An 83,982-nucleotide genomic window follows, 5' to 3' on the forward strand; every position below is an offset into this window, starting at 1 on the left:
GGTGCCAGCGGCGATCAGCTCGATTTGACGCCGGCACGACAGCAGCTCGACAGCGCCTATCACCTCTCCGACAGCCTCAGCCAGAGTGCGGCGGACCACAACGCCGACGCCCTCGACAGCCGGACGAACCTCAAGCAGGCGGGTGAAGACGCCGACGACCGCTACGGCAATAGCGAACAGCTTTCGGATGCTGATCAGAGCAACGCCCGTGGCGCCTCCGACAGCGGCGGCCGCGGCGAAGCGGCACGCATGAAAGCCTCCTGGCTGCACATGGCCTCGCCGGCCGGCATCACCCTGAGCACCCCGGAATCGACCCACCTGGCCCAGGGCCGCTCGCTGAGTCTCTCCAGCGGCGAAGACGTCAACATCGCCACCGGCAAGAGCCTGGTGGCGTCGATCTCCGAGAAGCTGTCGCTGTTCGTGCAGAAGGCGGGCATCAAGTTGTTCGCGGCCCGGGGCAAGGTGGACATCCAGGCGCAGGATGGCGAAATGGCCTTTACCGCGGAGAAAGGCGTCAAGGTGACCTCCACAGAAGGCCGCATCGAAATCAATGCCGAGAACGGCATCCTGCTGCAGAGTGGCGGCGGCTATATCCGCATCGAGGGCGGCAATATCGAGGTCCACTGCCCGGGTGCCGCGGATCTCAAGGGGGCGCAGCACAACTTCGGTGGGCCGAAGAGCATGCCCATGGCCTTCGATCCACTACCTGAATCGCAAGGCCCCTATGAGCAGTATTTCACTTTGAGTGACAAACGTTCGGGAAAAATTCTGCCATACGCCAGCTATCGCGTTGAGACGGCCGAGGGTCAGGTTGTCGAAGGCCGCGCCGATGCCGAAGGTAAAACTCAGAAGATCCTGACTCGTAAGCCGGAGCAGTTGAAAGTCACGATACTCGATCGCTTCGATGATGCAGCGGAAGGCATTCTGTCATGAGCAGCTCCTCACACACCGAAACTCACGGCCAAGCCCAGACCCGCCTATGCGCGGATGGCGCCCAGGCTTCCAACGACCCAGCCGATCAGCTTTTCTACCTGACCGGGACCAACATCCTCCTCCTGGTGCCCCGTGAGGCGATGCCCGAGTTCAATACGGAAATGACAACGCTCGAGGCACTGGTAGAAGAGCAGCAACGTGCCATGGCGAACCTTAAGCAGTGGCAAGACCGATATATCGCCTATGTCCACGGTAGTTACTATAACGAAGACGAGCGCCCCCATATCGAAGCCGCCGGTGGTGTGGGCAACCGGGGCAGCGTCGGGCTGCAAGTCCAGCTCGCCCAGAGCCGGCTCAACCAGGCCAATGCCAAGCTCAACGAGGTTGTCGACTCCCTGACGAGTCTTGAAGACCCGAGTAATAACATTGTGGAGTTGGTGGCGCTACAGCGTCGCGGATGCAGCGCCTCAGACGCCGGGTTTCGCATGGGATACGTGCGCGCGGAGAAGATATCACCCGACTGGGAGCGCTATCCGCTATCCAGCAGCGGCCACACGGATATCGTCAATACCAGTGGCCAGGTCGATTGGGAAGCGCTACGAGGCCAGCTTCAGGAGCTGAGAAGCAGACTCTCCGGAGAAAAGCCTTGGATCGACGGCTGGCTGGCACTGGAGGACCAGGAGAAGGAACTCTTCCACTGGAGCCAGGCCACCAACCGCAATCTACAGATCGCCGGTGGAGATGCCCCTGCGAACGAGCATCAGACGGGTTCGGCCAAGGTCACGCTCAACAACGAGGCGCAACTGATGCGTTGGGCCTATGGCGCTGGCGGTATCTCTGTCAATGCCAACCCCTACCAGATGAGCGGCTCGATCAAAGCCACCGGGCATGCCGAACTGATGCTGGCGCAGGCGAAGAGTGAAATCCACTGCTACGAGCCGCCTGGTGGTTACATCATGGCCTTCCAATTACCGTTGAGAAAATCTGCTTCGGAGGAATCGACGGCGGATGCAGAGAACGCGGAGACCGCAGAGACAAATGATGATGACAAGAAGTCCAAGCCAACGCAGCTGATCGATTTGGGCATGATTCGCTCTCATATGATCATGGTGACAGAGGGAGGTATAGGCGCCAGCATTGCCGCCGAGCTGAATATCGATGCCGATCTCAGTCGGCCCGGTGGCAGGACGGTAGGTACCCGCGGCACCCTGGACTCCCAAACCCTGCCCGGCATGCAGCGAATAGATATGTCGACGAAGGAGGAAGAAGACAGCGACTCGGGCAATCAGATTCGTGCTTTTGTCGGCGCCGAAATGAGTTGCACGATTACTGGCCAAATCGAATGGAAAAACCCCGAGGTCGATGAGTTCCGTCCTTTCGGCAAGCTGGCTCCGCAAGGCACCGTACAAGCCGGTGCCGGCCTTGAAGGTGGTCTAAACATCACTTATGAAAGGGGGAAATTTAAATTTATGGCCAAAGCCGGCTTCTGCTGGGGGGTTGGCGCCAAGGGAAAGGTATCGGGAGAAATCGATGCCAGCCTGGTGGCGGAGTTTATTAAATGGGTGGCCTACCAACTTCGCCATGTAAATTACCGGAAACTCGACTTCGTCGGAGCGCAAGCCTTTTCGACAATATCAAATATAATCTACTTGGCCATAACCGCTGAGGAACAACTCGAAGAGGCCCTCAACAAAACTTACGCAGAAATAAGCCTACAGGCAAAAGAGGTCTACGAAAAAATAGACGCCAGCGTATCTAAAAGCTTAAATCGAGGCGCGCTAACATCTAGAATAAACTCAGATCCCGACATGCTAAAATATACCACACCGGAAGCGAAAGGAGCTTTGCTATATTTGCTAACAGACGCAAGCTTGATTGATCGTGCGGATCACAGAAACTACGACCTAACATACGACGACCTTATTAGGGCAGGCATTCTACCCAGCCGAAAGAGGGCAATCATTCGAGTATTTGAATGGGTTCAATCAAGAGCAGAATTTGACTGCGTCATGCAGAGAGTAACTCCCGCAATTAGTGCAGAAGACATTCCGACAGGAGAAAAAACAGCCCGAAGAAAAGAAGGGGAAAAGAGAGTGTACGAGTTCCTCAATGCAGGCGAAAATGACCGCGACTCGCTATTTGAAGGCCGCTTCACCACTAGTGATTATGACAACGATCTACGCAACATATACAACGATCTCCCAGGCGAAGCCCCAAAAGGAGGACGCTTAGTCAGAAATAGAGTTGAAGAGTACTTTACTCAGGTAGAGGAGCGTGTAGCACCGGGCTTCTACACCCCCTGCAACAACACCACCGAAGCTATATGCCTCCCTAGCCACACCAATAGGACCTCGATCGCTTGATACTTAAATACAGGAGGCATATTTCAATGCCTCCTACAAAACTACTTGACTGCTTTCGCGTTGACCACACAACGAAACGTGTATGGTGCCGCTGTTTCCTTATCACCATCCGAGGCAATCAAATCAGGTTTCCGATGATAGCGCTCCATCGTTAATGACCCACCCCAGCCCTCACCATGGGGCAGCCCTCTGACAACCTTATCCTCTCCTTGCATCGGTCCTTGAGGGTTATTTTTAGGAGAATCATGATAATAACCAGCCTGATACCAATCTAAAACCCAAGCATATCCATTATCTCCCATCTGATAGAGACCAAGCGGGTTCGGAGGGTATAACTTGACTGGATATGGTGCTGCACTAGTCAAATCTCCTGCATTTGTAGCCTTACTTACATCCTCCTCGGTAGGAATGCTTTTCCCTTTCTCTAGCGTTCCTGTACTAGTGCCATAAGGTATAAACTTGCCACCCGAACGCGCCGCATACTCCCATTGCGCCTCTGTCGGAAGGGCAAAGGGAAGTGAGGTTTCCTTGGCAAGCCAATCGCAATAATCCTTGGCCTGATACCAATCCACGCCAGCAGGGACGTTGTCCTGTCGGAACTGCATCTCGAACTCGTTGGTGCTATTGATCTTGTCTTTGCCGGTTGCCTGGGTATAGACATCGTAATCGGCGTAGGTCACTTTGGTTGGCGACATGTAGAACGTATCCAGCGTGACCTCATGCAGCGGCTTGTTGTCCTGATCGGCGCTGTAGGGCAGCCCCTTGTCGCTGCCTTTCAGATTGGGATCGATCGGCCCGAAATCACCCATCTGGAAGGTGCCACCCTCGACACGGACAAGCTCGTCTTTCGTCTTCTTGATCAGCGCATCGACAGCCTGCTGGTTTTTAGAGTCAGCCTGACCATCACCACAGGCAACCAAACTCAAGGTCGATAGTGCCACCAGAACAAACCGAGGCTTCATAGATAATTCCTTTTTGCAAAAATTTTGGTGACCACGCTCCGCACGTCACTCGCCGTACGAGTTCCTTGTCGATCATGCACAGACCAATCTCAAGACTTTCACTCGCACCCTACATACCATAATTTGACACTGCGTTCAGCCATCTTTAACTCTCATGCTGCCACCATTCAATGCACAGCGAAAAATATATATAATAGCAATGTCATTTTTTTCAATATCTGGAAGAGCATGATAGCGCTCCATTGTCAATCTTCCTCCCATGCCATTACCGCGAGGCAACCCTCTAACAACCTTTTCGCCACCGTCATCTGGCCCTTTCGGATTCTGCTCAGGTGACCTCTGGTAGTAATCAAATTGGTACCAATCAGCAACCCATTCGTACCCATTATCCCCCATTTGGTAAAACCCAAGTTTGTTGGGCGGATAAAGCCTTACTGGATAGGGGGCAATATTACTCCTTATTCCCGTTTGGGTTACCTTGTCTACATCATCACTTGTTGGAATACTTCCCCCCTTCTCAAGGGTCCCCGTACTAGTACCATAAGGTATAAACTTGCCACCCGAACGCGCCGCATACTCCCATTGCGCCTCTGTCGGAAGGGCAAAGGGAAGTGAGGTTTCCTTGGCAAGCCAATTGCAATAATCCTTGGCCTGATACCAGTCGACACCCGCGGGGACATTATCCTGGCGGAACTGCATCTCGAATTCGCTGGTGCTGTTGATCTTATCTTTGCCCGTAGCCTCGGTGTAAACATCGTAGTCGGCGTATGTCACTTTGGTCGGCGACATATAGAACGTATCCAGCGTGACCTCATGCAACGGCTTGTTGTCTTGATCCGCGCTATAGGGCAGCCCTTTGTCGCTGCCTTTCAGGTTGGGGTCGATCGGCCCGAAGTCACCCATCTGGAAGGTGCCACCCTCGACACGAACGAGCTCGTCTTTCGTCTTCTTAATCAACGCATCGAACGCCTGCTGTTTTTCCGAATCAGCGTTGCTTTGCCCGTATGCCATCAGCGCAAGCGATGATATGGCCACTAATGTCAACAAAGGTTTCATAACCACTTTACACCTGGCAATCTGCTAAAGATGGTTGTGTCACATTAAGCGGCATATGAAACTGCGAAACTATAAATTGCAAAGACTTCCGACCGTCAGGACACTACCACACCCTCTCCAGACTTTATTGTGCCATATCAGACTAGCGGCGTAGACGAAACCCTCAAGAATCTCTGGTCGAAGAGACGACGGTTCAGGCGTGTACCTGTGCCAAGCGCTATCTAAATCCGCTGTGCTGATTCCATGGTGACCACAGGTCATCCAGGCACCGCAGACCAAAGTCGTATTCAGCGAAACCAAAGCCCCCTGCCAGGAAAGACAGATTTCCCCGCTCATCGACTCCGGCCATGCTGCCGGTACCTTACCGAGACGGGTGGATCGTTCGATGTCCGACAACATGCCCAGCAACGCGCTGGAACGCTGGATCGGCAACCGGGAACAAAGCACGGATCATATCGATAGCGCCCTGGTATCCCGCGTCGCCGCGACTTTCGGCAAACCCTGCCCCGCCCCCCGCGAGCCGTTGCCGCCATTGTGGCACTGGGCTTTCTTCCAGAACCCGCTTCCTGGTGCACAGCTTGGCGGCGATGGTCACCCGACCCGCGGCGGTTTTCTACCGCCAGCGGAGGATCGCAATCGGATGTGGGCCGGCGGACGTGTCGAGTTTCTCCAATCGCTGAAGGTGGGCATCAAGGCCCAACGCGTCTCCACCGTGACCGATATTCAGGAGAAACACGGTCGTACCGGCTCGCTGCTGTTCGTGACCGTGCAGCACGACTATTCCCAGGCCGGCGAACTCGCCATCCGCGAAGCGCAGGACATCGTCTACCGCCAGCCAGCGCCACCCAGACTCTCACTCGACGAGCCGATGCCGGAAGCCGGCTGGTCGCAGACCATCGATCCCGATCCGGTGCTGCTGTTCCGTTACTCGGCAGTCACTTTCAACGGCCACCGTATCCATTACGACTGGCCCTATGTCACCGATACCGAGGGCTATCCGGGGTTAGTGGTGCATGGGCCGCTGATCGCCACGCTGCAACTGCAGGCATTCTGCGAGGCGAATCCCCAGGCGCGCCCAACCAGCATGCACTATCGCGGCCTGCGCCCGCTGATCGCCGACAAGCCGTTTCAGACGACGGGGCGCATCGTGGATGACGGCATCGCCGAGCTGACCGCCGGCAACGAAGACGGGCCGGCCCATCGTGCCACGGTGGAATTCAAGGACACTGAAGATCAGGAGTCTCGATCATGAGTCTCGACCTTATCGACCAAGCCTCTATCAACCAAGCCCCTGTCGACCATGAGGCGCTGGAAGCGATCCGCGACGGCGTGCGCAGCCTGTGCCAGCAGTACGATGGCGAATACTGGCGCCACATCGACAGAACCGAGGGCTTCCCAGAGAAGTTCGTGACCGAGCTGACCGGAGCCGGCTGGCTCGGTGCGATGATCCCCGAGGAGTTCGGCGGCTCCGGCCTGGGCCTGACCGAGGCCAGCGTGATTCTCGAGGAGGTCAATCGTTGCGGCGGCAACGCCGGCTTCGTCCACGGCCAGATGTACAACATGGCGACACTGCTCAAGCACGGCAGCGCCGCCCAGAAGGCCGAGATCCTGCCCAAGCTCGCCAGCGGCGAATTGCGCCTGCAGTCGATGGGCGTCACCGAGCCCACTACCGGCACCGACACCACCAAGATCAAGACCACGGCGGTCAAGCGCGGCGACAAGTACGTGATCAATGGCCAGAAGGTGTGGATCTCGCGCATCCAGCACTCTGATCTGATGATTCTGCTCGCCCGCACCACCCCGCTGGCCGAGGTCAAGCGCAAATCCGAAGGAATGTCGATCTTCCTGGTCGACCTGCACCAGGCAATCGACAATGGCATGACGGTCCAGCCGATTGACAACATGGTCGGACACGAGACCAACGAGCTGTTCTTCGACAATCTCGAGCTGCCGGCGGATAGCCTGATCGGCGAGGAAGGCAAGGGATTCCGTTACATTCTCGATGGGCTCAATGCCGAGCGCACCCTGATCGCGGCGGAGTGCATCGGCGACGGCCGCTGGTTCATCGACAAGGCCAGCCGTTACGCCAACGAGCGCGTCGTCTTCGACCGACCGATCGGCCAGAATCAGGGCGTGCAGTTCCCTATCGCCGAGGCGCATATCGAGGTGGAAGCCGCCGATCTGATGCGCTGGCGCGCCTGCCAGGCGTTCGATGCGGGCCTGCCGGCCGGGGCCAGCGCCAACATGGCCAAGTATCTGGCGGCCAAGGCCTCGTGGGAGGCGGCCAACGTCTGCCTGCAGACCCACGGCGGCTTCGGCTTCGCCACCGAGTACGATGTCGAGCGCAAGTTCCGCGAGACGCGCCTCTATCAGGTCGCCCCGATCTCCACCAACCTGATTCTCTCCTACGTGGCCGAGCACTTGCTCGACCTGCCACGCTCGTTCTGAGGTTGCCCATGAAGATTTCACGGCTGGACCACCTGGTGCTGACGGTGGCCGATATCGACGTCACCTGCGATTTCTACGTCCGCGCCCTCGGCATGGAGCGCGTCGTCTTCGGCGAAGGCCGGGTCGCACTCAGCTTCGGCGAGCAGAAGATCAACCTGCATCGTCACAGTCGCGAATTCGAGCCCAAGGCCAGCCATCCCATGCCCGGCTCGGCGGACCTGTGCTTTCTGAGCGAGACACCGCTGGAACAGGTGATCCTTCATCTGGCCGGGGAAGACATCACGATCATCGAAGGTCCGGTGGATCGGACCGGCGCCACCGGCCCGATCCGGTCCGTCTATGTCCGCGACCCCGACGACAACCTGATCGAGATCGCCAATCGAATCGAGGAGCGTCCGCGATGAATGACCTGGTCCATGATCAAACCCGTGATCCAACACGTGAACTGGCAGGCTTCCTGGCTGAACTCAGTTACGCCCGGATACCGCGACACGTGGTCGAGCGCTGCCAGGCCTACTATCTGGACTGGCTGGGCTCGGCGCTGGCCGGCAGGAATCACGCGCCGATCCCGCTGTTCGAGCAGTACAGCAAGCTCATGGGGCCCAGCGACGGCGGCTGTCAGCAACTGACCGATCGCCGCATGACCTCGCCGCATTTCGCCGCGCTGGTCAACGCCGCCGCGTCGCACGTGGTCGAGCAGGATGATCTGCACAACAGCTCAGTGCTGCACCCCGCCACCGTGGTCTTCCCCGCCGCGCTGGCGACCGCCCAGGATCTGGGCAGCAGTGGCCGGGATCTGATCACTGCCGCCGTGGCCGGTTACGAAGCGGGAATTCGGATCGGCGAATTTCTGGGCCGCTCTCATTACCGTGTCTTTCATACCACCGGCACCGCCGGGACGCTGGCCGCCGCGGTGGCCGCAGGCAAGCTGATGGAACTCGACACCGACGGTTTCGTGAATCTGCTCGGCAACGCCGGTACTCAGGCTGCAGGGCTGTGGGAATTCCTGCGCGACGCTGCCGACTCCAAGCAGCTGCACACGGCCAAGGCCGCTTCCGACGGTATTGTTGCCGCCTACATGACCCAAAGCGGTCTGACCGGTGCCCGGCATATCCTCGACGGGCCACAAGGGATGGCTGCGGGAATGTCCACCGATGCCGACCCGAGCCGGCTGACGGACCGACTCGGCGAACGCTGGGCGCTGGTCGAGACCTCGTTCAAGTTTCACGCCTCCTGCCGGCATACGCACCCGGCAGCGGACGCCCTGCTGGCATTGATGCAGCGAGAGGCGCTGACCCACGACGACATCGAAACCGTCACCGCGAAAGTCCACCAGGCCGCGATCGACGTGCTCGGCCCCGTGGTCGATCCGCGCACTATCCATCAGGCCAAGTTTTCGATGGGTAGCGTGCTGGGGCTCATTGCCGTACATGGCGATGCCGGCCTGGCCAGCTTTCGCGACCACGCCCTCCAGGACGCGGCCGTCGCTGCCTTTGCTCAACGCGTGACAATGCAATTGGACTCGGAGGTGGATGCGGCCTATCCCCGGCGCTGGCTGGGCCGTGTCGAGATCACGACCCGCGACGGCCGACGGTTGAGCGCCGCGATCGACGAACCCAAGGGCGACCCGGGCAATACCCTGAGCCGGGACGAGCTGGAAGCGAAGTTTCGCCGTCTCGTCACGTTTTCGGGCGCGGCCACTGACGACGAAGTCATCAAGCTGATCGCCCATGCCTGGAATCTGGCGGCGGTGACACGCCTCGAGCCGTTACTGTGAGCCGACTCCCGGTCCGCGCCGAATCTCCGTTTTTCGAACAGGATCTGACATGACTGCTCAACCCCCTCGCCCCCTGGATGGCATTACCGTGGTCAGCCTCGAGCATGCCATCGCCGCCCCTTTCTGTACGCGACAACTTGCCGATCAGGGCGCCCGGGTCATCAAGATCGAGCGCCCAGGTGTCGGCGACTTTGCTCGCGGCTATGACAAGCGCGTCCACGGCCTCTCCTCGCATTTCGTCTGGACCAACCGATCGAAGGAGAGCCTGACGCTCAATTTGAAACATGAGGCTGCCGAGCCGATCCTCGACGACTTGCTCGCGGAAGCCGATGTGCTGGTGCAGAATCTGGCCCCCGGTGCCGCCGCTCGCATGGGCCTCGGCTTCGACACGCTGCATGGGCGATTCCCGCGTCTGATCGTTTGCGATATCTCCGGTTACGGCGAGGGCGGACCCTTTGAGACCAAGAAGGCCTACGATCTGTTGATCCAGAGCGAGGCGGGCTTTCTCTCCGTCACCGGTGGACCCGAACCGGATGCGATGGCCAAGGCAGGCTGTTCGGTCGCCGACATCGCCGCCGGCATGTACGCCTACAGCAATATTCTCTCGGCGCTGCTGCTGCGTGGGCGGACCGGCGAAGGCTCGCACATCGACGTCTCGATGCTGGAGAGCCTGGTCGAGTGGATGGGCTATCCAATGTATTACGCGTTCGATGGCGCGACCCCACCGCCTCGGGCTGGCGCCTCCCACTCCACGATCTATCCCTATGGCCCCTTCCCTACCGGCGACGGCGGCACCGTCATGCTCGGCTTGCAGAACGAACGCGAATGGCAGCTGTTCTGCGAGAAGGTCATGGAGCAGCCGGCACTGGCCACGGACGAACGCTTCGATGCCAACTTCAAGCGTTCGGAGAATCGCGCCTCTCTGCGCGCACTGATCGATACGGTCTTTGCCGAACTCACGGCGGAGCAGGTGATCGCGCGACTCGATCATGCCCAGATTGCCAACGCTCACGTCAATGACATGGCCGGCGTGTGGAACCATCCGCAGTTGGCGGCCCGAGACCGCTGGCGCGAGGTGATGACGCCCGGCGGGAAGGTGCCGGCCGCGTTGCCGCCCGGACGCAACATGGCGTACGAGCCTCGCATGGATGCCGTCCCCGCGCTCGGCGAACACAGCGAAGCCATTCTCGAGCAGTTGGGGTACGCCGTCGAAGACGTGGACACGCTGCGCCAAGCCGGTACGATCTGACCATATCTTTCGATTCGACGCCCCTTCATCCCATTCGATCATGCGAGGAAAAGCGCCCATGACTTCCCCCACTCCGCCCCGCTCGGCGCTGTTCGTGCCGGCCAATCGGCCCGAGCGCATTCCCAAGGCGCTGGCCAGCGGTGCCGATATCGTGATCGTGGATCTGGAAGATGCGGTAGCGCCAGAGGCCAAGCCCGAGGCACGGCGTGCGCTGAGCGCTTTTCTCGAGGGCGCGCCGGATGACGCGATCTGGGTCAGGATCAACGCTGCCGATACGAACGATTTCGCCGAAGATCTGGCGCTGTGCCATGGCCGGTCGGGCATCGCCGGTCTCGTGGTACCCAAGGCGGAGAGTGCCGACGCGCTGGCCGAGGCAGGCGCCCGTGGAGTCGCGCTGATGCCGTTGATCGAGAGTGCCTGTGGATTGCAGGCACTGCCCGAGCTCGCTCGATTCCCGGGTGTTCGCCAGTTGAGCTTCGGCGCGCTGGATCTCGGCCTGGACCTGGGTATCGAGCCAGGTAGCGAAGGCGGGGATTGGATGCTGAACCAGGCGCGCTATCAGATCATCGTGCAATCGCGCCTGGCTGGGCTCGCGCCCCCTATCGAGACCGTTCATCCCGAATTTCGCGACATGGGCGTCATCGAACGGGCAGCCAGACGCGCGGTCGAGATGGGCTTCGGTGGCATGCTCTGCATTCATCCGCGTCAGGTCGCCGTCGTCAACGACGCTTTCCTGCCGACTGCCGATCAGCTGGCCTGGGCGACGCGGGTGATCGAAGCCGCCGAGCAAGACGCTGGCGCCGGCCAGATCGATGGTCAGATGATCGATGCACCGGTCATGGAGCGTGCCCGCCGACTCGTTGCCAGCGCAGAACGAGGCTGAAGATGGGCATTGCCGAAGGCTGAGTGGGTATGGCGCCTCAGCTTTCGCGTGCCCAGAGCCGAAATGCCGTTCATGAAAGCATGAGCAAAAGTTAACTTCTGTCACGGTACGTGTTTCCAGCGGCTCAACCTGACAGAATATTTTCGATTCTCGTTGCCGACCCATTCCATGATTATATCGACGACAATCGTTCGATTGCCGTCTTTCCGTCGATCCAAAACCTAACTTACCGGTTGTTTTTAATGGATTTAATACTTTCGATCAACCATCAAACAGGGGGATATCGAGCAATCTTATTTCGACTTTTTAAACTTTTTAAACCATTTAGAGGCATCAGTTTACCCCGACTCAACGGTGTTACTCCCACCGAAGGTTGAATATACGAGTTGGCGTAATTCTCCGCATACTCAGCCTGGCATCGCCAATAAGGCGCCTTCAAAGACGCCAAGACGACAGAACAAACTCAGGAGTGAAATGCCATGTCTCTCATCAATCCAAAAACAGTGGTTGGCGCTATCGGGGTAGCCATCCTGATGGGTGGCGTTGCTGGCGCTCAGGCGCAGGATCCCATCGTCATCAAATTCTCCCACGTCGTGGCCGAGAATACGCCCAAAGGCCAGGGCGCGAAGATGTTCGCCGAGGAAGTGAAGGAGAAGTTGGGCGACAGAGTCAAAGTCGAGGTCTATCCCAACTCGTCGCTCTATGGCGATGGCAAGGAGATGGAAGCGCTGCTGCTGGGCGACGTGCAGATGCTGGCGCCGTCGCTCGCCAAGTTCGAACAGTACAGCCCTAGCCTGCAGCTCTATGATCTGCCGTTCCTGTTCGACGATATCAACGCCGTCGACCGCTTCCAGCACTCCGACGACGGGCAGGGCCTGCTCGACTCTATGCAGGATCGCAACATCCAGGGTCTGGCCTATTGGCACAACGGCATGAAACAGCTTTCTGCCAACAAGCCGCTGCGCGAACCCAAGGATGCCCGCGGTCTCAAGTTCCGCGTGCAGGCTTCCGACGTGCTCGACGAGCAGTTCAAGGAGCTTCGCGCCGTTCCCCGCAAGATGAGTTTCGGCGAGGTGTACCAGGCGCTGCAGACCGGCGTGGTCAACGGTCAGGAAAACACCTGGTCGAACATCTATAGCCAGAAGATGCACGAGGTGCAGCCGTACATCACCGAGTCCAACCACGGCATCATCGACTACATGGTAATCACCAACGCCGACTTCTGGAACGGGCTGCCGGATGACATTCGCAGCCAGCTGGAAGATATCCTCGTCGACGTCACCGAAAAGGTGAACAAGCAGGCCTACGATCTCAACCAGGAAGCCAAGCAGTCGATCGTCGATGCCGGCACCAGCGAAATCATTCAGCTGACCCCCGAGCAGCGTGAAGAGTGGCGTGAAGCAGTTCGCCCGGTATGGGAGAAATTCCAGGGTGACATCGGTGAGGACTTGATCAAGGCTGCCGAAAGCGCCAATCAGTCCGACGCCACCCAGTCCGAAACTAGCCAGTAACCGAGCCGAACATGACACGTTTCCTGCGTGCCTGGGCGCATCTGGAGGAGGGCCTGGTGGCCTTCCTTCTCGCCCTCATGACCCTGGTGACCTTCAGTTACGTGATGGTCAACAATCTCTATACCGTCTTCTACGATGCAGCGGACCTGTTTCCCTTCGCGGAAACGCCGCTCTTCGCGATCGGTGATTTCATCATCGATCTCGCCCAGGAAATGACCTGGAGCATCGCCTTGACCAAAGCGTGCTTCGCCTGGCTGATCTTCCTGGGTATCGCCTATATCGTGCGCATCGGCGCCAATATCGGTGTCGATCTTATCGTCAGGCTGTTGCCCGAACGCCTGCAGCGGGGCGTCGGCATTCTGACGTGTCTGATCTGTATCGCCTATACGGCGCTGTTCGCGGTTTCCAGCTACAGCTGGGTGCAGGCGCTCATGCATGCGCGCATCGGTGCCGAGGACCTCGACCAGTATGGCGTTCTGCAGTGGCATATCACGATCATCGTGCCGATCGGCTTTACGCTGGTGCTGATACGACTGATCGAAGTACTGATACGCATGCTGCGCGGTGAGCAGATCACGCTGGAGTTGAGCAACGAATCCACCGACGCGTTGAAACTCCAGGATGAAGCCGGTAACGAGGAGAAGTCGCCATGACCATCGTCTTCCTGTTCGTGGTGCTGTTCGGCCTGCTCTTCCTCAACGTGCCGATCGCCTTCTCGCTGGGTATCGCCAGTTCGCTGACCATCATGCTGTTCAGTCAGGACTCGCTGAGCTCGCTGGCGATCAAGCTGTTCGAGACATCCGAGCACTACACGCTGCTGGCGATTCCGTTCTTCATCCTCGCCGGCGCCTTCATGACCAGCGGCGGCGTGGCGAGACGCCTGATCAACTTCGCCAACGCCTGTGTCGGCCATATCCGCGGCGGCCTGGCGATCGCTTCCGTGCTCTCCTGCGTGATGTTCGCGGCGCTCTCCGGCTCGTCTCCGGCAACCGTGGCAGCGGTAGGCTCGGTGGTCATCGCGGGGATGACGCGATCCGGCTACACCAAGGATTTCGGTACCGGCATCGTCTGTAACGCGGGCACCCTTGGCATCCTGATTCCGCCATCGATCGTGATGGTGGTCTACGCCACGGTGACGGAAAGCTCCGTCGGCAAGATCTTCGTTGCCGGTATCGTGCCAGGATTGCTGCTGGGTCTGATCCTGATGGTGGCGATCTACATCGTCGCACGGATCAAGAAGATGCCCGCCCTGCCACGCCCCACGGTCGGTGAGTTTTTCGCCACCGCTCGCAAGGCCAGCTGGGGGCTTCTCACCATCGTGATCGTGCTCGGCGGCATCTACGGCGGGTTCTTCACCCCGACCGAAGCCGCCGCCGTGGCCGCGGTCTACGCCGGCTTCGTCGCGCTGTTCGTCTATCGGGACATCACCCTCAAGCAGTGTCCGGGTGTGTTGCTCGATGCCGCCAAGCTGTCGGTGGTGCTGATGTTCATCATCGCCAATGCGATGCTGTTCGCCCACGTGCTGACCACCGAGCAGATCCCGCAGACGATCACGGCGTGGGTGGTCGAACAGGGCTTCTCGCCAATCACCTTCCTGCTGGTGGTAAATATCGTGTTGCTGGTGGCGGGATCTTTCATGGAACCGTCGGCGATCATCCTGATCCTGGCGCCCATCCTGTTCCCGGTCGCCGTACAGCTCGGCATCGACCCGATCCATTTCGGCATCATCATGGTCGTCAACATGGAGATCGGCCTGGTCACGCCACCGGTAGGCTTGAACCTGTTCGTGGCTTCCGCCGTCACCGGCATGCCGCTGACACGCACGATCCGGGCGGCAACGCCATGGCTCTTCCTGCTGCTCGGTTTCCTGCTGCTGGTGACCTATGTGCCTTTCCTGTCGCTGGGATTGCCCAACTGGCTAGGCATGCCCTAGTCGGCAAGACGAGGATCCCGTACCACCCACTACCGAGGGCGCCATCAGGGCGCCCTCTTTCGTTTACCCAAGTCTCGGCAAAGATGAGCAGTGGGACTTTCGACCTTCGCTACTTCAACCACCAGGACAGAATCAACAGCAGCAGCAGTACGGTGGCAATGGCCTGCCACACGTTCGCGGGCTCCCGCCAAGGCGGACGACGATGCTCGTCTTCTCCCTTTGGCACCGGTCGCAGATGATAGGCAAGCTCGGTAAGGCGACGGAACCGCAGCGCCCGCAGCGGATCGAGCGAGCGCCGCAGCGCATCGTCGAGATCGCCGCTGATCGCGGGATTGCTCAGCTGCGCGCGACGGTAGGTCATCTGCTCCAGATCGGTGTGGCTGCGCAGGTGATTGGGTAGCAGGGTGTAAGGCAGGTGTCCGGTGAGCATCCAGTAGACGATGGAGGCCAGCGAATACTGGTCGCTGCGCCGGCCGACTTCGGTATCCAGCGCGTACTCCGGCGCGCTGTGTTCGGTCAGCCCGACCTGACGAGCCAGCTGGCGTGCCTCGCCCAGGGCATCGCCTTCGCGCTTGTGGCAGGCCCCGAAATCGGTCAGCAGCAGATTGCCGTGGCGGTCGATCAGGATATTGTCGGGATGGATATGCTGATGCAGGACGTCGTGACGATGCAGCGCCTGCACTGCCTTGACCAGCTGACGCGCGATGTCGAGCCGCTGTTCCAGACTGGTCTGGGGGTGTCTTCCCAACCACTCGGTCAGCGTCTCGCCATCGACGTAGCTCATCAGATAATAGAGATAGCGGCGGGGTCTCGCCGGTTCCATCACCTTGACCACGAACGGGGAGTTGACCCGTTCGACGACCCACTGCTGCAAGCCGAAATGTTCGAGATAGACGTTACGCGTCGAGAGTTCCGGACTCGGGGCCTTCATCACCATGTCGCGCCCGCTGCGGACGTCCCGCACACGGTAGAGTCGAGCCTTGGCGGTGCGCGACAGTATTTCCACGACCTCCAGCCCATCGAGGCGTTCGCCTTTCGCCAGCTCCGGCGGTACCGGCAGGTGGTGAAAGACCCGCGGCTGCTCGTTCGGTTCGCCATCCGACAGTCGATCGACCCGAACCAGCTGGAAGCAGAACTGGTTGGCGTTGTATCCCCGTTCGATGGCCCGCTGGTTGGCCGCCTCGGCCAGCCGTTCGCAGGCGGCGTCGAGATCGCTGACATCGGCACGGATCAGTTGCACGTACTCCGAGGGCACCAGCGTGCCACGAACCGCCTGGGTCATGAACAGGAACAGATCGCCCTGCTTGAGCGCAAAACTGGAATAGTCGATATCGACATGGCCGTCCATCCCCAGCGCCCGCGAGGGATATCGATAGCCACCGAGATCGGTGACGTGATCTCGCGTCAGCTGCTCGAATTCGGCGCCTCGGATGCGATAGACCAGCGTATCGCCCATGTGGAAGAGGTGCGCCTCGTGCTGATGGAAGATCATCGCCGATAGCGAGCAGATGTAGCTTCCGCCCTCGATGTAACCGCTCTGACTATGGCACCAGCTGTTCAAGGCGCGCAGCACCCGAGTAGCGGAAGTCTTGACGTCCCAGTGCTCCGGCGTCGAGTAGTAATCGGCCAGGAAACCGCGCACGCTGAGATCGCCGGCCTGCTTGGCGATCGAGTTGCGCCAGGTAGAGTCGCTGATCAACGCACAGCCACCCTTGGAAACCAATTGCTCGCCCTGCGGGATCTGCACGGACATCGAGCTGCGATGGCGATGCAGATCCGGCGCGACGAAGGCCTGACCGTAGGTCAGTGACAGCGAGCTTTTCGACAACGAGTTTCTCCCCATGGATCGACGAACGGCGGGTGATCAGGCAGTCTCCCACTCACGACCGCAAACGGTGTCGGCCGTCCCGTAGGTCACGCGACGGATCGCCACCCGGATTGGTAATCGGCCTAGCCTGTTCGTATAATTCCCCGGATTTTCGCCCGCTGGTGTTCAACCTGCAAACCGCAAGGACTCAACGATGAGTTTCAACAAGATTCCCGCCGGAAAGGATCTCCCCAACGACGTGTACGTGGCGATCGAGATTCCCGCCAACCACGCGCCGATCAAGTATGAAATCGACAAGGAAATGGACGCGCTGGTCGTCGACCGGTTCATGGCCACCCCGATGTTCTACCCGGCCAACTACGGTTTCATCCCGAACACTCTGGCCGACGACGGCGACCCGCTCGATGCGCTGGTCGTGACGCCCTACCCGGTCCAGCCCGGCAGCGTGATTCGTGCGCGCCCGGTGGGCGTTCTGAACATGTCCGACGAAGCCGGTGAAGATGCCAAACTGGTTTGCGTACCCCACCAGAAACTGAGCTCTCTCTACGACGACGTGCATGAAGTCACTGACCTGCCCGAGCTGCTGCGTCAGCAAATCGCGCATTTCTTCGAGAACTACAAGGATCTCGAGAAAGGCAAGTGGGTCAAGATCGACTCGTGGGATGGCGCCGATGCGGCTCGCAAGGCCATCGAGAAGTCCGTCAATGCCTACCAAAACGAAAAAGCGAAGGTATAGATAGAGAGCCGATATCTTCTGCATCTCCCGGGTCCAGGCTTGAAGGTCTGGGCTTCATAGGCAGGTATAGGCTTCACAGTACGACGCCGCCCCGGCATCCAGACCGGGGCGGCGTCTTCGCGTTCTGACCCGAGACAGCGCGATCAGATCACGCTCATAGCTGATGACGAATCTTCTCGACGAGCTGCGATGCCCGCACCGTATAATTTGCCATCATCAGAGAGTGATTGGCGAACAGCCCGAAACCGGAGCCGTTGAGGATCACCGGGCTCCAGACCTGTGCCTGAGAGCTGGTCAGTTCCGCGACCAGTTGATCGAAATCGGCACCGGCCCCACTGCCGTCGATGGCATCGGCGAAATCGATTCGGGCGGCCTGCATCAACTGCGCCAGCGCCCAGGTGGTACCCCGCGCCTCGAAGAACACGTTGTCGATTCGCGGCCAGGGCGTACTGTCGGTCTGCTGATCGCCATTCGGCGACTGGCCGACATTGGCAGCCAGCTGCCGAGTCTGCGTCTCCAGGCGCTGCTGGACCTGTGCCAGCCAGTCGGACAGCGCCGAGGCATCCGGCGCAGCGGGTGGCTCGGTCGAGGCCGCGGCATCCTGATTCGGCGCATCCGGCCCGGCGGCGTTCTCCAGGGCGTTAAAGGCTTCACCGAGATTGTTGCGCGCGGCGAGCAGTACGGTTTCGGAAGCCGGCCAACGCCAGCTCTTGAGATCCCCGCCCAATGACTCGTTGGCCTGATTCAACGGTGCCGTTCCCACGCTCAGTGAATCGTTCAGCATCGCCACCGCATCACGAACCTGCTGGGTGACGCCGGCCTCCCAGTTGGGCATGTTGTCGAGCCAAAGTCCCGGCGGCATCACATCGTTGCGCAGGTAGCCGCCCGGCTTGTTGAGCAGCGTATCGAGAATCGCGATGTTGGTGGCAAGAATCGCCTCGCCCGGTACGACCGTCGACTGCGCCTCACTGCCGGTATCCACCGTCTGCGGAAAACCGCGCTGCATCTCGACCGCCTGCCTGGGATCGGTAGGCGCTGGCGTCCAGCTCCACCAGATACCCAGAATGATGCAGACCAGCAGATAGACGACGACCAGCGCCACCAGCGGCTTCCAGATCCAGCCGTATTGTGGCGTTTCGAGAACCTCGGTCCGCGATAGCGGCGCCTTTTTGCGAAACAGGGCCATGGACGATCCTTGTGATTGCTCAGATTGTGAGAACCGGTGACGAGAACCGGGTGTGACAGCCAGTCGAGATAATCCGTCATGCCAATCGATTGTGCGAATCGGTCGTGAACAACCCGCCAATAGCGTCGACGTTGACGGAAACGGAGTTGGGAAAGGTTTGACTCTATCCTATCATGCTCCCCTTCACACGCAGCCCGCCTTTCGCTGTATACCGGCCTACTGCATTGTCATTGCGGCACTTTTCAGCATCAATGCGATCACAGGGGTGGCGTCGTCAGGCAGACAGCCGCCGGCGGTCACGCAAACGCGAGTGCGTGCAGATATGAAGATGGGTGACATCGTCAGCCTCGCCGTCGCGTCATTCTCGTCAGGCCCGCGCATTCACTGTTGTCAGGAATTCATGTTTTGAAATCACGCTTCCCTGGATGGCTATTGGCGATCGGTTGCTGCCTGCTGGCAGTGCTATCCCAGGCTCAGGCTCAGGACATTTTCTCCTCCTCGAACCAGGACTCCGCGTTTTCCACCAGCGTTGACAACGAGTTCCTGCCGGTCGACCGAGCCTTTCACGCCTATGCCTGGCATGACGATGAACGCGTCTACGTCGGCATGCGCAGTAAGCCCGGCTACTATCTCTATCGTCATCGTTTCGGACTGGAAAGCCGCCAGCCCGGGATCGCATTCGGCGCGCTTCAGATCCCGCCCGGCGAGTTCAAGCAAGACCCGTATCTGGGCGACGTCCACGTCTTCCATGATCAGGTCGAGATCAGCGCACCGCTACCCGACGGTGCCGATTTCGATCCCAAGACATCGATACCGGTCACGCTCTCTTTCCAGGGCTGCGCCGTTGCGGGGCTCTGCTACCCTCCCGAACACTGGGCGCTGACCGCCAGGGCCGGCCCGCCGCCCGCTGCGTACACGGACGCCAGTGATGACGCCGAGGCGTCGCCGATCGTCTCGTCCGTGCCTGGCGTCGAAGACAACCGCGATCCCTTTTCCGCCTCGGACGCTGACAAACCGCTCTCCAATGCAGTCGCCACTGACGATACGTCCCTGGCGCCTGCGAGCAAGCCGATGCCCCCGGTGGCCGAAGCCGCGCCGCCATTTGCCGCCGATGCCGATCGTCGGTTTCACTCTCGGCTCGGTGAGGGCATCGGCCTCGGCACGCTAGGGCTATTCCTTCTCGCTGGACTGGGACTGACCTTCACGCCCTGCGTACTGCCGATGTTGCCGATTCTGACCTCCATCATCGTGGGGCAGAACGCTCGGCACGGACGCGCGCTGGTGCTATCGGCGAGCTACGTCGCCGGCATGGCCGTGACGTTCACGCTACTGGGCACATTGATGGGCGTCTTCGGGGCCTCGCTCAATCTTCAGGCCCGACTCCAATCCGGCTGGGTACTGGTCCCTTTCGCCCTGCTGTTCGTGCTCTTCGCGATGGCGATGTTTGGCGCGTTCGATCTGCGCCTGCCCGGCGGGCTCAGCCAGCGTGTCAATGCCTGGCAAGATCGCCTGCGGCGCAGCGGTCCCTCGGGCCTTGCCGTTGCCGGGGCGCTGTCGGTGCTGGTCGTTTCACCCTGCGTTTCCGCGCCGCTGGCGGGCGCACTGGTCTTCATCTCGTCTACCGGTGACATGTTGGGCGGCGCCCTGGCACTACTCTCGCTGGGGTTGGGCATGGGCATACCGCTGATCGTGGTGGGGACCTTCGGTGGGCAGTGGCTGCCCCGCACCGGGGCCTGGATGAATGGCGTCAAGGCCGTGTTCGGCGTGATGCTGCTGGGCGTCGCGATCTGGCTGATCGAGCGTCTGCTGCCAGCGCCGGCCGCCTTGCTATTGTGGGGCGCGCTGACGCTGGGTTGCGCGCTGGCGCTGGGACCGCTGCGGTCTGTTTCAGCGCCCGACACCGCGTTTCGGTCCAGTTCAGCACCCGATGCCGCGCTTCGATCCACGTCTGCCCCCGCCGCGCTGGAGCGCAAACCCCGCGGCTGGCAGCTGTTGCGCCAGACCGGCGGGTGGGTACTGCTGGTATGGGGCGCGGCGATGATCTGGGGCGCCGCGCAAGGCAGCAGCAACCCGCTGCGACCGCTCGCGAGGCCAAGCGCCGGGGTCACCTCAGAGGCTTCCGGCTTGACCTTTCAGACCGTTACCCGTCTCGACCAGCTCGAGGCGGCACTGGCGTCGGCACGTGCAGCCGGACGTCCGGCAATGGTCGATGTCAGCGCCGACTGGTGCATCTCGTGCAAGATCATGGAACGGACCGTATTTCCCGAACCGGCCGTCGCCGAACGTCTGACGGACTTCACGTTGATTCGCGCCGACGTGACTCAGGATGCCGCCACCAGCAGAGAGCTGCTCGAGCATTTCGGTCTGTTCGGGCCACCGGGACTGCTGTTCTTCAATGACGGCAAAGAGCTGAAACGTGCTCGCATCCAAGGTGAGGTCGACTCTCAGGCGCTGATAGAGCACCTGGAAAAGGTGCAGCGGCTGATACGGGGATCGAGTTAGCGGTTGTCGGCTCGCGGTTTCCGGCCGCGTGTTACCGAACATTGTTCGATGGTCAGGGTGGACACTCTCAGTATTTTTCGGCAAACTTCGATGTCAACGAAAACGGGGCGTCGAGACGCCATCTTGCAGTAAAGTGACGCGATCTCGACAATCTACGCAAGGGTTAACAGCGCAAGGACGGTCATGGCTAGACTCCTGGTTCTCAATGGTCCCAACCTCAATCTGCTCGGCACGCGAGAACCTGAGGTCTATGGTACGACCACCCTCGAGGACATCCGGATTCGCTTGACCGAACGGGCTCTGAGCGCCGGACATCAGCTGGAATGGCTGCAGTCCAACGCGGAGCATGAGCTGGTCGAGCGCGTGCATCGGGCGCGGCAGGAGAACGTCGATTTCATCCTGCTCAACCCGGCCGCATTCACCCATACCAGCGTCGCCCTGCGCGATGCGCTGACCGGGGTTGCCATCCCGTTCATCGAGCTGCACCTTTCCAACGTGCATGCGCGTGAGCCGTTTCGCGCTCATTCCTATTTTACCGACGTCGCGCGGGGCGTCATCGCCGGGTTCGGCGCCGACAGCTATGAACTGGCGCTGGATGCCGCGCTCACGCAGCTGAAGCAGGGATGATCCGCATCATTCGTCAGCGGGCGGTCATCGATACGGCTCATCACATTCAGCTGTCGTATTCGATTCTCACCTCCCATTTTCACCGTTAATCAAGCCGAGACATCGCCATGGATATACGCAAGGTCAAGAAACTCATCGAACTCCTGGAAGAGTCGAACATCAGCGAAATCGAAATCCAGGAAGGCGAAGAGTCCGTGCGCATCAGCCGCCATCCGAATGGCTTCGGCGCCATGCAGCAGCCGATGTACATGCCGCAGAACATGGCACCGACCGCACAGCCCACACCGGCCGCATCCCCTGTCGATTCGGGTGACACGGCACCGGCATATCCGGCGGGTCACGCGGTGACCTCGCCCATGGTCGGCACCTTCTACCGTTCTCCGGCGCCAGGCTCCAAGGCCTTCGTCGAAGTCGGACAGAGCATCAAGAAAGGCGATACCGTCTGTATCGTCGAAGCGATGAAGATGATGAACCAGATCGAAGCCGACAAGGATGGCGTGATCGAAGCGATCCTGGTCGAGGATGGCGAGCCGGTCGAATTCGACCAGCCGATGATCATCATCAACTAAGGCCACACGAGCGAAACCATCATGTTGGACAAGGTACTCATCGCCAACCGCGGCGAGATCGCCCTTCGCATCCTGCGCGCCTGCAAGGAACTGGGGATCAAGACCGTGGCGGTTCATTCCAAGGCCGACCGGGAACTGATGCACGTGCGTCTGGCAGACGAAGCCGTCTGCATTGGCCCCGCCTCTTCGGCCCAATCCTATCTGAACATCCCCGCCCTGATCAGCGCAGCCGAGGTGACGGACTCCACCGCCATCCACCCCGGGTACGGCTTTCTCTCCGAGAACGCCAACTTCGCCGAACAGGTAGAGCGTTCCGGCTTCACCTTCGTCGGCCCGCGCGCCGAGACCATCCGTCTGATGGGCGACAAGGTCAGCGCGATCAACGCCATGAAGATAGCCGGCGTGCCGACGGTGCCGGGTTCCGACGGTCCGCTGCCGGAAGACGATGCCGAGATTCGCCGCATCGCCGGTCGTATCGGCTATCCGGTAATCATCAAGGCGGCGGCCGGCGGCGGCGGCCGCGGCATGCGTGTCGTCCGCAACGACGACGAAGTCGCCAAGGCGGCCAGCGTCACGCGCTCCGAAGCCGCGGCAGCCTTCGGCGATGGCACCGTCTACATGGAGAAGTTTCTCGAGAATCCGCGCCATGTGGAGGTTCAGGTGCTGGCCGACGGCCAGGGCAACGCGATCCATCTCTACGATCGCGACTGCTCGCTACAGCGTCGCCACCAGAAGGTGCTCGAGGAAGCGCCGGCGCCACATATCGACCCGGATGCCCGCGCCAAGGTGCTGAAGTCGTGCATCGATGCCTGTATCGAGATCAACTATCGCGGCGCCGGCACCTTCGAGTTCCTGTACGAGAACGGCGAGTTCTTCTTCATCGAGATGAACACCCGCGTTCAGGTAGAGCATCCCGTGACCGAGATGGTCACCGGCGTCGATATCGTCAAGGAGCAGCTGCGTATCGCCTGCGGCCAGCCACTGTCGATCAAGCAATCCGACGTCGAACTCCGTGGGCACGCCTTCGAGTGCCGTATCAATGCGGAAGATGCCCGCACCTTCATGCCCTCCCCCGGCAAGATCAACCTCTATCATCCGCCAGGCGGTCTCGGCGTGCGCATGGACTCGCACATCTATACGGGCTATAGCGTACCGCCGTATTACGATTCGCTGATCGGCAAGCTGATCACCTGGGGTGCGGATCGCGAGATCGCGCTGGTGAGGATGCGTAACGCGCTCGATGAGCTGCTGGTCGAAGGCATCAAGACCAACATCGACCTGCAGAAGGATCTGGTCCGCGATAGCGCCTTCCAGCGTGGTGGCGTCAACATCCACTATCTGGAGAAGAAGCTCGGACTGAGTTGATTGCCGAGCTTTCACGACGGGGCGGCCTATCCTTCGATGGTCGCCCCGTTTTCGTCCTGATCTTCACATCGAGCGTGACACTTCATTCCGGGAGAGCGACCCATGGCATGGCTACAACTCAAGGCATCCATTGCCCCCGAGCAAGCCGAATGGCTGGAAGAGCTGCTGCTTGCCGAGGGTGCCAGCGCAATTACCCTGCAGGATGCACATGACGAGCCGGTATTCGAACCCGATCGCGGCACGACGCCGCTATGGACGGAAACCGTTCTGACAGGCCTGTACGACGACCTCAACGACGTCGAGGCGATGATCGAGCGGGTTCAACGCGCTTGGGCCGAACAGTCACCCGACGAGCCATCGCCACAGATCGAATACGAGCTGCTCGCCGATCGCGACTGGGAGCGCGAATGGATGGACGGGTTCGAGCCGCTGCGGATGGGCAAGCGTCTATGGATCGTGCCCAGTTGGCACGAGGCGCCGGATCCAGACGCGGTCAACCTGTTGCTCGATCCAGGCCTGGCCTTCGGTACCGGCACGCACCCCACCACCGCGCTCTGTCTCGGCTGGCTGGACGCTCAGGACCTCGCTCAGCGTCAGGTTCTCGATTACGGCTGTGGGTCCGGCATCCTGGCGATCGCCGCGCTCAAGCTGGGGGCAGATACCGCCGTCGGCGTCGATATCGATCCCCAGGCGCTGCAGGCGAGCCGCGACAACGCCGAGCGCAACCAGATCGACGAGGCGAGCCTGATTCTCGACTATCCGGAAAAGATCGGCCAAGGCGAGTTCGAGGTCGTCGTCGCCAACATTCTGGCCGGACCGCTGATCGAGATGGCTTCCACGATTGCCGGACGGGTTCGGGTCGGCGGCCAGCTGGCGCTGTCAGGCATTCTGAGCGCCCAGGCGGATTCGGTGCTGGATGCCTATCGCGCAGAGGGTCTGATCATGGACGAGCCGCAGGAGAAGGAGGGCTGGATCCTGCTCACCGGACGCCGACCGAACTGACGCCTTGACGCGACAGCCCCCTACCGGAGCTGTCGCCGAGTCCCTCGCCAGGCCTTGGCAGCTGCTGTCGGATTCATGCGGCCTGATTGGCAGAACTGCATTCATGCCGAAGCGCTCTACGCTCTGTCTGAAAAAGGCCATCGCTCGCCGATTTTTCAGACAGAGCTTAGCCTGAGCTGGCTTCATGTGCGTGGCCTGGGCATTACGGCTTAGGTCTTGCGTTGGCAAACAGCGCTTCAACAAAGCCGGAGCGACCGGTATCATAGCCTCCCCGTTTCGCCTGAGCCCCTGTAACGATGCGTGATTTGCCGTCACCGCAGACCGATCGCCCGTTACCCCGCATCGGCCATCACACGCTACCCAATCGCGTGATTCTGGCCCCCATGGCCGGGGTAACCGACCGCCCCTTCCGCCAACTGTGCCGCGAACTGGGCGCCGGGCTGGTCGTATCGGAAATGGTGACCGCCGACAGTCGTCTGTGGAATAGCCGCAAATCTCGCCAGCGCAGGATTCACCGCGGCGAACCGGGGCCGCGATCGGTGCAGATCGCAGGTGGTGACCCGCAGATGCTCGCCGAGGCGGCCCGACTCAACGCCGACGCCGGGGCCGAGATCATCGATATCAACATGGGCTGCCCGGCAAAGAAAGTCTGCAACAAGGCCGCGGGATCGGCGCTACTGCGGGACGAACGCCTGGTGGCGGATATTCTCGACGCCGTGGTCGCGGCAGTCGACATTCCGGTCACGCTGAAGATTCGCACCGGCTGGTGTGCCGAGAGCCGCAACGCGGAACGCGTGGCGAAACTTGCCGAGAACGCCGGCATCGCGGCCCTGGCAGTTCACGGCCGGACCCGGGAGCAGCGTTACACTGGCTCGGCCGAATACGACACCATCGCGGCGATCAAGCAGCAGGTATCGATCCCGGTCTTCGCCAACGGCGATGTCACCACGCCGCAGCGCGCCGCCGAAGTGCTGGCCTACACCGGGGCCGATGCGGTGATGATCGGACGCGGCGCGCAAGGCAACCCGTGGCTATTCCGGGAGATCGAGCACTACCTGCGCACTGGCGACGAGCATGCATCACCCTGCGCGGAAGAGATCGCGGCCACCATGCAGCGTCATCTGCGCGCGCTGCACGACCATTACGGCGAGTATCTGGGCGTCAGAGTCGCGCGCAAGCACGTTGGCTGGTATCTCGCCGCAAGCGACCCGAGTCGCGAACACCGCGCGCGCTTCAATCGTCTCGAGCAGACGACACAACAATTCGAGTTTCTCCATGAACTCTTTCGCGGTGATGCCGCGATCGGTAACGGAATCCACGCAGCATGAATAGCCGGCAGCCTTTAGCCCTCGAGGGTGAATCCCCCGCCGAGGTCGAGTCTCTCAAGATGCCCGATGCGCTGTCTCATACCACGCTGAGAGAGTGCGTGGAGCGGGTCATGGAGCGCTACTTCTCGCATCTCGAGGGCGAATCCGTCTCGAACCTCTACACCATGGTCCTGGCGGAAGTCGAAGCGCCGCTGCTCGAAGTCGTGATGCGCAACGTCGAAGGCAACCAGACCCGCGCTGCTGAGCTGCTCGGTCTCAACCGCGGTACGCTGCGCAAGAAGCTCAAACAGTACGACCTGATCTGATCAGCACGACCCGATCCAAACCTTCTTCGCTTCGCTCAGCGAAGCCCACCTGGACGTGCGATGCTCTGGACGCCCGCCGTTTCATCGTCAATCGTCTCGCCGTAAAAAAGAGTGGACTGGCATGTCTCAAACATCTGCTTCTACCGCCCCCCGACCCGTCGGTCGCGCACTGCTCAGCGTGTCGGACAAGACCGGCATCGTCGATTTCGCCCGTGAGCTCGCCTCACGCGGTGTCGAGCTACTCTCGACCGGCGGCACCTACCGCCTGCTCCAGGAAAACGACATTGCCGTGACCGAAGTCTCGGCGCACACCGGCTTCCCGGAGATCATGGACGGGCGCGTCAAGACGCTGCATCCGAAAATTCACGGCGGCATTCTCGGGCGGCGCGGCCAGGATGACGCGGTCATGGCGGCGCACGGCATCGACCCCATCGACATGGTCGTGGTCAATCTCTACCCGTTCGAACAGACCGTGGCCAAACCGGGCTGCACGCTGGAAGACGCCGTCGAGAACATCGATATCGGCGGCCCGACGATGGTCCGCGCCTGTGCCAAGAACCACGAGCACACCACGATCGTGGTCAGCGCCAACGATTACTCCCGCATCCTGAAGGACATGGCCAGCCACGACGGCGGCGTCAGTCACAAGACCCGCTTCGACCTGGCGATCAAGGCGTTCGAACATACCGCCGCCTACGACGCGGCCATCGCCAACTATTTCGGTCAGCGTGTCGGCAACGGCGAGCCCGAATTTCCGCGCACCCTGTCGCTGCAGTTCACCAAGAAGCAAGGCATGCGCTACGGCGAGAACCCGCACCAGAAGGCGGCGTTCTATGTTGAGTCAAGTGCGGTCGAGACCGACAAGCCGGAAGCCAGCATCGCGACGGCAGAGCAGCTCCAGGGCAAGGCGCTCTCCTTCAACAACGTGGCGGACACCGACGCCGCGCTGGAGTGCGTCAAATCCTTCACCAAGCCGGCCTGCGTGATCGTCAAGCACGCCAATCCGTGTGGCGTGGCCGTGGTACCGGAAGCCGACGGCGGCATCCGCAAAGCCTACGATCTCGCCTTCGCGACCGACAGCGAATCCGCTTTCGGCGGCATCATCGCCTTCAACCGCGAGCTGGACGGCGATACCGCCAGTGCGATCGTCGCGCGCCAGTTCGTCGAGGTCATCATCGCACCGCGCATCTCGGCGGAAGCCCGCGAGGCCGTCGCCAGCAAGACCAATGTCCGTTTGCTGGAGTGTGGCGAACTGCCAGCGAAGACCGCCGACGGCTGGGATTACAAGCGCGTCAACGGCGGCTTGCTGGTGCAGAGTCGCGATAACGGCATGATCGCCGCCGAGGAGCTCAAGGTGGTCACCCAGCGAGCGCCAACGGAGCAGGAGCTCAACGATCTGGTGTTCGCGTGGAAGGTCGCCAAGTTCGTCAAGTCCAACGCCATCGTCTACGCCCGAAACCGTCAGACGGTCGGGGTTGGCGCGGGCCAGATGAGCCGGATCAACTCCGCGCGCATCGCCGGCATCAAGGCGGAACATGCCGGTCTCGAGGTTCCCGGCTCGGTGATGGCATCGGATGCCTTTTTCCCCTTCCGCGATGGCCTGGACAACGCCGCGGCGGCGGGCATCACGGCAGTGATTCAACCGGGAGGCTCGATGCGCGACGACGAAGTGATCGCCGCCGCCAACGAGGCGGGAATCGCGATGGTCTTTACCGGCATGCGCCACTTTCGGCACTAGAGCGGCGCTCCTGCCAACGAAAAGCCCACGAGTTTCGACTCGTGGGCTTTTTCGTGCAGGGTTCGCAGAACCCGATCAGCATCGATCGAATCAGGAAGATTCCTTGCCAAGATCGATGCAGAGATACTTGGTTTCCAGATACTCCTCGAGGCCATACTTGGAGCCTTCGCGACCCAGGCCGGAAGCCTTGACGCCGCCGAACGGTGCGCTAGCGTTGGAGATCAGCCCCGTGTTGATGCCGACCATGCCGTATTCGAGCGCTTCGGCGACCCGCCAGACCCGGCCCAGATCCTTCGAGTAGAAATAGGACGCCAGCCCGAACTGGGTATCGTTGGCCATGCGAACGGCTTCCTCTTCCGTCTCGAAGGGGAAAACCGCCGCCAGGGGGCCGAAGGTCTCTTCACTGGCGACCTTCATCTCCGGTGTGGCGTGGCTGACCAGTGTCGGGGAAAAGAAACGCCCGCCCAGCGAATGCTCGTGGCCGCCGAGCAACAGCTGCGCGCCCTTGTCGGTAGCATCCTTGATGTGGTCGGTCACCTTGGCCACCGCATCGTCGTCGATCAGCGGACCGATATTGACCCCGTCCTCGAAGCCGTTGCCCACCTTGAGCTCACTGTTCATGGCAGCGGCCAGCTTTTCGCTGAAGGCGTTGATCACGCTGGATTGAACCAGGAAGCGGTTGGTGCAGACGCAGGTCTGTCCGGCATTGCGGAACTTGGACGCGATCGCCCCTTCGACCGCCGCATCCAGATCGGCATCCTCGAACACCAGGAACGGGGCGTTGCCGCCGAGCTCCAGCGAAATCTTCTGGATGTGCTGCGCGGCACCGGACATCAACGAACTGCCGACTTCGGTCGAGCCGGTGAACGTGACCTTGCGCACGACCGGAGACTCGGTCATCGCCTTGGCGATCTCGCTGGCCTTGCCCGGGACCACGTTGAACACGCCGCGCGGAACACCGGCCTGCTCTGCCAGTGCGGCCAGTGCGGTGGCGGAGAACGGTGTCTGGCTGGCCGGCTTGATGACGATGGTGCAGCCAGCCGCCAGTGCGGCAGCCGCCTTGCGCGTGATCATCGAGGACGGGAAATTCCAGGGCGTGATGGCGCCGACGACGCCCACCGGCTGCTTGGTGACCACGATACGCTGCTGGGTGTTGGCAGCTGGAATGGTGTCGCCGTAGATACGCCGTGCTTCCTCGGCAAACCAGCGCATGAAGCTTGCGGCATAGACGATCTCACCCGCTGCCTCCTTGACCGGCTTGCCCTGCTCGGCGGTCATGATCGCGGCCAGTTCATCCTTGTTCTCGAGCATCAGCTCGTACCACTTCATCAGGATGTCAGCGCGCTCCAGCGCGGTGTGATTGCGCCAGCCCGGAAGCGCGGCCTCGGCCGCATCGATCGCCCGCTCGGTCTCGGCACGCCCCAATCTCGGCATGCGCCCCAAAATCTCGCCATTGGCGGGATTATCGACGTCGATCTGCTCACCGCTGTCGGCGGCAACCCAGTTACCATCGATATAGGCAAAAGGTCTGAACAGCGCGCCCTCTTTCACGGACTCTGCCTTGACGGACTGTGCTTGGTCGGATTGCATGACTCACTCCTCCTTGATGTGCTTGCCGGATGCGGATGATCAGCCCATCCTGACCGGCCGTGGCCACGGATCAGCGTGCAACGGGATCGTTGGTGACGGCAACCTGCGACGACGAATTCAGTGTCACTGTGCTACCCGACAGGATGGCGTGTTAACGCCACCTCTGCCAGTCGAAAGCCGCGTCGGTTGAGTATCAGCCGGCGCCGGGCCGGGCATGCCCCTGAAAGAGCGGCACAGGAATGGCGACAGCGGCCCGGCGGCGAAGCGATTCACAGCTGTGACCACAGGGTCACGCCCACGGCGATCGCGATTGCCGCGCCGCTCAGCCAATAGCCGTTGACGCGCTGTGAATGGCGATGGATGTGGCGCAATCCCAGCCAGGCCAGCGCGATCGCCACGACCTCCACCACCGGTGCGTAGCGCCCAGCACTCAACCCGACCAACGACATCACCAATGCTGCCAGCGACCAGTGAGAAAGCTGTTTGCGCCGCGTCTTGCCGTTGACATCGCGCGTACTGCTGGCTCGACGCTGAACTTCGGGACGATTGAAGACCTGGATCGCCAGCCCATCGCGCAGCTCGAAGCGAACCGGGGTACCGGCGCTCGGCAAGCCGCGACCTCGCCACTGCGCCAATTGGAACGAATAGCGTTTGCCGTCATCACCCTCGACCTCACCGGTCTGGGCTTCGTCGTCGAAATGAGAAAGGCGACCATCCATGGGACTATCCTTGCGGCTCTCTTTGAAACCTTCGTGACGACCTGCCGCGATGCGGTCTTCGCGACCGCCTCTGCCTGGCGGGAACTTTGGCCCGCCAGCCCGAATCAGCGACCGTTGACCAGCATCAGGAACTCCTGACGCGTCGTCTGATTCTTGCGGAAGCTGCCCAGCATTACCGAGGTCGTCATGCTGGAATTCTGCTTCTCGACACCTCGCATCATCATGCACATGTGCTGGGCCTCGATCACCACGCCCACCCCGCGAGCCTCGGTCACCTGCATCACGGCTTCGGCGATCTCGCGAGTCAGGTTTTCCTGAATCTGCAATCGGCGCGCATACATGTCGACGATCCGCGCGAACTTCGACAGCCCCAGCACCTTGCCCTGAGGGAGATAGGCGATGTGACACTTGCCGATGAAAGGCAACACATGGTGCTCACACATCGAGTACATCTCGATGTCCTTGATCAGCACCATTTCATCGGTATCGGACGCGAAGACCGCGCCATTGATCAGCGCTTCCAGGGACTGGCCGTAGCCCTGTGTCAGGAACTGCATCGCCTTGGCGGCACGCATCGGCGTATCGCGCAGACCTTCACGCTCGGGATCTTCTCCCAGCTTCTCGAGAATGCCGTGGAAGTGGCCCGCCAGTTGCTCTGTCATGTTGCTGCCTTGTCTATCGGTATCATTCATCGAATGCTAGGCACTGCCTGAAAACTGCCTGCGCTCGCCCATACGGCGTTAAAAATCGACTCAAGATGCTCATTTACACGCCGTAAACTCCGCCTTTTCGCCGATTTTTGCCTTGTCTTGCCTTCGCTCGTCGACTTTTCAGACAGCGCCTACGCCCGCGTTGGCACTCGGCCCCATTGTCGGTGTCGGCCAATTCTAGCGAAACTCCATCGGCACCACTATCACGACAAGCCCTCGAGCCACTACGGATCGGCAGCGGTTCAGGCCAGCCAGCGCGGAGAGTCGAGTGCCAACCGCTGCTGCTCGAGATGTCGGATGTGCTGGTCCCAGTAGCCGCTATCGGCGACATAGGGGAAAGCGCGAGGGAACGCGGGATCCTGCCAGCGCGCCGTGACCCAGGCACTGTGGCGAATCAGGCGCAAGGTGCGCAGCGCTTCGATCCACTCGAGCTGACGACGGTCGAACTCCCGGGTCATCTCGTAACCTTCGATGACTTCGGACAGCTGCATCTGCCACTCCTCGGGGGACTGGGCGGTCAACAGCATCCACAGATCCTGCACCGCCGGCGCCATCAGGCAATCATCGAAGTCGACCAGCGCAAAGTGCTCGTCCCGCCCCAGCATGTTGCCGAGATGGCAGTCGCCGTGAACACGCTGCAGCGAACTTTCCGGCCAGGCACGCTCCGCCAGCAGCGGTAGCAGCGAATCGATGACCTGGCCGTAGCTCTTGCGCTGTCGGGCGTCGAGCCAGCTTGCCTGAAGCACTCGGATACGGCTCTCCTCGACCATCGTGTCGAGATCGAGTCGGATTCGGTGACGGAAGGGTTGGCGAGCACCAACGTCGTGGACTCTGCCGATCAGCTCGCCAAGCGCAAACAGATGTGCGGGATTGTCGAGTTCCGGCGCCTGACCGACGACGTGGGCGAACAGCGCAAATCGGAAACCTTCGAAGTGATGCAGCGTGGCGCCAGTGGCGTCTTCCCACGGCGCCCCGACGGAGATCGACTCCGCCGCCAGGGCCTGGAGAAACTCGTGCTCTTCGAGGATCTGGTCGTCGCTCCAACGCTCCGGGCGGTAGAACTTGACGACCCATCGACGGCGGTCGTCGTCGGTCAGCGAGTAGACCCGATTTTCATAGCTGTTGAGCGCGAACGGCTCACCGGGCAACCAGAGGCCAAGAGACTCGACTGCCTCGACGACCCGCTGTGGCGTCAACGTCTCGAACGGATGCAGGGAAACGGCGCTCATACGGACCTCGACTGACGGCGACATGCTTGTGCGCATGCTATCAGATTCGCACTGATGGCGTACGCGCGAACGCCAGCGCCGTAATCTGCCGCGCCCCGGCAGCCCGACAGGCCAGCGCCAGTGATTCCAGCGTCGCCCCGGTGGTCATGACATCGTCGACGATCATCACCGCCGCCGGTAATGGCTGGTTCACCGCGAATGCCCGTTTCACGTTGCGCCGTCGCGACACACGATCCAGCCCCCGCTGGGACGGCGTCTCCCGCAGTCGCTCGGCCTCTACCGTTGGTAGCTGCAAACGCTCGGCCAGACGCTTCGTCAGCCACGCCGTATGATCGAACCCCTGTTCACGAGTTCGCTCGCGCTGGCCGGGCACGCCGATCACAGCTTCGCCGAGGTCGAGGCCACGACTCAGGGAAGCCAGCATCAGCTGAATCAACACTTCGCCTGCCCGCGGATCCGCCGAGAACTTGTAGCGCTGGATCAGCGGCGTCATGCGCGACTCGTAGCGCAGCGGAACCCATGCCGCCGTCTGCGCAGGCGGATGGCGGAGACAGCGTCCGCACCGACGTGGCGTGGAAGGCGCGAGCGCGTTCGTCGGCAATGGTTCGGCGCAAAGCCCACACGCACCATGATTCCAGGGCATGTCCGCAAAGCAATCGGCGCACCAGGGCACGCCGTCGGCCACGGCCGTATGGCAGAAGGCACAGTAGCCTGGCAGCGCCGTTTTCAACTGAGCGTGGATCCAGCCACATAACCGGCGAGTCGTTGGTTTCACCGCTTTCAGACATCGCAGCATCGGCTCTTCTCTCGATCGCTTCGCTATCGATCATTCAATGTTGATGTCGACTGCGACGACGAAAACTGAAGCCATTACCCGATTATCGGTGACCGGACGGCCAACGATTGACATCGATAGCGCGGCCAGTAAAATGAGCGCGCCTGTCGGAATGCGGATGTGGTGGAATTGGTAGACACGCTAGATTTAGGTTCTAGTGCCGAAAGGTGTGGGAGTTCGAGTCTCCCCATCCGCACCATCAAGGCCCCTTCTTTCAAAGACTTACGATAACCACCCTTCTGTCTCTTGTCCTCAGACGGTCTGTTTTTGGCATAGTGTGGTCAGCTTTTTGGTCAGCATTCACTGCCGTAACTGCTTCATTTATAAAGCCCCTACTCGCATAACCTCCCGATATAGCTAAATTTCGCTATTTGCCTGCGCGCGGCTGTCTGCCCGATACTGTATGCCCATACAGCTTTAGGTGGATTTTCATGAGCACTATCGTCGATGTCCTGGGCCAGGCAGATCTGAGCGCGCCGCCCTCTTCGATCCCTCTCGCCGCCGGCGAGGTCCGCGCGGGCTTTCCCTCTCCCGCCGACGATTATCTCGAGACGACGCTCGATCTGAACGAGTTGCTGATCCCGCATCCGACAGCGACGTTTTTCGTGCGGGCCAAAGGCCATAGCATGGAGAAGCACGGCATCTACGACGGCGATCTGCTGATCGTCGATCGCTCGCTCGAGGCTGGCGTCGGTGATGTCGTGATCATGGCGGTGGATGGCGAGCTGACATGCAAGCAGATGCAGAAGATCGGCCAACGCTACTATCTATGCTCAGGCAACGAGCAGTTCCCGCCGATCCCGCTCGCTGGCTGTGACTGCCATTGCTGGGGCGTCGTCACTGACAACATCCACTCGCTGCGCCGGGGGCGCTCGGCAAAGTGATCGGCCTGGTCGACTGCAACAATTTCTATGCCAGCTGCGAACGGGTCTTCCGCCCCGATTGGGAAGGTCGGCCTGTCGCAATGCTGTCGAACAATGATGGCTGCGTGATCGCTCGCTCGAACGAGGCGAAAGAGCTGGTCGAGATGGGCGCGCCGACGTTCAAAATCCCGCCTGACGCTCGGCACCAGCTGATCCTGGTCTCGTCGAACTACACGCTCTACGGTGACATGAGCCGGCGCGTGACTGCCACGCTGCGCGAGTTCACGCCGGACGTCGAGATCTACTCAATCGACGAGTCGTTTCTCGGGTTTGACGGTTTCCCGCTTGAGCAGCTCGAGGAGCACTGCCAGCGGCTACGCTACGTTGTTCGGAGGAACACCGGTATTCCGGTCAGCGTTGGCCTGTCGACATCGCGAACACTGGCCAAGGCTGCCAACCGTTTGGCGAAGAAGATTCCGGCCTATGAGGGCGTGTGTTTGTTGCAGCCCGATAGCGACGTCACGCGCCAAATCCTCGAGGAGATGCCCGTCACTGATCTATGGGGCGTGTCCGGACGGCTGGGCCAGCGGCTGTCGCAGATGGGTATCGTGACCGCCTGGCAGCTGCGCGAGGCCGACCCGAAGCGGATCCGCGCGCGCTTCAGCGTCGTGCAGGAGCGGCTCGTCTATGAGCTGCGCGGGGAGAGCTGCATCGATACCGACGACTACGATGAGCCGAAGAAAAACATCATGACGTCCCGATCGTTCGGGCGACTCTCGAGCGATCCGCACGAAGTCCGCCAAGCGATCCGCGCGCACGCCGCCCGCGGCGCCGAGAAGCTGCGGAAACAAGGATCGGTGGCCAGGGCGATTCAGGTTCACCTGAAGACCAACAAGCACCGCGAGGACTTGGCTCAGTATCACCCTGCCCTGGTCGTCCAGCTCCCTCACCCGTCGAACGACACACGCGTTATTGTCGGCGCCGCCCAAACCGCACTGAAACGTATGTGGCGCGATGGGTACCGCTACATGAAGGCCGGCGTGATGATGCTTGATCTCGTCGACCACGCGACGCAGCAGCACGACATTTTCGACACGTTAGAGAGTGACGCCGAGCGTGAGCGATCAGCCAAGGCATCAGCAGTCATGGACGAGCTGAACCGCCGCATGGGTAGCGGCACGGTGCGCTTGGGCGGGACCAAGGGTAAAGCGGATTGGAAGCTGAAAGCGGAACTGCTGACGCAGCGCTATACGACGCGGTGGGATGAACTGCCGGTGGTGAAGCTGTAAAAAACGAGAGCTAAGCGTGCACGCGAGAGCTCTCTGATAGTCAGCTATGCCTGAAGTGCTGAGCTTCTACGATCATCGGGATCGTACGTCCCTGGCTGCAGCCGTCCTGACTGCGGTCCCTGCGAACACCCATTCCTTGGGTGGTGGGCCAGACTACGCCGTATCCATCCCATTAGATACAAGCATCCGAATTATATTTTGGATTTATGCCTGTAGGGCTCACTTCGTAGGCTGGGTCATGATGTGCAAATGCAACGATGCAGAAACAACAAACCCCGGCACGATGGCCGGGGTCGAGATGTTGACGCGTGTAAAACGGCGAACGTGCGCACGAACGCATAAGCAAAGCGTCGAGGGCATTATAACAGCGAATAGATACAGTTGAATAACGCCGATCAAAGTTCGACGGCTCGTAACGAAAAAGAGCCCGGCTGCACGGGCCGGGCAAGGAATCGCACACAAGGATGTCGCTCTCGCGACATAGAAACTATCGGCCGCATCCAGGCTGGCATGAGTACGAGTAAACCCACGCGCGATGTCAGCCATCGCTTACAGCGGATTGATCAACGCCGCGTTACGATCATCGCCAGGCTTGTTGACCGCGGTGCTGACGGGCCAGTGACGGATAAGGCCCGCGTCGATATGCCGAGTGACGCCACGGATTGCATCGCGGTCTGTGAATGCGGTATCCAGCCACGGCTCGAGCGAGTCGTTATCTAGCGCCAGCGGCATCCGGTCATGAACCTCTTTCGCAGACCCACGCGCTGGCTCGGTAATGATGGCCACGCCCGGCGCCAAGTCGTCGCCGCGCTCGGTCCAGATGCCACCCAGATATAGCGTCTTCCCGTCGGTGCGGGTAATGAAGTGCGGCTGCTTGCGACCATCGACGGACAGCCATTCATACCAGCCATCGGCTGAAATCAGACAACGGTGGCGCTTGAACGCCGGCGCGAAGTATTTGGAGGTGGCCACGGTTTCGGCTTTGGCGTTGATCGGCTGCGGGGCTTTAGCATCCGCCCACGCTGGCCGATATCCCCACCATAGCTGCTCGATCGTCACCGGCGCCTCGTCTTCGGCACGCCGCGCGACACTGATCAGCGTGCCCGGCGGCACGTTGTAACGAGGCTCAGCGTCAGCAAGAAGGTCGGGCTGAGCCACGGCCTCGGTGAGCGCTGAGAAGTCCATCGAGTAGAAAGCGAATCGTCCGCACATACCTAGAATGTGTAGACTAATATGCCGATAAAGTCATGATAAAAAATGGATCAACATGGAGGAATTTGCTGCTCCAAAACATCGATCTCAGTAGATTTAATCACGTACCCTAGATTATTTGGAATAGATGTCTTAGAAACAGGCTTGTTATGGGTAGGTATTAACTCCACTTCTATACTTCCATTAGCCATGTGTTGCGGTCCCGCATAAAGAACTCCAAGAAGCTTTATCCTACCTCCCATAAAGGTATTGTTATTCCGATCCATATAACCACTAAGATTGGTAAGAAAAACCGGACTACCACTAGACCCGGGGAAACACGCCATATCCATAACGAACTGAGACTTCCCAAGATAGTCATGTGCTGGCGTAGTAGCTATAGACCCCCTTCTAGCAATAGCTCCGTTATTGTAGCTATCCCATATCCCATTTGGGTAGCCAATCATTGTGAGTTCTTCAAGCGGCAACAAATAATCAAAAAAAGCCTTATTGGCAATATTATCTTTCGATATGAAACTTAAACCAACTTCGAATCCATTCACCTCAAAATGATGAAATATAGGAGCAGCTAAAATAGCACAAAGATCTACATTATCCGAAGGATGATTGACAATTGTCAAGCTCCCGTGTTGCAAAGTCACATTCTCAAAACCAATCGGATCTTCACTACCTTGCCTTTTAACATTTACCGGAAAAGATATCTGCTGTGCCTCTTCCACAACATGCTTATTCGTAATGATTCCGGGCACCAAATTTCCGGTATTTCTATCGTGATGGAATGCGTATAGAAATCCGGTACCAGTAGCGATGGACCCATTTTCTGCCCTAGACTCAATGCGGACGGTAGAATTCATCATCTGATCTAATACATGAGCCGGCATATAAGTTCCATCATTTAAGTGGTTGAATTGCTCGGCTCACTAAAAGATGTTTTTTGGAGCTCGAGATGAGTATCTGACATGAACTAGGGATAACATTTTAAACGACAGTTGTAAACCGATTGTACCGGACGCTAGTGCCCAGAACACTCTCTCGCTGCTCTCTTAGCCTCGCATGCTGGGGCCGGCGTGAGTAGTACTACGACCACGCCGGCCTATCCTTTCTAGATTCCATACTTCGTTTTCAGCGCTTCTACCAGCCGACGAAGCTGGTACAGCGTAGCCGCCGACACATCGAGAGCTTCATTGAAGATGTAGAAATCACCGATTTTTCCCACGAAGCTTCCAGTGCTCAGATCCGCAGCTGCGCCACCCAGGTTCCAATACGCTTGAAGCTTTTCGTTAGCGGTAAGCGGTGTGACACCTGAGGCGACAGCCGCCCCCTGCAAGTCAAGACCATTAAAGTAGGCGCTGATCGTCTTGGTATTGAAGTCGAAGGTCTCCACAAATATGAACGGATCATCGGCGCTGAATTTTTCATAGCCCACATTCACGGTTGCGCCTGAGTTGTTGTGATTGTCCGGCCAGATTACCAGACCCTCCGAAGCAGGGCTGGGAGCAGATGGCAGCCTGTACCGCGTGTTGTTTTTCAAAGGCTGGTCATCATCCAGCAACGGATTGAGTGATGATAGCAGCGTGCAGTTTAAGGTGCCCGATGACGGGCGCGTCACGAGATCGGAGTTAACGCTGGCGACGCCGACAATGGTGTAGCTATCCGAAACCTTGCCCGGGGCGAAGCTAAGACCCCAGGCGCCGCTACCATCGTCGTCAGCCTGTATGACAGTTTGGCCATTGAAATCAGGGTCAGAGACGCTGAGCGAAAGCTCGGAAAACGCAGGACAAGCGAGCACACGACCATCCGTACGATCTGCGATGCGGATCGAACCGTCGGAATTCACGGTAGCGACTCGGGGATTAAACGAGTGAACAAGGGATGGAAGTGATGCAGCAACAAGGTCTGCCGAATCCATATCGATCCTCGCCTGCCCCGGAATGCCTGAGGATCGAACACCGTCTAGCTTGATAAGTTGTCCTGCCATGGGGTTACCCTCTTAGTTTGAAGTAACAGCGATTCGTTGATGACATGCCCAGTTGTGCATTGAGTTGCCCAGGCTCCCTACGTCGTCCGAGTTATCCCGGATATTGCTGCGCGCCCCGGTAGTGGGCCCGGCCGGTTGGCCGGAAACGCCGACATCGGCAATGCCGATAAAGCCGTTGCTGCCTGTCGGAATGGTGTCCAGCGTGATCTTGAGTTGATCGGTTGAAAGGATCTCAATTGATGAGATAGCCACAGCATTGCCATCCCCATCGTCAGACCAGCGCACCCCGTAAGCTCCGGGATCTGATACTGCGCTGGTATCGATTGTGAGATCGCCATAGGGGATATTGAACGTCACCGTGACGACGTTCTGATCGATGACTGCCGCAGTTGCATAGGTCGGCCTCCACCCCTCGCCATGCATCAATGAATGGGCAGCTCTACCGTGGTATTCGCCCATCTGGATGTAGCCGATGGCATCAAGATGAACCCCATCAACGGTAGTCCAGATGTACTTAGGGCCGACACATGCGAACTTTGAAGGTTGATCGATCGATACCTGCAATTGATCGAGAGGCACGTAACAGTCGGTACGGTTGTAGTGCGTCCAGTTGCTGATCTGATCGAGGATGAAAGGGAAATCACCAGCGCGACCCAGCATTCCGTTGACTGCGGCCTCCATATAGCTCTGATAATCGTAAAGAGCCTCGGCATACTCCCCCGGCTCCATGCCTCTATCGTTCTCGCCCTGCACCCAATCCAGAAAGGGCACATCGAATTCCAAGCCGGCGGCCTGGCTAAGAATAAAAGCCCGCTCCATGCATTTGAGGAGATTGGCAGTCGCCTGGGTTCCCTCAGCGAGCATCGAGATCGGACGTCCACCGACGCCAGTTGCGGCGATCAGATAGCCCCAGTTGGTATTCCCATCACCATCATTCATCTCTGAAAGGCGTACCGTCTCACTGAGCAGGTGGACCTCAGTGAATTCAGAGCGGGCATCCTTCAGGGTCTCGATATTTGACTCAGGGACAGGGGTGTAGACCTCTGAGCCGCCGGGCTGCATGCCAAGCGGCAGTACACCACCGTTGAAGCTCTCAATCCGCCCTGGGCGAACTAGGCCGGTGGTAGGTTCGCCATGAGCGCCAACGGATAAAGACTGACCGTTGCCGGGGATATAGACAATCCGGGTGATATCGAAATCGAATGGAAGATTTGAAACCAGGGCGACTGCACGCTCGCTAACCACACCTGCCGTCTTATTGAGATAGTGCAATTTTCCAGTCTCGATGCGCGGTGCCCAGTTGTCACCGAGCGAGGAAAGCTGCCGCTCCTGACCCGCTACATAGGCGAAGACGTTTCGGGCTCCTTCACTGCCTCTAGTGTAGGCGTAGGCGCGCCCGCGAATACCAGAGCCCTCATCAAGTGAGCCGTCCCAGCGAACGCCGCGCAAGATGAACCCATGCTCATCGGTTTCTACCCACTGATACTCATGATCGAGCAACGGCTGAGCGCGGTTGGTATGAACCGTGCCGTCCCATCGGACTCCTAAGATGACACGACCGCCGACGTCTGTTATCCCCCAAGCGAATTCGCTATCAAGAGAGGAGGTACCCGGCAACATATCCAAGTTTGCTCTGAATATCCCCTCGTTGGTAACCACCGCGATTGGGTTACCACCTTCGTCGACAACACCCCAGGGGTACGGTGTGAACGAAGAAGGAGCAGCGAGGGCGTAAATCAGTTCCGGGAGATCCAAAACGGATTGGGCACTTGGGTCCTGAGAAATGAGCTGAGAATCGCTATCGCTTAGTTTTTTCCAGAGTGACTTTGATATTCCAGGCTCAATGCTGACAGCGAAGTAATACTGCCCGTCATTAACTTCAGCACGTCCCTGCTCGACCGTATCAAAAATACGACCGCCAGCAGCAAGCAAGGCATTCAGGCGCTGATCAACGTTTTGTCGTATCCCATTGACCTCATCATCGATATCACTCTTGGCAGCGTCGGCCGCGTCGACAACCTCTTGCGCCGCGACTTCGCCGGCCTTCAGCGTGGCCCGCTTTCGGCCGAGACGATCTGTCCACTCAGTGGATTCGGCGAGCATGAAGCGGTCCAGCGTTTCCGCGTTATCCGACAGATCGCGAGGGTCACTCGATCCAATCGAGTTGCCAGTGTTGTAGGCCATGCTATTTTCTCCGGGCACAAAAAAGCCCGCTCATCGGCGGGCTGCAAGGGTTCGGTTCAGTGGGTCAGGCTTCAGGCCATTCCTGGTTGATAGCGCGGTCGATGATAGAGGCGCCGAGGAACATGTCGGGGAACTGGAGCCACTCGTAGTCCTTGAGGATCGGCCGCTCTTTCAATTCGAGATTCGCGGTGTAGTCCCAATACCGGCCGCCGATGAGCGTTGGGCCGGAGTAGCCATCATCGAAGCAACATTCGTAGTCTCGGATGCCGATCGGCGTGCGCAGCCGGCAGTTGAAATAGATGGTGCCGTTGGCGATGCCACCCTGATCGACCGATGCGGCAAACCACATTTCGAATAGTTGGGCCTGCTGCTCGGTGCAGCGAAACTTGACCGAGGCGTTGCTGGGGACGGTTCGGAAGCGCTGCCGGCGCCGCCTCTTGCCGCTGTCCATCTCGGTGACCTGGTTCGTCGACACATGCTGCAGTCCGTACCCCTCCTGCAACGGCATCGGCAGCCCCACCGGGTAATCGATGTTCGCCATCTATCCTCCTGTCCTATTCGGGGCTGTTGTCGTCATCGAGGAAGACGCGCGGGTCGTTGTTGACGGCGTCGACGCTGACGGATTCGAAGCCGTTGGGCTGAACGTCCTGCACCAGGGCGTCGTAGCTCCAGCGCTGCATCGTGCCGAACTGGTAGTGAGAGGCCTCTAGCATCGGGTCGAGATCCGGTAGCTCGTTGGCATCAGCGACCACGACGCCACTGCCGGACGACTGGACCGGGAACGGGCCAGCCTGGGTGCCGTCTGGCCGGCGCCAGGCAATGACGTGCTGTTTGCCCGGCTCGAACTCGACGTCTTCGCTGAGTTGCAGCGTCACGGCGCCCGCCGGGCCAGTGGCGCCGCGAATCCATCCGCTGCAGCCGTAGCCGGGCACATCGTCAGTGAGGCTGGCGTGGCTCATATACGTCGAGTTGAGCGCATCCAGTTCGGTCTCGAACTGGTAGGCTTCGCGCCGGTATTTCTGAATCCGGCGCTCCCGCATGCCAATGCGCCAGGCTCGAGTGCGATCGAGCACGCCTTCGACTTTGCGCTTTTCGACTTTGAAGCCCTGATCGCCGGGGAGGCGACACGGCACGACCTCGGACGTCCACGATTCTTCGTCGACGTACTCGACATCGATGCCGTCGGAGTCGTCTGGCTGCGGCAGCGTGATCGTGCGAGAGAACGAATCGGGCAACCAGTTCTGGGCACTGTAGCCATGCTGGGGCAGCTCGCCCCGAGGCTCGTCGCGCACGGGGCGGATCTGGCCGCGATCAATCGTCAGCTCGGCAAAGCCTGCCGTCAGCGCTCGGTTGATCGACTCTTTCACAGTGGAGTCATCGTCGGTGACGAAATCGAACGTGTCGCCCCGCGGCCGCCAGGTGGCGTCCAGGCGGTCGAGTTCCTTGAAGTTGACGTCAGAATCCAGCCAGCCGGCGTCCCGCGCCACGTAGGCTACCCACGGGGCGATGTCTCGCGTCGGCTGTGGCTCTGTCCACTCGCCGTTGACGCGCACCGGCAACTTGCGAATCGGCACCAGCGACACCTGGTTCTCGGTCTGCGAGGCGAGCGTATTGCTACCCCGGATCGACAGGGCCAGCACCGTGACGTCTTCATAGCGGGTCTTGTGGGGAATCTCGCAGCGCAGGCCGTACCAGTCGATCTTGTCGAGCGCCTTGGTGTCGGTGTCTTCCGCCTCGAGGCGACGCATCTGGACTTCCGGCGTCATGGCATAGGGAAGATCGACCGCGAACGTCCAGCCCTGCTGATCGCGGGTGTGGGCACCGATGGTCTCGATGACTGACTGCCACTCGCCGGATCCCTTCTCGCGATACTGCAGTTCGACCTGCCGATCGACGTGGCGGATGTCGCCGTCGTCATTCAGCCGCCCCAGGCCATTGGCGGCGAAAATGTCGAACTCGAGTCGGCTGGTCTTCTCTTTATCTGGGCATGCCTGAAACGGCCCGGTCCACTGCCCCGGCGAGTTGGAGACCACACGGACGTTACCGTTGCCGCTGAATGCGGGAAACGCCGACCAGGCACCGTCGATCTCGTCATCGCTGTTGAGCCGATGCAGCGCGACATATTCCCGCGACGAGCCGATCTCGACGATGCGATAGCGCGCGTTCTGAACATCGACGGCGGCCAGGTGCTGACCCGGTTCCAGATTCGTCACCGGATCACCGGACAGCGTGTTCAGCGTCATCTGGTTGCCGGTGATGTCTGCGACGATGAATGTGCCGCTGAGATCCTCGCTCCAGATCCGCACTCGGTCGCCGGCGGCCAGCCCGGTCCAATCCCCCGCCACTCGATCCGGCAGCGCCGTGGTCTGGGTGATGGTCTTGGTCTGAATGTCGGAGACGGCACCGCTGTACACGTTGCCCGTCTGTTGATCGACGGCGGTGATCTCGCCGGTTTCCGGGTCTCGCGTCACCGTCACGCCGGTGACAACCGTCTGGCTCTCGCCGTTGGTCACCGTTGCCGATGTCACCACCTCGGTCTGTACGGTCTCGGTCCCGCCATCGATGACCGTGATGGTTCGATAGAGCCGCACCGCGAGCCACATGTCGGTTTCCCAGGACTCGGGGATCGTGAACTCGAGCCGATCGCCATCGGTGGCCAGGTTGCCGTCAAACGTGGCGTTATCCGTCGAGCGCAATCGGAGCCCGGACGAGCCACTGGACGCCCCCACTTCCGGCGCGTTGTACCAGCACCGGTACGCTGGGTGGGACGTGACGTCCTCCCCCGGCTCGAATATCCGGTAGTCGATGCCGCTGCCCAGCGAGCCGACCGGCGTCTCGCCGATGCGGATCTCGTCGAGGTCGATCTCGAACTGACCGACGCCGATGCACAGCAGCATGTCGAGCACTTGCGTCGTGGTGTCGGCGAAGTAGCGGCGCGGTGCATTGAGGTAATCCGGGAACATGCGGTGCCGCCCGGCGAGTTCCGGCATCAGGTCGCCCATTTTGGCCTGATTGCCCTGAGCGTTGACCTCATACAGCGAGCGCCCCTGCCGCGACGACTTGTTGTTCATCGACGGGATCTTGGGCGCCAGCAGCACGGTGGCGGCCACGGCCACGACGACCGCGACCGCGACATAGGCCAACGTCGCCGGGTCGCCCGGCTGCGGCCGGATCTCGACCGTGATGTGATCGTCCAGCCACAGCGCTTGCCACTTCGCCGGCGGCACGATACGGCCGCGCACCTTCACGCTCATCAGGTGCGGCATGTCGAGCTGATAGTTCGGGATGTTGCGCGAGAACCAGTCATGCAGCGTGCAGCCCGTCACCGAGTGCCGCTCCATCGGCTCGCCCGGCATCGTTGACGGGTAGACGAGGATCATGAGTAGTAGACCACCTTCAAATACTGGGCTTCGAAATCGTCGAGATAGAGCCAGCGCGTGCCGATCCGCTTGCCGGTCTCGAGCACGGCCAGGCGCTCGTTGATATTCACGACGATGCCGACGTGAATGCAGAGCGCCCCGCGCCACACTGTGGCGATCGATGCCACCGCCGGCGCACCCGGTGTAAACCGCTTCGCCTCGGCGCTGCACGCATGCGTCAGGCGGCGCTTGTCGTCGGGGTCGATCTCTCCCCAACTGGGAAGAAGCGGCAGGCCGAACACCTCATGACGCACCGCGCGGACCAGCCCCCAACAATCGAACACAGCCGGGCCGCGCCCGCCCGATTGGTATCGGGCAGCGAGGAAGGGTTTGAGCGCGTTCATGACATGTACTTCAGGCCGGGGGCGAATGCCGCGGTGTAACGCCGGCGCGGCCACGCCATGCCGATGATGTCGGCGTAGCTGGCCGTCACCTGCAGCGTGCCGTTCTGGAACTTCGGGGTTTTGGCGACCATCCGAAGCGGAGGCTCCTGCGGTGCGGAAAGGTCGCTCAGCAGATAGACGCGGAAGATCACGTAAATCGGCGCGCCCGCCTCGATGGCAAAATCCACGAAGCGCTGCGCTTCCCCGGTGACGTTCTGCATCGCGAAGTTCAGGTTCTGCTGGCCAGAGTTGTTGCGCGGCGGCAACGACACCGACAGCGCGGAGGCCAGAAACGGCACTTGCTGTGCCGTTTCCAGCGTCACCAGCTGATCCTCGAAGCCACCACAGGTGTAGATTGACGCCTGCCCTTCACTGGCGACCTCAAGCGTGGGCAACAGGATTTCATCCGCCGGCGCGGCGGCATAGACGCGTGCGAGGATGGTCATAGCGTGTTCCGTAATAAGGCGGACAAGTCATCGCAATTTGGAGAGCATTCGATATGCTGAAGGCTCCCCACACTTGATAGACAGGTAGTCGTTATGGAAATCGAAACTGGCAGCGCTCTGGGCTTTAACGGAAAGGCGCCCGTTCACGTCAACATCACTGAATCAAACGAATCCGACCCGAACCAATCAGTTGAAGTTCGCGTCTGGGTAGATGATGTCGACTCGCGCAGCCAACTCTATGCCTCGGCTGAAGAAGCGGCGCTACCGGTGCTCAAAGCCGCTGTAGCAGCACTTGAGAAAAAGCTGAGTAAGTAGCAGATCACCGCCCTTTACGTTTCATGTTGAAGAGCGTGCCCACCTGGTTTGTATAAGACCCATCTGAGCCGCTCTTCAGGTCATCCAGCATGACCTTAATTACGAAGTCTCGATTCTGGCGTTGTTCAACTGTGGCGTTAGCGGTCTTCGCCACGCCGTTGTTCATCACTTCAACCGTGACATCACCTACGCCTGCTTGCCCTGACTCCTGCATGCCCGCCTGCACGCTATCCAGCGTGCGGTCTAGCTTGGCGCTGGTGTCGGAGGTCGTGACGCGCTCGCCTTTCTCCAGCAGCCAGGTGCCGGTTTGCGGGACCGCATCGATACCTTCGTGGGCCATGCCCACCGCCGAAATGCTTGATACGATTCCAGCGGTGGCAGAGGCCACAGATGCCATCGCAGCCAGGTTGGCTGGCCACGGATTCGCCGCGGCCATGGCGATGCCCTGCTGAATGGCAACTACCGATTGCGCGATGGCCGCCGCTTTCTGCACCGCAAACATGGCTCTGTAGATTCCCGACTGCTCACCGGCAAACGTCTTCGCAACATCACTCAGATCCCCGAACACGCTCTCGGCGGCGGCGAGCTGTGCCACTTGGCGCGCCTGCTCAATTCGGGCCAGCTCGTCTTCGTACTCCTGCTTTTTCTCCAGCTCCTGGGCATCCCACTGTTCGGTGAGATCCGCGCGTTCGCCGCGGTAGTTGTCGAGCATCTCCAGCTGCGTCGCGTACCAGTCCTCGAGCTCGGCCTGGGCCTCGTCGATCTTGCCCAGCTCACCGAACGCGCCACCGATGGAAGCATCGAGCCCTTCGTATTCCGGGGCGTCGGTGAATCCGGCATCGGCGATGCGGGCCACGGCATCGGCGTATTCATCTTGCGAGACCTTAGCCGCCTCAAGGATATCGAGGCGCTTGAGCAGCGTGTCGTTGAGCTTCTCTTCGGGCGTGCGCAGCTCTTCGACGAGAGAGCGGTAATCGTCGAGCGCCTGCTGCTGGTCGTCGTAGGCCGCGACCGATTCCAGCGCGGCGCGGGCCTGCGCCAGCTGCGCCTCGGTGGCGCCCTCGGCGGCGAGCTTGAACAGCGTCTGCTGGTCAGTGGTGAGACCGATCATCTCGGCCTGCTGCTTGAGCGAGGCGATCTGATCGCGGATGGCCTTGGTGGGGTCGTCGGTGGAGGTAGTGACACCGCCGGTGCCGCCACTACCGCCGCCTGACCCACTATCGTCGTCGCCACCATTCAGCAGGTTTTTACGACGTTGCCGGTTATCTTCGATGGCAGCCTGGAGGTCAATCTGGCGTGCGGCCAGATCCTCCAACAGCGCCTGCTGGCTTTCTATTTCACCGCGGACACTATCCGCCACACCGCCATGGGATTTGGAGTAGAAGCTCTCACGGGCTTCTAACTCCTGCATCTGGAGGATTGCTTCCTGTGCCTGAAGTGATACCTCCTGCAGGGAGTCAGTCAGCGCGCTATAACTGTTGTCGAGCGCAGCCTGCGAACCTTCGATGATTGAAGCCTTGTTGGCATCCAGCGCGTCGGTGGCGTTATTCGCAGCAGTGTCGACGAGCCCTAACTCGTCTCGGAACGTGTACAGCGCGCCAGCAGCACCACCCAGAACTACAATGAGCGCACCGATAGGGTTCGTTGTCGTGGCGGTGTTGAAGGCGTATTGAGCGAGCGTTGCAGTGGCAACGGCACCTCGATATGCCTTGTAGGCACCTGCGGCTCCCGCGGCAGCAAACGCGATGCTCGTCATGACCTCGATCTGAGTGTCATATTCGCCGTTCTGAAAAGCCTGATAGACATTCAGTAGCTCTTCAGCTAGATCTGACATTGCTGGCGCCAGCTCTGCGGCTGCCACCTTCGATCCTGCCGACATTACATTTTTAACGCGATCGACGTCATTGGCGAAATTTACCAGCGCGGTTTTCTGCGTATCTTTTAGGATGATGCCCAGACTGTCCGCCTGATCACCCAGCTCGTCGAACGCTTTGCCTCCATCTCGAAGCAGCGGAATCAGCGCTGTCGTCTCGTCGGCCATCGACTCCATGTAAAACGTCATGTCCTGCTGGGACAGCCCGGCTTTCTGGAGCGAATCGTAGTAGAGCTGAAGCGCTTGGGGACCAGACAGGTTTCGAAATTGCTCGGCGGTCACGCCGATCTGCGGCGCGATATTGGTGAAGAAGTCTTTCATCTCACCGCCGCCGGTACTCAGGAACTCACCGACACGGTCGGTGGTGTCCTTGAGTATATCCGCCAGCTTTTCCTGCTCGATTCCAACGGTCGAGCTGGCGTAGCTCCAGCGCTGAAACTCTTGCGTTGTGGCGTTAGCCAAGGATGCCTGGTTCTGCAACTCCCTGGCGCTCTGTGCCGCGTTGATCGTTAGAGCAACAACCCCGGCTCCAGCAGCGCCAGCCGCTGCCACCATCCGCGTAAACCCGGCCGCCGCTTCTTTTGCATCGCGCTCGATCGCCTTCATCTTCTGGCGGCTGGCACGCTGCGCCTTATCCAAGGGCTCGGTGAAGCCGCCGATCTTGGCGACTAGATCCAGTGTCAGTTGGCCAAGTGAACGAGTCGCCATGTTTTCTCCGGGCAATAAAAAACCCGCCGAAGCGGGTCGCAGAATACTGCTTGTATGAGTTACTCGGGGCTTTTGGACAGCCGATGGACTTCGACAATACTTTCGTGAATGCCGTGTAGCATAGTGAATACGCCAGCGATCATGAACATAGCAAGCGCTTGGCTAAGCGCACCGACGATAATTGTATAATCGTAATGCTTCTGTATCCCGGCATATGGCAACTCTATTTCATACACTCCATATTGAGTGATGACTATCGCAGCGGCAATTGCTGACAGAATGAACAGAACCCAAGCTAGGCCCATCCATGCGAAATACTTCCTTTCAACAACTTTATACCCACCTGAACTCATAGCCGACTCCCACGGTTCCCAGTAAGGAAACGTAGCACTCTCCTCCACCTAGAGCCATATACTGGTAGATCATGGACGGTGCTACCGATGGCATTGCCATCTTTGTCTACCTCGACACGCCTGCCCAAATGGTCTACCTCGACCCAATCGCCGCAGCCCTCGCAGAGTTCACAAACGGTTTCGCCCGGCTTGCATAGGCGAGCCAGGTCTCCGTGATCGCGCCCGTGGATCTTTATTGAGCATTGCTGGCAGTAGTCAGCCATGTCCGTCCTAGTCAGCCATTCCCACCCAACCTATCGACCGGCCGAGCAAACGCTTGAATCAATGCCATGTCGCCATGGCCTGCTCGAGCGACTCACCCTCGCGCTCCCGGTGCGGAATGAAGTCGTGCAGCCCGAACGGCTCTACCTCTTTCTTCCGATGCGAGTTGGCATAGATCGTGGTGAGCTGGGCAACGGCGCGCTCGATCTTCTCGCCCTGGTTCAGCCCGCCGTGCTTTTGCCGGTACGCTGACCACTGCCGGACTTCCGCGTAGCTGAGGCGCTGCCGCGCTTCTTCGATGGAGCGGCCGCCGATGCCGTTGAGGACGAGCTCGTGGAAGAGTTCGGCTTCGGCGTCGAGCTCGTCCGGTTCTTTCCCAGGCCGGTGACCTCACCGATCACCCGCAGCAGTTCCATCGTCAGGTTGCCGTTGAGCGCTCCGCGCTCCGGGTCGGCATCGCCGGTGATGTCCGCCACCGTGAACACCGGCTGGCCCTCGGCATCGCAGATGCAGGCCGCTATACGACCGGCTACGGCATCGCTGCCGTTACGCGCCGAGGCGATATCACTGACGGCGGTGTGGTAGGACATGGCGCGGACGTAGGTCGTCGCCTTGAACGTCTCTCCGTCCTGCTTCCACTCGATGGTCTTCTCGACCGGGGCGCCGGTGAAGGCGCCCTGCTGCTTGAGGTTGTCGATAGATAGCTGCATGGCTGTCGATTACTCCCCGCCGCCGGACGCCGGCGTCTTCGGTGTCCACTTGCCGTCACCACTGCGCTGGATGGTGACCTGCGAGCTGACGAGACTGTTGGTGGCGAAGTCCATCGGGAAGTCGGAGACGTAACCCTCGAACTCGAACCAGGTGCGCGTAGTCGGTAGCGAGACGGTCTGAGTTGCTACTGTCGGTGGCTCGGTACCGTCGCTCCAGCCGACGAAGAACTTCACCTTGTCTTCGCCTTTACTGTTGGCCATTTCGTAGAGCTGAACGTGGGCTGGCTCCTGCGGATCTGCGTTCACGGTCAGTGAAGCCGATCCGGGCGTACCAAGGCCTTTTTTGTAACGCCGGGACGTGGTGTCTTCCAGGTCGGTTTCCTCGACCTGATCGCGCGGGTTGCCGCCGGGGTTGAAGGCGGTCGCGCCGGGGATGCGCACGATCGCGCCAGCGGCGAGCATGAACACCTGGGTGCCCTGGGCAAGTACAGACATTTCGCTTACTCCTGCCCCAGCGGGGCTTTCTTGGTGGCATAAAAAGGCCCGCTCAGTGGCGGGCCCGTGGGTCTATCGGTCGTGGCTAGTGTTGAGGCTTGGGAAACGCCAGCCTCAGTTCGCGTCGGTTGACGAAGTGTTCGAGCCGGTCATAGGCGTTCATCACGTCGCGCAGCTCCTCTCGGTCGACGATCTGTTCGGTCTCGGACAGCGTCCGCGCGGTCATCTCACCTTCCTGATTGACGCTCAGCATCCACCGGCGCGGCCCTAAAAACTTGAGCGGGTTTTCCTCGAACAGTTGCCGGGCATAGTCGTAGTCCGTCCTGTTCGGTTCAGCGTGCGCCACGATGGCGCCAGTCTCGAACAGATGGCGGCTGAGGTAATCCATCAGGAATACCGCATTGCCGGTGCGCACCTTGCTTAGGGCCGCGAAAGCCGCTGGCGGCGTCATCGTCGTGATGGTCTCGCCGAAGTAGTCTCGTTGGCCGTGGCCGCCAAAGGTCACGTGCCGGGTCAGGTCAAAGGCCGACTTCTGCCTGACGATCTTCGCCAGATCATCCGCGCAGACCAGCCAGTTGCCCTGGGTCGTTGCCGCGCGGATCTTGTGTTCGCCGAACTGACCGATGTGCCATTCGAGATCATGCTCGGCCGGATCGGCCGCGTTGGGGCCGATATAGCCGAAGCTGGCCGTAGCCGGGTGGTTCTTGTTCCAGTGTTGCCAGAGAACGTCATCGCATTCGTTCTGAAACTGCACGACCTTCTCACGTAGCTCGCGCTTTACCTTGTTGGCATGAATGCTCATGAGCCAGCCGGGCAGCTTGCGTAGCGGGATGCAGGCGGTCTTTTGATCTCCGCTTTTTGAAGGTGTCACCATAATGGTGATACCCCATCGCTCCGGGCTAGAGGAGAGCTTCCTGCTCTGAGCTTGCCAAGCCAAGCCGATACCATCGACAACGGGCTTCATCGGCACGAATGGCTCGCCGTTGTTATCGATCACGTAAAGGGTATTCCCGTGGAATTGCACGGGCATCAGATTCGGGGTCGCCATGATATGGCTCCTATGCTTTTGAGTCTTGGCGCTTGAGGGGCGCCGGGTGTCACTCTCGGTGCATAAGTACCGCCACGGATATTCCCAGCTTGCGCTGGTCTTGTATTCCCCGTTGTCCACCCGGCATAAAACCGATCGACCACCACAGGTACGATGCATGGTGCGCCGGTAGACGGGCACAAAAAATCCAGCGCTGACGGGGCTGGGAGCGGCGAGCCGCTTATGCTTTGAGAGTGCCTGAATGATGGCATGCGCCCCTCAAATGTCAATAGATAGAAACACCTGTAAGCGATTGGCGATTACCGTTCGTTACCAAACCTGCTAGGTTCAAGGCTCACCACTGACAGGAATGAGCCCATGGACCCGACAGATGCTTTCAAGCAAGTGGCCTATCTACTGAGCGCTCTCGGCGCGCAGGTCAATGCCTCCAACCCCGAGACCTTCAAATACAACATGAGCGAAATATTCAAGAAGGCGGAGAAGGACGGCGTTGGCGATGAAATACTCACGATCGTCTGGAATGCGGTTCGAGAGAACGAACCTCGTCCGAAATGAGAATTTGGCGGGGCAGCTCGCCCCGCCGCAACTCACTCCCCGCGTTCGCTCCGCAGAACCTTGATTTCAGCTTGCAGTGCTTTGAGATGGACTTCGAGACGGTCGAGCCGCTCAGCTAGCCGATCAGGACCGACCTTGATGGGCGCCTCAATACGCGAGGCACTCAACATACCTTCCGTTATCACGTGCATATCCTTACTCCTCTTTATCGTTTAACCCACCAGTCGACATCGAAAGATCGATGACGGGCACCCGTGTCGGGGTCGGTGTCTTCGTCGCCCCAGCGGGCGACGGTCACACCTGCATGCGACTCGAGCATGTCGCGCAATGCGACGACGGCGGCAATGAGTTGGTCGTCGGCATCCGCGTAGATATCGATCTGGATCGTGGCGTTGTCGATATCGGGCCGCTCCGCCAAGTATGTCTCCGGCGCGCCCGTGATGATCTGCCAAGTGGCGTAGGGGGTGGCGACGCCGGCGGCGGCTTTCCCGAACGGATAGACGCGGGGATCGTCACCGAACACGGCGCGGACGCCGGCATCTGCCAGGCAGGCGGAATACATAGGGACTGTTCGCATCAACTCCCCTCCGCCTTCTTGGCCGCGCGCTTGATGGCACGATCAACCGCTTTGCCGTATTGATTGACGAATTCCGCCGTAGCCGCGTCGATGCTGCTGGCGAGTGCCGTGCGCATGAATGGCTGCGCGCGCTGACGAGAAGTCCCGAACTCAAGAAAGCGCCAGTACCAGGTGTCGCCACCGGGATTACCACTGGAGCCATCGGTACCGTACTCCTTGCCGACTCGGGACTTGCGCCGGTTGAGCCGCGTATCGCCATAGGCCATCGCACCGCCCAGCACGCCGACACGGAACTTGAGATCCCCGGTTCGCTTGAAGTGCTTGCCGTCCCACCGCACGGCAATATTCTTGGCGATGCTCTCGTTAGTCGTGGGGTCGTCGACCCGCGCCGCGTTGGCCTTGGCCTGGTCGCGAACGAGGTTCGCGGCCTTGCGCAGCGCGAAGCGTCCGCCCTTGAGACGGACATCGTCGGAAACGCCTTTGAGCTTGGCGTTCAGCGCTTCGACGCCTTCAATTCTGAACGTGATGGAGTCAGCCATCATTGACTCCCTCGCTGCAGGGCAGCGTCAGGTACTCCCGGCCCGACTTGGCATCCGGCAGTACGCCTTCGATGTTGTAGACCTTGCCGCGGCTGACGGCGCGCATCTGCGCGGTCACGCCCTCGCGGTATCGGATGGTGATGCGGGTTGTGATTGAGGCTTGCGTTGCGCCGGCGGCGATGAACTCCCGAGCGCTGAGCGGCTCGATCGAGGCCCAGACCGTCGTGACCGACTGCCACTCTTCACTGATACCGCCCGTCTCGGGGTTTCGCCCAGCGACCTTCTTCTGCAGCTCGACGCGGTGGCGTAGCTTTCCTGCTTGCATGTCGCCTCCTCAGCGCGCCGGCGTGCCGTCGAGTAATGTCGCCGTTTCACGCTCGTCGTCCGGATCGGCTTCCTGAGCCAGCAGCATGTCGACCACGGCGCGGTTGGACTCGGCTAGTTCGGCCATGGCTGCCGTCTGGCGATCGAGCGCCGCGACCAGCTTGTCGATGTCGTTGGGCGCGTCGGAGTCCAGCGCTTCGTTTTGTCGCCGAAGATGCCCGCTGATCTTCCTGAGCCAGAAGACGGTGTCGCTCATGTCAGACTCCGATATCGGTTCGATACGGCCAGAGCAGCGCCTGGGCGCCATTGGGCATGTCGGTGGCGATGGTGCCGATGACAACATCCTCGCGGTTGCTGTACAGGTGCCCGAGCGTCAGCAGCATGGCCGCCTTCACGGAGGCCGGCATGACGAGCCCGTTGGGGTCATCGAGCGGTAGCGCCGAGTCCTGCGGGTAGAGCTTGCGGCCGAGGAATCGCTCGGCCGCATCCTGCGCCGCGTCGAGGTAGAGGCCGATGATCTCGTCCTCTTCGACGAAGTCGACATCCAGGCGCAGATGCCGCTTGGCCAGGGCGAGATCGATCAGGCTCATGACTTGGCGGCCTCGTCGTCTCCACCCTGCTCGCCTTCGGCCAGCTCGGGCTGGTCTGGCTCACCGCCTTCATCCGGGCCGCCTTCCCCAGCACCGTCTCTATCATCGGCGTCGGGGTCGGGATCGCCGCCTTCACCATTCCCGGTGCCACCTTCATCGCCGGCCGGTTTCTCGACTTCGGCAATGCGCTCGCGAAGCCTCGCTTCCTTCATGCGGTTGGCGTTGGGGATATCGAGTTCAGCCGCACGGGCGCGCAGCTCGGCGAGCAACACTTCGTCATCCCCGCCGCCCTTGGTCTCGGGCTCCATCGGTTTGACCTCGTGGCGCGAGACCAGGCCGTTACGCTCCAGCTGCTTCACGTGGAGATCGTCGGTCTCGAACCGGGTGCCGGCTTTGATGAGGCCTGTTTTACCGACGAAGGTTTTCAGTGCTGTCACTTTCATGGCAATGCGATCAGGGCGGGTTATCCCCGCCCTGCTCCCTGAAACGATGGGTTATGGCTTACGCCGCTCAGCCTTCGACGGTGTCCGGGAAGACGCCGGACACGAACGACTCCGGTCGATACACGGCCAGCGCCAAGCGCTCTTCGGCGCGAACGGTGACCATGTTCTTGATGAAGTTGTCGCGGTCTTCGGTGGAGACTTCGACGGTAGTCGTCTCGCGGTCGAAGATTTGCGCGCCCATGTTCCAGGCCCCGGTGAGGAACGTGCCCTCGGGGATCGCGTCGCTCTCGACCACCGGCAGGCCCCACAAACGCGGCTGCGTGCCAGAAACCGGGTTGGCGAAGATATAGGCGTTGTCATCGGTCTTGGTCAGCTCGATCGCTTCCCAGTCTGCCGGGTGCAGCACGATACCGCTGGCGCGGTACTGAGCCAGCCGCACCTGCAGGATGGCGTGACGCATCACATCGATGCGGGTATCACCGGCCTTGGTGCGAGCGGTGTTGTAGTCCGACGCCTGCGGCAGAATGCCGAAGAGGTTCTCGCCGGTACCATCACCCAGCAGCAGCTGCTGGTCTTCAACGTAGGCCAGGCCATAGCGCAGGCGACCATCGATGTAGCTGGCCAGCTGCGGTGTGTCGTCAAGGATCTGCTTGGTGGCCTGCACCCAGTGCGCGATGGTGCGCACGTTGGCGTTCGCCAAACCGAACTTGATGTCGGATTCCGCCTTGAGCGTGGTTTCCGGCGCCGGCGCGGCGTTGTTGGTGAACCCGGTTTCCTGCACGTACTCGATCGAGCTGGAGATCGTGCGCCCCGGCATGATCAGGCTGCGGACGGTCAGGACTTCGTCCGGCGAGGAGATGATCCCCGGCAGGCGCTGCGGGCGCACCAGGTCACCGGCGGAACCGCCATCGCCCACGCTGGTGATGGCCTTGACGTCGATACGACCAGAGGAGCCGCGACGATCCTTGATCAGGGACTTAGTGCCTTCGGACTCGGCGACGGATTCGCCCCAGCTCTTGGCCTTGGATTCCTGCTTGCCGCGCCGGGAGTTCTTCTGTTCCAGCTCGGTCAGGCGGTCCTGCAGCTCGGTGCCGTTCTTGGCGAGCAGTTCGAGGGCACCCTTGGTTTCCTCGGCCATCTTGCCGGTGTCTTTGATCTCCTTCTGCGCGTTTTCGCAGAACTTCTTGATCTCGGCATCACGGCTGTTCAGCGCCTCGATGAGCTGCTTCATGCTCATCTCTTCCGGCTTGCCACCGTCGCCGCCAGACTTGCGGCCGAGTTCGAGGATCGTGCGTTCGTGCATTCCCATGGGGTCAGTCTCCGAATGAGGGAAGTGTGAAACCGCTCAGCGCGTCGCCGAGGGCTTTGAGTTCCGCCGGGTCAGGGTTGCCCGTGTCCCCGGACTCACTCCGGAGCAGGTGCGAAAGCCCACGGTTGGCGATCACCGCGGACTGTGTCTTCGAGAAGCCTGCCTCACGCAGGAACCGCTCGAAGTCAGAAAGGTTGGGCAGCGTGCCGTGGGCGATTGCGAACTTGACCGCCTCGACTCGGGCTTCGTCGTTGGCCGGGAAGGTGACCAGCGAGATCTCCATCAGCTCCAGCTGCTTGAGCCGGCGCACTTTCTGCGCTTCATCGAAGCTGTCGTCGATGACGTAGTAGCCAATCGAAAGGCCAGAGACGGCGCCCGCTTCCATCAGGGCGTGGGCTTCGCCCGCCTGCCGGACGGTGTTCTTGAGTAGTTGCCCTTCGACGTAAAGGCCGCGCTCGTCTTCCTCGAGCTTGGTGTAGACGCCGATCGGTTCGCCCTGGCGGTGCTGCCACAGCACTGGCACCTTGCGGCCACTCTCGGATATGGCCTGCAGGCTGTTGGCGAAGGCGCCGGGTTCGACGATTTCGCCGTAGCTGTCGACGTTGCCGAACACGCTGCCGTAGCCACTAAAAAGGCCGTCATCGCTGACGGCCTTGATAGAGAGACTGAAGTCTCGAATTTTTAGCGCTGCCTTCTTACGTTTCACGGGGCGTCTCCTCGTCGAGTAGCCAGGCCTTCAGTGCCTGCTTGGCCTGCTGGTCGTCGGTGTTCTGCCCGAGCTGGGACAGGCTGATCAGGTTCGATTGCACCGTGAGTACGTCGCCACCATCGACGGGCGGCAGGTTCTCGCGGGCGCGGATCTCGTTGCGGGTGTTGATGCCGTTCTGGGCGAAGCTGGCGTAAAGCGCGGCGCGGCCGGCGCTGTCCGCGCGCAGCAGGCCTTCCAGGTTGAACTCGGCAAACAGCGTGCGCCGCTCGGTGCGCGTCAATAGCTGACGCTTGACCGCCTGCTCGATGCGCGTCAGGTACGGGCGCAGCGCGTAGGTCAGAAACGCGATGTTCTGCTGTTCCAGGCCGGTGCCCCAACTGGTCGACTTCTCGGTGTGCCCGATCATCCAGGGCGGCACGCGGAACCAGCGGCAGATCTCTTCGATGTTGAAGCCACGGGACAGCAGCATCTGCGCGTCTTCAGGCTTCAGCGACAACGGCTGATAGGTGAAGCCGCCTTCCAACAACATCGTCTTGCCGGCGTTCGATGAGCCGGTGAACTGCTGCAGTGCCAGGTTGAATTTCTTGCGCTGCTCTTCGTTCAGCACCTTGTCGGCTTGAACGAAGCCGGCAGTCTGCATGCCGTTGGCGAACGTCTTGCCGGCGGCTTCGTCCGTTGCCATGGCGATGCCCATGGAGTTACGGGCAAAGCCGATCGGCGATAGCCCCACACGGCCGCTAACGCCAAACCCTTTGACGTGGAAGACATCGGCCTCGGTCAGTTCCTCGCGCCCGTTCTCGCCGTTGTAGACGAAGATCAGGTCGCCGTTGTCGTTCGGCTCCGGGTCGTTCATGTACTCCGGGTTGAGTGGCTCCAGCGCCACGATAGTGCCGACGCCGTTGCGGTCGATGCGCGAGTAGTGATTCCCCCACAGCGCGATATGCGCGATGACGATCTCCCAATACTCGACGGCCGTCAGGTTGGCGTGTGGCTGATCGTGCAGGAGCGTGTACAGCGGGTTGCTACTGACGGCCTTCTTGCTGCCATCAGCGCCCCGTTCATATAAACCGAGCGGCAGCGTGGCGACCGTCTCCGAGAGCAGCCGAACGCAGGACCACACAGCGGATAGCTGCAGCGCGGTCTGCGCGGTGACGCTCTTGCCGGTGACGCTTTCGCCGCCGTAGTAGGACGCCCAGAAGTCGCCATCGGTGAGCCGGATGGTCTTGCCGATCCATTTGCGTGTGGCGTTGAACAGGCCCATCAGGCGATCACCATGTTGTTGAGGAAGTCGTCGAGGTTCTCTTCACCCTCGAGCTCGGTCAGTGTCAGCGAGGTGGCCATGACGGCGGCCACGATGCCGTCGACGCGGCCGGTCGACTTCGCCTTGTTGATCTTGCGGTTACCCGCCGGGTCTTCCTGATAGACGGCGTTGGCGGCGCACCAGGTCAGCACAGGCTGGCTGTTGTGTCGTAACTCGCCGTTGATCAGCCGCCGCTCGAACTCGTCCACCGCGGGCGACATGTCCTTGAAACCTTGCCCGACCGGCTTGAGCGGCGGCAGCGTGACGCCTTCCTCGGTGATCAGCGATTGCAGATCCTCGATGCGCCAACGGTCATAGCCGATCGCCTGCAGGTCGAAGCGCGCGGTTAGCTCGGTGAGCTGCTGCAACACGAAGCGCTTGTTGATGGCCTTGCCGGGGGTGGTGTTCAGGTGGCCGTTATCCCGCCACACCAGATACGGCACGCGGTCGGTCTCGGCCTTGCGCTGCAGACCGTCATCCGGCAGCCAGAACCACGGCACCATTCGCCAGTGTGGGTCCGCTTCGGTTGGCTCGAACATCAGCACCAGCGCGGTGAGATCCTGCGTGCTCGACAGGTCGAGACCGGCAACGCAGCGGCGATCTTCCAGCAGCGATTCGTCGAAGTGCTTATCTTCGGCGGCGATCCAGGCATCCCGGCTGATGGCGGGGTTGTCCGCCTGCACCCACTGGCAGAAGTTCAGGCGCCGAACGGTGGCCTCTTTCGAGGGCATGCCGCGCGCCTGGGTGACCTGCTCGCGTAGATACTTGAGGCCGGGGATACCGTAAGCCAACGAGGGGTTGGCCTTGTACCAGCAGTCCTCATCACTGAACGGATCGTCGGTCTCATCGAGCCCGCAGACGAAGCCGAAGAAGGCGTCGTCCTGAAGTGCGTCGCTGGCGACCTTGCCGGCATAGTCATGGTAGTCACCGCACACGGTGAGCTTGTCGGTGCCGCTGTTGGTGATCATGAAGATGATCGCCTGGTCGCGACTCTTGGTGCCGGCCCGCATCATCTCGACGACCATCGCCGTCTTGTGCTCGTGGATCTCATCAAGCAGCGCGACATGCGGGCGCGGTCCAGACTGGCCGTCGTCCGCCGCTACCGTGCGGAAGAACGACGACGTGCGGTGAAACGCGAGGTTGTACTCCTTGCCCGCCGCGCCGGACTTGGCGATGCGAGTGGCCAGCAGCGGCGACTGATCGACCATGGCGACGGCATCGCGGAACAGGATCTGCGCCTGGTCTTTCTTCGTCGCGGCGGCGTAGACCTCGGCACGGTTCTCACCGTCGGCCACGAGCCCATAGAGCCCGACGCCGCCGGCCAACGGCGACTTGCCGGAGCCTTTGGCCGTCTCGACGTAAGCGACGCGGAATCGGCGCCAGCCGTCCGGTCCCATCCAGCCGAATAGCGACCCGATGATGAAGGCCTGCCAAGGCAGCACCTTGAACGGCTCGCCTTCGAAGCGGCCGCCGTTGAGTCGCAGCACGTCTTCGAAGAATCCAATGGCGTGTTGGGCGTGCTCGAGGCTCCAGGTCAGGCCGCGCTCGTGCCCCTCTTCCAGATCCCGCAGGTGGCGGGCGCAGGCGTTGCGAACCTGTGGGCCGGCGATGATGTCACCGGCTGCCACGGCATGAGCGTAGGCCGTCGCGCGGTCGTCAGAGACCGTACTTTGCGGCGGTTTCCTTTTGCTCATTGGGGAAGAGTTCTCCTTGCCCGACCGTGCCGGTGCCGAGCTTGGCGCGGGCGCTGGGGTTGAGGCCGAACGAGTTGCCGGCGGTGCGCATGCGTTCCTCGGCACGGTTTGCGATTTGCATCCAGACGCTCATCTGCTTGTAGCCGCTGGGCGTGTTCATCACATAGCCGGAGTCTTCGGCGGCGGTGATCTTTTCCCGCGCGTGCTTCCAGTCGGCCCAAGCCTGGCAGTAGACGGCCAGTTCGCCGCGGTCGACCTTGGTCATCAAGCCGAGCGTGACCAGGTCTTGGACGATCCGCTTCCACTCAGCCTTGGCGTCCTTCGTCAGAAAGCTCGGGCACGGCGGCGCTTCGGCGTTGAGCGTTGGCGCCGCGTTGTCGTGCAGCTCGTGCGCCGACTTCTTGGATGGGTTGCCGCGCAGTGCGTGGACGTTCGCCGGTAGCGCTCGGCGACCTGAGTTACGGTTGCCCGCCATGACGAACCTCCTACTGTCGTGATAGATTCGGGATACCCACCTGCTATACCCCCCTGCCATTTTTCCCGCTTTCACAAAAGGAGATGAGCGGACGGTCTACAGCGCTGACCCTCTGAACTTTTGACCCGCCCCCGGCCCCTCAAACGCGAAAAATTCGCATTTCTAGAAATCCGACGGAATCGCGGGTCAGGACCAGTGATGCCCTGGGTCGGTCGGCACACCGTCGAGATCGCAGCCCGGCAGGCTGCCGCCGTTCTCGATGCGCTTCTTCTCGATGTCGTGGCACGGCTTGCACAGCCCTTGCCAGTTGGATCGGCGCCAGAACAGCTTGAGATCACCACGGTGCGGCGTCTTATGATCGACGACAGTCGCCGCCGTGACGCGCCCACGACGATGGCAGAACACGCAGAGCGGATGCTCCTGCAGGAACTGCTCGCGCGCCTTGCGCCACTTGTGGCCATAGCCGCGAGCGTTGGCATTGCCTCGGTTATCGTTTCGAGTCGATCCGGCTGTAGAGACTGGCACTCTGAGTGTCGGCTGTGAGCTTGGCATTGCGGTTGCCCCACTGAGTCGAACCGAAGAAATAGTTCAAGACCTGAGTCATCGCCGCCGTCAGAAAACCCAGCACGTACATGCGGATGTTGTCACTGAGACCATCAATCGGCATGAATGCGATAAACCCAAGCATCACGATTCCACCGATAAGAACTCCAGCAGCCAGCCAGTTCTGAAACTCGCCCTTACCAGCTGCCAGCGCGGCTTTCTGTAGTCCACGCGCGCTGTCTCGATCACCAAGCACGGCGCGATGCATCTCGAGCTCTAACTCCTGAATCTTCAGGTACCAGTCGCGATCATTCTCGATCGATGCAGCGACACTCTCTGGCGTCGGAGAGGTACCAAGCAACGAAGCCAAGGCGGAACCAACAGCTCCTCCGGCCTTACCCGCCAATGCAGCACCCACCGCCGGCGCGGCCTTGCCTACAACGTCACCGATATCAGACCAGTTCATGGGTCCTTACCCTCGAGTACAGTCACGCGCTCTCGCAGCGTGCGGATATCGCTACGCATCGACGTGATATCCCGCTCGGCATCCGCCTTGGGGTAGTACTTGTCAGATTGCGCCCGCAGGTCAGTCTGGATCTGCGCCAACTGGCTCTGAACGCTGATCATCTTCTCGTCCTGCCGCGCGAATCCCTCGCGCACATCGACGACGCTACTGCCGAACCACAGCAGCGCGGCCACAATGACAGACAGCAGCACCGTCTGTAGGTGTCGTTCCATGATCGGGCGCGAACGGACGGACGGCATGTCCTGTTCCTCACTCATCGCGCGGCCTCGGTATAGAGATTGATGGCGCGCTGGGTTGATAGCGGCCCTGCGATTGCGTTTCTCAGATTCACGATCCGGCTGAACCAGCCATACGTGAACGCCTCTTGTGATGGGCGTTTTCGGGACAACTCACGGCAGAACGCGATGCGGCAACCATTGATCGCCTCTGCCAGCACGTCGATGCCAGCAGCACCACGTGCGATCCGGAATCCGTCCAGCGCGGCCAGCGTCTTGCCGCCGACAGCGCCGTCCTCGACCACATCCGGATACAAGCGCTGCTGATCGTTCAGCGCGTTCAGCGTCATCTGCAGTTCTAGGCCGGACCGACCCGGGCCACTGTTCACGCCATAGTCGAACAGGTAGCTCGTCAACGCCTCACTGATCGGCTCGATGCTGTCGAGCGCCAGCGAATCCCAATAACGACGCTCATAGATCGACACGGCCAGGCTCAACGGGAAGTCGCGCATGTCGCCGATATAACCCTCGGCTCTCGCGACTGCCTCGGTGATGCCATAGCGGGTTGGCCCGCCGTGATCGGCCGGATGATTGACGAACCCGCCCTCACGGTCGATCACTTCAGCGATCAGCCGTTGTTTGAGCGTCGTCGTCATCACCAACCTCGAATAGGTGCCCGGCGAGTGCCGGGCGGCTGTCCACCACAGACAGGAGCAACGTAGTGACCCGAATAGCGCCCAAAGAAAACCCGGCTCGAGAGCCGGGTAAGGGGAACCACCATGGACGCTGCGGGCATAACTCTGTGAAGTCTGACTGTTTTATATGCCCCGAGTGCACTGGCATCAACGGGTCGGTAATGCCAAGACCGCAATACGCAGGGCTTAAACCGTGGTGAGCCCATAATGCGCATATATCATGCCCGCTTCTTTCGCTGCCACTGCTCGGTCAGGTAGCGCTGCAGGGCCAGGTGAAGTGAGTCGATCCGCTTGTAGTAAGCCCGCTTGGCAATGCCGAGGCGCTCGCACTTCGCTTCGCTGTAGCCGCCGTCGCGGTAATGCTCGAACGCCATCATCCGGTGGCGCTCGTCGATCTCCTTCAGCGCGCACTCGGTATCCCAAGCCAGGTCGGAAAGATCACCGCCGAATGGCGTGGTCGAACGCTTGGGGCCAGAAGCGCGAGGAGGCACACCACCGAACTCCATTGCCTTTGCCAGCATAGACGGCGGCTGGCGCGTATCACCCGGTCGGTCGAACTCTTCCGCCCAATGCTGCAGCAATCTGTCGATTTCGTAGATCATTGGTTTGCTCCGTTGCGAGTGGTGGTCGCGTTTCGCCTGGTGGCGACAGGCGTTCAGCCCGGGGTGAGGTATTTCCGCTGCGGCGCTTGCTCGCCCATGCGCCGCTGAATCTCTGCTTCGACCTGCAGGTAATTGGCTCGCGTCAGAAGCGGCTCGAGCATCTTCATGACTAGCAAGAATTCCGGCAAGGAATCGCGAACCAAGACCACCCAGCGAGAGAGATCAGATCCCGCCTCGACGGCAAAGGCAAACAGATAGGCATCAAGCTGTGGCGCATCGTCGACTAGCTCGCTGGCCTCATACCAGGTGAACGCGCCCTCGTTCTCTTCAACCTCCTCAAACCCCACACGATGCCAAGCAACAGCTTGACTACCATCGCTCGGCACCCAATCGTTGATGGTTTCGGCGATCTTGACCAACCCGCCGTTCTCGATGTGATAAACGCTCATCCGATTACTCCTATCTGGTTCAACTAGCGACTGTCACAGGTGTCACAGGTGCTGGTTTAGACCTGTGACACCAAAACCCCTTTTGAAACAACGTTGTCACACTTGTCACAGGTGTCACACAAGGAAAATAAATATGAATGCGTGCGCACGCGCGTGCGTGTATGTGCGCGATATACCTGTGACACCTGTGACACCTGTGACACGCCTGAATCGTAAGGACTTTTTTTAAAGACGACCTGTGACAAAATCTGTGACACCTCAGTGGACCTGTGACAGATCATCGTCATTTCTCCTCTTCTGGATCAGCGCCAGGGCGCAGGTAGGGCCGGATTCTCTGGCCGGTGATGGCCGAACGCTGCTGCTTCTGCTTGAGCCAGCCAAGGTGCCGCATGATGTTGCCGACTCGCCGCTGCTCCTGCATGCCCTGCCGACCAACGTCGAGGCGCAGCGCGTTCTCCATGAGTTCGCGCGTCGTCACCTTGTTTATCATGTCGGCACGAGCGCCACCGTTGCGCCAATCGGGATAGGCGTTGGCCTGCGCCTTGCCATCCAGGTAGTCGCAGATGCGCTCCTCCCATGGGTCCTCCAGGTATCGCTGATCCTGCTCCTGCTCTGCTTCGCCCTTTGGCACATCCCACCACTTGAAGCCATCCCGATAACGCCTGACGGCCTCCGCCCATAGCTGGACCCGCCATTGCTCGATATACCCCACGTCAGCCTTACGGCAAGCCACGGGTAGAAAGCGCCGGGCACCGGTCGAATCGATCAGATATTCAGTGGCGTTGGTCGTACCGATGAAGATGCATTGCCGAGGGTGCGAGATCGGGCGGACGGCATAAGGCGGCCGAAACTTGTCGTCGCGTCGCGTTATCGCCATTTTGACCATCGTGATATTGGCTTTCGAAAACGACTGCAGCTCGCCGATCTCGACCGCCCAGGCGCCCTGAATCGTGAGGAAGAAATCCTTGTTGTCCGGGGCCTCGGATAGCTCGACATACCACTGAGCGCCGAACAGCTGACGAATACACGTCGACTTGCCCAACCCCTGCCCGCCCTCGAGGATCACCATCTCATCGACCTTACAGCCCGGGTCCATGATCCTCGCGACCGCCGAAACCAACATCGCCTTGCCAAGGTGAGCCGTGTACTCGGTCGCATCCGAACCGAACACATCCGACATCAGACCAGTCAGGCGGTCAACACCATCCCACTCGGGCAACAGCTCGAGGAAGTTGCGCACCGGGTGATACCGGAACTCGTCAGCGACAGTCATCGCCGCCTTGTCCGCCGTCGGCACATGACCCATGCCCATGCTCATCTTTTGCTGCAGCCAGACCAGCGCATGCCCTGCATCGGCATCGCGCCACGATCCCGCCTCCCCGTTCGGGAAGGGCGGTGCCCGCAGCTTGTCGACCTCCCGCGTGAATTCGTTGAACGCCAACATGCCCTTCCATACTGGATGATGCTTGAAGATTTCGTAGGCGTTGGAGAGCTCCGGCTTGATAGCCCCCTTGTCGGTGAAGCGCAGCCGCTCCATTAGCGCATCGAGTTCCGCGTCATGGTCCTGAGGCGGCTCATACCCCACGTTAGGCTTGCGCCCCTCATCGGGGTTTTGATCATTGCTCGCCGCAAGGCTTTCGGTGGAGTATGAAGGCTCATCATTCGCCGCCTCGACCGCCCGCAACAACTGCTCGCGCACAGCAGGCAGCCCCTGCGCCACGCGCAGGTCATTCCAATCTGCCATCAGGCCACCTCGCCAAGCGTCGGGAACACCGCAACCGCGCCCAGGCCGCGCGCGACTTCCTCGGCTTTCTTGCGACCTGGGTTCTTCGGGTTATCCGGATCGTCGTCACCCGCGATCACCAGCCGATGCTCCGGATACGCCAGCCGCAGTGTCTGCCCTACGCGCGCCAGGTTGCCCGAATCCAGCGCCACCGCCACCGGCCAGCCGGTCGCCTCGAATACGCTCGCGCCCGTCGCATAGCCTTCGACCTCGGCGATCGTGTCGACGGTAGACGGGTCGCCGATCAGATGAAAGCAGCCGGCCTTACGACCGTACTTCGGGAACAGCTTCTTGCCCTCGGGCTTGATCACCTGCAGCGACCACACCTGGCCGGTCCCGTCGCGCAGCGGTATGACGATGTCACCCTTCTTGATCAGCAGGAACGACAGATGATCCGGGCGCTTGCCCGCCATGTCGTCGAAGAACCGCTTGACCTCGGGCCCCGGCCACACGTCCGCACGCTGCGCCTTGTCGTCGATCGCGATCAGCACCGAATGCTTGGGGAACGTGACCCCGTGCGCCTGCACTTGCTTCGTGCCGAGGTACTGGCTGGCACCGGTCGGCTGCACGTGCTGTTTCAGCACCAGCCGGCACGCCATCGCCACCTGCCGCTGCATCGCATCACGCCGCGCATCATCCGCCTCAATCTCGGCCTGTCGCGCCTGCCGGCGTTTATCTGCCTCTTCACGCATCTGGCGCTTGTCCGCCGCGCTCATCTCCCGGCGTTGCGGCTTCCAGCCATTGCGCTTCGCCTCATTGACGACGAACCCGAACGACACACAGCCCAGACTCAAGCTGCGCCAGACCGCCTTGGCATCCGCCGCGCTGTAGCTCTGCCCGCCTTGGCTCCACGCATCCCATGTGTCGAAAGCGTCCTCGCCGAACTCGCTTTTCAATGCATTGCCCACGTTGATCCATAGATCGCGGTCGTCAGGCGCAATAAAAGCGACCACCTGGGCCGCTTCGTCCAACGTCGTGATGAGATTCACCGGCGCCCCTCCTTTCGCGACTGACACTCGAAACACCGCAGCGCGTACGGCATCCGCTCGCGCCGCGCCGCGGGGATGTCATCGCCGCAATCGACGCACTCGTCATCCATCGGCACCACATGCCGACGCGGGCCGTTACGTTGGGCCAGGGCCCGCTCGACCGTCTCGTCGATCAGGTCTCGGGCGATATCCGCGTTATCGGCCATTACTCGCCCTCCTCGAACTGCTGCGCCGCCAGTTCCACGGCCAGTACGTAAGACATCAAGCGGCGCACGCGAAGGCTTAGTTCCCGCGATTCATGCACGTCGAGAATCTTGTCGTTCAGGCTCTCGGTCAGCGAACGCAACATCTCGAAGACGCCTTCCTGCAGCTGCGTGATCGAGCCGAGCATGCCCAACTCCGGCTCATCATCGGCCAGGTCCGCAGGGATCACCCAGATCGCCCCGCCGGCTATCTCGCCGAGGCTATCCAGCACGCGCGGGTCAAGCGTCGTCGACAGCACCGCTTCCAGGTCGTCGATGTTCGCCTTGTGCGGCTCGTGAGTCGGGCTCAGCTTGTGCTGCAGCGTGGTCGAGTTGAGACCATGCACCGCGGCAACGGCCTTGATGCCGCCAGGGTAGTCCCGCGCGGCGTGATAGAGGGAAAGGTTAAGCGGAAGCACCTCGGTCGAGGCGCGTTCACGGGAGGACATCCACTGCTTGCCCATGGCATTACTCCTGAATCGTTGCCATGCGCCACGGTCTCTAGGTGGTGTACTATTGAGACCGTGGCGCAGACAGCTTTATTGGTTTGCTCTTCTGCGTCACACAAAGCCCTGGGAAGGCAGATCTGTGGTGGAGAAACCTTCCCAGGCACCGCCAGACTGAGCATTCGCTCTACCCGGCACCCTCAAGCCGCTCGATTTCGACCGAGCGACTTGATTTCATAAAAACGGTAACCGCAGGGTTGATCTGCGTCCACGGCTACGAACAAGGCCCGTTTGGAACGGAGCATCTGAGATACGGCCCCTTGGGTCATACCCATCATATGCGCCACCCGCTCTTGCGAGTGCTGTTCAACGAATTCCTTGAGAGTCATGTCGGACGCCATAGCCACATCCTGGTTTATCGTTGCCCAACAGTAGCCCAGCTAATTTATTGACGCAACAAATATTAGCTAAACGTCTTGTTCAGACACGGTCAAAATATAAGCTTGGGTAATGCCACAGATCGACTTATCCAAGCCCCATCTCGACGTCACCAGACAAGAGCACGCCCGTCTGCGTGAGATATACGAGAATCGGAAAACGCGGGCAAAGCTCCTCAAAAAGCCTTTCAGCCAAGAACTCATAGCTGAGATGTGCGGCTGGTCGGGTCAAAGCGCAGTCAGCCAGTATCTTACCGGGCGACTGACTCTCAACCTCGAGGCACTTCTCAAGCTTGCCAAGGCTCTGGAATTCGACCCAGCAGAGGTTAGCCCTCGGTTGGTGGAAGAAATGCCGACGACCTATCGCTACCATGTACCCAAAAGTTCCGAAGGCGTCGCCGAAAACGCGTCGGTCCTCGGCTACACCGCTCGGCGTCTACCCGTCATAGGGCAGGCATCCGCAGGCCGGCTTCTAGAGATTTTCGAAGAACAAGACATAGAGGAATGGGTGACCGCTCCTGGACCTACCGGACCTCGGGCATTTGCACTTCGTATCGAAGGCATCTCGATGGAACCGAAATTCGTCGACTCTGACAAAGTCATCATCGACCCGGATCTTGAGTGGAAAGTGGGAGACTACGTTTTCGCTCGCAAGGACGACAATACCGGCACCTTCAAGCAGTTACGCAAGGAAGGTGAGGATTATTATCTGTGTGCTCTCAACGAGAATTTCTCGCCACGCTACCTCCGCATGGATCATGACTGGATTGTCGTTGGCAAAGCCAAATGGAAGCTTGAAGACCTCTAGCGACATCCTTCGCTAAAAATATTAGCCTGACTGTTGACTGATAATAACAGCCAGACTAATCTCGACCTGTACCTCCACCACAGGTCGAGCCTTCGAAATGCAAACCAATACCCGCAAGACCCCGGGCCGGGTGTATCTGCACCCGGCGTCGGGCTCCAACCCCGAGAGCATCCAACGCATTCAGCGTGAAACCGGCATGCTCGTTGTCCTCGGCGCCAACGCCGCCCGCCTGATCCCGATGACCGCGCATAGCGGCCAGGCGGTGACGGCATGAACCGCTCTCAAGTTCTTGCTCTGCACAAGATGTGCGCGGAAGGCGGCACGCTAACGCTACCTGCCACCCACGGCCCGGTTACAATAGAAGTCACGATCCGACAACGACCAAACCGGCCGGATCGCGCCGACGCCAAATTAAGCGACGCCCCGAACTCATTCGTAAAACTCAACGATTTTCCTCGCCAGGAACTCTACTGGGAACTCCTTGACCGCCTCAAAGACGAGTACAACGTCACCGAGGTGGAAGCATGACAGTCCTCAGCTACCCCGCTGCCGCCCCGGCGATCACCAGCGGCATGCGCGCCCTCATGTATGGCGTTCAAGACCTATCACTGGACGTGAGCGCACAGGGCGAATACTCGGTTCACGTTTATCTCTGGGGCCACACCTACGAGCTGGACATCCGCGTCACCAAAGCGCCTCACAAGCTCGGTGCCCAGTCGATCTGGGCGAAAACGATCTACCTGCCCCGCAATCACGATGGCCGCCCCGCACTCTCGGAAACCGCGCTGGATGATCTCAGCGAGACCATCGCCTACCTGCAGAGCCTGCTGATCAAGCCGGAGGCCCGCGCATGAACGCACCCGCCCTCGATCTCATCACCCAACTGGCACCGTCCCGCTGCGTCATCCTCGGCTATTTGCCACCGGTCCAGCACGCCGCGCAGGTCGTCAGCACCACGCTCGATGGCAAACACTACCCGCTCACCATCGAGAGCGGCGGCGAAGTCATCGCAAGCGGCCATGTCGAGCGCACCTGCGCGGGTATCTCGCTCTGCATCCAGAACTCAAAGGGCCAGGTGCTGGTGAACCAGCACAACGCCAACGACGCGGATGCAGCCTGGACGCTGGGCCAACTGCTGCGCCGGCTCCAACACTGACGGAGGCCACCATGCGCTACGACCTGCAAACCGCCGCCAAGTTGCTCGGCACCGGCCGCACCACGCTTTGCCGTCAGCTACGCGAACGCCACGTCTTCGACACTCACAACCTGCCGGAGCCGGAACACGTCCGCCGCGGCCGGTTCACCGTCGAGATGAAATCGGTCGTCAATTCGGGCCTTGGCCGTGAGGTGCCTTACGGCAAGACGCTGGTGACGGAACGCGGCCTGCTCTGGCTCGCCGGTGAGCTGGGCGTACGCATCCACCGCGAGGCGGCGAACGATGCCTGAACTCACACCGCCCGCCTGGCAGAACGAAGACGCCAGCAACGACAGCAGCACCGTCGCCCTGCTGTTCGAGCAGTTCGGCGACGTGCTGATCCCGCTCGAAGCCGTCCGCGCCCGCTACTTCCGCAACCTGGGGCCGGACCGGTTCCGCCGCGCCATCCGCGAAGGCCAGATCGATCTGCCGGTCACGACGCTGGATAGCAGTCAGAAGGCGCAGGGGTTCATCTGCATCTACCACCTCGCCGTGCTTATCGAACGCCAGGCGCACGACAGCGTGCGCCAACTCAGTCCCCGGCAATGGAGCTACTACCGCCGCGCCATTCCGACCACCGAGCACGAAAAGCCGCCATCACTGGTCGGCTAGCACCGGCTGAGCGAACGCCCAGCCAACCACCACACCACGAGGAAACCAATCATGAGCCAGAACCAACCGACCACCACCGGTACCGGAACCAACCTCGCCGAACTGCTCGACGATCTCGATGCCGGCGTCTTCCACCAGAAGATCGGCCACGCGCTATCTGCCGTCGCCACCGGCGTCGTTCAAACCGGCAAGGCCGGCAAGGTCACGATCACGCTGGACGTCAAACAGATCGCCAGCTCCAGCCAGGTCGATGTCAGCCACAAGCTGACGTTCGTCGAGCCGACCGCCAAGGGTAAGCGCAGCGAAGAGAACACCACCTCCACCCCGCTCTACGTCGGCAAGGGCGGCAAGCTGACGCTCTTCCCGGAGAACCAGGGCAAGTTCCAGTTTGATACGCAAGGCGATGCCGAGAAGGCCGGCCAGAACGCCAACGCCTGACCCAGTTGTTGCATGACATGCAACAACTCAGCCCGACGCCGGGCGGGCCAAGCCCGGCACCACCACACCAAACCAATGAAGGAATCACCCATGTTTGACGCCGACGCAATCGACAAGCTGCAAGACCTCGTCCAGGCCGGCACGATCGGCCACCCCGGCACCCACGTGCCGACCATGCTGGTCCCTCGTGGCTATGATCTCGTCTCGCTCGAAAAGTACATGGAGAACCCGGGCCGCTTCCGGGGCAACTTCGCCACCACCTCCATCGAAGACTACGCCGCCTACGTCAACGACGAAGACGTATCCCGTGTCTTCGTCGATATCGACAGCATGAAAGCCAAGGCATTCTTCGACCTGGGCACGCATCTGGACCCCGGCCATGCGGACCACACCGCCACACTCGCACTCGACAAGACCGCTCCCTTTGCCGCCCTGCTCAACGCCAATGGCACCGCCTACGCCCAGAAAGACCTGGCCGCGTGGATCGAGGACTGGAACGGCAACATTGAAGGCGAGGACAGCACCGGCGAAAGCATGAGCGCGAACCAGCTCGCCGCCGCCGTCCGCCGTATCGAGATCAAAGCCAGCAGTGAAAGCACCCACGAGGACAGCGACTGGAGCGCCAGCCGTTCCGGCCTCGACCGCCTGGACGCCACAACCGGCGCCCGCACGCCCTCGATCATCCGTTTCACCTGCACGCCCTATGAAGGGCTCTCGCTGCGCACCTTCACGCTGCGCGTCTCGATCATCGCCGACGACCAAAAGCCCAAGCTCAAGCTGCGCCTGATCGGGCTGGAAGCCGTGAAAGAAGAGATCGCCCAGGAGTTCAAGCGCGTACTCGCCAGCCACCTCGACGAACACACCACCCTCCTGCTCGGCAACTTCAATAAGGGCTGAGCCCCAGCGGTCAAGGAATCCTTGACGACTGACCACCCGCCGCCGACCACCACCGGCGGCGGGTCTCCACCACAAGAGAGCAAACCAATGCGACTGATCGAAATCGTCTACAGCCACCGACTCTTCGACGAACGCCTACCCAGAGAGATATTCGGGCCCCTTGGGTTCGACGTGCACACCGAGTGCCACGAACCGCCCATCGACCCCGAAGACATCGACCAAGAAGCGTTCGAAACCTACGCACGAAGCCCCGACTCTTATATCGCCAGCCTGCCTTTTGAGGTGCCCGCAGGTTTTGGCGAAGCGGTTCGCTACGAAAGCGAGGACTGCACCGTCCTGCTCGCGCTCAAGCCGCTGACACCGCTCGCCGAACTGCTGCTGGCGCAGGAAGAAACCGCCGCACCGCTCGCCGCCATCGCCCACGAACGTCGCCGACAGGTCGAGGCCGAGGGCTGGACGGTGGCGCATGATGACGCGTATGCCGAAGGCATGCTGCTTGCCGCCGGTTGCTGCTATGCGAATCGCTCGGTTGAGCAGTTGGTTCATCCACATCTGGCGGCCAGTGGCACACCGATAGGCTGGCCTTGGCATGACACGTGGTGGAAGCCCAGCGACAACGCCGGTCGCAACCTCGAAAAAGCCGGCGCCCTCACCCTCGCCGAAATGGAACGCCTAGCACGTGCCGAGCAACGCGCGGGAGGTGCCGTCTGATGGCCAACAAAGGCTTCATCGTCGAACACCCCCACACCGGCCAGCGCGTCACCGTGGCCGAGATGGAAACGGAGTTCGGCATCAACTTCGAGACGCTCGCCGACCGCTGGAAGAAAGGCCACCGGGGCGACGACCTCATCGCACCTGTGCCGGAACGCCGCAAGAACAACAGCGAGCGCTTCACCGCGAGCTACAAGCGCGCACAGTCACAACGCCAATTCACTCGTTGGCTCACCACGCCCAGCGGTCGACTTTCCACCCGACTGTTCCGCGACTACGCCGGAGGTGCGGCATGAGCCTCTCTTACGAAGCCTGGCGAATTACCTTCCAGAGCTCCGAGCAGGCGGCACGGGCCGCTTATCAGGCAGCCACTAAGCACGCGGCAGAATGTGACGCCCTGGCGGCGCATGTTGATCGGCTTACTGATCTGCTGAAAGAGCATCATGGCGACTTCATCGGTGATGGCTCTGAATCTTGGGACGAAGAAGATTGGGACGGGCGTGTCGCCTTCGCCTTGGAAGACACCCCCGAAATCAGCCTAGCCCAGCGCGACGAGCAGATCCGAGATCACACTTCCCGGTGCCAGACAGCCGCCTGCTGCGCAATGCTTGCCCGTCAGAACGATCTCACGATGGTCGAGGAAATCCTGATCGCCGCCGGCATGACTGAACCATCCGACTTTATTGGCTGCACGGAAGAGGATATCGACGAGATCGCTGCGTTACAGCCGCGCCGCATTCGCGTCATTGAAGTTCAGACAGATGCGGGAGCCGACGAATGAACCAGTCAGCCCAGCGGCCCATAAGCCAGTACCCGCAATTCGAGGTGATCGAGTTCAGCAGGCGCCGCCTGCAGCGTGGACTCGCACCGCTCAGCATGCGTGTCGTTCACGGCGAAGGCGACGAGGACGTTCACTGGCTCTCGCCGGAAGAGCTACGCCGGCACATCCAGCAATACGGCCCGCTCGAGGCACTGCTCGCCGGCCAGGAACTCTACCGCCGCCGTGGTGGCGCCAGCAGCCGGGGGGATCTCGAATGAGCAGCAAGCACACCCTGATTACCGCGATCGCCGGTGCGTTCGGTACCGGCCTCGGCTGGAAGAACCGCAAGCCCAAAGCCGCACCCGAGATCACCGCCGAACCGATCCGCCCCTACGTCGCCGAGCGCTTCCCGGCGGATAGCAAAGGCCGCAAAGCCGCCGCCGCTGACCGACGCACCCGCCAGAAGGCCAAGCGCGCCGAGCAAGCCCGCCGCCAACGGGAGGGCATGGAGCGATGACCGACTTGATCCAGCACTACAGCATCGACCTCGAGACGCTAGACACGTGCAATAACGCCGTCATCCTCACGATCGCGATTGTGACCGACCAGGGCGACGAGCTGGTGCTGTCACCCAACCTCAACCAGCAAATCAGTGACGGCCGCACCGTCGACGCTGGCACGTTCAGATGGTGGCTCGGTCAGTCCGAAAATGCCCGCCGATCGATTATCGAGTCCGAAGAGCTTCCATGCGCGGCGGTACGCCGCCGGGTTCTTGAATTCTTCAATCAGAACAAATTGCGCAACGCTCCATCGTGTTACGTCTGGGGAAATGCGCCCTCGTTCGATTGCGACATCCTCGCCGACTTCCTATCCGGCGGCGCGTTTATAGACGATAAGCCACACAAGCCATGGCCCTCCTGGGTCGAACGCGACGTGCGCACGGCTCGCATGATCGTCGGCCGAACCGAGCCCGAAACCGCCCACGATGCGCTGTCGGATGCCAAGGCCCAACTGGCCGATGTTAAGAAATTCGAACAGTTGGTAGGTACCAAGGCGGTGGAGCGATGAGTGGCATTACACCGAACAGAATGCCACGCCAGGCACGGATGATCGTGATAGACACGGAGGGCCGCCATGCTCGCGCTTGATCATCTCACCGTCGAGAAGTTTGCCGAGCACTCCGGCTACTCGGCCGAAGCCGTGCGCGCCAAGATCAAACGAGGCCAGTGGCGCGAGGGGCACGAGTACAAGAAAGCGCCTGATGGGCGCATCCTGGTATCGATTCAAGGATATGAACAGTGGGTAAACCGACCGACTTCGACGGCGTCCGGGCCGCTTCGGCCAGCACAATCGAGATCGATTTCTACTACCAGGGAGCGCGCTGCCGCGAACGAATCAAGCTGCAGCCCACCCCCGCTAATCTGAAAAAGGCGGCGCGCCACCGCGCCGCAATCCTCGACAGCATCGACAACGGCACCTTCGACTACGCCGTCACCTTCCCCCGCAGCAAGAACGCCCGCCGCTTCATCCGCGGCGATCGCTTGGATCACTACCTGCGCGCCTGGCTGGACGGAAAGCGCCCCACGCTCAAGGCCTCGACGATCCAGACCTATGAGAAGATCATCGAACAGCTGATCGTGCCGGCCCTAGGTCACCTGCTACTGCCCGAAATATCGCGCCCAGCGGTCAGAAACTGGATCGCCACGCTCACGTCCGGCAACAAGCGCATCGGCAACATACTCACCGTGCTGCGCGGGGCGATGGGAGACGCCGCGCACGACGAACTGATCCAGACCAACCCGCTACATGGCTGGCACTATCGCAAGCAGGAAAAGCCCAACCCGAGTAAAGGCCCCGACCCATTCAACCGCGACGAACAGGCCCGCATCCTTGGCGCGATGCGAGACGAGGTGCGGCCGCTATTCCAGTTCGCGATCTGGACCGGGCTACGCCCCAGCGAGTACATCGCTCTCGAGTGGAGCGACATCGACTGGGATCGGAAGGAGGTCAGGGTGACGAAATCCAGCACGGCGGCCGCCAAGGGAGAAATCGAAGACACCAAGACGGCGGCGGGAAACCGCGTCGTCGCCCTGCTGCCACCGGCGCTGGAGGCGCTCAAGCGGCAGAAGCAATACACGCTGCTCCATCCCTCCGGAAAGGTGTTCCTCTGGCCGAAGAGTCAACTGCCGTTCAAGAGTGATTCAGACATTCGGGAGAAGCTCTGGCGACCCGCAGTGAAGCGATCAGGCGTCCGGTACCGAACCGCCTACCAGACTCGGCACACTTACGGATCGATGATGCTCTCGGCCGGCGAGCCGCTCGCCTGGGTCAGTAAACAGATGGGACACCGGGACGTAGTATTTACCGCCCGCACCTACGCCCAGTGGATCCCCAACGCCTCGCCCGATCTGGGGCTACGCGCAGTCGAGATGTTCACGTAGCACAGTCAGCATTTGGTCAGCATCTTCCGCTAAGTGACTGTTATATGGGGATGCTAGGAATGTTCGAGTCTCCCCATCCGCACCAAAACAGCTTTTCTGATCTCTCCTGAAGTAACTCAGACCCCCAAAAAGCCTGCGTTCTCGTGGCTTTATTTCACCTGATCTAACCCTCCGAACCTGTTTCACAAGTTCTCGCGGTGTACACCAGCATGTACACTGAAAGTTCTGGTGTACACGGGATGCGTTGGGGAGCGCTTATGAAACGATCGCAGATCAAGCGGCGGCCGTTGGCCGATACCGTTCTGGCTTCGCTCGAGCCTGAAAGCTCGGACTATCGCGAGCTGGATGGTAACGGGCTATATCTGCAGGTGCGCAAGAACGGCTCCAAGTCCTGGAATCTCCGCTACAAACGACCCACCGGAAAGTGGGCATGGATGGGGCTCGGCTCTTTCCCGCGTGTCTCGGGCAAAGCTGCCCGGAAAGAAGCCCAGCGACTCAATGCCATGGCGGCGGACGGTGTGGACCTTCGGGTGTACAAGGAGAGTGTACAAGAGCAGCACCTTTTTGAGACGGCTGCCGAGGACTGGTACCAAACCAAACTGGCCGCCGGACGATCGCCAGGCACGACAGATCAGATGCGCCGCTATCTGGACAGCGATATTTTCCCCGCGATCGGAAAGAAGACGCTGTCCTCGATCACTCGTGCTGACTGCGCGAAGATCCAGGAAAAGCTCGAGGCCCGGGGCGCGCACAACATCGCGAAGAAAGTGCGCTCTTGGATCAATCAGATTTTTTCGCGCGCGATCGGGCAAGGTAAGTGCGAGCTAAACCCTGCCTCAGAGCTGCGCCATATCGCTGCCGAAGCGCCCAAGACGAAGCCCTACCCTCACCTGCTTGAGCCTGAGCTACCGGCATTCCTACAGGCGTTCCGGCATTCCAGTAGTCGTATTATCTCGCGCACCGCTGCGTGGCTGGTCCTTCGCACGGCCTCACGGCCGGGAATGGTTCGTCTGTCCAAATGGTCTGAGTTCGATCTCGACGAGGCGCTATGGTCGATCCCCGCCGCCAAGATGAAGATGCGCCGAGACCACCTGGTCCCGCTCTCACGACAGAGCGTGGATGATCTCCGCGGCCTGTATGAGATTACGGGCCGCGGCGAGTGGGTATTCCCAGGGAATGGCCCCAAGAACCCGACGCTGAGCGAGAACACCATCAACAAGGTGATCGCCATGGTCGGCTATAAAGGCAAGCTGGTCGGCCACGGCTCGCGGCATACGGCATCGACGCTGCTCCGTGAGCATGGTTGGCATCGGGATCTCGTCGAGGCCCAGCTGGCGCATAAGGAAGAAGGTGTCGCCGGCGTCTATAACCAAGCCGCCTACCTATCGAAGCGGCGCCAGATGATGCAGTGGTACAGCGATTACCTGGAAGCGCTCGAGCTTAGCATCACCAAAGATCAGGAGGCGCGGTTTGCCCGTGAGGTGATCGGCCTTTCCAGCGGCCACTCTAGCCCAGCAGGGTAGACCCGCCCCTCCTATGGGACAGTCTCCCTACATCCATCCCGGCGGCGTACGCCGGGATCATGGACTTACCCACAGTTGCAATTGTGGCCGCATCCCTTACTGCCATCGGCGTGACCGTCGGCGCAGGCTTGGCAGCAATACCGCTTCCCATTTGCCTCAGGTGATTGATCAGTGACTTTGCACTCACTGTTATGTCATCACAATGAACAAGCCCATTTTCCGTCAGCATTCCCTTACCCGATGATTTATTGCCGGGGTACCGGGCAACTCAGGTCGCCCTCTTCGCACTGCGAGTAGCTCTTCAGCGTCTCAGTACGTTGCTGGGTCAGGTTCTCCAGGCATCCGACTTTGACCATTGAATTGGCACTGCCTCCAGAGGTCGGCCCACTCACGAATTCGCATTCGGCGTCCCGAAACTTGATCCAGGCCCGTTGGGCCGTCTTCATCCGATCCTTCGAGTCGCCATCGAGCCGGCCCATGATCTCGTCATAGGTGGTATTTAGCTCCTTGTCAGCGGCTTGGTAGCCCTCGCCCGCGCAGGCATTCATCTCCTGCTGAGTGGTTGCGTCGTCGCAGGACGGGGCCGCCTGGGCCAATCCGCTCAGGCTAGCCAGTGCCAGCCCTGAAACCATGAGAAAACTTCGCATCCTTTCACCTCGCTTCTGGTGTTGTGCTCTATTGGTCGCCATGCCCTGCTCACCCTAGCCAACGTACGAGAGACTTGCTCGTAAACCATGGTCTCAAGTACCGCACACCAGCCCGCTCGCCGCGATCTCGTGTGCCCGTGATGTACCGATACCGCTGATGCGCGTTAGATCATCGGCGGTCGCCCAGGGCCGCCCGTCGATGATGTCATGTGCACGGGCCGGGCCGACATTGGGCAGCCGGTCCAGCTCGCTCGCCGTGGCCGTGTCTAGATCAATGCAGCTTGGGCCACTCGCTTGACCACCCTCGCCCGCCAGCTCATCCGCGCCGGAGAATCTCGCCTGCGCGTTGCCAGTGGTCAGGTAGATGGGGGCGTGATCTGAGACGATGTCACGCGCTGTGGCATGATCGATGTCGAGCATCTCGGGAAAGCGGACGATGCCGGTACCGGTCACGCTGAGTTCGCCGGGGTCATACCAGAAGTTGTCATAGAGGCTGGCGTATTGGCCGTCGGTCTCGCTCAGGGTCGTGGCGCCACGGGTAATGGCCGGCCGAGCGCCAGTATCGCGTAGCGGCTGCCAGGCGGGATCACTGGGCGGCAGGTTAAAGTCGCCAGCGATGACGCGTGCGCTATCCGGGTAGACCTCGCGCATCCACTCCCAGATGCTGGCCAGCTCACGGATCTCTGGCGTGCGATCGGCGCGGTTGTCGCCATAGACGATGTGCACCGCGGCCATCGCGATCTTGTCGCCGGTATCCTTGTCACGGAACTCCGCCAAGTACGGCTCCCGCGCGAACAGATCGCCGGGATCCAAATACACTACAGCGCCCTGGGTATACTCGACGGCGCTGTCTCGCCACAGGTAGGCGTAACTCTCGCGGTACGAGCTGCGCCCCACCGTGTGGGAGGTCATCGAGCTCCAGGCTTCACCCGTCTGCCGCTCCAGCTCACGCTCGAGCTGTGTCACGGCGCTGTCGTCCATCACTTCCTCAAGCGCCCACAGGTCGGCGCCCTTCGCGACGTCAGCGACGGCGTCCAAGCGCTTGCCGTTGTTCCACCCTAGATGCTTGAGGTTCCAGCTACCGACGGTGATGTCAGCTGCTGCATGGGGTGCGAAAGACACAGCCACGACGAGTGGTGAGATGAGCGACAGGGATCGTTTCCAGCAGAGCATAGAGGGTCTCGAATTGGTGGGTGGTCAGCGCGAGGGGAATCTACGCGACATGCTCACCTGAGAACACTGGATCCGAACCCCTTCTGATAACTCAGCGCCTTCGAAGTGCAGCTAAATGCGAGCATCCTGTGCAGAGGATTACCGAAGAATTTTTATCGAACCTCGATCCAGACGTAAGTGATTGCCCTTTCTGAATTTCGGCATCTGCTAATATAGAGTTTTTCCTGCAATAATCACTGTTATAGCCAAATTACGCTATTTGATCCGCCGAGCGTGTCTACCCGATACTGTACGCACATACAGTATTCTTAGGGAGCACGCTGTCATGTCCGCACAATTCAAAGCCGCCGCGTCTTATCAGCAGTTGAGCCGCCGCATCCAGCAGCAGATCGCCCGGGCGCGCGATCGCGAGCAGTTCGCTGTCACCGTCTACCGCTTCGACGAGGATGATCCCGCCGCATGGAATCGCATGCTCGGTGAGTTCGAGGAACTGGACTACGTCTCGGTATCTCGCGTCGGCGTTGCCGAGGCGCTGATCACCTGGAACGCAGCGGAAGCGGAGGCCGCATCATGACGATCCCCGTTCAGTACCTGGGCCAGTACGACCAAGGCGCGCAGCCGGTGATGATACCTCTCGCCGCTGGCGAAGCCCGCGCCGGCTTCCCCTCTCCCGCCGATGACTACATCGAGGCAGAGCTAGATCTGATCGCACACATTGTGCAGCGCCCTAGCGCGACGTTCTATGTCCGCGCCGCTGGCGACTCGATGGAGCGCTACGGGATATTCAGCGGGGACATTCTCGTCGTCGATCGCTCACTCGAGCCGACCGACGGTGACATCGTCGTGATCGCCGTCGACGGCGAGATCACCTGCAAGCGCCTCGGCAAAATCGGCCAGCGCCCCTATCTGCTCGCCGGTAACGAGAACTACAAGCCGATCCCCCTGGCCAACGCCGAGTGTCACTTCTGGGGCGTCGTCACTCATAACGTCCATTCGCACCGGGGTGGGCGGTCGTGATCGGCCTGGTCGACTGCAACAACTTCTACGCGAGCTGCGAGCGCGTGTTTCGCCCTGACTGGGAAGGCCGGCCTGTTGCCGTACTCTCGAATAACGATGGCTGCGTGATCGCGCGGAGCAACGAAGCGAAAGAGCTGGTCGAGATGGGCGCGCCTACGTTCAAGATCCCACCCGATGCCCGGCGACAGCTGATCCTGGTCTCGTCGAATTACACGCTCTACGGCGACATGAGCCGGCGCGTGACGGCGACACTGCGCGACTTCACGCCGGACGTCGAGATCTACTCCATCGACGAGTCATTCCTGGGATTCGATGGCTTCCCCCTGGATGGGCTGATCGACCACTGCATCGAGATGCGGCGTGTCGTAAGACGCAACACTGGCATACCGGTCAGCGTCGGGCTATCGACCTCACGCACGCTGGCCAAGCTCGCGAACAAACGGGCGAAGAAAGGCGCGGGGCGCGACGGCGTATGCCTGATGCAGCCCGACAGCGACGAGACGCGCGCGGTCCTCGAGGATTTACCCGTCACTGATCTCTGGGGCGTGTCCGGACGCCTTGGCCAACGGCTGAGCCAGATGGGCATTGTTACCGCCTGGCAGCTACGCGAGGCCGACCCAAAGCGGATCCGGCAACGGTTCTCGGTCGTGCAGGAACGGCTCGTCTATGAGCTGCGTGGCACCGACTGCATCGACACAGATGACTATGGCGAGCCGAAGAAGAACATCATGACCAGCCGATCGTTCGGCCGGCTTTCGAGCGACCCGCACGAGGTGCGCCAAGCGATCCGCGCGCACGCCGCCCGAGGTGCCGAGAAGCTGCGCAAGCAAGGCAGCGTGGCCCGGGCGATTCAGGTTCACCTGAAAACCAACAAGCACAGGGAAGACCTGGCGCAATACCACCCCGCGCTAATCGTTCAGCTCCCCCACCCCAGTAACGACACCCGCGTGATTGTCGGTGCCGCCCAGGCCGCGCTCAAACGCATGTGGCGCGATGGCTATCGCTACATGAAAGCGGGCGTGATGATGCTCGATCTCGTGCAGTCTGACGCCATGCAGCACGACATCTTCGATTCACCAGAGAGCGACGCCGAGCGGGAACGATCGGCCAAGGCATCAGCGGTGATGGACGAACTGAACAAACGCATGGGGAGCGGCACACTGCGCTTGGGCGGCACAAAGGGCAAAGCGGACTGGAAGCTGAAAGCCGAGCTGCTGACGAACCGGTACACAACACGGTGGGACGAGCTGCCGGTGGCCCACCTGAAGTGAGATTACGAGATTGACTACCCAGCCGAAGCTGAGATATGTTCGCTGAAGGCGTGGCTAGCCTTGGCTGTGAGCAACCTCAATCAGCTTCACTTCGCACCACCAAACTATCAGCGTTCTATGCGCTGGCAGCTTGCTTAAATGCTCACTGGGAAACGGCTGCCTAGCGCGAAATGGAGCGTTCGACATGAATGATTACACCGACCAGTTGAAAGTCGCGGCTAAATTCCTTCGCGACGAATTCAGTAAAGACGGCGATAAAGTAGGCTCATCTCACGCACATCAAGTGATTGCGGCATACTGTGGATACAACTCGAAAAAAGCTTTGATCGATGATGGGTTTGACGTCGAGAACGAAGAGCTAGCCGAAGAATATGATCCCGACCTAGACAGAATGGAGGCGGTGATATCTAGCATGAAGCCGACACCTCTGCAGCAATCAAGTACTGATTATGTAGCTGCAGTTATTCACGCAGGCTTGGCTCCTCCCTGCGAATCATGCGGCAATAAGGTTGTTGGAATTCAGCCACTGCTTGAGCCCGGCCGGTGCCAATTTGTTGATGGCTACGTTTGTGAAACATGTGCCGAGCAGGAAGCTGAGGCGTATGCCACGTGCAGATTCTGCGGGCCGGACGTCGTCTATCGAGCTGAGAATATCAACTTCCGAGGTGAGTGCCCTGAACATGACGGCGAGTCTGTTCTGGACGAGGAGGAAGAGGAAGATTATGAGAGCTACACCGAGTACCACACCAAAGACGGCTGAGGAAAAATAGCGAGGTGATTCGCTAAACGTACGCGCAGGCCCCGCCCAACAGGAGCGGGGCTTTTCGTTACAGAGGGTTGATCAGAGCCGCGTTACGATCGTCACCGGGTCGATTGACGGCGGTACTTACCGACCAATGCCGGATCAGACCGGCGTCGATATGACGAGTGACGCCTCGGATGGCGTCGCGCTCTGTGAAGTGCGGGTCAAGCCATGGCTCGAGCGAGTCGTTATCCAGCGCCAGAGGCATCCTGTCGTGAACCTCTTTCGCACTGCCCCGCGCCGGCTCGGTGATAATCGCTACACCTGGTGGCTTGTCTTCGCCTCGATCCGTCCAGATGCCAGCCAGGTATAGCGTCTGCTCGTCAGATCGGGTTATGAAGTGCGGCTGCTTGCGACCATCGGCGGATAGCCACTCGTACCAGCCATCTGCTGGTATCAAGCAACGGTGGCGCTTGAACGCCGGGGCGAAGTAACGCGATTTTGCCACGGTCTCGGCTTTCGCATTGATCGGCTGCGGCGCTGTAGTGTCCGCCCACGTCGGCCGATATCCCCACCAGAGCTGCTCGATCGTCACCAGCGCCTCGTCGTCAGCACGGCGTGCGACACTGATCCACGTGCCCGGCGGCACGTTGTAACGGGGCTCAGCGTCAACGAAGAGGTCGGGCTGGGCCACGGCCTCAGCGAGCGCCGAGAAATCCATCGTGTAGAAAGCGTATCGTCCGCACACTTATTTTGGGATATCCATTGAGACGAATCGCACGCCAGTTTGCTGAGAGACAACCTGCGCGTAGCTCTCGATTTCAGTCAAGGCGTAGTATGCTTTGTTTAGAGCCAGCTCGTACTGCTGGATCGTATGCATGGTATGTGTCTGCTTCAAAATATCTTTAAAGGCTGGAATTCCAGGCTGAAGCTTGTCGAGCTGATGATTTATCGAATCTTCTGAAGATTTTGCTGCAGAATATAGTTTTTCAGCTTTGGCGTGGAGCCTATCGGGGGACGCACCCTCAGGAATATTAATGCTTCCACTGTTTTCTTCTACACTTTCAGCAAAGTAAAGTATTGACTCGGCTTTTTTAACTAGAAGATTCGCTCTAGACTGCTGCTGAACCGCACTGGTTATAATTTGGTTATAGGAGCTTACAAAATACGTCCCCACCGAGACCCCTAACGCGAGAACAGACACAATAATAGAAATATATGCAGTCATTCATAATCCTATTGGTAGACTGGTGAAACATCACGGCCAGTAAAATGGAAAGTGTAAGATCACACAAGAGAAATGTCTAAAGTTCGCGACTTAATTTAGCGCTTGGATATGCTTATGATAAACCACACCCACGCAGGTCGCTCCTCTCTTTCTCGGCCGCCGAGTTACCCCAGCAACCAGCCTATGATGGCCACCACGGCGCACCCCGCCGCCGGCGTCAGCACATCCAGTGCGGAATCGCGGGACCAGTACAACAGCCCCTCATACCAGCGCACGGGCATCACGTCGCCCCACTCCCACCCGCGATCTCGGGCGAGGTGGTATTCGTGCTGCGCGATTTCACGCGCTAAGAATGCCGTCACCGCGATGACGCCGGCGACGGCGAGGCCAAAAAAAGGCCACAACATGAGTTGTAGCCCGATGGCGATCGCTAGATGTTCCCAGTGAGTTTTATTCATCGGCGTCGATCCAGATAGCCGCCTGAGCCTGCCCGGCCAGCGTCAGGGCTTCTTTTAGTTCCGCCCTGGTGGCTTGGATCACGGAGTTGTCGGCGAGCACCCAGCGGATCGTGTCGGAGTCTTCGGCCATGGCAACGAAACGGGCCATACGATTCTGGCTTGTCTCGTCACCGTCGAAGGTGTTGCCCGCAGCGTTGGTGACTTTGATACGGGCGACCTGGTCGGCACGAGCGGAAACGAACGCGTCGCGCTCGCGCTTTGCTTCGAGCACTGCCAGTTCTTCGGCGGTCGGCGCTGGGGTATGCGTAAATGAGCCCATCAGATTTCCACCTCTCGATTGAAGCGCAGGGCGTCCCACTCGGCATGGCGCGCTTGAAATGCGTCGTCGGTTTCCTCTTCCTCGCGAACGGGCTCGGGGCCATAGCAACCGATCGCCAAAACCTCGATAACGCCATCGGTTTTCGTCGCTGATAGCAGAGGCATGGAAGGCAGCACATCCGACTCAAATCCATTGAACGTACCATCGCCTGCGCTTGTGAAGTCAAAGGTTTCAACACTGCCGTTGACGATAACGGTCAATACCTGACCTAGGGCAGAAAAGGAGACGTCATTGTCGCCGCATTGTGGAATCAGTTTAAGTTTCATGCTTTCCACCTTCCGGAAGCCTTTACAATGACGTTGCAGGTAGTATCTGTAAAAACTGGTGCAGCTGGATTTGTTGCTGTAAATAGCTTCACATAGACTTTATCTTTATACCGACCTGCAATATTGCAGGTGAAAATCCTATCAGTTGTAGTCGTGTTGATAGGCGTAAGTGATATATCGGGCAAATCGCCATAAAAGGCATGTGGAAAAACTATTGCAACCGGTTCAGGCACCGCCTCTCCAACACCTAACTGGATAGTCTCTAGCGTCCCATCTGCAAGTTTTGTATATCTACCAGTGCTGTTCGATCCACTCTCAATAATCGCGCCGCTTGGCACACCACCGGTATCTTCTACCGTGCCAACGATGCCACCTCTCGCGTAAACCTCACCAGTACCAGCAACATCACGCAATGCAGCAGTGCCCACCTCATTCGGCAGGCCGGAGCCCTTCGCATGCATTATCTTGTCGGCATCAACGCTAGCCGCTGCGGTCTCCGCAGCTTGACGATCATTACCCGTCGCCTCGCGATCCGCGCCGGTCTTCTGTCGATCGGCGGCCGTGGCTTCGGCAGCAGCAGTCGTCGCCGTGCGATCTTCGCCGGTCTGCTGTCGATCGGCGGCCGTGGCCTCGGCAGCGGCGGTTGTGGCGGTTCGATCTTCGCCGGTTTGCTGGCGATCGGCGGCCGTGGCTTCGGCATCGGCCTTAGTCGCGGCTCGGTCCTTGCCGGTCTGCAGGCGGTCGGCAGCGACCGCTTGCCGATCCTGTCCAGTCGCGGTGGCGTTCTCTTGGGCGGTGTCCCGGGCAGCTGCCAGTTCTTGGCTGGTGCCGATCCGTTCCCGAGCTTCCGTCAGCGCATCGTCGGTGGCCAGCTTGTTCGCTGCTGCCTTGCCAGCACTGGTCGACGCAGCTTCCTTTGACTGTGCTGCTTCGTTCCGCAGTTCTTCGCATGTCGCGGCGAACTGCCCGGCGGCGTCGGCCTGGCCTTTGGAGAACGCGGCCATCTTCACCGCGCCCACCAGGCACGGCACGAACCGCGTCATGTAGCCGACG

96 protein-coding genes, 1 tRNA gene and 1 pseudogene are annotated in these 83,982 nt (G+C 60.4%); 46 read left to right on the top strand and 52 right to left on the bottom strand.

What is annotated here, in order from left to right; genetic code table 11:
* Together DOM36_RS01895 and DOM36_RS01900 are read left to right on the top strand one after the other, a co-directional pair.
* Positions 1–933, top strand: a 933-nt coding sequence (locus tag DOM36_RS01895; protein ID WP_232823699.1) for a DUF2345 domain-containing protein, incomplete at its 5' end; no start/stop codon positions are given.
* Positions 930–3,296 carry a hypothetical protein gene (locus DOM36_RS01900; RefSeq protein WP_110640943.1) on the top strand — a complete coding sequence of 789 codons (2,367 nt, stop codon included), beginning with the start codon at positions 930–932 and terminating at the stop codon, positions 3,294–3,296. The genes DOM36_RS01895 and DOM36_RS01900, both read left to right, overlap by 4 nt.
* A gap of 41 nt (positions 3,297–3,337) precedes the next feature.
* Here the strand turns inward: DOM36_RS01900 and DOM36_RS01905 are convergent, their stop codons facing one another.
* Positions 3,338–4,258 (bottom strand): SUMF1/EgtB/PvdO family nonheme iron enzyme, encoded by a 921-nt coding sequence (locus DOM36_RS01905; protein ID WP_110640945.1) that lies wholly within the window; start codon positions 4,256–4,258, stop codon positions 3,338–3,340.
* A gap of 135 nt (positions 4,259–4,393) precedes the next feature.
* Complete coding sequence (locus DOM36_RS01910; protein ID WP_110640948.1) at positions 4,394–5,314, bottom strand: SUMF1/EgtB/PvdO family nonheme iron enzyme; 921 nt, start codon at positions 5,312–5,314, stop codon at positions 4,394–4,396.
* A 385-nt stretch (positions 5,315–5,699) separates the two neighbouring features.
* Here DOM36_RS01910 and DOM36_RS01915 point away from each other — a divergent pair, with 385 nt between their 5' ends.
* The 9 genes from DOM36_RS01915 (at position 5,700) to DOM36_RS01955 (ending at position 15,115) form a co-directional block, all read left to right on the top strand.
* Positions 5,700–6,566: a MaoC family dehydratase N-terminal domain-containing protein gene (locus DOM36_RS01915; RefSeq protein WP_232823700.1), complete on the top strand. Its 867-nt coding sequence runs from the start codon at positions 5,700–5,702 to the stop codon at positions 6,564–6,566.
* On the top strand, positions 6,563–7,762 hold the full coding sequence (locus tag DOM36_RS01920) for an acyl-CoA dehydrogenase family protein (protein ID WP_110640950.1): 1,200 nt from the start codon (positions 6,563–6,565) through the stop codon (positions 7,760–7,762). Before DOM36_RS01915 ends, DOM36_RS01920 begins: the two co-directional genes overlap by 4 nt.
* Before the next feature lie 8 nt (positions 7,763–7,770).
* The gene (locus DOM36_RS01925; protein WP_110640952.1) at positions 7,771–8,166 is read left to right on the top strand and encodes a VOC family protein; all 396 of its coding nucleotides are present in this window, start codon (positions 7,771–7,773) and stop codon (positions 8,164–8,166) included.
* Complete coding sequence (locus DOM36_RS01930) at positions 8,163–9,539, top strand: MmgE/PrpD family protein (protein ID WP_110640954.1); 1,377 nt, start codon at positions 8,163–8,165, stop codon at positions 9,537–9,539. The genes DOM36_RS01925 and DOM36_RS01930 overlap by 4 nt, the downstream gene beginning before the upstream one ends.
* Positions 9,540–9,588: 49 nt before the next feature.
* The gene (locus DOM36_RS01935) at positions 9,589–10,788 is read left to right on the top strand and encodes a CaiB/BaiF CoA-transferase family protein (RefSeq protein ID WP_110640956.1); all 1,200 of its coding nucleotides are present in this window, start codon (positions 9,589–9,591) and stop codon (positions 10,786–10,788) included.
* A gap of 58 nt (positions 10,789–10,846) precedes the next feature.
* Positions 10,847–11,671 carry a CoA ester lyase gene (locus DOM36_RS01940; RefSeq protein WP_110640958.1) on the top strand — a complete coding sequence of 275 codons (825 nt, stop codon included), beginning with the start codon at positions 10,847–10,849 and terminating at the stop codon, positions 11,669–11,671.
* A 533-nt stretch (positions 11,672–12,204) separates the two neighbouring features.
* Positions 12,205–13,182, top strand: a complete 978-nt coding sequence (locus DOM36_RS01945; RefSeq protein WP_198651177.1) for a TRAP transporter substrate-binding protein — start codon at positions 12,205–12,207, stop codon at positions 13,180–13,182.
* An 11-nt stretch (positions 13,183–13,193) separates the two neighbouring features.
* Entirely contained in the window at positions 13,194–13,835 is a 642-nt protein-coding gene (locus DOM36_RS01950; RefSeq protein WP_075570261.1) for a TRAP transporter small permease, read from the top strand.
* Positions 13,832–15,115 carry a TRAP transporter large permease gene (locus DOM36_RS01955; protein WP_075570262.1) on the top strand — a complete coding sequence of 428 codons (1,284 nt, stop codon included), beginning with the start codon at positions 13,832–13,834 and terminating at the stop codon, positions 15,113–15,115. Before DOM36_RS01950 ends, DOM36_RS01955 begins: the two co-directional genes overlap by 4 nt.
* Before the next feature lie 109 nt (positions 15,116–15,224).
* On the opposite strand, the gene DOM36_RS01960 is transcribed toward DOM36_RS01955, so the two are convergent.
* Entirely contained in the window at positions 15,225–16,943 is a 1,719-nt protein-coding gene (locus tag DOM36_RS01960; RefSeq protein WP_075570263.1) for a bifunctional protein-serine/threonine kinase/phosphatase, read from the bottom strand.
* A gap of 193 nt (positions 16,944–17,136) precedes the next feature.
* Here DOM36_RS01960 and ppa point away from each other — a divergent pair, with 193 nt between their 5' ends.
* Positions 17,137–17,679 (top strand): inorganic diphosphatase, encoded by a 543-nt coding sequence (ppa, locus tag DOM36_RS01965; protein ID WP_110640962.1) that lies wholly within the window; start codon positions 17,137–17,139, stop codon positions 17,677–17,679.
* Between the two features lie 154 nt (positions 17,680–17,833).
* Here ppa and DOM36_RS01970 read toward each other — a convergent pair whose 3' ends face one another.
* The gene (locus DOM36_RS01970) at positions 17,834–18,865 is read right to left on the bottom strand and encodes a DUF2333 family protein (RefSeq protein WP_110640964.1); all 1,032 of its coding nucleotides are present in this window, start codon (positions 18,863–18,865) and stop codon (positions 17,834–17,836) included.
* A 405-nt stretch (positions 18,866–19,270) separates the two neighbouring features.
* On the opposite strand from DOM36_RS01970, the gene dsbD reads away from it, so the two are divergent.
* From dsbD to purH, 8 genes are all read left to right on the top strand, one after another.
* A complete protein-coding gene (gene dsbD / locus DOM36_RS01975) occupies positions 19,271–21,367 on the top strand; it encodes a protein-disulfide reductase DsbD (RefSeq protein WP_232823701.1) in 2,097 nt (698 codons plus the stop codon).
* 183 nt (positions 21,368–21,550) lie between these two features.
* Positions 21,551–21,994: a type II 3-dehydroquinate dehydratase gene (aroQ, locus tag DOM36_RS01980; protein WP_075570267.1), complete on the top strand. Its 444-nt coding sequence runs from the start codon at positions 21,551–21,553 to the stop codon at positions 21,992–21,994.
* A 107-nt stretch (positions 21,995–22,101) separates the two neighbouring features.
* Positions 22,102–22,563, top strand: coding sequence for an acetyl-CoA carboxylase biotin carboxyl carrier protein (accB, locus tag DOM36_RS01985; protein WP_075570268.1), 462 nt, complete (start codon positions 22,102–22,104; stop codon positions 22,561–22,563).
* Between the two features lie 21 nt (positions 22,564–22,584).
* Positions 22,585–23,928 carry an acetyl-CoA carboxylase biotin carboxylase subunit gene (gene accC / locus DOM36_RS01990; RefSeq protein WP_075570269.1) on the top strand — a complete coding sequence of 448 codons (1,344 nt, stop codon included), beginning with the start codon at positions 22,585–22,587 and terminating at the stop codon, positions 23,926–23,928.
* 102 nt (positions 23,929–24,030) lie between these two features.
* The gene (prmA, locus tag DOM36_RS01995; RefSeq protein WP_075570270.1) at positions 24,031–24,930 is read left to right on the top strand and encodes a 50S ribosomal protein L11 methyltransferase; all 900 of its coding nucleotides are present in this window, start codon (positions 24,031–24,033) and stop codon (positions 24,928–24,930) included.
* A 296-nt stretch (positions 24,931–25,226) separates the two neighbouring features.
* A complete protein-coding gene (gene dusB / locus DOM36_RS02000; RefSeq protein WP_110640968.1) occupies positions 25,227–26,258 on the top strand; it encodes a tRNA dihydrouridine synthase DusB in 1,032 nt (343 codons plus the stop codon).
* Entirely contained in the window at positions 26,255–26,563 is a 309-nt protein-coding gene (fis, locus tag DOM36_RS02005; RefSeq protein WP_075570272.1) for a DNA-binding transcriptional regulator Fis, read from the top strand. The genes dusB and fis overlap by 4 nt, the downstream gene beginning before the upstream one ends.
* 121 nt (positions 26,564–26,684) lie before the next feature.
* Positions 26,685–28,301, top strand: coding sequence for a bifunctional phosphoribosylaminoimidazolecarboxamide formyltransferase/IMP cyclohydrolase (gene purH, locus DOM36_RS02010; RefSeq protein ID WP_110640970.1), 1,617 nt, complete (start codon positions 26,685–26,687; stop codon positions 28,299–28,301).
* Positions 28,302–28,391: 90 nt separating this feature from the next.
* Here the strand turns inward: purH and DOM36_RS02015 are convergent, their stop codons facing one another.
* The 6 genes and pseudogenes from DOM36_RS02015 to DOM36_RS20400 form a co-directional block, all read right to left on the bottom strand.
* Positions 28,392–29,891 carry an NAD-dependent succinate-semialdehyde dehydrogenase gene (locus DOM36_RS02015; protein ID WP_110640973.1) on the bottom strand — a complete coding sequence of 500 codons (1,500 nt, stop codon included), beginning with the start codon at positions 29,889–29,891 and terminating at the stop codon, positions 28,392–28,394.
* A gap of 269 nt (positions 29,892–30,160) precedes the next feature.
* Complete coding sequence (locus tag DOM36_RS02020; protein WP_075570275.1) at positions 30,161–30,610, bottom strand: hypothetical protein; 450 nt, start codon at positions 30,608–30,610, stop codon at positions 30,161–30,163.
* A gap of 104 nt (positions 30,611–30,714) precedes the next feature.
* Positions 30,715–31,272 (bottom strand): GTP cyclohydrolase I FolE, encoded by a 558-nt coding sequence (gene folE, locus DOM36_RS02025; RefSeq protein WP_075570471.1) that lies wholly within the window; start codon positions 31,270–31,272, stop codon positions 30,715–30,717.
* A 290-nt stretch (positions 31,273–31,562) separates the two neighbouring features.
* The gene (locus tag DOM36_RS02030) at positions 31,563–32,549 is read right to left on the bottom strand and encodes a serine/threonine protein kinase (protein WP_075570276.1); all 987 of its coding nucleotides are present in this window, start codon (positions 32,547–32,549) and stop codon (positions 31,563–31,565) included.
* Positions 32,550–32,589: 40 nt separating this feature from the next.
* Positions 32,590–33,042 (bottom strand): ComF family protein, encoded by a 453-nt coding sequence (locus DOM36_RS02035; protein WP_232823706.1) that lies wholly within the window; start codon positions 33,040–33,042, stop codon positions 32,590–32,592.
* A gap of 66 nt (positions 33,043–33,108) precedes the next feature.
* A pseudogene (locus tag DOM36_RS20400) lies at positions 33,109–33,345 on the bottom strand (double zinc ribbon domain-containing protein); the annotation flags it as partial.
* A gap of 153 nt (positions 33,346–33,498) precedes the next feature.
* Here DOM36_RS20400 and DOM36_RS02040 point away from each other — a divergent pair.
* The 3 genes from DOM36_RS02040 (at position 33,499) to DOM36_RS02050 (ending at position 35,536) form a co-directional block, all read left to right on the top strand.
* Positions 33,499–33,583 (top strand) — tRNA-Leu (locus tag DOM36_RS02040).
* A gap of 232 nt (positions 33,584–33,815) precedes the next feature.
* Positions 33,816–34,268, top strand: coding sequence for a translesion error-prone DNA polymerase V autoproteolytic subunit (gene umuD, locus DOM36_RS02045; RefSeq protein WP_110640975.1), 453 nt, complete (start codon positions 33,816–33,818; stop codon positions 34,266–34,268).
* Entirely contained in the window at positions 34,265–35,536 is a 1,272-nt protein-coding gene (locus DOM36_RS02050) for a Y-family DNA polymerase (protein WP_110640977.1), read from the top strand. Before umuD (DOM36_RS02045) ends, DOM36_RS02050 begins: the two co-directional genes overlap by 4 nt.
* 549 nt (positions 35,537–36,085) lie before the next feature.
* Here the strand turns inward: DOM36_RS02050 and DOM36_RS02055 are convergent.
* From DOM36_RS02055 to DOM36_RS02090, 8 genes are all read right to left on the bottom strand, one after another.
* A complete protein-coding gene (locus tag DOM36_RS02055; protein ID WP_110640979.1) occupies positions 36,086–36,748 on the bottom strand; it encodes an SOS response-associated peptidase in 663 nt (220 codons plus the stop codon).
* A gap of 50 nt (positions 36,749–36,798) precedes the next feature.
* Entirely contained in the window at positions 36,799–37,629 is an 831-nt protein-coding gene (locus DOM36_RS02060) for a trypsin-like peptidase domain-containing protein (protein ID WP_110640980.1), read from the bottom strand.
* Between the two features lie 221 nt (positions 37,630–37,850).
* A complete protein-coding gene (locus DOM36_RS02065) occupies positions 37,851–38,726 on the bottom strand; it encodes a hypothetical protein (RefSeq protein ID WP_157958530.1) in 876 nt (291 codons plus the stop codon).
* A 12-nt stretch (positions 38,727–38,738) separates the two neighbouring features.
* On the bottom strand, positions 38,739–40,910 hold the full coding sequence (locus tag DOM36_RS02070) for a hypothetical protein (RefSeq protein WP_110640984.1): 2,172 nt from the start codon (positions 40,908–40,910) through the stop codon (positions 38,739–38,741).
* Positions 40,911–40,974: 64 nt separating this feature from the next.
* Positions 40,975–41,451 (bottom strand): hypothetical protein, encoded by a 477-nt coding sequence (locus DOM36_RS02075; RefSeq protein WP_110640986.1) that lies wholly within the window; start codon positions 41,449–41,451, stop codon positions 40,975–40,977.
* Positions 41,452–41,464: 13 nt separating this feature from the next.
* On the bottom strand, positions 41,465–44,290 hold the full coding sequence (locus DOM36_RS02080; protein ID WP_157958531.1) for a host specificity factor TipJ family phage tail protein: 2,826 nt from the start codon (positions 44,288–44,290) through the stop codon (positions 41,465–41,467).
* Positions 44,287–44,673 (bottom strand): NlpC/P60 family protein, encoded by a 387-nt coding sequence (locus tag DOM36_RS02085; protein WP_110640990.1) that lies wholly within the window; start codon positions 44,671–44,673, stop codon positions 44,287–44,289. Before DOM36_RS02085 ends, DOM36_RS02080 begins: the two co-directional genes overlap by 4 nt.
* Entirely contained in the window at positions 44,670–45,158 is a 489-nt protein-coding gene (locus tag DOM36_RS02090; protein WP_110640992.1) for a DUF1833 family protein, read from the bottom strand. The genes DOM36_RS02085 and DOM36_RS02090 overlap by 4 nt, the downstream gene beginning before the upstream one ends.
* Positions 45,159–45,251: 93 nt before the next feature.
* On the opposite strand from DOM36_RS02090, the gene DOM36_RS02095 reads away from it, so the two are divergent.
* On the top strand, positions 45,252–45,473 hold the full coding sequence (locus tag DOM36_RS02095) for a hypothetical protein (RefSeq protein ID WP_110640994.1): 222 nt from the start codon (positions 45,252–45,254) through the stop codon (positions 45,471–45,473).
* Between the two features lie 4 nt (positions 45,474–45,477).
* Here the strand turns inward: DOM36_RS02095 and DOM36_RS02100 are convergent, their stop codons facing one another.
* The 5 genes from DOM36_RS02100 to DOM36_RS02130 form a co-directional block, all read right to left on the bottom strand.
* Complete coding sequence (locus DOM36_RS02100) at positions 45,478–48,054, bottom strand: hypothetical protein (RefSeq protein ID WP_110640996.1); 2,577 nt, start codon at positions 48,052–48,054, stop codon at positions 45,478–45,480.
* A gap of 59 nt (positions 48,055–48,113) precedes the next feature.
* The gene (locus DOM36_RS02105) at positions 48,114–48,407 is read right to left on the bottom strand and encodes a hypothetical protein (RefSeq protein ID WP_157958532.1); all 294 of its coding nucleotides are present in this window, start codon (positions 48,405–48,407) and stop codon (positions 48,114–48,116) included.
* Between the two features lie 482 nt (positions 48,408–48,889).
* The gene (locus tag DOM36_RS02120; protein WP_110641002.1) at positions 48,890–49,378 is read right to left on the bottom strand and encodes a phage tail assembly chaperone family protein, TAC; all 489 of its coding nucleotides are present in this window, start codon (positions 49,376–49,378) and stop codon (positions 48,890–48,892) included.
* Positions 49,379–49,387: 9 nt separating this feature from the next.
* Positions 49,388–49,873, bottom strand: a complete 486-nt coding sequence (locus DOM36_RS02125; RefSeq protein ID WP_110641004.1) for a phage tail tube protein — start codon at positions 49,871–49,873, stop codon at positions 49,388–49,390.
* Between the two features lie 85 nt (positions 49,874–49,958).
* Positions 49,959–50,921: a phage antirepressor N-terminal domain-containing protein gene (locus DOM36_RS02130; RefSeq protein WP_157958533.1), complete on the bottom strand. Its 963-nt coding sequence runs from the start codon at positions 50,919–50,921 to the stop codon at positions 49,959–49,961.
* A 357-nt stretch (positions 50,922–51,278) separates the two neighbouring features.
* Here DOM36_RS02130 and DOM36_RS02135 point away from each other — a divergent pair, with 357 nt between their 5' ends.
* The gene (locus DOM36_RS02135) at positions 51,279–51,476 is read left to right on the top strand and encodes a hypothetical protein (protein WP_110641008.1); all 198 of its coding nucleotides are present in this window, start codon (positions 51,279–51,281) and stop codon (positions 51,474–51,476) included.
* 205 nt (positions 51,477–51,681) lie between these two features.
* On the opposite strand, the gene DOM36_RS02140 is transcribed toward DOM36_RS02135, so the two are convergent.
* From DOM36_RS02140 to DOM36_RS02240, 21 genes are all read right to left on the bottom strand, one after another.
* Complete coding sequence (locus DOM36_RS02140; protein WP_110641010.1) at positions 51,682–52,053, bottom strand: DUF3168 domain-containing protein; 372 nt, start codon at positions 52,051–52,053, stop codon at positions 51,682–51,684.
* Positions 52,053–52,592 (bottom strand): HK97-gp10 family putative phage morphogenesis protein, encoded by a 540-nt coding sequence (locus tag DOM36_RS02145; RefSeq protein WP_110641012.1) that lies wholly within the window; start codon positions 52,590–52,592, stop codon positions 52,053–52,055. Before DOM36_RS02145 ends, DOM36_RS02140 begins: the two co-directional genes overlap by 1 nt.
* Positions 52,585–52,917: a phage head closure protein gene (locus DOM36_RS02150; protein WP_110641014.1), complete on the bottom strand. Its 333-nt coding sequence runs from the start codon at positions 52,915–52,917 to the stop codon at positions 52,585–52,587. The genes DOM36_RS02145 and DOM36_RS02150 overlap by 8 nt, the downstream gene beginning before the upstream one ends.
* A gap of 9 nt (positions 52,918–52,926) precedes the next feature.
* Positions 52,927–53,172: a hypothetical protein gene (locus DOM36_RS02155; protein ID WP_110641016.1), complete on the bottom strand. Its 246-nt coding sequence runs from the start codon at positions 53,170–53,172 to the stop codon at positions 52,927–52,929.
* Between the two features lies 1 nt (position 53,173).
* A complete protein-coding gene (locus DOM36_RS02160; protein ID WP_110641018.1) occupies positions 53,174–53,506 on the bottom strand; it encodes a head-tail connector protein in 333 nt (110 codons plus the stop codon).
* Entirely contained in the window at positions 53,503–53,949 is a 447-nt protein-coding gene (locus tag DOM36_RS02165; protein ID WP_110641020.1) for a hypothetical protein, read from the bottom strand. The genes DOM36_RS02160 and DOM36_RS02165 overlap by 4 nt, the downstream gene beginning before the upstream one ends.
* Positions 53,950–54,016: 67 nt before the next feature.
* A complete protein-coding gene (locus DOM36_RS02170; protein WP_198651172.1) occupies positions 54,017–55,258 on the bottom strand; it encodes a phage major capsid protein in 1,242 nt (413 codons plus the stop codon).
* 4 nt (positions 55,259–55,262) lie between these two features.
* A complete protein-coding gene (locus tag DOM36_RS02175) occupies positions 55,263–55,964 on the bottom strand; it encodes an HK97 family phage prohead protease (protein ID WP_110641022.1) in 702 nt (233 codons plus the stop codon).
* Positions 55,954–57,228: a phage portal protein gene (locus DOM36_RS02180; RefSeq protein WP_110641024.1), complete on the bottom strand. Its 1,275-nt coding sequence runs from the start codon at positions 57,226–57,228 to the stop codon at positions 55,954–55,956. Before DOM36_RS02180 ends, DOM36_RS02175 begins: the two co-directional genes overlap by 11 nt.
* On the bottom strand, positions 57,228–58,961 hold the full coding sequence (locus DOM36_RS02185; RefSeq protein ID WP_110641026.1) for a terminase TerL endonuclease subunit: 1,734 nt from the start codon (positions 58,959–58,961) through the stop codon (positions 57,228–57,230). The genes DOM36_RS02180 and DOM36_RS02185 overlap by 1 nt, the downstream gene beginning before the upstream one ends.
* Positions 58,924–59,436, bottom strand: coding sequence for a phage terminase small subunit P27 family (locus DOM36_RS02190; protein WP_110641028.1), 513 nt, complete (start codon positions 59,434–59,436; stop codon positions 58,924–58,926). Before DOM36_RS02190 ends, DOM36_RS02185 begins: the two co-directional genes overlap by 38 nt.
* Positions 59,437–59,622: 186 nt before the next feature.
* Positions 59,623–59,961 (bottom strand): HNH endonuclease signature motif containing protein, encoded by a 339-nt coding sequence (locus DOM36_RS02195; protein WP_232823703.1) that lies wholly within the window; start codon positions 59,959–59,961, stop codon positions 59,623–59,625.
* Entirely contained in the window at positions 59,924–60,445 is a 522-nt protein-coding gene (locus DOM36_RS02200; protein WP_110641032.1) for a hypothetical protein, read from the bottom strand. Before DOM36_RS02200 ends, DOM36_RS02195 begins: the two co-directional genes overlap by 38 nt.
* On the bottom strand, positions 60,442–60,744 hold the full coding sequence (locus DOM36_RS02205) for a hypothetical protein (protein WP_157958534.1): 303 nt from the start codon (positions 60,742–60,744) through the stop codon (positions 60,442–60,444). Before DOM36_RS02205 ends, DOM36_RS02200 begins: the two co-directional genes overlap by 4 nt.
* Positions 60,745–60,758: 14 nt before the next feature.
* Positions 60,759–61,376, bottom strand: a complete 618-nt coding sequence (locus DOM36_RS02210; protein ID WP_110641036.1) for a glycosyl hydrolase 108 family protein — start codon at positions 61,374–61,376, stop codon at positions 60,759–60,761.
* A 257-nt stretch (positions 61,377–61,633) separates the two neighbouring features.
* Entirely contained in the window at positions 61,634–62,017 is a 384-nt protein-coding gene (locus DOM36_RS02215) for a hypothetical protein (protein ID WP_110641038.1), read from the bottom strand.
* A 53-nt stretch (positions 62,018–62,070) separates the two neighbouring features.
* Positions 62,071–62,466 (bottom strand): hypothetical protein, encoded by a 396-nt coding sequence (locus DOM36_RS02220; RefSeq protein WP_110641040.1) that lies wholly within the window; start codon positions 62,464–62,466, stop codon positions 62,071–62,073.
* Positions 62,467–62,749: 283 nt separating this feature from the next.
* Positions 62,750–64,210 carry a virulence-associated E family protein gene (locus tag DOM36_RS02225; RefSeq protein WP_110641042.1) on the bottom strand — a complete coding sequence of 487 codons (1,461 nt, stop codon included), beginning with the start codon at positions 64,208–64,210 and terminating at the stop codon, positions 62,750–62,752.
* On the bottom strand, positions 64,210–65,238 hold the full coding sequence (locus DOM36_RS02230) for a PriCT-2 domain-containing protein (protein ID WP_198651173.1): 1,029 nt from the start codon (positions 65,236–65,238) through the stop codon (positions 64,210–64,212). The genes DOM36_RS02225 and DOM36_RS02230 overlap by 1 nt, the downstream gene beginning before the upstream one ends.
* Positions 65,235–65,444, bottom strand: a complete 210-nt coding sequence (locus DOM36_RS02235) for a TraR/DksA C4-type zinc finger protein (RefSeq protein WP_110641046.1) — start codon at positions 65,442–65,444, stop codon at positions 65,235–65,237. The genes DOM36_RS02230 and DOM36_RS02235 overlap by 4 nt, the downstream gene beginning before the upstream one ends.
* Positions 65,444–65,944, bottom strand: a complete 501-nt coding sequence (locus DOM36_RS02240; protein ID WP_110641048.1) for a phage regulatory CII family protein — start codon at positions 65,942–65,944, stop codon at positions 65,444–65,446. The genes DOM36_RS02235 and DOM36_RS02240 overlap by 1 nt, the downstream gene beginning before the upstream one ends.
* Positions 65,945–66,436: 492 nt before the next feature.
* Here DOM36_RS02240 and DOM36_RS02250 point away from each other — a divergent pair, with 492 nt between their 5' ends.
* From DOM36_RS02250 to DOM36_RS02325, 17 genes are all read left to right on the top strand, one after another.
* Positions 66,437–67,171, top strand: a complete 735-nt coding sequence (locus DOM36_RS02250) for an XRE family transcriptional regulator (RefSeq protein WP_110641050.1) — start codon at positions 66,437–66,439, stop codon at positions 67,169–67,171.
* A 97-nt stretch (positions 67,172–67,268) separates the two neighbouring features.
* Positions 67,269–67,445: a hypothetical protein gene (locus DOM36_RS19935; protein WP_157958536.1), complete on the top strand. Its 177-nt coding sequence runs from the start codon at positions 67,269–67,271 to the stop codon at positions 67,443–67,445.
* Positions 67,442–67,699 carry a hypothetical protein gene (locus DOM36_RS02255; protein WP_110641052.1) on the top strand — a complete coding sequence of 86 codons (258 nt, stop codon included), beginning with the start codon at positions 67,442–67,444 and terminating at the stop codon, positions 67,697–67,699. Before DOM36_RS19935 ends, DOM36_RS02255 begins: the two co-directional genes overlap by 4 nt.
* On the top strand, positions 67,696–68,025 hold the full coding sequence (locus DOM36_RS02260) for a hypothetical protein (RefSeq protein ID WP_110641054.1): 330 nt from the start codon (positions 67,696–67,698) through the stop codon (positions 68,023–68,025). Before DOM36_RS02255 ends, DOM36_RS02260 begins: the two co-directional genes overlap by 4 nt.
* Positions 68,022–68,327, top strand: a complete 306-nt coding sequence (locus tag DOM36_RS02265) for a hypothetical protein (RefSeq protein ID WP_110641056.1) — start codon at positions 68,022–68,024, stop codon at positions 68,325–68,327. The genes DOM36_RS02260 and DOM36_RS02265 overlap by 4 nt, the downstream gene beginning before the upstream one ends.
* An 11-nt stretch (positions 68,328–68,338) precedes the next feature.
* Positions 68,339–68,617 carry a phage antirepressor KilAC domain-containing protein gene (locus DOM36_RS02270; RefSeq protein ID WP_110641058.1) on the top strand — a complete coding sequence of 93 codons (279 nt, stop codon included), beginning with the start codon at positions 68,339–68,341 and terminating at the stop codon, positions 68,615–68,617.
* Complete coding sequence (locus DOM36_RS02275; RefSeq protein WP_110641060.1) at positions 68,610–68,978, top strand: pyocin activator PrtN family protein; 369 nt, start codon at positions 68,610–68,612, stop codon at positions 68,976–68,978. The genes DOM36_RS02270 and DOM36_RS02275 overlap by 8 nt, the downstream gene beginning before the upstream one ends.
* Positions 68,979–69,029: 51 nt before the next feature.
* A complete protein-coding gene (locus DOM36_RS02280; RefSeq protein ID WP_110641062.1) occupies positions 69,030–69,416 on the top strand; it encodes a hypothetical protein in 387 nt (128 codons plus the stop codon).
* A gap of 90 nt (positions 69,417–69,506) precedes the next feature.
* Positions 69,507–70,313 (top strand): DUF2303 family protein, encoded by an 807-nt coding sequence (locus DOM36_RS02285; protein WP_157958537.1) that lies wholly within the window; start codon positions 69,507–69,509, stop codon positions 70,311–70,313.
* Between the two features lie 87 nt (positions 70,314–70,400).
* Positions 70,401–71,024, top strand: coding sequence for a hypothetical protein (locus tag DOM36_RS20245; protein ID WP_198651174.1), 624 nt, complete (start codon positions 70,401–70,403; stop codon positions 71,022–71,024).
* Positions 71,024–71,320: a hypothetical protein gene (locus tag DOM36_RS02295; RefSeq protein ID WP_110641066.1), complete on the top strand. Its 297-nt coding sequence runs from the start codon at positions 71,024–71,026 to the stop codon at positions 71,318–71,320. Before DOM36_RS20245 ends, DOM36_RS02295 begins: the two co-directional genes overlap by 1 nt.
* Entirely contained in the window at positions 71,317–71,805 is a 489-nt protein-coding gene (locus tag DOM36_RS02300) for a hypothetical protein (protein WP_110641069.1), read from the top strand. Before DOM36_RS02295 ends, DOM36_RS02300 begins: the two co-directional genes overlap by 4 nt.
* Positions 71,802–72,062, top strand: coding sequence for a hypothetical protein (locus DOM36_RS02305; RefSeq protein WP_110641071.1), 261 nt, complete (start codon positions 71,802–71,804; stop codon positions 72,060–72,062). Before DOM36_RS02300 ends, DOM36_RS02305 begins: the two co-directional genes overlap by 4 nt.
* On the top strand, positions 72,059–72,301 hold the full coding sequence (locus DOM36_RS02310; protein ID WP_110641073.1) for a hypothetical protein: 243 nt from the start codon (positions 72,059–72,061) through the stop codon (positions 72,299–72,301). The genes DOM36_RS02305 and DOM36_RS02310 overlap by 4 nt, the downstream gene beginning before the upstream one ends.
* Positions 72,298–72,852 (top strand): 3'-5' exonuclease, encoded by a 555-nt coding sequence (locus DOM36_RS02315; protein ID WP_110641075.1) that lies wholly within the window; start codon positions 72,298–72,300, stop codon positions 72,850–72,852. Before DOM36_RS02310 ends, DOM36_RS02315 begins: the two co-directional genes overlap by 4 nt.
* A gap of 230 nt (positions 72,853–73,082) precedes the next feature.
* Positions 73,083–74,225: a site-specific integrase gene (locus DOM36_RS02320; RefSeq protein WP_110641077.1), complete on the top strand. Its 1,143-nt coding sequence runs from the start codon at positions 73,083–73,085 to the stop codon at positions 74,223–74,225.
* A 257-nt stretch (positions 74,226–74,482) separates the two neighbouring features.
* Positions 74,483–75,748 carry a tyrosine-type recombinase/integrase gene (locus DOM36_RS02325; RefSeq protein WP_110641079.1) on the top strand — a complete coding sequence of 422 codons (1,266 nt, stop codon included), beginning with the start codon at positions 74,483–74,485 and terminating at the stop codon, positions 75,746–75,748.
* A gap of 245 nt (positions 75,749–75,993) precedes the next feature.
* On the opposite strand, the gene DOM36_RS02335 is transcribed toward DOM36_RS02325, so the two are convergent.
* Together DOM36_RS02335 and DOM36_RS02340 are read right to left on the bottom strand one after the other, a co-directional pair.
* A complete protein-coding gene (locus DOM36_RS02335) occupies positions 75,994–76,395 on the bottom strand; it encodes a lysozyme inhibitor LprI family protein (protein WP_110641081.1) in 402 nt (133 codons plus the stop codon).
* 93 nt (positions 76,396–76,488) lie between these two features.
* Positions 76,489–77,523, bottom strand: a complete 1,035-nt coding sequence (locus tag DOM36_RS02340; RefSeq protein WP_232823704.1) for an endonuclease/exonuclease/phosphatase family protein — start codon at positions 77,521–77,523, stop codon at positions 76,489–76,491.
* 370 nt (positions 77,524–77,893) lie between these two features.
* On the opposite strand from DOM36_RS02340, the gene DOM36_RS02345 reads away from it, so the two are divergent.
* The 4 genes from DOM36_RS02345 to DOM36_RS02360 all read left to right on the top strand — a co-directional run bounded on the left by DOM36_RS02345 (position 77,894) and on the right by DOM36_RS02360 (position 80,616).
* A complete protein-coding gene (locus tag DOM36_RS02345; protein WP_110641083.1) occupies positions 77,894–78,142 on the top strand; it encodes a DUF1654 domain-containing protein in 249 nt (82 codons plus the stop codon).
* Positions 78,139–78,585, top strand: coding sequence for a translesion error-prone DNA polymerase V autoproteolytic subunit (gene umuD, locus DOM36_RS02350; protein WP_110641085.1), 447 nt, complete (start codon positions 78,139–78,141; stop codon positions 78,583–78,585). The genes DOM36_RS02345 and umuD (DOM36_RS02350) overlap by 4 nt, the downstream gene beginning before the upstream one ends.
* On the top strand, positions 78,582–79,856 hold the full coding sequence (locus DOM36_RS02355) for a Y-family DNA polymerase (protein WP_110641087.1): 1,275 nt from the start codon (positions 78,582–78,584) through the stop codon (positions 79,854–79,856). The genes umuD (DOM36_RS02350) and DOM36_RS02355 overlap by 4 nt, the downstream gene beginning before the upstream one ends.
* A 184-nt stretch (positions 79,857–80,040) precedes the next feature.
* The gene (locus DOM36_RS02360) at positions 80,041–80,616 is read left to right on the top strand and encodes a hypothetical protein (protein WP_110641089.1); all 576 of its coding nucleotides are present in this window, start codon (positions 80,041–80,043) and stop codon (positions 80,614–80,616) included.
* Positions 80,617–80,683: 67 nt separating this feature from the next.
* On the opposite strand, the gene DOM36_RS02365 is transcribed toward DOM36_RS02360, so the two are convergent.
* The 6 genes from DOM36_RS02365 to DOM36_RS20250 all read right to left on the bottom strand — a co-directional run.
* Positions 80,684–81,346, bottom strand: a complete 663-nt coding sequence (locus DOM36_RS02365; RefSeq protein ID WP_110641091.1) for an SOS response-associated peptidase — start codon at positions 81,344–81,346, stop codon at positions 80,684–80,686.
* The gene (locus DOM36_RS02370) at positions 81,347–81,826 is read right to left on the bottom strand and encodes a hypothetical protein (protein WP_110641093.1); all 480 of its coding nucleotides are present in this window, start codon (positions 81,824–81,826) and stop codon (positions 81,347–81,349) included.
* A gap of 164 nt (positions 81,827–81,990) precedes the next feature.
* Entirely contained in the window at positions 81,991–82,284 is a 294-nt protein-coding gene (locus DOM36_RS02375; protein ID WP_110641095.1) for a hypothetical protein, read from the bottom strand.
* Positions 82,277–82,603, bottom strand: a complete 327-nt coding sequence (locus DOM36_RS02380) for a hypothetical protein (RefSeq protein WP_110641097.1) — start codon at positions 82,601–82,603, stop codon at positions 82,277–82,279. The genes DOM36_RS02375 and DOM36_RS02380 overlap by 8 nt, the downstream gene beginning before the upstream one ends.
* On the bottom strand, positions 82,603–82,929 hold the full coding sequence (locus tag DOM36_RS02385; protein WP_110641100.1) for a hypothetical protein: 327 nt from the start codon (positions 82,927–82,929) through the stop codon (positions 82,603–82,605). Before DOM36_RS02385 ends, DOM36_RS02380 begins: the two co-directional genes overlap by 1 nt.
* Positions 82,926–83,982 (bottom strand): hypothetical protein (locus DOM36_RS20250; RefSeq protein WP_198651175.1); only part of this gene is annotated, 1,057 nt, incomplete at its 5' end. The genes DOM36_RS20250 and DOM36_RS02385, both read right to left, overlap by 4 nt.

Origin of the sequence: Salinicola sp. CPA57 (assembly GCF_003206035.1) — a bacterium.
GTDB lineage: Bacteria > Pseudomonadota > Gammaproteobacteria > Pseudomonadales > Halomonadaceae > Salinicola > Salinicola socius.

Bases quoted from the DNA above. Each gene is read 5' to 3' on its own strand.
- DOM36_RS01900 (WP_110640943.1), top strand. From the start codon at position 930: ATGAGCAGCTCCTCACACACCGAAACTCACGGCCAAGCCCAGACCCGC.
- DOM36_RS01905 (WP_110640945.1), bottom strand. From the start codon at position 4,258: ATGAAGCCTCGGTTTGTTCTGGTGGCACTATCGACCTTGAGTTTGGTT.
- DOM36_RS01910 (WP_110640948.1), bottom strand. From the start codon at position 5,314: ATGAAACCTTTGTTGACATTAGTGGCCATATCATCGCTTGCGCTGATG.
- DOM36_RS01915 (WP_232823700.1), top strand. From the start codon at position 5,700: ATGTCCGACAACATGCCCAGCAACGCGCTGGAACGCTGGATCGGCAAC.
- DOM36_RS01920 (WP_110640950.1), top strand. From the start codon at position 6,563: ATGAGTCTCGACCTTATCGACCAAGCCTCTATCAACCAAGCCCCTGTC.
- DOM36_RS01925 (WP_110640952.1), top strand. From the start codon at position 7,771: ATGAAGATTTCACGGCTGGACCACCTGGTGCTGACGGTGGCCGATATC.
- DOM36_RS01930 (WP_110640954.1), top strand. From the start codon at position 8,163: ATGAATGACCTGGTCCATGATCAAACCCGTGATCCAACACGTGAACTG.
- DOM36_RS01935 (WP_110640956.1), top strand. From the start codon at position 9,589: ATGACTGCTCAACCCCCTCGCCCCCTGGATGGCATTACCGTGGTCAGC.
- DOM36_RS01940 (WP_110640958.1), top strand. From the start codon at position 10,847: ATGACTTCCCCCACTCCGCCCCGCTCGGCGCTGTTCGTGCCGGCCAAT.
- DOM36_RS01945 (WP_198651177.1), top strand. From the start codon at position 12,205: ATGGGTGGCGTTGCTGGCGCTCAGGCGCAGGATCCCATCGTCATCAAA.
- DOM36_RS01950 (WP_075570261.1), top strand. From the start codon at position 13,194: ATGACACGTTTCCTGCGTGCCTGGGCGCATCTGGAGGAGGGCCTGGTG.
- DOM36_RS01955 (WP_075570262.1), top strand. From the start codon at position 13,832: ATGACCATCGTCTTCCTGTTCGTGGTGCTGTTCGGCCTGCTCTTCCTC.
- ppa (WP_110640962.1), top strand. From the start codon at position 17,137: ATGAGTTTCAACAAGATTCCCGCCGGAAAGGATCTCCCCAACGACGTG.
- DOM36_RS01970 (WP_110640964.1), bottom strand. From the start codon at position 18,865: ATGGCCCTGTTTCGCAAAAAGGCGCCGCTATCGCGGACCGAGGTTCTC.
- aroQ (WP_075570267.1), top strand. From the start codon at position 21,551: ATGGCTAGACTCCTGGTTCTCAATGGTCCCAACCTCAATCTGCTCGGC.
- accB (WP_075570268.1), top strand. From the start codon at position 22,102: ATGGATATACGCAAGGTCAAGAAACTCATCGAACTCCTGGAAGAGTCG.
- accC (WP_075570269.1), top strand. From the start codon at position 22,585: ATGTTGGACAAGGTACTCATCGCCAACCGCGGCGAGATCGCCCTTCGC.
- prmA (WP_075570270.1), top strand. From the start codon at position 24,031: ATGGCATGGCTACAACTCAAGGCATCCATTGCCCCCGAGCAAGCCGAA.
- dusB (WP_110640968.1), top strand. From the start codon at position 25,227: ATGCGTGATTTGCCGTCACCGCAGACCGATCGCCCGTTACCCCGCATC.
- fis (WP_075570272.1), top strand. From the start codon at position 26,255: ATGAATAGCCGGCAGCCTTTAGCCCTCGAGGGTGAATCCCCCGCCGAG.
- purH (WP_110640970.1), top strand. From the start codon at position 26,685: ATGTCTCAAACATCTGCTTCTACCGCCCCCCGACCCGTCGGTCGCGCA.
- DOM36_RS02015 (WP_110640973.1), bottom strand. From the start codon at position 29,891: ATGCAATCCGACCAAGCACAGTCCGTCAAGGCAGAGTCCGTGAAAGAG.
- DOM36_RS02020 (WP_075570275.1), bottom strand. From the start codon at position 30,610: ATGGATGGTCGCCTTTCTCATTTCGACGACGAAGCCCAGACCGGTGAG.
- folE (WP_075570471.1), bottom strand. From the start codon at position 31,272: ATGACAGAGCAACTGGCGGGCCACTTCCACGGCATTCTCGAGAAGCTG.
- DOM36_RS02030 (WP_075570276.1), bottom strand. From the start codon at position 32,549: ATGAGCGCCGTTTCCCTGCATCCGTTCGAGACGTTGACGCCACAGCGG.
- DOM36_RS02035 (WP_232823706.1), bottom strand. From the start codon at position 33,042: ATGACGCCGCTGATCCAGCGCTACAAGTTCTCGGCGGATCCGCGGGCA.
- umuD (WP_110640975.1), top strand. From the start codon at position 33,816: ATGAGCACTATCGTCGATGTCCTGGGCCAGGCAGATCTGAGCGCGCCG.
- DOM36_RS02055 (WP_110640979.1), bottom strand. From the start codon at position 36,748: ATGTGCGGACGATTCGCTTTCTACTCGATGGACTTCTCAGCGCTCACC.
- DOM36_RS02060 (WP_110640980.1), bottom strand. From the start codon at position 37,629: ATGCCGGCTCATGTATTAGATCAGATGATGAATTCTACCGTCCGCATT.
- DOM36_RS02065 (WP_157958530.1), bottom strand. From the start codon at position 38,726: ATGGCAGGACAACTTATCAAGCTAGACGGTGTTCGATCCTCAGGCATT.
- DOM36_RS02070 (WP_110640984.1), bottom strand. From the start codon at position 40,910: ATGGCCTACAACACTGGCAACTCGATTGGATCGAGTGACCCTCGCGAT.
- DOM36_RS02075 (WP_110640986.1), bottom strand. From the start codon at position 41,451: ATGGCGAACATCGATTACCCGGTGGGGCTGCCGATGCCGTTGCAGGAG.
- DOM36_RS02080 (WP_157958531.1), bottom strand. From the start codon at position 44,290: ATGATCCTCGTCTACCCGTCAACGATGCCGGGCGAGCCGATGGAGCGG.
- DOM36_RS02085 (WP_110640990.1), bottom strand. From the start codon at position 44,673: ATGAACGCGCTCAAACCCTTCCTCGCTGCCCGATACCAATCGGGCGGG.
- DOM36_RS02090 (WP_110640992.1), bottom strand. From the start codon at position 45,158: ATGACCATCCTCGCACGCGTCTATGCCGCCGCGCCGGCGGATGAAATC.
- DOM36_RS02095 (WP_110640994.1), top strand. From the start codon at position 45,252: ATGGAAATCGAAACTGGCAGCGCTCTGGGCTTTAACGGAAAGGCGCCC.
- DOM36_RS02100 (WP_110640996.1), bottom strand. From the start codon at position 48,054: ATGGCGACTCGTTCACTTGGCCAACTGACACTGGATCTAGTCGCCAAG.
- DOM36_RS02105 (WP_157958532.1), bottom strand. From the start codon at position 48,407: ATGAGTTCAGGTGGGTATAAAGTTGTTGAAAGGAAGTATTTCGCATGG.
- DOM36_RS02120 (WP_110641002.1), bottom strand. From the start codon at position 49,378: ATGCAGCTATCTATCGACAACCTCAAGCAGCAGGGCGCCTTCACCGGC.
- DOM36_RS02125 (WP_110641004.1), bottom strand. From the start codon at position 49,873: ATGTCTGTACTTGCCCAGGGCACCCAGGTGTTCATGCTCGCCGCTGGC.
- DOM36_RS02130 (WP_157958533.1), bottom strand. From the start codon at position 50,921: ATGGCGACCCCGAATCTGATGCCCGTGCAATTCCACGGGAATACCCTT.
- DOM36_RS02135 (WP_110641008.1), top strand. From the start codon at position 51,279: ATGGACCCGACAGATGCTTTCAAGCAAGTGGCCTATCTACTGAGCGCT.
- DOM36_RS02140 (WP_110641010.1), bottom strand. From the start codon at position 52,053: ATGCGAACAGTCCCTATGTATTCCGCCTGCCTGGCAGATGCCGGCGTC.
- DOM36_RS02145 (WP_110641012.1), bottom strand. From the start codon at position 52,592: ATGGCTGACTCCATCACGTTCAGAATTGAAGGCGTCGAAGCGCTGAAC.
- DOM36_RS02150 (WP_110641014.1), bottom strand. From the start codon at position 52,917: ATGCAAGCAGGAAAGCTACGCCACCGCGTCGAGCTGCAGAAGAAGGTC.
- DOM36_RS02155 (WP_110641016.1), bottom strand. From the start codon at position 53,172: ATGAGCGACACCGTCTTCTGGCTCAGGAAGATCAGCGGGCATCTTCGG.
- DOM36_RS02160 (WP_110641018.1), bottom strand. From the start codon at position 53,506: ATGAGCCTGATCGATCTCGCCCTGGCCAAGCGGCATCTGCGCCTGGAT.
- DOM36_RS02165 (WP_110641020.1), bottom strand. From the start codon at position 53,949: ATGAAAGTGACAGCACTGAAAACCTTCGTCGGTAAAACAGGCCTCATC.
- DOM36_RS02170 (WP_198651172.1), bottom strand. From the start codon at position 55,258: ATGGGAATGCACGAACGCACGATCCTCGAACTCGGCCGCAAGTCTGGC.
- DOM36_RS02180 (WP_110641024.1), bottom strand. From the start codon at position 57,228: ATGGGCCTGTTCAACGCCACACGCAAATGGATCGGCAAGACCATCCGG.
- DOM36_RS02185 (WP_110641026.1), bottom strand. From the start codon at position 58,961: ATGAGCAAAAGGAAACCGCCGCAAAGTACGGTCTCTGACGACCGCGCG.
- DOM36_RS02190 (WP_110641028.1), bottom strand. From the start codon at position 59,436: ATGGCGGGCAACCGTAACTCAGGTCGCCGAGCGCTACCGGCGAACGTC.
- DOM36_RS02200 (WP_110641032.1), bottom strand. From the start codon at position 60,445: ATGAACTGGTCTGATATCGGTGACGTTGTAGGCAAGGCCGCGCCGGCG.
- DOM36_RS02205 (WP_157958534.1), bottom strand. From the start codon at position 60,744: ATGCCGTCCGTCCGTTCGCGCCCGATCATGGAACGACACCTACAGACG.
- DOM36_RS02210 (WP_110641036.1), bottom strand. From the start codon at position 61,376: ATGACGACGACGCTCAAACAACGGCTGATCGCTGAAGTGATCGACCGT.
- DOM36_RS02215 (WP_110641038.1), bottom strand. From the start codon at position 62,017: ATGATCTACGAAATCGACAGATTGCTGCAGCATTGGGCGGAAGAGTTC.
- DOM36_RS02220 (WP_110641040.1), bottom strand. From the start codon at position 62,466: ATGAGCGTTTATCACATCGAGAACGGCGGGTTGGTCAAGATCGCCGAA.
- DOM36_RS02225 (WP_110641042.1), bottom strand. From the start codon at position 64,210: ATGGCAGATTGGAATGACCTGCGCGTGGCGCAGGGGCTGCCTGCTGTG.
- DOM36_RS02235 (WP_110641046.1), bottom strand. From the start codon at position 65,444: ATGGCCGATAACGCGGATATCGCCCGAGACCTGATCGACGAGACGGTC.
- DOM36_RS02240 (WP_110641048.1), bottom strand. From the start codon at position 65,944: ATGGGCAAGCAGTGGATGTCCTCCCGTGAACGCGCCTCGACCGAGGTG.
- DOM36_RS02250 (WP_110641050.1), top strand. From the start codon at position 66,437: ATGCCACAGATCGACTTATCCAAGCCCCATCTCGACGTCACCAGACAA.
- DOM36_RS19935 (WP_157958536.1), top strand. From the start codon at position 67,269: ATGCAAACCAATACCCGCAAGACCCCGGGCCGGGTGTATCTGCACCCG.
- DOM36_RS02255 (WP_110641052.1), top strand. From the start codon at position 67,442: ATGAACCGCTCTCAAGTTCTTGCTCTGCACAAGATGTGCGCGGAAGGC.
- DOM36_RS02260 (WP_110641054.1), top strand. From the start codon at position 67,696: ATGACAGTCCTCAGCTACCCCGCTGCCGCCCCGGCGATCACCAGCGGC.
- DOM36_RS02265 (WP_110641056.1), top strand. From the start codon at position 68,022: ATGAACGCACCCGCCCTCGATCTCATCACCCAACTGGCACCGTCCCGC.
- DOM36_RS02270 (WP_110641058.1), top strand. From the start codon at position 68,339: ATGCGCTACGACCTGCAAACCGCCGCCAAGTTGCTCGGCACCGGCCGC.
- DOM36_RS02275 (WP_110641060.1), top strand. From the start codon at position 68,610: ATGCCTGAACTCACACCGCCCGCCTGGCAGAACGAAGACGCCAGCAAC.
- DOM36_RS02280 (WP_110641062.1), top strand. From the start codon at position 69,030: ATGAGCCAGAACCAACCGACCACCACCGGTACCGGAACCAACCTCGCC.
- DOM36_RS02285 (WP_157958537.1), top strand. From the start codon at position 69,507: ATGTTTGACGCCGACGCAATCGACAAGCTGCAAGACCTCGTCCAGGCC.
- DOM36_RS20245 (WP_198651174.1), top strand. From the start codon at position 70,401: ATGCGACTGATCGAAATCGTCTACAGCCACCGACTCTTCGACGAACGC.
- DOM36_RS02295 (WP_110641066.1), top strand. From the start codon at position 71,024: ATGGCCAACAAAGGCTTCATCGTCGAACACCCCCACACCGGCCAGCGC.
- DOM36_RS02300 (WP_110641069.1), top strand. From the start codon at position 71,317: ATGAGCCTCTCTTACGAAGCCTGGCGAATTACCTTCCAGAGCTCCGAG.
- DOM36_RS02305 (WP_110641071.1), top strand. From the start codon at position 71,802: ATGAACCAGTCAGCCCAGCGGCCCATAAGCCAGTACCCGCAATTCGAG.
- DOM36_RS02310 (WP_110641073.1), top strand. From the start codon at position 72,059: ATGAGCAGCAAGCACACCCTGATTACCGCGATCGCCGGTGCGTTCGGT.
- DOM36_RS02315 (WP_110641075.1), top strand. From the start codon at position 72,298: ATGACCGACTTGATCCAGCACTACAGCATCGACCTCGAGACGCTAGAC.
- DOM36_RS02325 (WP_110641079.1), top strand. From the start codon at position 74,483: ATGAAACGATCGCAGATCAAGCGGCGGCCGTTGGCCGATACCGTTCTG.
- DOM36_RS02335 (WP_110641081.1), bottom strand. From the start codon at position 76,395: ATGCGAAGTTTTCTCATGGTTTCAGGGCTGGCACTGGCTAGCCTGAGC.
- DOM36_RS02345 (WP_110641083.1), top strand. From the start codon at position 77,894: ATGTCCGCACAATTCAAAGCCGCCGCGTCTTATCAGCAGTTGAGCCGC.
- umuD (WP_110641085.1), top strand. From the start codon at position 78,139: ATGACGATCCCCGTTCAGTACCTGGGCCAGTACGACCAAGGCGCGCAG.
- DOM36_RS02360 (WP_110641089.1), top strand. From the start codon at position 80,041: ATGAATGATTACACCGACCAGTTGAAAGTCGCGGCTAAATTCCTTCGC.
- DOM36_RS02370 (WP_110641093.1), bottom strand. From the start codon at position 81,826: ATGACTGCATATATTTCTATTATTGTGTCTGTTCTCGCGTTAGGGGTC.
- DOM36_RS02375 (WP_110641095.1), bottom strand. From the start codon at position 82,284: ATGAATAAAACTCACTGGGAACATCTAGCGATCGCCATCGGGCTACAA.
- DOM36_RS02380 (WP_110641097.1), bottom strand. From the start codon at position 82,603: ATGGGCTCATTTACGCATACCCCAGCGCCGACCGCCGAAGAACTGGCA.
- DOM36_RS02385 (WP_110641100.1), bottom strand. From the start codon at position 82,929: ATGAAACTTAAACTGATTCCACAATGCGGCGACAATGACGTCTCCTTT.